This window comes from Bernardetia sp. Wsw4-3y2, assembly GCF_037126295.1.
Taxonomy (GTDB): domain Bacteria; phylum Bacteroidota; class Bacteroidia; order Cytophagales; family Bernardetiaceae; genus Bernardetia.
In genome coordinates this window covers 346,028-461,370 of sequence record NZ_CP147017.1, presented here as the reverse complement: position 1 = coordinate 461,370, position 115,343 = coordinate 346,028, and the positions used below count along the sequence as shown (strand labels likewise).

The window sequence follows — 115,343 nt, the reverse complement described above, 5'->3', positions numbered from 1 at the left end:
ATCAAAATACTATGTTTTTCTTTTTATCAAAAACGTTATTTTATTTTTTGATGCCCATTACTTGGGTTACATTTTTTTTATTGATAGCTGTTTTTATCAAAAAATGGCGCATAAAATCACTGAGAATAGGTGTCGTTTTGTTTTTGTTGTTTACAAATCCTTTTTTTGCAAATGAAATGTATTTACTGTGGGAAATTCCACCAACACCAATAAAAGAGGTCAGAAATTATGAAGTAGGAATAGTTTTGACAGGAATGAGTAATGCAGGAAAAGAACCAAAAGACAGGATTTATGCAGGTTCAGGTATTGATAGGCTCTTGCAAGCTGTTCGTTTATATAAAGAAGGTAAGATAAAAAAAATAATGATTGTTGGAATGTCAGAAGAAATAGACTGGATAAGTGGTAAAGAAAAACTACCGAAACGAACCTATAAATACAAGGACATGTTAAAATCTATGTGTATAAAAGAAGAAGACATTTTGATAGAACCCAAATCAAAAAATACATACGAAAATGCACAGTTTTCAGCACAATTTTTACAAAAAAATAAAGATAAATTAAATTTAACATTTACCTCTGATTCAATCCATCAGGGTCAAATTTTAGTTATCACTTCGGCTTTTCATTTAAGACGCTCTTTAGGCTGTTTTGAGCAAGCAGGATTACAAGTTGATGGTTTTTCTACAGATTTTATAGCTACTGAAAGAAAAAATATGTTTACTATTTTGAGTTTGATTCCGACAGAAGATGCAATGGCAAAATGGGGAAAGATTATTCACGAAATAATAGGCTATGTAGTGTATGACTTAACAGGGAAATTATAAAAATAAAATCAATAAAAAAGCACTTTCTATTTTTTAGGAAGTGCTTTTTTGAGGTATGAAAAAATAACATTTATCTTTTCAAATTGATATTTGTACAGTTTTCAGAATATACATCATATTTGAGTATAGACATAATAGCTAATACTTCGTCATTAGGATGAGATTTTGCTATTAAATCTCCTTGAGTTCCATCTGCATTTTGTTTGAAGATATCACCTGTTTGTGTCCATTTATAAACATTGTCACCTACTCTTACAGTGCGTTCGCCACTCTGTCCACCCTGATTTTCGTACAAAAATTCAAAGTTACTTACCATAGTAGAGTAATTTTTTCCACTAGGAACAATTGTCTTTACCAAATAATTTCCAGAGTTTACGCCTGTGCTAGACTTATAGAGTTCACATGAACAAATTCCTTTGATGCGCTCATCTTCTGTTCCGATAACTGAATAATGAGCAATTTTCCAATCACTAGTTTGCTTTTCATTTCTGAAAACCATCGAAACCGTTTCAGTTCCCTTAGACCAAATTTCTTTATCTTTTGTAATTGTATATTCTACGACATAAACAATAACACCGATTGCTCCTTTTACCTCATTTTTCAAAACTTCTTTTATAGAATAACTTATCTTTAAGCCTTCTGTACGTGTGATTTTGGTCAAATAACTCAAAAAACCTTCATAATCACTATTCAAAACAGAACCTCTATCTGAAATATTGAAAGTAACTAATGTAGATGTAACGTCTTTTGCCATGTGTTGCATCACTGATTTTACGTCTTTAGTATCACCTAATTTTGAATAAGCATCTGCAAATTCCATCAAGTTTTTCTTAATAATTACTTCAGCAGCTTTGTCTCTAGCTTTTTGTTTTTCTTCTTCACTTATTTTTGAATTTTTTTGAGCGTAGACTGTAGAGTAAAACAATGAGGAAGAAAACAATAGTAATAATACAAAACAAATCTTAGAAAGGGAGTTTTGAAAAGTTCTCATTGAATGAGAAGGAGATGATGAATATATCATGAAAGTATAAATTTAAGAATGAGTTTGGATAAATAAAATTAAGGATTAAATAAAATCACTACTTATCCAACAAATACATTTTGAAAAATAGGTAACAAAAAATGATTATGTAAAAATAGGTTTTTAGAGAGAAATAATAGGTTTTTTGCTTTTTTTGGAATTAATTAATGAGATAAATATCGGTTTTACAAGAATTAATCCAACGAAATATAAATTTCGTTAAAATTATAGGAGTTATTTACTAATTCCATAGAAAAGGGTAAAAAATGCAGAGGGGAAAATTTGCTTGTTTTCTGCTAATCCCATAATCTCTATTTTTTTTGAGTAGGCATCAATCATCATCCCAGCTTCAAAACCTACTTGAGAGCCTTTGAAAGCACTAAACTCTAAAGCGAGAGATGTTTTTAGACTAGCTCCTAACTGAATTTTGGCATCTGTTATACGTTTTCCAAATGAACTTGTGCCTATTACAGCTTCAAAAGAAGTATGGACATTTGGGTCATACTGTTCAGTTCGAATTATTTCATTAGTAAATTGATAATCAATAATATAAGGTGCTACAATGCCAATAGTTGGACCTACTGCGCCAATAGCATTTACTTGAATACCACGTTCTTCTGCCTTTCTGAACAAAACCCATTCTCTACCATATTGAGGACGCAAAACATACAAAAAGTTACGTTTACCAGGTGTAAAAAATTCACCTGACAAGCGACTTGCTCTTCGTTGTTCTTTGGGGTGTCTTACATCAACAAGCTCTAATGAAAAGCTATGAAACATAGTTTCATTTATTGCTTTTGAATAACGAAAAGAAAAACCACCAATCAGACCAGATTGTGTATTCAAATTAATACCATAAACAAACTGAGTTTCATAATCAAAATCATCAGCATTACTTTGTGAAAAAGAAGGAATACTGATAAACATAAAAAATGCTGTGAGAAAGAAGAATAAAAATTTCATATATACTAAATAGTTAGAAAATAGGCAAAATACTTTGTACTGCTTCAATGTTAAGTGTTTTTTTTGTAAATATACATAGAAAATTATCTTAATAGATTAACCTAGAAAAACGAATTGTGTTTGAATACGGTTTTTTTATCAAAATCTATATAAATAGAATAGTATTTGCTTTCTTTGCTAAAAATAATTTTCTATCTCCTACAAAAAATAATCTTATATGTTAGCTCGCAATAAAATAAATTATTTTCTATTACTTACTTTCTTCTTCCTAATAAGTGGATTTTTAAATTCATTATTTGCTCAAGTTATTATTTCTGATGAAGAAAGAAAATTATTTACAACCATAGAAAATCTTGAACCTTTAGGAATTGTATATGAAAATGCAAGTGCAGGAGAAGAAATAGAAAAGGAAGATTATGGGGATGGTTCACTCCTTTATACATACGAATTTGAAGATTCTGATTTATGGTTACACGAACTCTTATGGGTAGAATCATCTGCACAAGCAGCAAATTTTACGTATGAAGCCTATGGAGAAGCTAGTAAAACTTACCTTTCAGAAGGACTTATTCTTTCAGCTTTTAGAGTTATCAACTTATCAAATTCGAATGCAGAGGTAGTAGTAGCTGATGTTTATAATGAAAAACAAAAAAAAGTAGGTGCTATTGTTCGATTTAAAGAGCGAAATATAAGTGGTATGCTTATTTTGATAGGAATGGAATTTCAGGAAAGAGTAATAGAAAAATTTCTGAATACAGAAATGCAGCAAATGAATCAAGCGTGTTCGAAACTCTCACTTTGGAGATAAAAAATAAAATAATTCCTATATTCTTCTCTAGTCTAAAAAACTATTGACAGCCTTGTGAAAGGACTGTCAAAGTTTATAAATAGATTAATTAGTTGATTACTTCAAGGCTACCAAAGTAACACCTGCGCCACCTCTATCAGCATGTTCATCTTTGATACTCTGAACTTGTGGATACTGGCGAAGTGCATCCCTAACTACCTGACGCAAAATACCTTCACCTTTCCCATGCAATATTCGAAGATTTTTTTGAGAAAGCATGACAGCATCATCCATAAACTCAGTTACTATTGGGTTTACTTCTTCGGCACGCTTTCCACGCACATCCAAATCTGGACTAAAATGTAAAACTTTGTTATGAAGTGTAGAGCCTGAACCTGAACCCGAATTAGTAGTAGAATTCATATTTCCTGTAATAGAAGTAGGTAATATCTTTTCATCTACTTTCTGCAAACGATTCATTTTTACAGTAGTTTTGAGCGAACCAATACGAAGTAAGGCATCTTTATTTTTAATTGAAAGAACTTCTGCCACAGCCGTTTGTCCTTTTATCTGTACAAAATCACCTTGTTTTATTTCAGTATCTACATAACGAATCATTTCTTCATCGTTTTTAGGAAGTTGTTTTTCTTCTGATTCGTATTCTACTCGGTTGAGTTCGTCTTGTAGGCTATCCAAATCTTTTCTGACTGACTTTGTAATTTTCTTGTCAGCTTGTTGTTCTTTAATAGTTCGGATAGTGTTTTCGATGCGTTGATTTGCCTTTTGTAGTAAAGCCTCTGCTTCTTTTTTAGCTTCTTGCATATATTTTTGCTTATTTTTCTTCAAATCATCTTTCAATGCTTGATTTTCTCTAAGCAATTTGTCTACTTCCAAACCTTGTTTTCTGAGGGAAGTTTGTTCTCTATCTAAATTCGAACGCTGTTTTTCCAATTGTCTTAATAATCGTTCTACTTCTAACTGTTCGCCACCTAGTTTTGAATGAGCTGATTTAATAACATCGGAAGGTAGACCAATTTTTTTAGCAATTTCTAATGCAAACGAACTCCCTGGCTTTCCTATTTCTAGTTTAAAGAGAGGTTCTAATTTATCTACATCATAACGCATCGCTCCATTAACAATAAACTGCGATTTTTCTGCCATAAACTTCAGATTCGCATAGTGAGTCGTAATTACAGCATACATTCTCTGTTTTTCAAACTCTTCTAAAATGGCTTCTGCTATCGATGCACCTACTTGTGGCTCTGTTCCTGTTCCAAATTCATCTATTAAAGCAAGTGTTCGTTTGTTTCCTGCAATAAGGAATTTTTTCATGTTATAAAGATGCGAACTGTATGTACTCAAATCATTGTCAATTGATTGTTCGTCGCCTATATCTATGAAAAGCTGATCGAAAATACCAATCTTTGAGCCTTCCTGTACTGGAATAAGTAAGCCACTTTGAAACATATATTGTAGCAAACCAACTGTTTTTAAAAGAACTGATTTACCACCTGCATTTGGTCCTGAAATAAGTAAAATTCGTTGATTTCCATCTAAAAACAGTGTATTTGGAAGAACTGTTTTTCCTTGTTTTTTATATGATAAATAAAGAAGAGGATGGTAGGCATTTTGCCAATCTATCAAAGCACGTTTTTGAAAATCTGGATTTATGGCATTTAATTTTATGGCAAAACGAGCTTTTGCACGAATAAAATCTACTTGAGCCAAAAATTCATACGCATACTTTAATGTATATAAATGAGGACGTAAAAACGTTGTGAGGTCAGTCAGAATACGCACAATTTCGAAACGCTCTTGGTGCATAAACTGTTTAATATCGTTATTCAAATCTACAATTGCTTCAGGTTCTATAAAAATAGTTTGTCCTGTTGAAGAGGTATCATGAACAATTCCTTTTAGCTGTTTTCGATATTCTGTTTTGATAGGAACTACCATTCTGCCTTCTCTGACAGTTGTGTCGACATCAGAGCGTAAATAATCGTTTTTTCGAAGGTCTTCTACAATAGAAACTAGTTTTTTTCGAAGTGTGACCTGCGTTCTGACAATGGCTTGACGAATTTTTTGAAGTTCTGGCGAAGCATTGCTTCTCATCTGTCCTTTATCATCAATTACTCTTTCTATATCTTGAATGACTTCATAAGGAACTTCTATATCTTGACACATAGATTGCAGGCGTGGAAATTCTTCTTTGGGCTGTCGTCGAATTACCCTTAAAGTCTGATATAATGTATCTAAAGAGCGTTTGACATCATAAAATTCACTTTCTGTAAGGAAATTATTGACAATTGAAGCCTTTGCCAGATAAGCTGTTACATCAAAATAATAACTTTCTGGTGGACTTTGCCCTGTTTCTATGAGTTTTTTAAATTCTTCAGTCTGTTCGGTAAGGCTGGCAATGGTTTCATAATCATTATGAAATTCCATTTTATCTATAAGCTGTCTGCCCAAAATTCCTTGGCATTCATCAGCTAAAAGTTCTCGGACTTTATCAAATCCTAATTTTGATTCTATATTTTCGGGATAAACCATGTTCAGTTATCAGTAATCAGTGAAACAGTGACCAGTTAATTTCAAGTAGCTGACAGTTTAACTTCGTTGAGGGCTGAAGCCACTTCAACTGTCAGAAATAGAGTGATTCTTGTGAAACTGTTTTAGTATTTTTATTTTGTAATGCTTAGATAAACTCAATAACCCATTTTCTTTAGTTTTGATTCAAAAAGATAAAACTTTTTTTGAAGAGTTTGTAAATCAATGACTTTTGTTTCAATAATTTGTTGAAAATTCTCTAAGATTATAGATTATTTTGTTTACTAATAAGAATGATATAGCTTCAATAAAACTTCTGATAGATTAAGCAGATAAAAATATAAACAAATTTTAAAACACTGTATTAACAGGAACGTCATTGTCAGTTTCTGACCGACGAGATAGTTAATTAATCACCCAATTTTGAAAAAACTAACTTCATGACTACTTTTGTCTAACATTATGGTTTCTCAAAAGATTAGCTTTTTTTGATTCAAATTTATATCTAATGTTTATTTAAAATTATAGCCTTTATTTTTCCAATGAAAATATATAACCAACCTGCTCGCAACGAGTGGGAATCTATCTGTACTCGTCCTACTTTTTCTTTAAAACAAATTGAAACACAAGTTCAAAATATTCTACAATCTATTAAAGAAGAAGGCGATACAGCTCTCAAAAAATTTACAAAAGAATTTGATAAAATAGATATAGAAGATTTTAGAGTAAGCGTAGAAGAACTTCAAGAAGCTGAAAGTCTAGTTTCTGAGTCACTCAAAACGGCTATTAATCACGCTTATAAAAATATTTTAATCTTTCACCAAAGTCAACAAGACCAAGTAAAGAAAGTTGAAATTACAAAAGGAATTACATGTTGGAGAAAAAGTGTAGGTATAGAAAAAGTAGGTTTGTATATTCCGGGGGGAACTGCTCCTCTTTTTTCTACTGTTTTGATGCTTGGAATTCCTGCCAAAATTGCTGGCTGTAAGAATGTAGTTTTGTGTTCTCCTCCCAATAAAGAAGGCAAAATTCACCCTGCTATTCTCTATGCTGCTCATCTTGTAGGTGCAACTGATATTTTCAAGATTGGAGGCATACAGGCGATTGGTGCAATGGCGTATGGAACGGAGTCTGTGCCAAAAGTATATAAAATTTTTGGTCCTGGAAATCAGTATGTAACGGTTGCCAAACAACTTATTCAAAATGAAGGAATTGCAATTGACATGCCTGCTGGTCCTTCTGAAGTAGCTGTTTTGGCTGATAAAAGTTGTGTTCCTAGCTTTGTAGCTGCTGATTTGCTTTCTCAAGCCGAACATGGAAAAGATAGCCAAGTTATTTTGATGACAGACAATGAAGAAACAGCAAATCAAATAAAAACAGAAGTCAAAAAACAGCTAGAATCACTTCCTAGAAAAGAATTTGCTCAAAAATCGTTAGAAAATAGTCGTTTTGTTGTTTTGAAAAACAGACAAGAAATTTTAGATATGAGTAATTTTTATGCTCCTGAGCATTTGATTATTGCCCTTGAAAATCCAGAAGAAGCAGCCGAACATATCATTAATGCAGGCTCTGTGTTTTTAGGAAATTACACACCTGAGTCTGTTGGAGATTATGCTTCTGGCACAAATCATACCTTGCCAACAGATGGACATGCAAGAGCTTATAGTGGAGTTTCATTAGATAGTTTTGTCAAAAAAATTACATTTCAATCTCTTACAAAAGAAGGACTGAATCAAATTGGACAAACAGTAATTGAGATGGCAGAAGCAGAAGAATTAAAAGCTCATGCAAATGCTGTTCGTGTTAGATTATAAAAGATAGAAATGCTGTCAAGGCTTGTTGATTTGAACCTTGGCAGCTACTATAAAATAAAATTTCGTCATTGATTTTTAATTTCTTACATAAAATAGCGTTATATTTGGGTTAGAATATGTTTTTTTTAGTAATCCTTCTATCTATTCTAATCAGCAACAATGCGAAATTATTTATTTAGTTCTTTTTTATTTTTGGTTTTTCTATCATTTTTTGTGTTTCCTACAAAAGCTCAGTTTGTAACAAATGATGGTGAAAGGCTGACTGTTGAAATGTGTTTAGAAAAATCTGAAGAGCGCAAAAATCAAGGTGATTATAGAGGAGCAAGTGATTTTTTGAATAAAGCAGCTCTAATCCATTGGGACAAAAAAGAATTGCGACCAGCCATTACTTATTTTCAAAAGTCATTAATTTTCAATCAGAAAGTAGATAATCAGAGTGGAATGTATGGCATTTATAGTAACCTTGCTACTATTTATGCCGATTTAGAAAAATTTGATTCTGCACTTATTTTCTTCCAAAGAACATTAGAAGGACGAAAAAAACAAGGTATAAAAGAAGCTATTATTTCAGCTCAAATAAATACGGCTGTTGTTTTAAATAATCTCAAAAGACACGATGAAGCAGCCAAGCAACTAGTAGATGGATTAAGTTTAGCAAAAGAATCCTTGGATTTGGAACAAATGAGAAGCATTTATGGAATGCTTGCCGAAACCTACGAAAAAGCAGGAAACTCTGAAAAAACAAAAGAATATTTTGAATTGTATCGCAATTTTCATGAGATGTCACAACAAAGAAAAATGGCTGTTGTGAGTGCAGAAGCAGACAAAGCAAGACTACAAGCAGCTTTAGCAGAAACAGAAAAACAACGAGCAGAATTAGAAATTGCCTTAAAAAACACCAAATTAAAAGAACAAGAAAAAAATATTGAAAATAAAAATGCAGCTTTAGATAAACTAGAATCTAATTTTACAAAACAAGAACTAGCCTATAAAGTCCTTCAACAAGAAACAGACTTACAAGAAGCCAAGTTTGCCCAAGAACAAGCCGAAAATGAACAGAAAATAGCAAGACAAAGACTTTATATCGGAGGCATTGCAGCTATTTTATTACTTGCTCTAGTAGGAATTATTTTTATTTATAGAAGCAGGCAACAAAAAAAGAGAGCCAATTTAGAATTACAAGATAAAAATGACGAGATTAGTTTTCAACAAATGCACATCATGCAACAAAACCATGAGTTAGCGAAAGCTGTAAATGAAATTGAAGATAAAAATCATCAAATTACATCTAGTATTACTTACGCAAAACGCATTCAAGAGGCAATGCTTCCCAATATTGCCAATATTCAAAAAGCACTACCCGAATCATTTGTCTACTTTCGTCCTCGTGATATTGTAAGTGGCGACTTTTACTTTTTTCATCATTTTGAGGAAGAACAAAAAGTAGTTTTAGCTGCTGTTGATTGTACAGGTCATGGCGTACCAGGAGCATTTATGTCTATGATAGGAAATGAAATTTTGAGTAGAATTGTAGCAGAAAATAATATATGTTCGCCTGCAAAAATTCTGACTCAGTTAGATAAAGGAATCACGACAGCTTTACACAAAGACGAAACAAATATCCATGATGGAATGGATTTAGCTCTCGTTTGTATAGATAAAAAGAATAAAACCCTTACTTTTGCAGGAGCAAAAAACCCTATTTTTTATATCCAAAATAACCAATTAGAGGTAATAAAGGGCGATAAGATGCCTATTGGTGGTTCAGAAATAGAACATAAAAGTGAGTTTACAGAGCATGTTATTGATATTTCTACTCCCACTACATTTTATATTTTTTCTGATGGTTTTCAAGACCAATTTGGAGGAGAGCGAGGACGCAAGTTTATGGTAAAAAACTTTAGAGAGCTACTATTTGATATTCATACAGAAGATACAGCAGAACAAAAACAAATTCTCTATCAAACTTTTAAAAATTGGATAGGAAACGAACATAAACCAATTGACGATGTACTTGTAATTGGTGGTAGAGTTTAGAATATTTATTCTGAATGACGTTTGAAATAGTATTTTTTGTAAATTTGTAGTGTTAAAATTAACTTTAAATAAAAAGTAAGAAGATAAGATAAAATAATATGGTAAAGATTGGAAATGTAGAGTTAGGCGACTTCCCCCTTTTGCTTGCACCGATGGAAGATGTAAGTGATCCTCCTTTTCGTGCTGTCTGTAAAGCCTGTGGTGCAGATATGATGTACACCGAATTTATTTCGGTAGAAGGATTAATAAGAGATGCAGATAAGAGTGTAGAGAAATTAGATATTTTTGATTACGAGCGTCCTGTTGGTATTCAAATTTTTGGTGCTGAGCTAGATTCTATGCTTTTGGCTACCGAAATTGTTGAACGAGAAAATCCAGAAGTTTTGGATATAAATTTTGGTTGTCCTGTCAAAAAAGTTGTCTGTAAAGGTGCAGGAGCAGCTATTTTGAAAGATATTCCTAAAATGGAACTCTTATCAAAAGAAATTGTAAATAAAACCAAACTTCCTGTTACGGTAAAAACTCGTTTGGGTTGGGATCACGATTCTATAAAAATTTTAGAAGTTGCAAAGCGTTTGCAAGGTGTTGGTGTTCAGGCACTTTCTATTCATGGACGTACTCGCAAGCAGATGTATACAGGAGAAGCTGACTGGTCGTATATTGCAGAAGTCAAAAATAGTCCTGATATTCATATTCCTATCTTTGGAAATGGTGATATTGATTCTCCTCAAAAAGCATTAGAATACAAAAATCGTTTTGGTGTTGATGGAATTATGATAGGACGTGCAGCCATTGGTTATCCTTGGATTTTTAGAGAAATAAAACATTATTTGGCTACTGGCGAGCTTTTACCACCTCCAACATTAGAAGAGCGTTTGGACATTTGTAGAAAACATTTTATGTTTTCTTTAGAATGGAAAAGAAGTGAAATAACAGCAATTAATGAAATGAAACGTCATTATGCAGCTTATTTTAAAGGATTAAGAGGAATTAAACAATATAGAATGCGACTTGTTCAGTCTAGTAGTTCACAAGAAGTATTTGATATTCTAAACGAAATTGAAACTCAATATGCAGGAATAGAGTTTGTCCACGAATATTAATCAATAAAATTACCAAACAGACAAAATGTCTGTTCTACATTAAACCAAAAATATCATGAAATTTATCAAATCTGTTTTTCCAGTCATTACATTAGCTGTTTTGTTTTTATTTTCTTCTTGCGATGAAAACAATATTTATAGAAATCATGAAGACGTAAATTCGGTAGGTTTTAAGTGGAATATGAGCGATGAGAAAACCTATAAAGTAAATGTAGAAGAAGCAGGAATGTATGATATTTCGATAGAATTACGTCACGGAATAGCCATTCCTTATCAAAACCTTTTACTTACACTTACTTACGAAACTCCAGATGGAAAAGCATCTGAAGAAAAAGTAGATTTTACATTACGTGATGCTGGTGGACGTGCAGTAGGCGAAGGTGTAGGCGAAACGTATGATACAAGACAAGTGGTGATGTCTAATTTCGAATTAGAAAAGGGAACATATACTTTCAAAATAAAACATGCAATGCCAAAACAAGACCCTATAAATCCAGTCTTGGAAGTCGGTTTGGTAGTGGATAAAGTAAAGAAATAAATCTGTAGCGTACCTTTTAAGGTGCGAAAATGTAATGTAGCCTTTAGGCTGCGATTTATGATTAGATAAAATAACTATGAATCTTCAACTCATTCCTGCCATTGATTTAATTGATGGTAAATGTGTTCGTCTTACGCATGGCGATTATGACACACAAAAGATATACAATTCAGACCCTTTAGACCAAGCCAAAATCTTTGAAGACAAAGGAATAAAACGTCTTCATATAGTAGATTTGGATGGCGCAAAAGCTGGACAACCAAAACACTTACAAATTCTAGAAAAAATTGCTTCTCAAACTGATTTAGTTATCGATTTTGGTGGAGGAATCCGTCATTCTGATTCTATTAAAAGTATTCTTTCTAGTGGTGCAAAAATGGTAAGTGTAGGAAGTGTAGCTGTAAAAAATCCAGAACTATTTGAAAGTTGGCTTACTGAGTTTGGTGGAAATTCTATTTTATTGGCTGCTGATGTTCGTGGTGAAAAGCTACTTACAGATGCGTGGAAAAAAGAAAGTGAATTTACCATTTTTGAGTTTATTGAAAAATGGAAACAAAAAGGACTTACCCAATTTTTTTGTACTGATATTACCAAAGATGGCGCATTAGAAGGCTTAAATACTGACTTTTATGGAGAATTAAAAACTAAATTTCCAGATCTTACAGTCATAGCTAGTGGAGGAGTAACCAGTCAAGATGATTTAGTTTTGCTTGATAAATTAGGCGTTGATGGTGCAATCGTAGGAAAGGCAATTTATGAAAATAGAATTACTATTTGATTTTATAATTCATTAATAATTTATCATTCACAATTAATAATTCAAAAACTTTGTTATCCAAAAGAATAATTCCCTGTTTAGATATAAAAGATGGTCAGACTGTAAAAGGAGTTCAGTTTGAAGAACTTCGTTTTGCTGGCGACCCTGTTGAGTTAGGCGAAAAATACGCAAAAGAAGGAGCTGACGAACTTGTTTTTTTAGATATTACAGCCACGCATGAAAAGCGAAAAACACTTAAAGAACTAGCTCTCCGAATTGCCAAAAACTTAAATATTCCGTTTACAGTTGGTGGTGGTGTGAGTAGCGTTGAAGATGTTTCTGTTTTGCTAGAAGCTGGTGCAGATAAAGTTACCATAAATTCGGCTGCCGTTCTGAATCCAAACCTCATTGAAGAAACTTCCAAACGTTTTGGTAATCAATGTATTGTCATTGCGATTGATGCTAAAATGAATGTTTCAGGAATAAACAAAGGAAAATGGGAAGTACACACAGGAGGAGGACGAAAAAATTTAGGAATTGACCTTTATGAATGGGCAAAAGAAGCACAAGAACGAGGAGCAGGAGAAATTTTGTTTACCTCAATGAGTCACGACGGAACAAAAAATGGTTTTGCTTGTGATGTCTATTCAAAATTGAGTCAAATTTGTAGCATTCCGATTATTGCAAGTGGAGGAGCAGGAACTACACAGCATTTTGTAGATGTTTTTAATGAAGGAAAAGCGGATGCTGCCCTTGCTGCCAGTATTTTTCACTTTGGAGAAATTCCTGTTCCTGTTTTGAAAAAAGAACTTTTTGAGAAGGGAATTCATGTTAGGATTTAAGAGAAGATTGGAAATTAGGAATTAGGAAAAAGGCTACTTTTATTAAACTTGTTTTAATAAAAGTAGTTATAAATTGAAATTTCATACAATAAAAATGCTATTGTAGTTACTTCTACCTTCCTAATTCTAAATTCTAAATTGGTATCTATGATTGTCAATACTTCTACTCAAGGTTGGGAAATAATTTTTCAACGAGCGCACGGACTTTTGGCTTCCAAAATTGGTTTTTATTGGCAAAAAAAAGAACGTCCAGAAAGATGGTTAGAAACGCTTACAGCCATTGCCGAACACGACGACGAGCAAATCGGTTGGAAAGGAATGTATCATATCACAGAAGCTGGCGCACCTCAAGATTTTTCTTTATCCAAATTTTCATTAGAACAAGCACAGAGGATTGCAGCCGTTTCTCGTTACAAATCTCAATGGATTGCCTTGATGATTTCGATGCATTTGTCTTATTTATATGAACCTTTGAGAGAAGAAAAAGCTGCAAAAGAAGCAGGACTGACTTTGAAAGAACACAAAGAAACGATTGAATTTTTGGATTTACAGAAAGAAAATCAGAAGTCATTTCGAAAAAAATTGAAAGTAAATCAACAAGAAGCTCAAAAAGCCTATAATCTTATTCATTTTTGTGATAGATGTTCGCTTATTTTATGTAGACAGAATATTCCCGAAGACGGACGTAAAGTAGAAGTTTTTATTTTGCCAAACGGAGAAAAAAGCTATTTATATCAACGAGAAGACAAAACAATTTGTATTACACCGTGGGTTTTTGAAGAATCCGAATTTGAGGTAAAGGTAGAAGTGCATTGTCTTGCTCAATTAAAATTTGAAAATGATAAAGAATTAGCCAATGCGCTTCCGTCTGCTACAATTATAGAAAAAAAATGGTTTTTTAGGAAGTAAAATTAGACCCTAAGGCTAGGCTGTTTAGAATTTCAAAAATTCTTCCTAGAAAAGATGATTATTTTAAATCATTTTATTTTTGTAGAAATTTAGCTGCGTAGCTGCGAAATATTGGTAGAATCGAAAAATATTAAGTTCAAAAAGCTGCGTAGCTGCGTAAGATTGTTGTTTGGTATTTGAAAGTCATTAAATTTCAACATTTCGCAGCTACGCAGTTCTAAATACGGAAATTAATTGATTCTCTACACCCGAAGGTCAGCGAGTCAGCGAAGCTAAACATTACGCAGCTATGCAGCTAAAATACGCTACATTTTTAAAAATCATAATTACAAAACTGCACGAAAAAATAACCAAATTATAAACACCCTACCCTAAGGGTCTGTATTTTATTTCATATCCTTTACTTTCTGCAATACTTCTCTAGGTTCTGCACGCTTTTTATAATCTGCATCTAAGAAAGCATATACAATTTCATTTTCAGAATTTATAATATAGGTCGCAGCCAAAGGCAATGTATAAGAAGCGTCTCCATTATACTTTTCTAAACCCATATTTTTATAGGCTTCTCTGATAGATTCGTCCAATGGAAAAACAATTCCATAGTCTTTGGCTACTTTATTTCCTACATCACTCAAGACTTCAAATTCTAACGCATTTTTCTCTTTTGTAGAAAGTGTACTATCTGGAAGTTCGGGCGTAATGGCAATTAACTCAATATTTTCAGCTTTTATTTCTGGTAAAATATCTTGCCAAGCAGCCAAAGTAAGATTACAATATGGACACCAGCCTCCTCTATACCAAGTAATAATTGTATAACCATTTTTTGTTTTGTCGGCTAAAGTTATTTTTTGTCCTGTTGCATTTGGAAGTGTAAAATTAGGAGCTTTATCACCTTCTTTTTTAGAGTTGCCTATAATTCCACTTGCAGCTACTTTTTCGATGGCAGCTTCATACGTTTTTACTTTTTCTGGGTCTGCACGCTCTTTGAAAGCAGTTGCTTTATTTTCTAGTTGTTCGGTGAGTGATTGCATTTGTGTTTGGTTAGTTTCATCTACAAGCACTTCTGTCTTTGGTGTTGTTACTTCTACTTGTTCTTCGCTTTGTGCTTTTTTGTTATTGGAACATGAAAAAAAGCCAAAAGTCAGCAATAAAGAAAGAATAAATAAAATTTTTGATAACTTGAATGTTTTGTTAGTCATTTTGAAATGAATTTTCTAAAAAAATATAATTGATTGGTGTATTTCTTTCCCTCTATTTTTCTTGTAAAGATATATAAATCAGAACGTTTGTTCCAATTAGCTATGAAAAATTTGTAATTAAATAACAAATCCTTTTATTGTGAGTGAATAAAAGGATTTGATAACTAGTTTTTTAATTGCGTATTTGATAAAATATTTTTAATTTGAATAAAGTGTCTAATTTCATGGTTTATCACAAAACGAAATGTATCACCCAAATTAAATTTCAGAAGAGGAAGCGTAAGAGAAACCTTTGTTTTGTTCCAATCTACCTGTTGAGCCTTTTCTAAAAGTCGCATAAATTCATTTTGGTCATCGATAAAAGTGTCCAAAACTCGTCTATCTACGCCACTATGAATTGGGTTTTTGTCTTTGAAAGTCTTCATTTTGTTTCCAATTCGCAAAGAATGATTTGCTGTCGGACTTTTATTCTCACTTATCGAAACGATTCCTTTCTGAACAGGAAGCATAGAATTAGCTGAATAATTTCCTAAAAATCCACTTTTGAAAATGTAATCTTGATTTGATGTGAGTTTGTTTTTGTCTATTTTTTCATCAATTCGCTTTTCAATCTCTTCCAAATAAAAAATACTATATCGATTCAGATGTTCGATACATTCTAAGACAGTCCAACTTTCTGTATTCGGACGAAAATTTAATTCATCATTTGATAACTGTTGAAGCTGAACTGTTTTTTGAAGAATTGTTTTGATTTCTTCAATTAGACTCTGATTAAGTTTTGAGGTTTGTATTTTCATAGAGAAAGAATTTTAATAGTTTGATTATTTACTACAAAAATACAAGCCTTTATACTTTAAAACATTGATTGAAATCAAGAATTTGAAATAATCATAATTTTATACTACTTGATACTTATTCTTCTATCTATTAATTCTTTGTCTAAATAAAGCAAGTGTAGTCAAATCTTTGCCAATTCCGATGCGTGGAATAGAGTAATTTGCTGGTGCATTTTTATAACCAAAAAAGTTGACTGCAAACGCTATTTTGAAATAAGTAGGAGCTTTTCTTGTTACTTCTTCACTATATGAACCAAATGGATAGGCTAAATACTCACAAGTTTTATTTAACTGGCTTTCAATAGTAGCTTTTGAGTTAGCTAACTCACTTTGTACTTGTGTAGGAGTCATATTTTCTAAATACCCATGATTTACAGTATGCGATTCTACTTCAAAAAGTGAATTTGCTTCAATACTACGCAACTGATTCCAACTCATTTTTGAGTGTGAACCTCCTGTAGTTCCTACAAAACCTGTATGAACAAAAAAAGCAGCTTTAAAATTATGTTGCTCTAAAATAGGTAGCGCATTGGTGTAGTTTCCAATGTATCCATCATCAAAAGTAAGCAAAACACTTTTTTGAGGAACAACAGCATGATTTGTAACTACCTCATAAAATTCATCTAAAGAAAGCGTACGATAGCCTTGAGACTTGAAGAAATTCATTTGTTCGATAAAATTAGGTGTACTTACATCACTACCATATATAGGATTTGTCAAAACCTCGTGATACATCACTACCAAAGGCATTCTATCATACGTTATCAAATAGGGATTTTTGTAGTCTGTAGCTCTATTTTGCTTCACCAAAGCACGATAAAGAATTACAGAAACTTCTCCACGAGTAGTATTTTCATTTGCTCTGAAATTACGTTTGTTTGGATAGTTAGCGACCAAATTATTGATTGTGGCATTAGCTATGGAAGGTTTCGCCCATGTTGCTAGTTGAGAAGCATCATCATAATAAGAAGATAAACGAGCTACATCTCCACCTGTCAGATTAAGTCCATTCGAAATTGCTACTAAAGATTGTGTACGAGTAAGATTTGCAGTAGGTTGAAATGTTCCATTAGGATAACCTGAAAGAAAACCACCACGATACGCCTTTTGAATGGCATTGTATGCCCAATGTGTTGTAGGAACATCAGGAAATTCGATGGCAGGACGTATGGGGGAAGGATTCAAGATACTTGAAATAAAAGCTGCAAACTCTGCTCTTGTTAAGAAATTATTTGGCTTAAATGTTCCATCTGGATAACCTGAGGCATAATTATTAGAGATAAGGTAATTCATTTCAAAACTTGCCCAATGTCCATTAATATCAGAAACAGAAAATACTTGTTGAGGAGTATTTGGATTTGAAGAGGAAGAACTTGTTTTTTGATAGGATTTGGCAGAAGTCTCAGTGCAATCATGATGAGAAGCATTCTCCATAATCTCTTGATTTATAATTTTCCCTTCATCTACACAAGCAGAGAGAGAAAATATAAAAAACATCAAAAATAATTTGATGCATATTTTACTTGATTTATAATTAAATTTTAACATTTTATTAATTAGGTTTTAAAAAAACAACCTTTTGTATTTATAATCCAGTAGCCAAACTATCAGCAGTGATGGATTTTGTACAAAAGGTTGTAGTATATTATTTATGGCTTAGTTAGTAGAATAAACTCTGTGCATCCAAAGTAAGCCATCAGGAGAGAAAGCTGCACGAATAGCACTTTTCCTATATCTAGTAGCTTTTCCGATTGTTTGACCACGAGTATATCCAGAACTATAAGCTACTTGATCCCATTTTCCATATGGGTCATGAACATAATAATAATCAGCATCATGCCCTAAAAACACTAAAACATGTCCAAAACTTGTAGTATATCCATGAGCAATAACAGGCTTTCCTTGGTCTAATAAAGTCTCCATTTGAGCTAATGTACCATTCTGCTTTCCTTCTACTCGTACATTCAAACCAAAATAAGCCGCTTCAGAATTGAATACAGCTTGTAAACCAGACACAGTTTGCGCTCTATCTTTTCCATATTCTCTAGTTATGTCATCAGGAGTAGTGCTTCCACCATAATAATTAATTACCATGGCAATAGAAGTATTCTGACAAGAAGTACCAGGATACAACGCATTATTACGTTGATAGAAATAAGGTACATTTTGCATAAAAGGACTAGCTTGACGCACGTCGATAGTTTGATTACGTGCTTTTACTAATGTAGAACCATTATATCCTTCTACACGAAGAACACGAGCTATACCAGCATTATTGATAGTAGCTGTAAAAGAATAAGAACCATTACTTGGAGTAGTACCTAATGGATATCCATCTATAAAGAATTTGAGTAGGGTAATACCTGTACTTGTACCTGAAAATGTAACAGGACTTCCTGCATCTACAGGACTTGGATAATTTAGAGAAAAATCTCCTGTAACAGGTGGTGTGCTAGTAGGATTTACTAAATACTGATTTGTATAAGAAAGGTTTCCATTTGTTCTCTTCATAGCACAATACATCAATGCAGTTGCATCAGCTCGTGTAGCATTTTTGAGTGGAGTAAATAGAGTTTTTGTAGGATAATTCAATACCAATCTATTCGTTAGGGCATTTGCCACACTTTGTTTTGCCCAAGTTGGAATCTCTGCATTATCTGTAAAAAAAGTAGTTAAATTAGTTACATTTCCTCCTGAAACAGCCAAACCATTTGATATAGCAATAACAATTTGAAGTTTACTGATATTTTGATTGGGCATAAATGTTCCATCAGGATAACCAGATAAAAAACCAGCCTTTGCAGCTTGTAAGATATTGTTTTTTGCCCAGTGTGTACTAATATCTGAAAATGTAATAGTTGAATTTTCAGGTTTTGGAGTTGGATTAAGACAACCCACAATCATTGTAGCAAATTCAGCACGAGTAATCGTATTATTTGGCTTAAATGTTCCATCAGGAAACCCTGACATATAGCCATTTGAAGTCATATAATTAATTTCTGTTTCTGCCCAATTTCCTGCTACATCAGGCATAATTGCCATTACTTGATCTGATGAGTTTTGGTTGGAGTGTTTTTGCTTGTTGTGATTAATTGAGTTTGTTGCAAGATTTTCTGTCAAAATTTCATCTTGACTACAACCTCCAAATAATAATAAGACAATACCAATAAGAACTAAATTCAGTGTTTTCATGAAAAAGTTTTTGTTTAAATGTAATTGAATAGGGGATTTTTTTTAAGACTTTTACAAAAAATAATAGCACTATTTTTTTGTAAAAGTCTTATTTTTATTAAAAAAAATTAATTTTTAATAAATCTAACCGTTTGTGTTTGGGCAGTAGAAATAATGCGCAAAATATAAGTTCCTGTCTGAAGATTGAGTTTTGATAAATCAAATTCTTCTTGAAACATTCCTTCTTTGCTATCTTCATTGAATAATAGTGAAATTTCTTCTCCTAAGACATTATACAATCGTATCTCAACAGGAGTAGATTCTTCTAATAAGAATTTCAATTTTAAATTATTACCCTCTAATGGATTTGGATATAAGACTAGACTTTGGAGTGATTTATCTTCTGACTTTGCAGCCACTTTAGAAGCAGGATTTGCAGGCACAACAATATAGGTATTGAATAATTCGGGAGCACGATTTAGATAACGTAACGCTTGATACATTACCACAGTAGCATTTGCTCTTGTACTATTATCATTTGGCTTGTAATAGTTTTTATCAGGATGATTTGCTACAAAACGATTTGCTATTCCATTTGTAACCGAACTAGTAGCCCAAGCAGGCACATCATTTTTATCTGTAAATAGATTTAATAATGTACTTGTTCCTCCTGTTACTCCTAGTCCATTTGAAATAGAAAGTGTTACTTGCATTCTTGTAATAGGGTCATTTGGTCTGAATGTTCCATCTGTATAACCACTCAAATAACCTGCACGAGCAGCTTTCAAAATGTTTGCTTCTGCCCAATGTCCACTAATATCAGTAAAACTACGACTCGCCACAGTAGGGTCACTTGAAATACTTGGGTCAATAATAACAGCTATCATTGTCGCAAATTCGGCACGACTTGTCGTGTTATTTGGACGAAATGTATTATCAGCATATCCTGACATAAATCCATTATTCAACATATAACGAATTTCATTTTCTGCCCAGTTACCTGTAATATCTGTTATAGCTGGTGTGCCAATAGTAATATTTGCATTGGCTACATTAGAAAAATTACCTGCTGCATCTCTTACAATAGATTTTACTTGTCCAGTTGCAGCTAAATTAGTACGCAAATCTTTTCCATTTGTATTTCCTACAGTTACTGTAACACCAGTGCTACGACCTTTATATACTTTCAAATCATCAAACTCTACATTTGCTTGATTAGTACGAAGCGAAATATAACTTCCAGAAGTAAGTGGACTAGAATCTGTCCATTCTGTGAGTAAAGCATCATTTCTAAACACTTCAATTTTACCTGTGGTGGTAGAATAAGCTACTTTGTAATCTGCCCAACTTGTACCTACAGTAATAGAAGCACTTGCACGAGTATTGAGTGTATTATTAATAGTTTCATAAATAGTAACAGAACCCCCATCTTCTGAGAACCAAACTAAATAAGAGTTTCCTCTTTCAGAATCCGTTTGTGAAGCCATAATATGAATTCCAAAACGACGGTTTCCAGTTGTACTGTTGAGTTTTGCAGCAAAATTATATAAATAACTTTGTCCGTTTGTTTGAGATAAAAATGTAGATAAAGAAGTATTTGTACTTGTGGTATTTGATTGAACCAAACGTCCAGAAGAATTTGCAGTCCATGTGCCTGCACCTACTGTATAATCTGAATGAAGCGAACCAGTAGAAAAATTATCATTATAAAAACCATTGCCACGATTAGCACGAGTTTCAGAGGCATAATTTTCTAATACTTGATAGAAACGACCTGTTACAGCTACATTATCAGCATCTGTAAAAGTAGCAGAAAAATCACTTGTTGCACTACTCGGTGCTGTAATGCTTGTTGTTGGATCTACTGTGTCTGATGGTGTGCCTGTTCCTGCTGTATATTTATAGCCTTGACGAGGTTGTCCTACATCAGAAAATGTTCCTATTGTGGGAGAGTTTCCACCTGCAGCACGCCATTCAAAATGTAAATGATCACCTGTAGAAGTTCCTGTTGTTCCTTCAATTCCTAGAACTGCTCCTTGACTAACACTCTGTCCTGAACTAGTTAAAACTTGTTTCATGTGAGCGTAATAGGTACGAGTTCCGTCAGAATGTTGAACAATTACTAAATTTCCATAGCCACAACCACAATCTCCTGCTGAAGTTACTGTTCCTGCTGCTGCTGCACGCAAATTTTGGTCTGCATTATCAGGGGTATCAAAATCAACGGCTGCATACCCATGTTGTCCAATTCCATCATAAATAGAAGTTCGTGAACCTGTTGGAGAGTGAGAACCTGTTGGAGCAGGACTTCCATGGCGAGAAACATAATAAGCTCTTCCTGAATCCCACGGTAAGAAATAATCAATAGTAGAAGAAACTCGGTGTTCATCCTTTGTTTCATTTGGGGAAATTTTATGAACTTTTATGTCATTATTTTCCTTTTCTTTAACCCAACCCGCTAACTGTAAAGGTGTTTTATCCTTTTTGTAGGTAGACTTTTCTTTTGCTTCTTCAATATTATACACCATAATCTCATCAGCATAGCCGTGTAATAAATCTCTTTTGGCTTCATTACTATTGAGATATAAAAAATAATTTCGGTCAGGAGAAAGCATCGGAGTAGTAAAATAATCTTTCGAAATAGATAATTTACTCATCTGCTTTGTTTTTAAATCATATTTCCAAATTCCTTCATGGTCAAAATCTGTATCAAATTTTAGCATTTCTAAATAAAATGCAGATTTATCAGCACTCCAAGCTATTGGTTTGAAAGAATAATTTTCTTTAGGAGTAGTTTTTTGATTCAGCAAAAGCGTTTTTTGATGAGTATCTGCATCGTAGAACCAAAGTGAAAATTCTGTTCCTATTTGAGTACGTTCCATATAAATCCACGTATTAGAATAAGGAGATTTTAGTCCTTGAAAAAACACCCAATCTTTTGGAATAGAAAGCTCTGCCGAAATATCCTTTGGAAAAAGAGCAATTTTATCAATTTTGACAAAATCATCTTGTTCGTATCTAAGATTTTTGCCTATATTTTTAGTACTATGTTTTTTAAGATTTGTATTCATCAAATCATTTCCATTATAGAAAGCAATTTGAGCATCTTGTGCAAGAACATTTCCTGCTAGGGTTATTCCAACACCTAAAATAAGATTTTGAAAAATTTTTGAAAGTTTCATATTTTTTTAATTTTATTATTTAAAAGGGAATAAAGAAGTCAATGAATCATTTTTTCAGATTAAATCTTTTTTAAACTGATTCATTGACTTCTTCTATTTTTGTGAAATTGGGTAGCTTAAAAGTATTCTACTACATTTTATAGTTTTACTAAACGCAATGTTTGAGTTCTTTCTTTAGAAGAAATTTTGATAATATACGTTCCTGCTTTTAAGCGAAGAGTAGAAAGTTCGAATTCTTCTTTGTGAGTTCCTGCTTCTTTATTTCCTTGATATAAAATAGAAATTTCTTCTCCTAAAATGCTGTATAAACGAATGCTTACATCAGACGCTTCTTTCAAAGAATAAGCTACATTTAAGCGAGAGTTTTCTATTGGATTTGGAAATAAAGACATCTCTGCTAAGATATTTTCATCTAATTCATTTGTAGTGGCAGCCACTTTAGAAGCAGGATTTGCAGGCACAACAATATAGGTATTGAATAATTCTGGCGCACGACTCAAGTAACGCAACGCCTGATACATCACTACAGTAGCATTTGCTCTAGTGCTGTTTTCATTTGGTTTGTAGTAATTTTTATCAGGATGATTTGCTACAAAACGATTTGCTATTCCATTTGTAACCGAAGTAGTAGCCCACGAAGGAACATCATTTTTATCTGTAAATAAGTTAAGCATAGTGCTTGTTCCTCCTGTTACTCCTAGTCCATTTGAAATAGATAGAGTTACTTGCATTCTTGTAATAGGGTCATTTGGTCTAAATGTGCCATCCGTATAACCACTCAAATACCCAGCACGAGCAGCTTTCAAAATATTTGCTTCTGCCCAATGTCCACTAATATCAGTAAAACTACGACTAGCCACAGCAGGGTCACTTGAAATACTTGGGTCAATAATAACAGCTATCATCGTCGCAAATTCGGCACGACTTGTTGTGTTATTCGGACGGAAAGTATTATCAGCATATCCTGACATAAATCCATTATCTAACATATAACGAATTTCATTTTCTGCCCAGTTGCCTGTAATATCTGTTATAGCTGGTGTGCCAATAGTAATATTTGCATTAGCTACGCTAGAAAAGTTTCCTGCTGCATCTCTTACAATAGATTTTACTTGTCCTGTTGAAGCTAGATTAGTACGCAAATCTTTTCCATTTGTATTTCCTACAGTTACTGTAACACCTGTGCTTCTTCCTTTATACACTTTCAAGTCATCAAATGCTACATTGGCTTGATTGGTACGAAGCGAGATATAACTTCCAGAAGTAAGTGGACTAGAATCTGTCCATTGCGTCAATAAAGCATCATTTCTAAACACTTCAATTTTACCTGTGGTGGTAGAATAAGCTACTTTGTAATCTGCCCAACTTGTACCTGTAGTAATAGAAGCACTTGCTCTTGTATTCAAAACATTATTTACTGTTTCAAGAATACTGACTGTTCCACCATCTGCCGAAAACCAAATTAAGTAAGAGTTTCCTCTTTCAGAATCAGTTTGAGAAGCCATAATATGAATTCCAAAACGACGATTTCCAGTTGTACTATTGAGTTTTGCAGCAAAATTATACAAATAACTTTGTCCATTCGTTTGAGATAAAAATGTAGATAAAGAAGTATTTGTACTTGTGGTATTTGATTGAACCAAACGTCCAGAAGAATTTGCAGCCCAAGTACCTGTTCCTACTGTATAATCTGAATGAAGCGAACCAGTAGAAAAGTTATCATTATAAAAACCATTGCCACGATTAGCACGAGTTTCAGAAGCATAGTTTTCTAATACTTGATAAAAACGACCTGTTACACCCACATTATCAGCATCTGTAAAAGTAGCAGAAAAATCACTTGTGGTGCTACTTGGTGCTGTGATACTTGTTGTTGGATCTACAGTATCACTAGGTGTACTACTACCACTTCTTTCGATTCCCCCAGGATTGTAATAGTGGTCAAGAATCCAGCCATAAGTTTTGTTTTGCTGACTTGCCCAGCGTTGAGAACCCCATTGTGAAAGACCTCTTCCGTGTCCGAACGATGCATTACCAGCGTTAATAGCATCAGAAATACAAGGCCAACCTTGATACGTATTTACTGAACAAGAAACACCATTAAAACCTGTGCCTCCTGTACCTGCAAAACCATCTCCACACCCAGAGTTATTATTTTCTGCTGAATATTCTGTAAAAGCAATTTTGGTATTATCACACTCACGAACAAGCACTTCACCTGCTGTAAATTGTGCTGCTGCACGACAACGTGTAGTAGTTCCTGATACCCATACTTGACGACAAGTCGTGCTACTAATATCGTAATTTGATCTAATTGGATTCAAAACGTGGTTTGCTCCATAACTGCGATAAGCCACAGCTCCAGAACGTAATGAATTATCGCTCCAGCTTGGAATCCATTCATTATCAATACCTTGCTCAACATACGACTCCAAACTCATAACTGTAACACTTGAACAAGAATTACATGAACAATTCAAGCCTACACGAATACTTGAGGGAACTACAAGTGCTTCTACTCTTGAAACTTCCTCTGTCGTGGCAGGATTAGATTTGTGATTGTGGTTGTCGTTAAGACGAATGTTGTTACTTGCGTTATCTTCTTCTCTTGTTTTGTCGAAAAAACCGTGAGAAAATGTCTCAGTTTCAGTTGTGGTTGTACTACTTTGTTTCATTTCCGAAGTTGCAGCAGTCATAGCAATTTTGAGTAAATAATCTTCACCCAACACTCTGAAATCTTTGAGTAAGTGAGTTGTAAATCCTTGTTTAGAAAAAGAAATTTGAATTTTTTGATGATTATTTAATAATCCTTCTATTGTTTGAATAGCCTCAACATCAAAAGGAATAGAAAACTCATAAAAACCATTTTTATCTGTATAAGCAGTCGCATTTAAAGTTGTTACTTTTACATTTGAAACAGGAAAACCAGTTTCTTTATCACTTACAAACCCTGAAATAACTGAAGTTTTCTCTTGTTTTCTTAAATTTTGGAGAGAAAAATTTGTTTTAGGTAAAATTGGATCTAACTGAATTTCCATTTCCAAACCTTCTTCTACAGAAGCTAATTGATAATAGGTCTCAATAGGACTATATCCTTCTGCACTAACTCTAATTACTTGTTTTTGAGTGTTTTTTTGAATAAATACTTTTCCTTTTTGATTAGAAGGAATTGAATTTTTAGAAGAAGATAAAATTTCTATTGTGGCATTCGGAATGCTAAAACCTGTTTGTTGGTCAGTTACTCGTATTTCTACGAAATTTTTTTTCGTATTTTGAGCAAATACTTGAGTAAATGATGAATAAGAAAATGCACACAGCATTCCCATTAATATAATTAATCGGTTCATTGTAATTGTATTTTTGATGGAAAGAAAAGAACGCAAAAAATAAAATACGTTCTTTTGTAAAAATCGATAAAGAGAAAAAATTATAGTTTAATTAAACGCAATGTTTGAGTTCCTTCTTTAGAAGAAATTTTGATAATATACGTTCCTGCTTTTAAGCGAAGAGTAGAAAGTTCGAACTCTTCTTTGTGAGTTCCTGCTTCTTTATTTCCTTGATATAAAATAGAAATTTCTTCTCCTAAAATGCTGTATAAACGAATGCTTATATCAGACGCTTCTTTCAAAGAATAAGCTACATTTAAGCGAGAGTTTTCTATTGGATTTGGAAACAACATCATTCCTTCTATGGTATTTTGCTCTGTTTTTACAGCAATTTTAGAAGCAGGATTTGCAGGCACAACAATATAGGTATTGAATAATTCGGGAGCACGACTCAAATAACGCAACGCCTGATACATCACTACAGTAGCATTTGCTCTAGTGCTGTTTTCATTTGGTTTGTAGTAATTTTTATCAGGATGATTTGCTACAAAACGATTTGCTATTCCATTTGTAACCGAAGTAGTAGCCCACGAAGGAACATCATTTTTATCTGTAAATAAGTTAAGCATGGTGCTTGTTCCTCCTGTTACTCCTAGTCCATTTGAAATAGATAGAGTTACTTGCATTCTTGTAATAGGGTCATTTGGTCTAAATGTGCCATCCGTATAACCACTCAAATACCCAGCACGAGCTGCTTTCAAAATGTTTGCTTCTGCCCAATGTCCACTAATATCAGTAAAACTACGACTAGCCACAGTAGGGTCACTTGAAATACTTGGGTCAATAATAACAGCTATCATTGTCGCAAATTCGGCACGACTTGTTGTGTTATTTGGACGGAAAGTATTATCACTATATCCTGACATAAATCCATTATTCAACATATAACGAATTTCATTTTCTGCCCAATTTCCTGTAATATCTGTAATAACGGGTGCTCCAATAGTAACATTTGCATTAGCAACACTAGAAAAGTTTCCTGCTGCATCTCTTACAATAGATTTTACTTGTCCTGTTGAAGCTAGATTAGTACGCAAATCTTTGGCGTTTGTGTTTCCAACTGTTACTGTAACGCCTGTGCTTCTTCCTTTATACACTTTCAAGTCATCAAATTCTACATTCGCTTGATTGGTACGAAGCGAGATATAACTTCCAGAAGTCAAAGGACTTGAATCTGTCCATTCTGTAAGTAACGCATCATTTCTAAACACTTCAATTTTACCTGTGGTGGTAGAATAAGCCACTTTGTAATCTGCCCAACTTGTACCCACAGCAATAGAAGCACTTGCTCTTGTATTCAAGACATTATTTACTGTTTCAAGAATACTGACTGTTCCACCATCTGCCGAAAACCAAACTAAATAAGAGTTTCCTCTTTCAGAATCAGTTTGAGAAGCCATAATATGAATTCCAAAACGACGGTTTCCAGTTGTACTGTTGAGTTTTGCAGCAAAATTATACAAATAACTTTGTCCATTCGTTTGAGATAAAAATGTAGATAAAGAAGTATTTGTACTTGTGGTATTTGATTGAACCAAACGTCCAGAAGAGTTAGCTGACCAAGTTCCAACACCTACAGTATAATCTGAATGAAGCGAACCAGTAGAAAAGTTATCATTATAAAAACCATTGCCACGATTAGCACGAGTTTCAGAAGCATAGTTTTCTAATACTTGATAGAAACGACCTGTTACACCAACATTATCAGCATCAGTAAAAGTAGCAGAAAAATCACTTGTGGTGCTACTTGTTGCTGTAATGCTTGTCGTTGGATTTACTGTGTCCGAAGGAGTTCCTCCTCCTCCACATCCATTCTGAATCATTGTATTTACCTCTGTTCTTACACCTGGCAATAGAGCATAAAGAGAATTTCCAGGACACTCAGAACAACCTCCTCCGTCTCTATGACCAGCAATATTTTTCACGCTTCCACCCGTAGAATAATGATAAGATGAACCTGTTGGGTTAATTCCTTCTTTGTTTGCTTTCCAAGCTAATAAAGATTTCAAACTATTCATGGCTGCAGTAGTCGGAGTAGTACTTGAAAAAGTACCAAGCATACAAACTCCCATGGTGTTTGAGTTATAACCACAAAAATGTGCTCCAATTACATCTTCAGGACGACCTTGATAGATAGTTCCACTTTTATGAATCAAATAGTTATATCCAATATCTGACCAGCCATTTGAATTTTGATGCAAATCTTGAATAGCTCTAACGGCTGCTGCACCATCATTCCAATCATATCCATAGGCATGATGAACTACCAAATGTGTAACGTTTGTATAAGAATAGCTGCTTTTTGAAGAACGTGCGCCCCAACTAGCACGAGAAACTACAGGAGGCTGTGAACAACCACTACCACTTTGCATGTAATTTGTCATATCATCTTGTGCTTTTTTGATATTTTGTTGAGGAGTTTCTCCAGGGCTATAAAAAGAAACTTCGACATCTTCGATACGTGCAGCTTGTTCACTTCCTGTTTTCCAAGAAATTCTATACTGTATTAAACGAGTTTCTTTTGGTAAAAAACTAGCTACCGAAGTAAGGCGTTTTGCTTCCTTGTGATTTTCTACATTTACGTGTCCATCAAAATCAGTTTTTTCCCAACTATTCCAATTTTTGCCATCTATTGAAGTTCTTTGTTCGATAGTCAAAAATTCGTGGTGTAAATTTTCGCCTTTCCAAGTAGTATAAGCAGAAATAAATGGAGTAGGATTTTCAAGTTCAATTTTAATAGTTCTTGTAGTAAAACTACCTGTTTGTTTCAAACTGTTTAGAGTAAGTCCATTTTTTTGTTGTATTAAGTTTTGTTGAAAACTCAAATTATTTTTTTGAGCAAAGTTTAGACTTTTTTGAGCAGAGCCTTCATTTTTTAGAAGTATTCTATCGTTCTGTGCCGTAGCATAAAACATAACTGATAACCAAAATAAGGCTATTAAAGGGATAATTTTTTTCATTACTGTTAGAGTATAAGTTTTTATAAATATTTAAGGGATTATTTAATGAGTCTTGGTAGTGTTTTTTAGTATAGCATTAGAAATTATACATTAATTGTATAACAGTGTAAATACGTGTTTAAGCGAAATTATAACTTATATTTATGAAATAAAAGTATTAAATTAAATTTGATTTGTACAATTTTAGTTAAAATATCTACTCCCAAATGTAACAATTTTTATTCATAATACACAAATAATAATCAATGATTTTTTAAATAAAAAAGATATTTGTATTGTAAATTATTGATTATCAAATAGTTATAAATAAAAAAAAGATTAATGTTCATAATTAATTAACTTAATTGATAAGGTTTGCGAAGAAAGGGAAATTAAAAAATTTAGCTAGATGCTTATAATGTTTATTTATTGATAATTAAGCTATTTTTTAACATATTGAGTGGTGTAAAATTGAATTACATAGTTGAAGTTTTAGGTTGTTTTTTTATAAAAAAAATAACTTTATATAATTAATTTGATTAATTATATAAAGTTATGTGCTTTATTCTATTTTGCTAAAAAAACATCCTTTTAAGTTACACAAATGGGTGCTTTTTGCTAATTTTAGGGAAAATTTAGTGTCACATATTGCAAGGTTTCTTATATGAAGTAGTCAAAACCTTGTATAGATTGTTGTTTTTTATGCTCAGCAAAAGTCTCAATCAATTGCAAACAACTCTTTTTCCTCCTCATTTTTCTTACTTTGGGAAAGTATTAAAGATGTTCAAAAGTCAGTTTAGAACGGATGAAAAAATGTTGAAACAAAGTATTATATATAATCAAGAAATACCTCTTTTTTTACATTTGCAAACACCAAAAACAACTCATTTATCAAGAAAACATTCAATTAAGAACCTCTAAACAAGAAAAATCAGGCAATCTATAAGACTGCCTGATTTTTCTTTTTTCAGGATTAGACAACTCTTTTTTATTGAATAACAAGTTGTTTTGTATATACTTTTCCTTGAGAAACAATCTGAACTACATAAACACCTGCACTTATTTTTGGAAGTGTAATAGTAGTAGTTTTTTGATTCATAGAAATTTCTTTGCTATAAATTGTTCTACCAAGTGCATCCACTACAACAAGATTTGTCTTTTGATTGGTTGTGGTAGCAAATTCTACTTTAAACGAACCATTATTTGGATTTGGATAGACAGTAAATATTTTAGCAGATTCTTCTTCAATTCCAGTTTCTATATCGAAAGTAAATGCTTTTTCTTCGGTTTCAAATTCACAGCCTGAAATATAAGTTACTTTTGCTTTGTAATTTCCACTTTCAGTTGGTTCAATCGTTTTTTGATTATTGAAACTAGCTACTTCATTTCCATCTTTAAACCAAACTACTGAAACAATAGAATCAGAAGACGAAACGGTAATTGTTTTATCAAAAGAATTTTCTTGGTTTATTGTAATCGTTACTGTTGGCAAGGCATCCACAATCGTATTTTTGACTGTATTAGTAATAATTGGTTCATTAGTATCAAAATAAATATAGGATTTATTTTCAATTCTTGAAGTATCTGAATGCGCTGCAATCTCATCCAACTCAAAAATAACATAACCTTGACTACCTTCTAGATTAGAAGTGCTATCAGGCAAGTTAATGTCATCAAAACGGAAAGTGATAACATTACTGTTGGCTACTGTATCAACAACCATCGTATGGCTACTTTCCACAATTTTCAATGAACTTCTATCTAATAAATTGCTCAATGAATCTACAATATTTACTTTTAAAGCAGGGGCATTTCCTGTATTTTGGAAACGGATTGTATAAGTAAGAGGTAAATCAGAACGTTTTGTAAGTTTATTATCACAGATTCCTTGTGGATAGACTTGTTTATCGTTGGGGTCGTAAGAGTTTACGATTGGGAAACAGTATTGTTTTAGATTATTCAAACGAGTAAGGTCATTTGTTTCAGGTGTAACATGTCCTGAAAAACAAACCTCATCGCCAATGTTCAAGCTATCGTTTGGTAATACTTGTATTCTAACTGAAAAACTTCTATCAAAACTCAAATCTGTAACATCCCAAAATAAATTAGTTCCTACAGTTCTGTTTGGAGTAATAGATGAAGAAACATAGGTAACATCTGAAGGTAAAGTAACTTTTAGTTCTCCAGATTTGGGAGCGCAGGAATAATTATTAACAAGAGCTGTAATTGTAGAAATTATGGCAGGACGCAAAGGCGCAGAAATAATATTTACATTAAAGTCATAGCTTGTAGCAGAAGGATTTATAATAACAGGTTGAATAGTTTGGTTTCCTGCTCGGTCTGTAATGCGTAAGTTCAAACTTTCTACAGAAGTATTTCCACAATCAAAAAACTTAGTTTCAAGCCCTGTATCATCAAATACTACATTTATATCTACCGAATCTGTACAGTTATCACTCAAAGAAGCAATAAAATCTCTTGCTGAAATTGTTGCTTGATTAGAAGCGTCAAAAGATACTGGCAGAACTCTGACAGAAATAACTGGACGAATAGTATCTTTTACATGAATAATTGTAGGAGAAGTTTCTGTATTTCCATTGTTATCTGTAACTCTCAAAACTACATTAACTGCATTTGTATCAGCACAAGAAAAAGAACGAGTAGAAAGTCCTGTATCATCAAAAAGATAAGAAACTATAGTATCTCCACAAGCTGCTGAACTTATGCTATCCAACAAAGCTGCATTTACTTCTACACTTCCTGTATTATCTAAATAAGCTGCATAATTAGTTTTGCTCATTGCTTGTAAACTTTGGGAAGTTGTTACTAAGAATTCCAATCTATCACTAATTCCACAACCTACAGTAGAGTCTTGAGCATAAAAGTAAGTAGAATCTGCTGTCAAAACTGGTGTAGTAAAATTACTTCCTGTATGAATGGGTATATTATTTGTAGGAGAGTCATACCAATAAACTGTTCCTGTTCCATCAGTCTCTAAAGTAGTTTGGGTATTTATACACAATCCATATTGATTTTGTGATAAAGTAATATTATTTAATGATACTGCTAAACTCTGTGTGTCTCCCGTAATAACCCAATTATTAGGAGTAGAGGTCAGAATACTACGTGCTACTGTAGCACGACAGTAAGTTAAATTGTCAGCATCCAAAGCTACATTTGGCTGCACATTTTGTGTTACCCAACCTATTAGTGTGGCATCATAGTTAGAGGTGTTTAACCCTGACCTAGTAAGCATGTCTTTCATATCTGTAACATTACTGATATCCCAGCTCCCAATATTCTGATTAAAAGAACTAGCATTTAAAAACATAAACCTCATACTGGTAACATTTTCCGTATTCCAGTTTCCAATATTTTGATTGAAAGAAGTAGCACCTCTAAACATAAAACTCATACTGGTAACATTACTTGTATTCCAGTTTCCAATATCTTGATTGAAAGAAGTAGCTCTTTCAAACATCCCAGTCATAGTTGTTACATCTTCCGTGTTCCAGTTGCTGATATCTTGATTGAAAGATGTTGCTCCTCTAAATGTCCAATACATACCAGCAACATTACTTGTATTCCAGTTTCTAATATTTTGATTGAAAGATGTTGCTCCTTCAAACATCGAATTCACACTAATAACATTACTTGTATTCCAGTTTCCAATATTTTGATTGAAAGATGTTGCTCCTTTAAACATGGCACTCATATTTATTACATTTTCCGTGTTCCAATTTCCAATATCTTGATTGAAAGAAGTAGCTTTTCCAAACATCTCAAACATAGATTCTACATTTTCCGTGTTCCAGTTTCCAATGTTTCCATTGAAGTTAGTACAATTGTAAAACATGCGATTCATATTTGTTACATTTTCCGTGTTCCAGTTTCCAATATCTTGATTGAAAGAAGTGGCATCAACAAACATCCAATGCATATCGGTTACAGTTTCTGTATTCCAACTTCCAATATTTCCATTAAAAATAGTACAACTTGTAAACATACTACTCATACTACTCACTCCTATAAGATTTGGATTATCAATAGCATTATAAGTAAGGTTAGAGCAGCCATAAAAAGCACTATTCAGACTTTTCCATTCTATGTTTCCCCACTCTTCTATAGTGCGTAATTTTGCCCTATGAGTAGTATCATTATACATATAAAAATGAGGAAAAACGCCTGTAATAGCTATCTCATAAGTATCTCCATTTGTAAGCCCTGAAATGGTATAGTTTCTTGTTTGTCCTGTAGAAGAACCGTTACCTACGCCTGTATTGGTAAGGTTTGTCCAAGTAATATCATAATTATATGCTCCACTATTTGAATTTGTAAGAATAGTAATTGTCCCATCATCGGTTACCCAAGTGGTACGAAAAGCTTGTGCTTCTGCCGTATCTACAGAAAACAAGTATAGAGTAAAGAAAACAGCACATAGAAATAGGCTGTGTAAAGAGCAATGAAGATTTCTCATCTAAGAATAAATTAATTTAAAAAAATAAACAGTAGAATCTATCTCATTAAAACTGTAATCTAAAGTTTTTCAATTTCTGTTTGACAGTATTTGTAAATACCTATCCAAATAGAGAAAGAGAAGAAAATAGTTACACTTTTTTAAAGTGATAGTGTATGATAATTAATTTAGTTAGTGAGATTATTATACAGGTTGAGAAAGTTAAGAATGATAAAAATAGCAGCTAGATAACATTGAATAGTATCAAATTTTCTCAGTAGTATGAGGGCAAATATACGTCTTTATTTGAAATAAAAAATAAATTTTTGTTTTTTTTGATAAAAATTACTTTTAATATATTAATCCATATTTTCTTTATCAGATAATACAGAGTCAGAAGAAACAACAGCCGTTTTATCAAAAAGTAGCTTTCGGAGTTCGGGATTTTTTCCAAATTTCCATATTAGTCCGTCGATGTAATAGTGATAAATTACGACCATTGTAAAGGGAACAAAAAGCCATTTAGCCCATCCATTGGTCATTAAGCCTATAATTTCTATTGTTCCGACTACAAAACCATAAATCATAGCCACCCCAAACCATTTCAAAACTACATTTTTGATATGCGAAAAACGTTTTCTTTGGTAGTGCATCACAAAGCCTTGATACTGAATATTATGATAGACAGTTTCTAGTGATTCAGCTACTAAAAAGGGTAAAGCAGTAAGAAAAAATACAAAATAATGCGTAGAAAGTGCAGCTACTAAAAATAGTATTTTAGGAATATTAATTGGTTTGTGTTTATAAAAACGCCACACTTGGCGAAAAGAAAAAGCAACCAAAAAGAAAATAAAAATACTCCAAACGATTTCTGTAATCTGTGGAGGAAGGTAAGGAAAATCGGCTGTTAGCTCTTTGTAAATCACGACAGGACTTTTTATATCCGAATAATCTCTAAAAAAACAAGCAAACATACCCGAATAAAAAAGACCTGTATCCAAATAATCATCAATTTTATCAAAATCTTGATTAATTCCTTTATAGGCTTTCAAAAAACCAGAATGCTGACGGATAATGTGCCAACTCCCAAAAAAGGCAGCAAAGACAATCAGTTTTTTTTCAAATCCCATTCCTGTTACAACTAACCCTGCTACAATAAAAGCAGCTAATCCCCACGTGTGCATGTGTTTTCGTTCTTCAAATTCTTCTTTGTCAGCGTGTGTTCTTGAGAAGGTTTGAAAGATATGAGGGTGATCAAAAATAGCAGTAAAGACAAAGTAAGTCAGAATAATAGAATCACCTTGAGGAGCTAAATCTAATGTTTCTGCATACATAAAAATACCCAAAAATAGAAGCGTAAAGACACAACTTCCTATAAAAAAGAAACCATCATAACGAGGACTTACTATCCAGTTTATAGAAAAATGCTTATTTGTTTTGGATAAGTTTTTCTTCTCTTTAGGGTTTTTGTTTTGCTCTTTCTCTACTTTGTTTTGTATTGTAGCTTCCATGTCTGACTATTTTTTGCCTTTCTTCTGTATTCTGATAATCCAAAAAGCTATTGAGTTCTATAATTTTATTAATTTTGAATCAATTTACAAATCTTAATTTACAAAAATCATAAAACACAACAAAATACATGAACGCATACATTTTTCCTGGACAAGGCTCACAATTTGTCGGAATGGGCAAAGAATTATATGAAACTAACGAAACAGCCAAAGAGCTTTTCGAAAAAGGAAACGAAATTTTAGGTTTCAGAATTACAGATTTGATGTTTGAAGGAACAGAAGAAGACCTCAAACAAACCAATGTTACTCAACCTGCTATTTTTCTTCACTCTGTCATTTTGGCAAAAGTAACTGAAAATTTCAAACCTGATGCTGTTGCAGGACATTCTTTGGGAGAATTTTCGGCACTTGTGGCTGCTGGTGCGCTCTCTTTCGAAGATGGACTAAGACTTGTAAAAGTTCGTGCAGAAGCAATGCAGAAAGCCTGTGAAAAAGAACCTTCTACTATGGCTGCTATTTTGGCTTTAGACGATGAAACGGCTGAGAAAGTATGTGAAGGAATAGAGGAAATTGTAGTTCCTGCAAACTACAACTGCCCTGGGCAACTTGTAATTTCAGGTTCGATAAAAGGCGTAGAACTAGCTTGTGAGGCAATGAAACAAGCAGGCGCAAAACGTGCCTTGATGCTCAATGTAGGTGGTGCTTTTCATTCGCCTTTGATGGAATCGGCTAGAGAAGAACTGGCTGCTGCTATCAATGAGGTAAATATTGAATCGCCTTCTTGTCCAATTTATCAAAACGTAGATGCAAAGCCTTATACAGAACCTGCAAAAATCAAAGAAAATTTGATTGCTCAACTGACTGCACCTGTGCGTTGGACACAAACTATCCAAAATATGCACAATGATGGAGTTACTAAATTTATAGAATGTGGAGCAGGAAAAGTATTGCAAGGACTTGTAAAGAAAATTGAAAGAAGTGCAGAAACTGTTTCTGTATAACAAACAAACCCTAAGGGTCTTTAAGGCTCTTAGGGTTTTAAAGAAATAAAAATGAAAGAATCACAAACCATCTCGCAATCTATTCGCTATATTTTACTTATAGCCTCTGTTTTTTGGGTAGTTTATCTGACTGAATGGATGTGGGAACAAAACTGGTCACACTGGGTCGGTTATCCTAGAAGTAAAGAGGGAATTATCGGTATTTTTTTGAGTGCATGGTTACATGGTGACTGGATTCATTTGGGTTCGAATACAGTTGCATTTATAATGCTTGGAAGTGGACTTTTTGTGCTTTATCCTGCGTTATCTGAAAAAGTTTTGTGGATAAATTTGTTTCTAACTGGTATTGGAGTTTGGCTTTTTGCTCGTCCTGCTTATCATATTGGTGCAAGTGGTTGGATTTATTCGTTGGCTAGTTTTCTGTTTTTTAGTGGTGTTTTTCGGAGAGATAGGCGTTCACTTCTAATTAGTTTTACAATTATGTTTGTTTATGCAGGAATGTTAGAAACTATTTTTCCATCAGAAAAAACAGCTTTAGAACATATTTCTTGGGAATCGCATCTTATTGGTGGAATTGTAGGTGCATTTATGGCATTTTCATTTCGTAAAGAAGTAGCAGATAATTCTGTTTTGAGTGAAGAAAATCAAATTCTTGATTATTTAGATACACATAAAAATTACCAAGAAGGAATTATTCCACTAAAAACGTCTAATTTTGTGTATTCTTATAAAGAAAACAAAAAGTAATTTTATTTAATTATCGCCATTGTTGGTGTCCTCACTAACGATATATTTAACTATAAAAAATTGAACTCAAAAATAGCTGTTGTTATCCTAAATTATAATGGAGAAAAACTTTTTCCTGTCTTTTTGCCTTCTGTAATTGAGCATAGCACGAATAATTTTACAGAAATCATCATTGCCGATAATGCCTCTACTGATAATTCTATTGAGTATTTGAAAGAAAATTATCCACAGATTAGAAGAATAGAACTCACTCAAAATTATGGTTTTGCAGAAGGATATAATCAAGCATTAGCTATTCTGAAATCAGAAAAACAATTTGATTATTATATTTTACTTAATTCTGATGTAGAAGTTACACAAAATTGGCTTAATCCTATCTTAGAAATTTTTGAAAAAGACACAGAAAAGAATATTTCAGCTATTCAGCCAAAAATCAGAATGCATGCGCACAAACACCTTTTCGAACACGCAGGAGCAGCAGGTGGGATGATTGATTATTTGGGTTATCCCTTTTGTAGAGGACGAATTTTTGATACTTTAGAAGAAGATAAAGGTCAATATAATAATCAAATTCCTATTTTTTGGGCGACAGGTGCAGCAATGGCAATTCGTGCAGAAGTGTATCACGAGTTAGGAGGACTAGATAAAGATTTCTTTGCTCACATGGAAGAAATAGATTTGTGTTGGCGAATTCATCATACAGGAAAAAAGATTGTTTATTGCCATGAAAGTACCGTTTTTCATTTGGGAGGAGGAACGTTGAACCCAATGAGTGAAAGAAAAACCTATCTTAATTTTAGAAATGGATTGACACTTTTACTCAAAAATTTACCTTCAAAAAATCTATTTTTTAAAATCTATTTTAGAATGATTTTGGATGGAATAGCAGGAATTAAATTTCTTTTGGAGGGAAAACCAAAGTTTACACTAGCTATCTTAAAAGCTCATTTTTATATGTATGCAAATCTTTCTTCTATTTTGAATAAAAGAAAAGACAATCAAAATAAATTTGGTACATTAAAACTCCCTTCTATTGTCTATCCGAAAAGTATTGTTTGGCAGTATTTTGCAAAGAAAAATAAGACTTTTGATAAATTGGAAAGATAAACCTCAACTTCATAAAAAACCAAAACAGACACTTCAAAAAATTGTCTGTTTTTTTATTGCTTCGTACATTTGTAAATTAGCAGAATCAAAAAATAGCATCAAAAACAAATGCTACAACTATGTGTTAGGTAGAAATTGAATCAAAATAAATCACTAAAAATACAACATTTCCCATAAAAGTCATGAACGAACGTATAAAATTAATAGAAGCAGCTTGGTTAGATCGTACTTTGTTAAAAAATACAGTCGTACAAGAAGCTGTTTTTCAAACAATTGAAGATTTAGATAAAGGAGTTTTAAGAGTTGCAGAACCAAATTTGAATCTCACTATTGAACCAACTGAATTTGCTGACCAACAAATAGCTTCTGAATGGACTGTTCATGAATGGATAAAAAAAGCTGTTATTCTTTATTTTCCTCTTCGTAAAATGGAAACTATCGAATGTCCTCCTTTTGAATTTCACGACAAAATTCCATTGAAAAAAAATTATGCAGACCTTGGCGTTCGTGTCGTTCCTCATGCGATTGCAAGACACGGAGCTTTTATCAATAGAGATGTTGTCATGATGCCTTCTTATGTCAATATCGGTGCGTATGTTGATAGTGGTACAATGGTGGATACTTGGGCAACCGTCGGAAGCTGTGCTCAAATAGGAAAACACGTACATTTGAGTGGTGGGGTCGGAATTGGAGGCGTTTTAGAACCTGTACAGGCTGCTCCAGTAATTATTGAAGATGGTGCTTTTATCGGTTCTCGTTGTATTTTGGTAGAAGGTGTCAGAGTTGGAAAAGAAGCTGTTTTGGGTGCAAATGTAACCATTACAGGAAGCTCAAAAATTATTGATGTAACCAAACAAGAAGCTGTTACTTATCGTGGATATGTTCCTCCTCGTTCGGTAGTAATTCCTGGAAGTTATCTCAAAAAATTCCCTGCTGGAAAATATAATGTTCCTTGTGCTTTGATTATCGGACAACGCAGCGAAAGTACAGACTTAAAAACTTCTTTGAATGAGGCTTTACGTCAGAATGATGTAGCTGTTTAGTGAAGCCGTCGGTGAGACACCGACAACGGCAAGTTTTTTTACAAATGAAAATTCGCCTTTTTTATTTTATATCTATTAAATAAATTGAACAGGGTTTTAACCCTGTTTTTATAAAAAAAATCAAATGCTAAACGCTATCCCAACAGGTGCTTATACAGGACTTTTGCACACACACAAATTAGTCGTCCTTCTTTTTCTAGTTATTTATGTTATTAAATTAGCTCTATTGCTTTTTAGTGAAGCTAATTTGGATAAAATGAGAGCCAGCAAACCTGCACGTATTTTCGAAGTGATTTTGAGTGTTCTTTTTTTAGTTACAGGAATTGCAATGTGGACAAATGTTGCAGAGCCATTTCAAACACTTTTTTTAATAAAAATTGTAGCCGTTTTTGCATCTATTCCTTTGGCTGTTATTGGTTTTAAAAAGAAAAATAAGGCATTAGCAGTGCTTTCGGTAGTTTTGCTTTTTGCAGCGTATGGAATTGCAGAAGTAAAAAAGAAAAGTTATTTGAAGCCAGAAAAACAAGATATGGTTTATAATGAAGCCGAAACAAGCGTTTATGGCAAACAATTATATACTCAATATTGTGAAAATTGTCATGGGGCAGATGGTGCAGCAGGACTTTCAGGTGCAAAAAATCTTCAAACAAGCAATATTTCTGATGCAGATTCTAAAATGCAAATCAAAAATGGAAAAGGAAATATGCCTGCTTATGATGGAATATTGAATGACAAACAAATTGATGCTGTCATTACACATATTAAATCACTTCGGAAATAAGTGAAAAAAAAATACGATATTTGTGTAATCTTAAAATCTAAACCAAATAAGCTAATTGAAATTTAACTATTTTATATTAGCTCATTATGCATTGGAATAACAGTTAATAAATTACTAATTCGTAATTTTTAATTCGTAATTCGTAATTGTCTTTAAAAATATGGCTAAAGAAAAATCATGTAATTTTTGTGGCTCGTCGGCTCGTTCTCGTCAGCTTATGGTTGATGGACCTGGTGGTGTAACAATTTGTAATCAATGTATCGAACAAGCGCATCAAATTTGGCAACAAGAAGAGTTATCACGCAAAAAAGGTAAAGTCAAATTGAATTTGATTAAACCAATGGAAATGCGAAAACTTTTAGATGAATATGTTATTGGACAAGAAAAAGCAAAGAAAATTCTTTCAGTTGCTGTCTATAATCATTATAAAAGATTGATGCGTTCTGGTCAGGCAATGGGAGTTCATTCAGATATAGATGACGGAATTGTTATCGAAAAATCAAATATCTTGATGGTTGGTAAAACAGGAACAGGAAAAACATTGCTTGCCAAAACATTAGCTAGAGCTTTACAAGTTCCGTTTTGTATTGCTGATGCCACTGTTATTACAGAAGCAGGTTATGTAGGTGAAGATGTAGAAACCATTCTTACTCGTCTTCTGCAAGCTGCTGATTATGATGTCTATGCTGCCGAACGTGGAATCGTTTTTATTGACGAGATTGATAAAATTGCTCGTAAGTCGGATAATCCGTCTATTACTCGTGATGTAAGTGGTGAAGGTGTTCAGCAAGCACTTTTAAAACTTTTGGAAGGAAGTATTGTAAATGTTCCACCACAAGGAGGACGCAAGCACCCAGACCAAAAGATGATTGCTGTCAATACAGAAAATATTTTATTTATTTGTGGAGGTGCATTTGATGGCATCGATAAAAAAATTGCTAAAAGATTGAATACTAAATCGTTAGGTTTTGAAAGTAATTCTGAACGCAACCGAAATATTGATGAGAGAAATATATTACAATATGTAAATGCTCAAGATTTGCGTTCTTTCGGACTTATACCAGAACTTATTGGTCGTATGCCTGTCGTTACACATCTCAACCCATTAGATAAAGAAGCATTGAGAAATATTTTGACAGAACCAAGAAATGCAATTACCAAACAGTATCAAAAACTCTTCAAGATGGAAAATGTAGATTTGACATTTGAAGAAGAAGCATTAGACTATATTGTCGAACAAGCTATGGAATCTGGTTTGGGAGCAAGAGGGCTACGTTCTATTTGTGAGACGATTGTTTTGGAAGCTATGTATGAAGTTCCTTCAAATCCGAATCAAACAGAATTGGTTATAACACAAGAATATGCGAAAGACCAATTTACAAAGTCTGAAATGATGCGTAGCTTGAAAGTTGCCTAAGCAGAATTGTGAATTATGGATGGTAAATTATGAATGGTAAATTATGAATGAATGAAAATACTTTAGCTGATAAATCTGTTGAGCTTGTTTAGTTTCTCATTCTTTATTTAAAAAAAACTGCTTCAAATAGCTACGCTTGAAGCAGTTTTTTATTTCTAGCTCCATTCTATTATGAATTATACTGACTCATCGTTCTATCAATTCCAATACTACAAAAAGAAAGTGTCATTTCTTCTATTTTATCCAAAATTAAAGGAAGTGCAGCCGATTCATTTTTATCAAATTCGCCCAAAACAAAATCAATTTGTTTTCCTTTCGAAAAATTATCTCCAATTCCGACACGCAAACGAGGATAATTTTGAGTTTGTAACAAATCTTGAATATTTTTTAGTCCGTTATGTCCTGCATCAGAACCTTTTTTACGCATTCTGAGGGTTTCTAAAGGCAACGCCAAATCATCAACAATTACCAAACAGTTTTCAATTTCTATTTTGAGTTCGGTCAGCCAATGACGAACAGCTTTTCCACTCAAATTCATATAGGTAGAAGGTTTTATCATATAAATTGCTCTACCTTTATGCTTGAAAGATGCTACATCAGCATAGCGTTTGGTTTCAAAAGTTACTCCTTTTGACTCTGCCATTTTATCGACAGCCATAAAACCTACATTATGGCGTGTATTTTTGTATTCTGAACCAATATTTCCAAGTCCAACAATTAAATATTTCATAGTTTTGTAATTATCTGTATCGCCGACTTTAGTTTAATGCTATTAAGCTAAGGATTAGTAATTTTTATTTACTCTGTAAGAGTTTCATATTGGCAGAAAAGATATGAATTTAGTTTTCATTTACTCCGTAGGAGTTATATATTGGTAGGTTTTGTGCGATTTGCAAACAAAATGCTACCAATATGCAGTTCCTAACGGAACAAAAGAAGGATTTTCTCTTCGTTTTTTACCAATATGAAGTTCCTATGGAACAGAACTTCTTAGCTTAATAGTATTGGGCTTTAGTCTGCGTGTATTTTTTTACAAAATAAGGCAAACTAAATTCTAAAATCAACTCATAAATTCAATAACGTGAAATTCAGAACCGAACTACATCCTATTTCATTACAAAAAAAAATAAATTTATCGAATAAAATAGTTACGATGGGTTCTTGTTTTTCAGAAAATATTGGACAAAAACTCCTTCAAAATAAATTCGAAACACTAATTAATCCTTTTGGTGTTATCTTTAATCCTCTTTCAGTTATTCAGCTTTTAGAATGGATTATAGAGGAAAAAAATGGAGATGTTTTGATGGATAATTTAGAAAATTTTTATATTCAGCACGATGAAGTTTGGTATAATTATCATTTGCATTCCAAAATTGCTAGTCAGGATAAAGAAGAACTAAAACCAATTGTAAAACTAAAAGCAAAACAAACTTTTGAATTTTTAGAAAAAGCAGATACAATTATTCTGACTTTCGGAACGGCTTTTATGTATGAATTATTGGGAGAAAATGGAAATAATAAAATACCCATTTCAAATTGCCACAAACAACCAAAAAATCTATTCAATAAAAAGTTAATTGACTTAGAAATTGCAAAAGTGAAATTTGAGCATTTTATCAAGAAAATAAATTTATTTGGAGAGAAAGAAAAACAAATTATAATTACAGTCAGTCCTGTTCGTCATTTGAAGGAAGGTTTGGTGGAGAATAGTGTCAGTAAATCTATCTTGAGAGTTTTGGCGCATTTTCTTACAGAAAAGTTTGAAAACGTAAATTATTTTCCTTCTTATGAACTCGTTTTGGATGATTTGCGTGATTATCGTTTTTATGAATCTGATTTACTGCACCCAAACGCTCAAGCAATAGAATACATTTGGAGAAAGTTTTCTGAAAATTACTTTGATGATAAAACTCAGTTATTCTTAAAAAAATGGCAAAAAATAGCTTCTTCGTTAGCTCATAGACCTTTTTTTCCTAACCGAAAAAGCCATCAAGATTTTATTCAAAAATTGATTTCTGATATAGAAAAAGTAGAGAAAGAATTTAAAATTGAGCTAAAAGAAGAAATTGAGTTTTTGAAAAATAATAATTTAAAGTTATAATAAAGTTTTCACATACTTTAAGAGCTAAATAAAATACCTTACCTTTGCAACACTAAAAAAATAAGAACATTTTTACAGAACTATTAACTCATAATCCAACTTACTAAATGGCATTAATTGAAGAACTAGACAAAGAAGGTAATTTTTTATTCAAACATAGAGGAACTCTTCCAATCCCTTTTGTTTTTGTAGCGTTAGGACTTTATGCATGGCAAGCTCAGAGTCAAGGCTTTCCAGAATGGTTTTCCTATTACGAATATGTTTGTTTGGCTGTCGGGCTGTTGGGGCAGTTTGTACGAGCTTATACTGTTGGACACACGCCAAAAGGAACTTCTGGCAGAAATACAAAAGAGCAAGTAGCCGAAACGCTTAATACAAGTGGAATTTATTCGATTGTGAGACATCCACTTTATGTAGGGAATTTCTTGATGTGGCTGGGTGTAGCTCTGCTAACAGCTAATTTTTGGTTTATTACGTGTTTTGTTTTGGCATATTGGTTATATTATGAGCGAATTATGTATGCAGAAGAATATTTTTTGCGCAACAAATTTGGTCAACAGTATTTAGATTGGGCTTCAACTGTTCCTCCTTTTATTCCTCGTTTTTCTAATTTCAATGGTGCAAACTTAGAGTTTTCTGCCAAAAATGTTTTGAAACGTGAGTATAACGGATTCTTTGCTTTGATGCTTATTTTTACTGTTTTTATTGGTATTCGTTTTTATTTCAAAACATTTATGTACGGACTTCCTAACGAATGGTATATTATTTTTGGAGTAAGTTTATTAATCTTTGCAACACTTAAAATACTAAAGAAATTTACGAAAGTATTAGACGTGCAAGGTAGATAATCACAAGAAGACAAAACGAGAAAAAAATCAATAAAAAACGGATTCAAAATAGCTTGAATCCGTTTTTTTATAAAAGAATAAATCAAAATTTCTTGTTCAGTATTTTCTTTGCCATTTTTGGTGTATCTATCTATCATCGATGAGATAGGAAAATAATTCATAAGAGCAGATTATTTGAATTTTACAGAATTCCCAATATCTACTTTTTTATCTTCTTGCATCAAATCCAAAAAAGGAATTGTCATAGTTAATGTTTTTTTATCTTCTGAAACTGTCGTGTTTGATTTATTAGAATATGATTTTACTTGATTAGGAACATGAACAATATAAGTATAATTTGCTCCTCCAAAAAACATTTGCATCATCTGTTTCATCTGTGCTTTTTCTTCTTCGGTTTGTTCTTTATCGTCATCTTTTTTTCCTCCCATAATTTCTGACATATCCATTCCATTGTCTCCCATTGAAAAAGAATTTGCTCTAGTAAACTCTCCCTTTTTGAAAGAGTATTGTTTCTGCATTATCTTTACTTCGCCTTCTTTTTCCTCTTTAGAAGCATTTATGGCTCTATTGAGTGCATCTACATCTTCAAAATCATACATTACTGTAAACTTCATTCCTTCTGTTGAAGCTGCTGTTTTGATATTTGAAATTCCTTTTACTTTAGATAATTTTGCTTTTGTTTCTTCTAAAGTAGAGTCCATTTTATTCATTTCTTTATTTGCACTCTTTGCCGAATCACTTTGCATATTGAGTGCCATTTGTATCATTGGATTATTTCCCAAATCAATTGTCTGAATAAAAGAACCCGAACCGTCTTTATTGATGGTAACTTCTTCTTTCAAGTCAAAACAACTAGTAAGTGAAATAGCTAAAATGGCTACGATGGCTAAACTGTAAAATCGTCTGAAAATATTTTTCATAAAATAACTAAAATTAGATAAGTAAATTAAAAGTAGTAAAACCTAAAAGTGGTTTTAACGAACAAATATACTTTATGGTTTACAATGTATATGCCATTTGTAAAATCAGTTTAAAAACACATTTTTGTAAAATCAATTCAACACATACACTCAAATTTAGATTATATTTGTAGAAAAATAGAATAAAATCACTTTTAGCGACGACAAAAAAAACTATTTATGCCAAAAAAGCCAGAAGAAATTTTAAAAGATTTAAGTGCAGGAAAATTTTCTCCTTTTTATTTTTTGATGGGAGAAGAGTCTTTTTATATAGACAAAATTTCAGATTATATTGAGGAAAATGCTTTAGAAAAGTCAGAAAGAAGTTTTAATCAAACAGTTTTGTATGGAAAAGATATTCAGATGAAGGATATTATTTCGCAAGCCAAACAGTTTCCTGTTATGGCAATGCGCCAAGTAGTAATTGTGAAAGAGGCACAGGAAATTAGTGATTTTGGAAGAGAAACTGCCAAAACTCAACTTCAAAATTATGCAGAAAAAGCAGTTCCTACTACAGTTTTGGTATTTTTGTACAAACATAAAAAGTTAGCTCTCAATACAAAACTTGCTAAGGCGATAGACAAACATGCTATTTTGGTAGAATCCAAACCACTTTATGAAAACCAAGTTCCTGCTTGGATTGGCAATTACTTGCAACAAAAAAAATATAGAATTACACCTGATGCAACAGCTTGGCTCATTGAAAATGTGGGTATAGAACTCTCAAGATTAGCCAATGAAATAGATAAATTATTGCTCAATTTTGGTAAGGCAGAAGTGGGTTCGCAGCCTTCACAAATCACCACTGAGCTAGTCAAAAAATATATTGGAACAACAAAAGAATATAATGTCTTTGATTTGCAACGAGCAATTGCCCAGAGAAACAGTTTGAAAACACATAAAATAATAAATACATTTGCAGCCAATCCAAAAGATAACCCAGTTATTCCGATTGTTTCTTCTCTTTTTGGATATTTTTGTAAACTGATTTTGATACACAAAAATCAAGGAAAGAGTAATAATGAATTAGCAGGTATTTTGAAAGTAAGTCCGTTTTTTGTCAAAGATTATTCGGCTGCAGCTCGTAATTATAATATTCCAAAAATTTTATTTGTCTTACACGCTCTCCGTATTGCTGATGCACAATCAAAAGGAATAAATAGTAGTGCAAAAGATGAAGAAATTTTGAGAGAATTAGCTGTACGAATTTTGGGGTAAAAAGTGTTTGAGCTAACACTGCCTTTGTAATATTTTAACTTAACGACAAGAATAAACCTATTATCCTTATTCTTAAACAAATTTATAGATTATGTTCTTTAAAAAAATCTTCACAAGACCTAAAATAGAACGAGAAAAATTAGAAGTTCTCAAGGAAATTGCCTCTAAATTTGAGAATCAGATTTTTACAGAAAGTAATTATGATTTTATGTATGATGAGTTAAAGAGATTTAATAGTTTGGCTAATGTATATATAAAGCAGACTAATAAAGTTGTTTGTAAAGATTTGTGCATGCTACAAATTGCTCATCAAAAACGAGGTTTAGACAGAGATGTACTAGAAAACGAAGAGGAAAATAACAGAATTCCCTCTCAATACTTTTTTGAAACGATGATAAAAGTAATTGATTTTATTCTATTAAAATATGAAGTCAAAGAGTAAAAAATATGTATTTCATTACTTCTGACTTCATACATCTAACTTCTAATTTTATTTCTACGCCTTATAAAAAAGCCATTTAGAAACTTCTCTGTATGTTGGTTTTTTTCCGTACATCAAAATTCCTATTCTATAAATTCTTCCTACAAGCCAAGTTGTTCCTAAGAAAGTCAAGAATAAAATAATCATTGATAAAAATACTTCCCAAAGAGGTGGCTCAAATGGAATCCTGACCATCATAATAATAGGCGAAGTAAGAGGAAACATGGAAGCCCAAAAAGCAACTGTTCCGTCTGGATCATTTACAACCAAACCTATAATTCCGATAGCTGTAATTAATGGAATAGTAAGAGGAAGCATAAATTGCTGTGTGTCTGTTTGATTGTCTACAATTGAACCAACAGCACCATAAAGCGCACCATATACCAAATAACCCATTATGAAATAAAAACCAAAAGCTCCAATGATAAGAGGAAAATTAAGTGTTTGTACAGTTTCTAAAATATTTTGGACAGCCAAATCAGTTTCTAATTGTCCTGCCATTCCTCCAGATTGTGCAATAATAGCTTGTGCTTCTTCTTGAGTCATATTATTCTCTAAGGAAAAAACGGAAGAAACTACAAAAAACAAAACTAAACCGAGCACAATCCAAATTAAAAATTGTGTAAAAGCTACACAAGCCACACCAATTATTTTGCCTAACATAAGTTGAAAAGGCTTTACAGAAGAAATAATTACTTCTACAATTCGGTTTGTTTTTTCCTCCATTACACCACGCATCACTTGCGCTCCGTACAAGAAAATGAAAAAATAAATCATAACAGCACTCAAATAAGCAACAATACTAGCAACTGTCGAATCGGTACGAGTTTCTGTTGAGTAGAGAGGAGTAACTTTTAGTTGTACTTTCGTTTTAGCTTCTTTTATCAAAACAGGATTAAGTCCTAATTGAACCAATTTTTTTTCCTCTAGTTTTTTAGCAATTTCTCTTTCAATCTTTTTTTCTAATTGAATAGGAATGTTTTTATCAGCCAAAAGCAAAACACCATCTGTATTATCAGCCGTTATTCCTTTTGGAATCAGTAGTAAAGCATCAAAGTCTTTAGATTTTTCTTTTAAATTTTCTTTTGCTTCTTGAAGATTATTTTGAATAGGATAAATTAACTTGACATTCTCTATATCTGAAAGACCATCTAATAAATTTCCTTCGTCAACTACCTGAACTATAGTTTGTCCTGTGTCTAAAGATGTTAGCCAAGCAGGAATAACCATCAAAGCAACCACCAAAAAAGGAGCTAAAAGTGACATAACAATAAATGACTTTTTGCGCACTCTAGTCAAATATTCTCTTTCTATAATTATTTTTATCTTATTCATTATGTTTTATAGTTAATGCAAAGAAAGCAGGATATTGAAAATTAAAAAAATTCCTTTTGTAGTAGTAAACTAAACAAAATGAAGAAATTTATATCCAATCTGTCTATCAAAGGTAAACTATTGTTAGTAAAAGAACAAAATAAAATTTCTATGAAAACGACTTTACAAACTGATTGTAGAGAAGATAATTTTCACAACTAAAAATATTAAGATTGTCCTTTTATCGGAATACAAATCTCAAAAGTAGTTTGTCCGTTTTCAGAATTTACTTTTATGCTTCCTTTGTGTTGTTGGATAATTCGGTGGGTAATATCTAATCCTAGACCTGTTCCTTTTCCAATTTCTTTTGTCGTGAAAAATGGGTCAAATATTTGATTAATTATATCTTTTGGAATTCCTCCACCATTGTCTGTAATTTTTGTTAAAACAAAATCATGGTCATTTTTACTTTCTATTTTTAGTTTCCCTTCTCCATTTTCAGGCAATACATCAAGGGCATTATCTATAATATTTGTCCAAACTTGATTAATTTCACCTGCTTGTGCTTCTATTTTTGGTAAATTATCTTCAAAATTTAATTCTACATTTATATTTTTGACTTTAATTTTATGATTGAGCAAAGTCAAAGTATTTTCTATTCCTTCCACAATCGAAACTTGTGTAGCATCCGAACCTTTGTCCATGTGAGTATACGATTTGATAGATTGCACCAAATGACCGATTCTTTCCGAGGCATCTTTTATTTCTTGAATCGTTTTTTCAGTAATTAAATTATTACAAATCCAATTCAAAATAGGACTCAAATGTGCTTCTGAAACAATTTCCTCTACTCTTTCCAAATCATTTATTTCAAAATCATACTCTACAAAAGTTGGAGCAATATCGAAGGCATCTTTGACATCTCTATCTTCCATGTAATCTAACAATTCATCTTCTAAATTACTTTTTTGGAGGATAGATTTTTTAGTTTTTTGAGAAGTATTCTTATCTCTGTTTTTTAAATTATTTATTTTTTCAAATAAAAAATCATTGATTTGATCAACTTGCTCAGGATTTACTTTTATGGAAATTACATCTTTAAACTGCTCTGGTGTGTTTTGAAGATGTTTTTGTAAAGACTCGGCACTTCGTACAACTGCTGAAGCTGGGTTATTGAGTTCGTGTGCTAATCCTGCTGAAAGCTTTCCAAGCGAAACCATTTTTTCGGTCATTTGCTGATTTTTGGTAAACTCTCTCACTCGGGTTGTCATTCTTCTTACAAGTGCTTCTGTAAGTTCATAATTATTTTGGATAAGCTCTTGAAATTTTGTCTTCTCAAAACATAATAACTTTGTGGGTTCTAAAGCAATTCCATAACCTGTCGATTTTGTCATGCGAGAATACGGAAGCTGTCCTGTAATTTCGTGAGGTTCATAAATAGCAAGTTGTCGCATTTGTCCATTTTGAGCAATATAAAGACGAATTCTGCCACACAAAACGATATGCATGCAAGTTATTTCTTGATTTGGTTGAAACAAAAATTCTCCTTCTTCCAAATCTTGACATACTGATTCCTCTAAAAGCCATTCTAATTGATTTTCTGGAACTTCTTGAAAGTAGGGATTTTGTTTTAGGTATTCTAGGTTGCTCATATACTTGATGTTGTTTTTTTGAAAGTGCTACTAATTTAGTGATTTGTTGGAGATTATTTTTATAATTGAATTTAAAAAGTATGATAAGTTATTTGGTTGTTGGTGTCGCTTCGGTAAAACACCCAAAACAACATTGAATTTGAAGTTTTGGCTTTTCATGTCGATGAAAAAATAGAATTTATGAATCAGATTGAAGAAAAAATAGAATTTTAATACTAAAAATGCAATGGAACACAGATTTTACAGATTAAACTGATAAAACACAGATTTCTGAAAATAGCAATAGCACTTATTTATTAGCCCAAAAAACAAAAGGCAAGATACATAAAATAGTATTTTGCCTTTCATTCGTATTTTACCATTCAACATTTATAAGTTCTTAGTGCGTATAATCTCTCATCAAGATAGCTTCTAATTTTTTCATTCCTTTTGTTGCAACTTCTTCTATAAAATGAAGATTGGGTAGCGAACGAACAGAAGGAATTTTTGGGTCAATGATATATTTAGGAGTTTGACGAGGAGCATAATCAAGAAGACCAGCAGCAGGATAAACCAAAAGAGAAGTTCCGACCACTACAAAAATATCTGCACCCATGGCTTCCATCATAGCTTGTTCCATCATCGGAACAGGTTCGCCAAACCATACAATATACGGACGCATTTGTGAGCCTTTCGGACATCTTTCACCCATATTTAATTCCCAATTATCCATTTTAACAATATAGGATTCATCAACCGAACTTCTAGCTTTCATGAGTTCTCCATGAAGATGCAAAACGTGGGTTGAGCCTGCTCGTTCATGCAAATCATCTACATTTTGAGTAATGATGGTTACATCAAAGTTTCGTTCTAATTGAGCCAAGATTTTGTGTGCTTCATTAGGTTGTGCATCTAAAAGACCTCTTCTACGCTCATTATAAAAATTTAATACTTTCTGTGGGTCTGCGTCCCAACCTTCTGGAGAAGCTACTTCTTCTACTCGGTGTCCTTCCCAAAGCCCATCAGAAGCTCTAAAGGTTGCAATTCCACTTTCTGCACTTACGCCAGCACCTGTCAAGACTACAATTTTTTTACGCATAGGTATCGATGAATAGGATTTATAAGATATATAAGATTTTAGATTGCGAAACTTCCGAAACATTTATTAAGTCAATTTATAACCTAAATTTGATGATAGTTAAATAACTTAATTTCAAATTTTGATTGAATTTCAAATAAATATAATATGTATTTTTTTATTGCATCATTTTAATAATACAAAATGCAAAGTTCTCAAAATAATTTGAAATAGTGGTATATAATTTTAAAATAATTTAGTTTTATACTATAAATAATAATAGAATCAGAATAGAGATGCAATGAGTTTGAATTTCTTCTATTTTTTAAAGTTCTTTGTTCTATAACCGTATTTTAGCTATTCATGTTTTCAAATTTCAAATCTAATTATGCCTACTCCAGAACAAATTATACATTATTTTTATCGTCTATTTCGTAGTGCAGGTGTAGAGGTAGAGACTGCAAAATTTTTAAATGCGTTCATTTGCATCATTATTTTACTTGTTGTAGTTTATATTTTAGATCGTATTGTTAAGCAGCTTTTTGTAAATCTGATTACAAAAATCTCTACCCGAACTAGAAATCAATTTGATAATTTTTTGGTGAAAAATAATGCTGCTGGGCTTACAGCACATCTTTTTATACTTTTATTTATCGTCTATGCACTGCCTTTTGTGCTTTGGGATTTTCCTCAAACATACATTTATATAGAAAAAGCTGTCGATATATTTGGAGCGTTTGTAGTGGTTTTGTTAGTTCAGAGCGTTTTGAGAACTTTTAGTGATTATCTCAAAACGATGCCTACTTTTAGAGATAAGCCAATTCATAGTTATGTGCAAGTTTTTATGATTTTTGCTTGGTTGGCTGCTATTGTTTATATTTTTACAATTCTGACAAACAAATCTCCTTGGACATTTTTTTCTGCGTTGGGTGCGCTTTCTGCTGTAATTTTACTCATTTTTAGAGATACTATCTTGGGTTTTGTGGCAAGCATTCAAGTTACAGTCAATGACATGGTCAGAATTGGAGATTGGATAACAATGGAAAAATATGGTGCTGATGGCGATGTGATAGAAATTAGTTTAGCCACTGTAAAAGTTCAGAATTTTGATAACACTATTACAACTATTCCTACTTATTATCTGATTTCAGATTCATTCAGAAACTGGCGAGGAATGCAAAAAGCAGGTGGAAGAAGAATAAAACGTTCTATCCTTTTGAAAGTATCTAGTATTCATTATTTGAGTGAAGAAGATATAAAAGAACTCAAAAATATTGATTTGATAAAAGGCTATTTGGACACAATGGACAGCGAAGTCAATAATTACAACAAGGAACACAACAGCAACAAAACACTTCTTTTAAATGGAAAAAATATGACAAATTTGGGTGTCTTCAGAATTTATATTGAAGAGTATCTCAAACAAAATCCTCATATCAATAACGATATGCTGATGATGAGCAGGCAGCTAGAAGCTACTCCACAAGGTGTTCCCTTAGAAATTTATGCCTTTAGTAAGAGTAAAGAATGGTTAGAATATGAAAAAGTAGTTTCTGATATTTTTGACCATTTGTTTGCTGCCGTTCCTTATTTTAATCTACATCTTTTTGAAGCTCCTTCGAATGTTTTGGCGATTACTAGAGAGAAAAGGTAAGAATTAATTATGAATTATGAATTTAATTCTTCTAAACTGAGCCTAAACGTTATTAATTTAAGCATTTTTTCAACCGTCAACGAGGCTAAAGCCGTCGTTGAGGTAAATGATTTAGTCCTCGTTGACGGCAAAGCCTCAACGACGGTTAGACAAAGAAGCAAGCCTAAAACCTCCAATTCCTGCACACACATCTGTGAATGTGAAATTGTTTTTTGTTGTTTTTAATTTTGTAAAGATAGGGAGATTTTTGAAACTCCTTCGAATGTATTGGCTATAAAGAGGGCAAAAAAATAGACAATCAAAAAATTAATCTATAGTCATTTCTATAATATCTAGGTCATAAAGATCTATTTTTGTTAAATACTTTGAAGTGAATCTTCTTTTTAGATCAGGGATGTTAGGCAAAGAAACATGTATATTGTGAATATCTTCAGACTCACTTAGTGGTAATGATATTCCATAACCTATTTCTTCAATAAAAGAAATAAAAGATTTTGCAGAGGAAATATTACCTTTTACTTTTAAGTGTATATTAATTCGATTTTTATTTTCTTTTTCTCTATAGTTTTCAACTTCTTTTATTGTTTCATCATCTATATTTTTACCAAAGTAGTTATTCCATTCTTCAAGAAATTTCACAGGACGATAAAAAACAATTTTTTTAGTTGTTTGATCATAAAATTCTCTTACTAATTCTGGACGTGCTGATAAAGTAATATTCTGATTAATTAACCACCAATCTTCTTTTTCATCATCTAAGACAAACATTAAGTTCAAATTATCATCCTTTGCTTTTTTAAGAATTTGTTTCCATAATATCAAATCTCCATACTTATCATTATCAGGTTTTTTAGAATCACAATAGCCAGGTGGAATCTTTGTTTTGTATCTTTCTTCTCCTTCTTTGTATATATTTTTCAGTTCACTAGCTTCAAAACTATCTCCTACATTACCAACAAAAATAGAATTCAATTTTTCTAGAATTTCATCCTTCTTTATTTTAGAAAATAATTTTTTACTTGCTTCTTTTATTTCTTTATTAAAATCTTGTTGTATATTTCTAAAATTAGATAAAAGTTCATCAGAAAAAAAGGGACTTTGACGTTTGTTTTCTATTTCTTTTAAAAGTTTATGAAAGTTTTCTTCAAAATCACTATATTTTTTTCTTTGATCCATTATCACTTTTATTCTATTTCTATGAAATTCTAATCCTACTTGATTGGGAATCCAAACTCTGTCTTTTATTTTATCTATACTAGATAAAAATTGAGATGAAGTAGTAGGAGAATATCTGTACAGATTTAGCAAAACATTTGTATCAAATACAAATATGGATTCTGTCCACAATTCTTTTATTTCTTTAGAAGAAATAGGATTATATTCAAAAAAATTCTGATACATAGTAAAATGTTTTAAAAGATCTTTATAAGTTTAGATTATTATGTTCAAATACTAGATGATAGTTATTGTTTGTATTTACTCCAAAAGCTTTCTATCATTTTCTCAAACTCTGATTTGCTTTTAATATTGTTCATAGAAGAAAATAAATATTTCAAATCTCTTTTTAAATCTGTATTACTATTTTGAATCGCTTTCATATCTATTTTAGATAAGAAATGCCAAAGAGCATAAAAACCTTGTTGTGTTCTTCTTCTATTGTAAATATTTAGGATAGCATCAAGATTTTTGCTTAGTAAATCATCATTTTCACTATCCTTAGTTTTAGTAATAAACTTTACTTTTTCTATAAAAATCGTTTCTAATTTATCACATGCTATTAGAAAATCTTCACTTAAACTTGGATTTTCTAATAGTTTAGTAATTTCAGTTTTAGATCTAATACGAAAATTTATTTTATTTCCTACTTTGTAGTATTCTAAAGGTTGAGATATACTCTTATTATTACTAGATTCATATTCAAGATATGATAAAGCCGTGTAAATATTTTCATTAGTCATTCGAGAATCATTTTTTCTAACATAGAACCAATCCTTATTTGATTTAAATATATCTTTTATTTTATCAATTATATTCCTGTTTATATAAGAGTTCCACATTTCAAAAGTATTCTCTTTAATTGGATAAGGCTTACGATTTAATCTGAGGAATAAATCAATAGGCTCAAAATCTTTGTTATATCTATGATTAATCTCTATTATCCATAAATCAAAGTTTTTTATTTTCTTTACTAATTCTGAGTCTAAATTATCTACATTTAGTCCATCTAAATTCTTTAATATCCCATTTTTAAGACTTAAAGAGTATCCATGTTTAGCTGATTTTTGCTTTTGATTATTCTCATCAAGATATTCATTTTTGAGAAAACCTAGTATAGACAATAATCTTTGTTGTCCATCTAAAACTTCTGAAACGCCATCTTCTCTTTTATATACAAAAATTGGAGGTAGTTTTATGCCTAATAAAATACTTTCGATAATAGCAGATGATTTGTTTTTGTTTATTACTTCTTCTCGTTGATAGGGTGGACGAATTAAAAAACGTTGTCTTTCCATTTGCCTACAAATATCTACGATCGTTATAGATGAAGGTTCTGGTTTATTTATTCTTAGATCATCAAAACTTGTTTCTTGTATTCTTGTAGGCACTATAGACCTTTTTTCTTTATTTTTATTTTTAAATTCTTTAGAAGTATTTATATAGTTGCTGAAAGAAATCTGTAAATTTTCTTCAAAATATTTTGCTGTAACCATATATCTATTTTGGAGTTCTTTGGAAAAAGAACTCCTGTCCATTTCAAATGCAGATTTATTTTTTTCTACATAATTAACAAAATCAATTATAAAATCCTTATCTATGTTTTTTAGTTGATAATCTTCTGCAGAAATCACAGATAAAGCCCAGAAGGTACATTCAGAAACTAAACGATTGAAAAAAAAACCTTTCTTGTTAAATTCATTTTGAGCTATATTCAATATATTAATTTTTTCAATCATACTACTAAATATTTCTTCTGTTTGTTCTATATTGATTTGAGAAAATAACATCTCATAGTATTCTGAAATAACACCATCTTTTTTTGCAGCATAGTATTTTATAGGGATTTTATGTTGTACTAATAACTGTCTTATTTTTTTTAATAAAATTTGAATACTGTTCTTTTCAAAATAAAAAAGAGTAGAAATTTCGCTAAAAAGCCTTTTATCTTTTTCTAATTTACCTTGTATATAGGAATTTAGATTATCTTCTAAGTAATATGCCTTATCTATTTGTGTAGGTTTTAAGGGAGTGATACCAGAATTATATCTTCTAAAAATTTCCTTTTTTACTCTATCTTCCATTTCGTCATTATAGGACTTAATGTAAAAACTAAATTCTATAATTCTTAATTTAGTGTCCCAAAAAACATCTTTTAATTCTCCTATGTCTTTAAAAGATTTAGAAACTATACCTATTTCACTTAGTTTATGTAAACCTGATTTTCTGAGTTTGAATTCATCCCTTATAAATCTAAGTATGGTTTGATATCTTTGCCTTCCATCAATTATTTCTATTTTCTCACCACTTCTAAAATAAACAATCGGAGGAATTTCAGTTCCAAGCAAAATACTCTCAATAAAATAAGTAGCTTTTTCATCATCCCAAACATAATTTCTTTGATACTCAGGATCATACTTTGTATTACCTAAAGTTTCCTCATTATTAAATAATGTTTCTATTGATACAACTTTAGGTTCTATTTTTATTGCATCTTCAAACATCTCACTTATTTCCATTTTTATTATTTGTATAAAATGTAGTAATTATCAAGAATTAAAAAAGGTAAAATATGATGTATATTTTGAAAAAAAAATAGACATTAATATGCTACCAAGCAAATATAAATAAAATTCCGAACTAAAACCCCACAAAAAACTGTTTGCCAAAAAAACAACTAACAACTAAAACAAACAGAAATGCAAAAATCAAGACGTATAAGCATTGCAAAAGATACCGTTGAGGTAATCAAAAATGGTTTTTATATCAATCAGAAAGGCGAAAAAGTAGATATATCAGAAATTCAAGAACAAGCACAGAAAAATTCAGAGCTTTTTGAAGCAAATGATAATTTTATGTTAGAAGCTCATTATGAACCTCTAAAAAGCGTAAAAAGAAAGTTTTATACACAAAATGAATCCGTTATGGTCGTAATTGATAATCTATTGAAGGCGAATAATGAACCTGTTTTCTGTCTGAATTTCGCTTCTGCCAAAAATATTGGAGGTGGTTTTCTGACAGGCGCACAAGCACAAGAGGAATCTATCGCACGAGTAACAGGACTAAGTGCGTGCTGTTTTGAGTTTTTTGAAGAATATTATCAGTTTCATCGCAGTAGAAAAAGTATGCTTTATACCGATACGATGATTTATTCGCCTACTGTTCCGATTTTTAAAAATGATGAAGGAGAATATTTAGACAAACCACAAAAAGTAAGTATTCTGACTTCGGCTGCCGTAAACGCAGGAGTGGTAAAACGCCAAGAAAGAGATAAAATAGAGCAAATTATTCCTGTTATGTATCAGCGAACCGAAAAAGTATTGGCTATCGCTCATCGTAACGGCTACAAAAATTTAGTTTTGGGAGCGTGGGGCTGTGGAGTTTTTCAAAACGAACCTGCTGATATTGCTAAAATTTTTCACGACCTTTTGACTACAAAATTTGAAAACTGCTTCGAAGAAGTTGTCTTTGCCATCAAAACCAATCAAGAAAAAATTATTAATCCTTTTTTGAAGTATTTTCCTGAATATTAAAGTGCTTTATGAAACAATGTCAAAATAAAAAAAGCAAAATCTAAAAATAGAATTTGCTTTTTGATAAATACTTTCTTACCCAAAGTAAATTTTTACTACTACTATCAAAAAAACTAGATTTTTACATTAAATTTCCCTTCTGTAATCGTTCTTGTTTCAGAGCCATTACTTCCAGTAAATTCAAATGTTCCTTTTGCTCTTCCATCTGCTACTTCTGTGATATTGACTTGTCCACTTCCCAAAATAAAGTTTGCTGTAAAAATTTTATCAGCTGTAGTTCCTTCTGACCAAACAGCAGTACTTGCTGGCGAATTAAAAGTATATGTCCCTGTTCCTTGATAATCTGCAATAACAATATTAATCTGACGAACTGAAGAAGAAGAGTTTGCTGTTCCTGCAAAAGTAAAAACACCACCCGAAATGGTTGCTTGTACAGCTAAAGTAGCTTCAAAAGCTTGTCCATCTACTTTTGCAGACATACTTCCTCCTGCTAATTCTGTTCCTTCGTTTGGATTTTCATCCTCGTCATCATCTTTACAGCCTACAAAAGCTATTGAACAAACTAAAAGAAGAATGAATAATTTGCTAAAATTAAATACTGAAAATATTTTTTTTGTGGTTTTCATAAATTTGGTGTTTTAAGATTTTGTAAAAATTATCTTTTTTGTATAAAACTATAAAACAAATTTACAAGTCTTTTGAAACAAAGTCCATACGTAGTTTTGGGTATTTTTAAAGGTTATTACGGTTATTTTTGTATAACAGTCTTCTAGACTGTTGAATTTGATAAAATACTGTTTTTGATGTTCAGACTGGAAGTCCTTTAGGTTTGTAGTTATTATGTAAAGTTGCAAAATCAATGTTTTTTTCTTTTTTTGTAATAAAGAAAAAACGTGGCAGAAAAATAGGCGAATTATTGGAAGTCTAGGAGATAAAGGCAGAATTGTTGATGTTCTACCAGCAGCTGATATAAGAATGACACCAGCTACAACAGGTATTTTAATTACTTCTGTACAACATAATTTTTACAGAAATGTAGAAAAAGTAAGCGATTAGAAAGTAATCTTCTTGTTTGGAAGAGCCTGTACTAACCTTATCATCTTCTCTAAAATCATTACTTCTACCAAAACTAGCTTTAACAATATCTGGAGTGATGATGTGAGTAACCCATCTCGCCTGTTCAAATTTCTCAGCATAACCAAGAATCATTGCTGAATGTGTAATTACTTCGTCTTTAAAATTCTGATTTTGGTAAGCCAACGGTATTCAAATCTTCAATAATTTTCAGAAGTTTTAAGCTGTCCAACTCATTTGTTGTGATGATTAATTTTTGCTCTAAACTCTCTTGTTCTTGCTTAAAGGTCTGAATTTGTTCGCTTAATGTTTGAGCTTTTGAACTAGTAAAGCAAAAAAATACAATCGAAAGGATAAACAATTTTCTCATTTTGAATAAAGGGTTTTGTGGTAGGAATAGAAATATACAAAAACCTTATTAGTTTATAATTTAGAACTCTGAAAATTTACTTTTTATTTAGAGCCTTGTCTAGCAGATTTTGAGTAACCTCCAATTGGTACTTTAAAAATTTTACTTCATCCCTAAGAAATTCATTCTCTTTTTTTATTACTTCCAATTCTACAGAATGATTGCTCTGATAAATATCACTTAACTTTTTTGATTGATTGATGATGTTATGATGGTCTCCCATAACGTAATTTTTATTTTTAAAATTATCAAAAATGCTGTCAGCTTGCAAAAACACAATATTTTGTTGTATTGGAGGTGTTTTTTTATTATCTAAGTTTTCCAATGTCGTAAAAATGCTTTCATAAAAATAAAAAGTATTCTAAGTTCGGAGAGTTAGTGATTTGGTAGATAGAAATACAATAAGAAAAGACCACCTAAATTATTTAAGTAGTCTTGATAAATTATACTTTCCTTATATACTTAATGACAAAAAACACTTCGTAATTACAGATTTTATATTAAAAAAATCAATTACTTTATAAGCTATTGCTTTTCAGAAACTTAGAATTATTATGTTTTTTAGAGTTTGTTAAGGGATGTTAAGGAATTTAGAATAGCTTTATTCTATTAATACTAGATAATGATTCTTTTTTTCTGTAAAAAAGCATGTGTTTCCATAAATAAAAATGTACCTTTGTGTCTACAAATCCCCTCTATTGCTATTTATTTTATTTCTACACAGAATTATTCACAGTTATAAATTATATTCTCAATCCCAAGAATAGTAATTTTTAATTTCATAATTCGTAATTCAATTTCTTTGATGATAAAATTATATTCTAATTTTAGAAACCAAATCAAAACTATACTATTTGGTTTTTCTCTGTTGTTTACTTTTTTCTTTTTTAGCATTCAGACAGCCGAAGCACAAGCCTTTCGTACTACTTGGGTAACTGATGATGGTACAATCACTATTCCTACCAATGCCTCTAGTGGGACGTACAATTATACCGTTTGGTGGAGAAACCTTAGTGGTGGAGGTGGTAGTGGTTATAGGTCAGAGCGAACAGGAAATTATACTATTACAGGACTTACAAATGGAGCTACTTATGAAATAGCTATTACAGGAGATTTTCCTCATTTTTCCATGAATCATGATAACCGACGAGAAAGAATAAAACTTAGAAGCATAGAATCATGGGGAGATATTGCTTGGACAAGTATGGAAAATGCTTTTTATGGTTGTACTAATCTGATGTTGAATGCTAATGATGTGCCCAATCTTTCAGGAGTCAGTAGTTTGGAATTTATGTTTCGTAATTGTACTGCTTTTGATGCTAGTATTGGAAATTGGAATACTGATTCAGTAAGAGATATGAGAGGTATGTTTTCTGGTGCTACTTCTTTTAATCAACCTATTGGAAATTGGAATACTGATTCAGTAAGAATTATGAGAGATATGTTTTCTGGTGCTACTTCATTCAATCAACCTATTGGAAACTGGAATATAGAAAATGTATGGGATATGGCTAATATGTTTTCTGGTGCTACTTCATTCAACCAACCCATTGGGAATTGGAATACAGAATCAGGAAGTTACATGATGTCCATGTTCGAGAATGCCACCTCATTTAATCAACCCATTGGAAATTGGAATACAAGCAATGTAGTCGGTATGAGGAGAATGTTTCAGAATGCCATTTCTTTTAATCAAAATATAGGAAGTTGGAACGTAGAAAGCATTTATCAAGCTCCTTATAATGGTGGAATGTTAGATATGCTAAACAATTCTGGAATAAATATGCAAAATTATAATTCAATACTAATAGGTTGGTCTTCACAAAGTTTAAGTTCAATAATAAAGTTAGGAGCTAATGGTTTGACTTACTGTAGTGCTACAGCAGTAACAGCTCGTAATATTCTTACTTCTACTCCTAATCATTGGAGGATTACAGGTGATTCATTGAGTGGTGATGGAGCAGCAATAAGCAATACTACTTTACCTCAAAATCAATTTGATTTGTGTGCAAATACACCCACTACTCTTAAAGCAGATGGTAACGGAATTATACTTTGGTACAACTCATCTAGTAGTATTACTCCTATTTACATGGGAAGTAGTTTTACGACTCCTATTTTGACAACCGATTCTACTTATTTTTATGTACAAGATTCTGTTACAGGTTGTGGAGTTAGTAATAGATTAGAAATACTAGTTACTACTTCATCAATGGAAAACATCACTCCACCACAAAATCAGTATGGAGTGTGTTTGAATGATACTACTGTACTAGAAGTTAGTGGAAACGGAATGGTTTATTGGTATGACTCTCCAACGAGTACTACCCCAATCCACATAGGAACTCGTTTTACTACGCCACCTCTGACACAAGATTCTACCTATTTCTATGCTTTTGATTCTATTGTTGGTTGTAATAATGAAAGATTGGAGTTATTAGTTACTGCTTTATCATCATTAAACGCAGTCAGTAAAACAAATTATACAGCTTATTTAGATGCTACTGGACAAGTTGAGGTAGATGCTATTCTATTGGATAGCATTAGTTCAGCAGGTTGTGGAAATACCATTGCTTCTTATCTTTATGATGATACAGGACTAGCTACTCGTTCTTTTTCTTGTGCTGATACAAATGCAATCCATAATGTAGTTTTCAGAATTACAGATAATAATGGAAATATAGAAACTTCTCCGACACTTATTCATGTGAAAGATACAATTCGTCCAGTGGTTTCTGTCAGAACTCTTCCAGTAGTATTTAATGTATCTAATCAAGCTACTATTTCGGCTAGAGATTTTATTACTTCTTTAAGTGATAATTGTACAGATTCGGCAGACATAAGTGTAGTATTCAATGACACAGGATTAGAAACTAGATTTTTTGATTGTGGAACTACATCTATAAGAAATATTAGTTTACGAATTGCAGACCGAGCAGGAAATCAAGTTATCCAGCCAGTAGTTATTAGTCCTTCTGCTACAAATTATGACTTCAATGTAAATATTATTGCTGGAACATTCCGTCCTGCCATAGCTTCAACTATTACAGTTCTTACAAATAATTACTCTTGCGCTCCCAAATCTGGTGAGCTAAAAGTTACTTTGCCTTCTAATGTAACTTATAATTCTGCTTCTATCACTCCAAACAGAATTGCAGGAAATAATCTCTTTTGGGATGTTACTGATTTGAGTTTTGATAGAAATTTTGTGGTTAGAGTTTCTGTAACTCCAAATACTAGTTTGATTATCGGTAACCGAGTTTGTTTTGCAGTACATATTACGCCTGAAGTAAATGACCTTACTCGTTTGAATAACTTAAAAAACTACTGTTTTCCAATCGTAAATTCGTATGACCCGAACGACAAACAAGTCTATCCACAAGGAATCTGTGATGAGAAATTTACGAAGCGTTCAGATTTGCCTCTGACTTATACAATCCGTTTTCAAAACACAGGAAATGCGCCTGCTTTGAATGTAAATATTGTGGATTCATTAAGCACTTTATTGGATAGAAGTTCATTGAGAGTAGTCGGAACAAGCCATCCGATGGTCGTTGATACAACTGCAAATAGTAGTGTTATTAATTTCCGTTTTGATGATATTAATCTGCATGATAGCACTTCTAGCCCAGAACTTAGTCAAGGGTATGTTATTTTTGAACTTGATGAAATTGCAGCACATACAGATACATCAAGAATTGAAAATAAATCTTACATCTATTTTGATACCAATGCTCCAATTATCACAAATACAGTCAAAAACACCATTTTGGATGTCTTGCCTTTATGTGATCCTGCTGGTGGTTCAAATCCACCAATTGCAGATTGCCAGTTGCCAACTAATTTGACAGCAGAAGCACTTTCTGCAACAAGAGTAAAATTATCTTGGGCAACTCCAGCAAATTCAAATGCTATCAATTATGAAATTTGGAGAAATAATCAGTTACTAGAAACTATTGTTTCTTCTCAATTATCATTTATTGATTCATTAGTTAGTTCAAGCACACAATATACCTATTCTATAAAAGCTATTTGTGGAAATAATACAGCAACTTCAAACTTTGTTCAAGTACGTACCATTCCATCAACGCCAACTTTATTTTCTTTAGAAGCTGCTTGTAAAGGAGAAAGTGGCACAATTGAAGTACGAAGTAGTGGAGCTGTCTATCGTGTTTATACTTCTCAAGATGCTACAACACCACTTTTTGAAACATCTAATGCAACTATTCAAACACCTGCTTTGAATGATACAACTACTTTTTATATTTCGGTTATTATAAATAGCTTAGAAAGTGAACGATTAGAAGTTGTTGTTCCAATAAAAGAAGTTTTTGAGGCAATTGTTGAGCAAGGAAGTTTGTTCGAATCGTGTACCAATACCTTTACACTTTCAGCCAACGAAGTAGAAAATGCTTCTTATCTTTGGTTTAGAGATAATATTCAGGTAGGAAATACAAGAGCATTAGTTGTTTCTTTTGAAGGAAATTATACTGTAAGAATTTCAAAAGAAGGTTGTTTTGCTGTTTCTGAAGCTACAAAAGTGGTTTTTGTAGATGCTCCAACTGCCAAAATTGAACAAGGAAGTGAAGTTACTTTCTGTGGAAATGGAATGCTAAATGCTCAAGATACAAGCTCAAATGTAACCTATACTTGGTCTTTAAATGGAACAGATGTAGGAACAGGAACATCAATTTCAGTTTCAGAGTCTGGAAACTATACTTTAACAGCAAGTCAGCCTTCGTGTTTGGATAGTGTGAGTATTGCTGTTACAATTACAGATTTGCCTGCTATGGTTCTTTCTGCTGATAAAACAGAAATTTGTTCAAGTGAAGAAACAAGGCTTTCTGTAACAACTGGCACAGGTTTTACTTACAAGTGGTTTAGAAATGATACAGCTATTTCAAATGATTCGTCTACTTTAGTAACTTTTGAAATTGGAACTTACAAAGTAGAAATTACAACAACAGAAGGTTGTCAAGTAGAATCAAATGAAATAGAAATCACAGAAGCACAAGCTCAAAATGCAACGATTACGATAAACAGAGAAAATTCTGTTGACAAAACAATTACTGTTTCGTCTTCTGATTCTATTGTTTCAGTAGTTTGGTTTAAAGATGGAACTGAAGTAGCTAGTTTTGCAAATCAAAGAACGATTGAACCAACTGAAAGTGGAAATTACAAAGCAAAAGTAACTTATATTTCAGGCTGTGAATTTGAAACCGAAGAAAAAGCATTTACTTTCGATATAGAAACTGGAATTGAAGAAGAATCTGCTAAAATATTTACTGTCTATCCAAATCCAAATACTGGTTCGTTTAAAGTAGAATTTGCTACAACTACTAACCAAAAGACAAATCTTGTTGTAGTGGATGCACTGGGTAGAACTATTTACAGTAAAGAAATTTCTAGAAACGAAAAAACTACTACTATTACACTTCCAAAAATAAGTGCAGGTGTTTATGTAGTTCAGATTATTTCTCAAGGAAAAGTATATACAAAACAACTGGTTATTCAATAAAAAAGAGTTGTCTAATCCTGAAAAAAGAAAAATCAGGCAATCTATAAGACTGCCTGATTTTTCTTTTTTAGAGGTTCTTAATTGAATATTTTCTTCTTGATAGATTGGATAAGGCAATACTTCAAAAAACAAACTCATTCAATTCCTTTTTGATCTATTTCCATTGATGGAAGTGGTGGTTCATGTAAGTGTGGAGCTTTTATACATACCACTAAATACAGTCATCATTTTTTTAGCTTCTAAATTATAGTTTTACAATTTTCTTAGTAAGAATTTGATGTTGAGTTATGTAACGAATAAAATATATACTCAATAGAAATTAGTTTTTGAAAATTGAACGTGAAAATTTGGAACTAAAAGAGCTTACCTTCAGTGCTACTTCGTGGTCTAGTTCATCAATAGAATTGTCAATATGTTGAAAAAATGCAAGGACGTTTGTCCTAAACTTTTCAAATGTATCGTAGTAGTTATAGTCCATGACTTTTTTTCTCATAAGCCTCCAAAGCCTTTCAATCAAGTTTAAATTGGGAGAGTAAGTAGGCAGATGAATAAGTTCTATTTTAGAGTCATACGTCCAATTTTGCACTAAATTAAGAAGTAAAATAAGTGGCTTGGTCTAAACTCAAAAGCACAGTACAACGAATATAATCCTTATTTCCTGAGCAACTACGATAAGTTGCTAAAATTTCTCTATCAGAATCACTAAGTTGAAAAATCATAATCTAAAAATAATCAAATTCTAACTGTTTCCGAAATCTAATTATGGATGAGTATAGCATTTCTACTTAAGAAATAAAATTTAAAAAATAAAGAAATAAGAACAGTCTAAAACCTTTTACTCTACTTTATGCAAAATTATCATCTACTATACTAAAAACTAACTTTTGGTATTTTTTTATAAAAAAGCACAAAGTAATTTTCAATAAAAAAAACAGTATTTTTTTTTGAATTAAAAAAAATAAACTTACCTTTGCACAGCTTAATTTTTAATAAAAATATAATTTAAAAATTAACAGATTATAGAATTATATTACTATAACGATTTTGAGCTTCTTTTTTTACTATTCATATAATAGTAAAAGATCTACTTACACTTTTATATTTAAGGAATTTATGCAAAGGATTGTCGTTTTACTTATATTTAGTTTTTTCTCTTTCTATTCTTACAGTCAATCTGATTTTAATGGGAATGGAACTATTACTCCTTCTTCGAATTCTACAGCCTTAGCTAAATATGGAGCGAGTCCTCTGAGTGCAGCCAATGCTCTGCCTCAGATTGGTATTCCAATTTATTCCCTTTCAAGTCGCTCATTAAATACAAATATTTCTCTTTCTTATTATCCTCAAGGAAACAAAAAAGATAAAGCAAAGTCTTGGGCTGGATATGACTGGTCATTGCAGGCTGGTGGAATGATTACTCGTTTTGTAAACGGATTACCTGATGAGACACCAAATGTAGGTTATTTTGCTTCTCTAAACAGAGGACTCATAACTCCTACTCAGACTGATTTGAGCCTTCTTCCTGCTGTTGCTAAAGGAGAACTAGACACTGAAGCTGATGCTTACTATTATAATTTTGACGGCATGAGTGGCAGAATTGTGCTTGAGAAAACAACTGATGGATATGTTGCGCATACAATTCCTCAATCTGATTTAAAGATAATACCTCCTACTAACATAAACGATACATTACAAAACTGGACAATCTACACCTCAGATGGAATAATATATCGTTTTGGAGGAGTTGCCAAAACAGAGCAAACAAACGCAGAAATAAGCAAAAGCACACAAAATATTGATGCTAATGGTATTCCTAGTGGTTTTGTTCAAACTTCTCCTCTGATGATTTATGACTTTGTTTCCTCTTGGTATTTAGATAAAATAGAAGATCCTTTCGAAACAGATGCTATTGAGTTTTCCTATCGCACTCTACTATCAAATAGTACCTATCTAAATACTTCTGAGCAAGATTTTATCCCCTATAATAGTAGTATATCCAATAAAAGAGAATACAAAAAGATTAAAACAAAGATCAATCGTACACTTATTATAGATGAGATTCGTTCAGAATTAGGAACAGTCAAATTTGAAATTGGTGTTTTACTGCGTGGAATAAAAGTCAAAAATTTATCAGAAGAAATAATACATTCTTTTCAACTTGATTATAGTGGGGAGCATTATATTACTACTATAAAAGAAGAAATAAATGATTGTTTGACCTCCTTCCCTCATAGATTTGAATATTATGATGGTAATGAAGCCTACGATCCAAATTCAGGAACAGACCATTGGGGATATTATAATGGTACAAATGCACTAGATTATACAACGAGTATTCCAGTAATAAATTATGGCGATATTCAGATTGGACAAGCTGATAGAAGTATAGATGAGAACAGAGTTTTTGGAAGAACTTTAAAACGAGTTATATATCCATCAGGTGGCTGGACTAAATATGAATATGAAGCAAATCGTGCTGATTTACGTGCTTTTGCAAGTCGTCCTGTGCAAGAAAATTATGCTCTTACTACCTCACCTTCTGAAATTATTAATCAAAAACGCTGGTTTGCTCTTGATCAAGTACAAAATATTACTCTAAATATCGATAATCCTGCTGGTGCAACATTATCATTAGAGATTCGTAAGAATGGTGTTATTGAATGGATACAGACCACAACAGGAACATCTCCTAGTTTTTCAGTTTCATTAGTGGGTGGTAAACACGAACTTCGTTGGAGTGCTGCACCTACAGCATTAATTTCTACTCCTAAGGTACAACTTGAATATTCAGAAAAATGGTCAGATGGAGGGGCAAATAGTTTAGTTGGAGGTATTCGACTTAAAAAAACGACTGTACATGATGGCAATGATTCAGAAAAAGATATTATTACAAACTTTGAATACGAATTGGAAGATGGTATTTCAAGTGGAAAATTACTTACTTATCCTATTTATCATTATACTATATATGAACATATAGATTGTGCTACTTCGCCACAAGTAGTGAGCTATCTAACAGCTAGTAATGTAGATAGAACTCAAAAATTTGTTTCTAATGCTCTTTATTATACCAAGATTACAAAAAAGTTTGGTGAAGTAGCAGAAAATGGATATAGTGAAAATACGTATACATTTACACCTCAAGAAGGAGGGCGACTATTTCCATTTGTACCTAGCAAAAGTTATGAGTTACAAAACGGACTTCCTTTAGAAAGTAAATTATATGATAAAGATGGAAATATTATTACCCATACCAAGAAGGAATACGAAGTGTCTTCACTTTCTCTCTCCCCTAATCATTATCAATCTTTTCCTCGCCTGATTGCTTATTTAAAAGAATTTTCAAATTGTAGTTTACCAGAGATTCAAACTCAAATAGCTCGTACCGTAGCTTATCAGTATTCTCCTATAGAATCTAAAGCTTTATTTTTGAAGAAAACAGAAGGTTATCAATACGACCAAAGCCATAGTGGAGAATCTATCTATACTACCTCTACTTATGGATATAGCCCAAACCATTTGTATCCAGTAGAAGTACGAAGCAGTGGAAATAATGGAATAGAATATATCAGTAAATCCAAATACTTGTTAGACTATGATAATATACATAACGATAATCTATTCAGTTCGCCAGACATGCATGTACAGGCTATGAAACAGCTCAAAGACAAACATATTATTGCAAATGTAATTGAAGCAGCTAGTTTTAAGAAAGAACCAAATAAATTACCTTATTTACTTGGAGCTACTATAAATACGTTCCAAGAATATGAATATCAAGTTTTTTTAAATACTCAAGGTGGAGGTGGAATAGAAAGTCATATATTTTTAGCACCTCTTGCTAACTATGCTATCGAAAGCAATCAATTTATTACTGACTTTCAGTTCTCTTCTATACAACTACTTGCTCCAACTCAACTAGTATTTGATAACCGATATAAGAAACAAATTGATTTCTTGTCGTATGATAAATATGGAAATTTGACATCAGCAAATAAAGAAGATAATGTTCCTAGTGCTACCATTTATGGATACAATGGTGCTTATCCTATTGCTAGTGTTCATGGTGCTTCTCATCGCCAAGTAGCTTATGATGGTTTTGAAAGATATGGTAACGAATATGTAGCTACAGGAATTACTACTCGTAAATCTTTCAGAGGAAATGCAAGTTATTATCCTGCAGAAGCTGCCAATTACGAACCTGATGGAGTGCTTACCTTTCGTACCCTTATTCCTCATCGTGTAGACGAGCCTATTCCAGCAGGAACATATACTATTTCTTTTTGGTCTAAAGGAGAAGGTGGAGTAAATTTGAAATCAGGGTACTCTGATACATATACTTTTACTTTTTCAGGTTCTGATCAAGAGTGGACTTACCAAGAGTTTGATTTTGATATTAATTACAATCCTGCTCTCCATAGCAATAATTTTCATCGCCTACTCTACCAAGTAGGGGCAATTACAAGTACACAAGATAATAATGTTATCTATATAGATGAACTACGTGTACATCCAAAGTCAGCACTAATGAATAATACGTTCTATCGCCCACTTATTGGAGCTACCCAGTCAGTCGATGCGAATCAACGCACCATGACAACGTATTATGATCCTTACAGAAGAGTTGAAGAAATAAGAGATCACAAGAATAATATTGTTACTTATCAAGAAAATGGATTTTTGCGTGATGGACAGATGCACTATACTTCTTCATTTGCAGGGCTTATGCGTGCTGATAAAACGGTTGCACGAAGAAACGAAACAATTATTTTTTCACTTCTAAGTCTGCAAGGACGCTGTTTTTCAGATGGTGGTTCTTATAATCATAGGTGGAGTTTTGGAGATGGTAGTGTTTCTCCAACTAGAAATGGAACGATTACTCCTGTTTCTCACTCTTACTCACAACTAGGCACATACATAACTACATTGCATATAGAAATAGTACAAGGCTATTGGGTAGAACTTCGTACAGCTGTACAAGTAAGAGGTCTAGTTGTTGATCCTACTCTCAATCTAAGAGTATCTTTAACAGGAGTAAACAACAACAATAATTGTTTTACATTTACCCCTACTGTAACAGGTGGAATGCCTCCTTATACCTACCAATGGTATTCTGGTGATGGTACATTTGACCCTAGCGAAACAAGTTCCACCTTTACTTATTGTTATACATCAATAGATAATTATACAGCACGAGTTATTGTAAAAGATGCTACTAATACAACAGCAGAAGCCACATATGATATTCTTACTGGTGGAGAGCTAAAAGCATCAATTTTGGGAAGTAATTTTCATTGTATTGGAACATGTAATGAATATACCCCTCACCTACGAGGTGGAGTAGCACCATTTACGTATGAATGGACTGTTGAGTATGAAGGAAGAGTAATACGCCAATCTACAGAAGAAAATTTTAGCTTTTCTATTCCACGTGAGCTACGTAGAGTTGGCAATATCAGAGGCAATTATATTGTAAGACTTACTGTAACAGATGCACAAGGAACAAGAGTAGATGCAGACCCACGAAAAATTGATGTTTCACAAAATTGTGGCACTAGTACACCTTATGACCCTGCTTATCTTTTTCTACTTGGTTCAGGAGCCATAGGTATACCTACACAAATACACAAACACGAAATATTAATAGATGATCAAGTTATGATCACTTTCAATAATTTCGTTCCTCTACAGCCTATGGGAAATGGAGAAAAGTTTGTATTTACCATTCTTTTAGATGGAATAGAAATAAATGAGTTTTCTGATAACTCACAACCTACATTTACTTATACTTTTAGTAATGCAGGCAGATACACAATTGTATTGCAAAAGCAATTACCACCTGAAATAGGTAATCCTGAGCCAGTTATTCTATTACTAACCACACTAGAAATAGACATTTGTCCTTCTATTCGTTAGTAGAAATAATATTGATTTTTAAAAAAATACATCTTGTATATCTTCATTTAGCTTAACTATGAGAACTTTAATTTTTGTGCTTTTATCTATCTGTACTACTTTTTTTGCAAAAGCACAGGTATCTAACTCCTCTTTTGACTCTTTATTACTTAATTCAGAAGTAGATAGTCTAACAGAAGAACAAATCAATCAAGAAGATGATCTGCCAAGTTCATATAATCTTCCTGATTATATGTTTTTACGTGTCTATACAGCCAGAACACCTATTCAGACGCAAAACGATATGCGTAATCAACCTGTCGAAAAGGTGGCAGTCGCTACAGCTTATTTCGATGGACTAGGACGAAATATACAAACCAATGTCAGAGAAGCATCTCCAACAAGAAAAGACCAAATCTCTTTTGCAGACTATGATAAGTTTGGAAGACAGACCAAACAATATCTCTCTTATACAAGCCAAAATCAGGGTAATTTTGATCAAAATCCTATAGCGAATCAGAAGGAGTTTTATCAGCAGCAAACTGGCATTGCAAATACCAATTATGCTTTGATAGAAGTAGATATAGAAGATGCACCCACAGCAAGAATAAAAGAAGTGGGAAATATTGGACAAAACTGGCAACTTGGCAACGCCACACGAAAAGGAACTACAAGAACAAATACGCTTCAAGATGATGTTAGAATGTGGGTAAGCGAATATGTTGATGCATGTCCTTTTGATTACAGTCAAAGCTATCCAGCAGGAGAACTCTATGTTTCGGAAGTAGAGGATGAGCATGGCGTTCGTATGAAAATATTTACAGACAAAACAGGAAAGATAATCCTCAAACGTATAGATGCAGGAAATAACGAGTGGGCGCAAACGTATTATGTATATAATGCTTTAGAACAGCTTAAACTTGTTATTCCCCCAGAACTTACAAAAAAATTACTCAATCAGACTACTCAAACTTTTAGTGGTTGTAATGGTAATGGTGCTTATAGTTATAACTATGATAAAAGAGGTAGATTGGTTAGAAAACATACTCCAGGACACTTAAAACATACAACAAGTGTTTATTATGATAAGTTAGATAGACCAATTTTAGTACAAACTCCAGAGCAATATACAAGAGGAGAGTTTACTTTTACTAAATATGACAATCTAGGAAGACCTATTCAAACGGGGTTATATGTTCATACAAGGAGTTACCTTCCTAGTAATGCAATTGAATTAGAAACGAACCTATTCGAAACAAGAAATGACGACCCAACAACGCATTATTATACCAACACTTCCTTTTCTTCATTAGGAGGAGAGTTTATTGTACATACTGTAAATTATTATGATGACTATGGTTTTTTGGAAATAGATGAACTATCTTTCAAAACTTCTCCTTTTGCCAACTCTCCTGAACAAGATACTCGTGTAAAAGGGATGCCAACAGGCTCAAAAGTAGCCATTTTGGACAGTCAAAACCCACATCAGCAACCGACTACTTTTTTAAAGTCAGTTGTTTATTACGATGATTATGGACGTGCTATTCAGGCACAAACTCAAAATCATAAAGAAGGAATAGATATTAGTTATACAGAATACGATTTTGAAGGAAAGGTGCTGCAAACACAAACCGAACACACTACCATAGTAACACAACAGCCTACAAATACAGGTCATCAAGTAAAGGTTAAGTATTCGTATGCCTATGACCATGTAGGTAGAACAAAAGAGGTGCGACAAAAAATAGATAATCAAGAAGAAGTTCTTCTTAGTCGTTATCAGTACAATGAGCTAGGGCAGACGAGCAAAAAACAAATTCATTCGGAAGATGGAATAGAATTTTTGCAAGATGTAGATTACCGTTACAATGAAAGAGGATGGCTTACGCATATCAATGATGCAGAACTAAGCAATGGCGATGATCTTTTTGGAATGGAAATTATGTACCAAAATGGCTATGGAGGTAGAGAATATTTGGATGGGAAAATATCTACCATACGTTGGAAAAGTGCATCTGATAATGTGCAAAGACAATATGCCTTTGATTACGATAAGATGGGAAGGCTAACAGATGCTTTTTTTGCTGCTAAAAATGAAAGCTCCAATCTATTCACAGAAGAAGTAGGTAACTATAACGTCCAAGGAATAGAATATGACTTAGATGGAAATATCTTGCACATGAAAAGACACGGCGTTATTCAGTTGGATAGAGCAGGAGGAGTACATACCTATGGCGTTATAGATGACATGAGTTATTCTTATTCTTGGATGGAAAATAGAGGGTTAATGCTTGTTGATGTCAATGATGTAGCAAGTACAAATGATTCGGATGACTTCGAAAATGGCTCTCATTCTAGTTCTACTGACTTTGAATATAACCATAGTGGCAGTCTTACTAAAAACAATGAAAAAGGCGTAGAATTCACTTATAATCATTTCGAATTGCCTACTCAAATCAATAGAATAGGCAATCCACTTGATAAAATAATTTATACCTACAATGGTGCAGGTTCGAAACTACAAAAAGTAGTAAGCGAAGATGGAGAAAAGAAAAAAATAGATTATGTAAATGGTTTCCAGTACAAAGATGATATACTAGACTTTTTCCCAATGCCAGAGGGAAGAATAGTTTATAGACAGGGAAGTTATGTAAGAGAATATCACTACAAAGACCATTTGGGCAACTTACGCCTTGCTTTTGAGAAAGAAGAACAACGTACAGGGCGTTATACCCTAACGATGGAACTAGATAGTGCAAAGAGTGAAGAAGAATCTTTTAGTCATGTAAAAGAAGCAAGAACCGATCTCAAAGAACAGCAAGGTAGTTATTCGGCACGTCTTACCAATGCTGATAAACCGATTTCTAAAACTATACAAGTAGAGAAAGGAGACAAAATTAGTGCGCTTGTCTTTGCCACTAATGACCCAGAAATAGCCCAACACGACCCTAATAAAGGAGTTAAGCAAGCTAAAAAAGATATTTTGTTGTCTTTGGGAAGTGCAGCAGCAGGAACAATAAACACCTATCCGATACAACAAGAAATAGAAATTGAAGGCGTTCCAGAAGTAAGTCCGTCCACAACTCAAACTATACAAAGTACAAAAGTACAATTAAATCTATTGGATTTTATCCCTGTAGTTCGTAATTTGCGAGAGCTAAACCGAGCCAAAAGGGCGAAAAGTTTAGAACCTGATAGTTATAATGTCCCACGAGGAGAATTAGTCTTGCAGCTTAGAGATTCTACAGATAGTTTGATTGTAGAAAAAAGGCAAAAAATAACTATTTCTGCTACTGTTTCGTGGGAAAAACTGACTAGTGAACTAAAAGTAGAACAGGATGGCAATCTTACTGTTTTCATAGACAACCAAGACACAGAAGCTGTTTATTTTGATGCCTTAGAAATAAACATAACTGAACGCATCCGTCCTCTTATTGTGCAAGAACATCATTATTATCCTTTCGGAATGGGTATGAAGGGCTTGGAGAAGGAAAACGATTTGGCTTATCAGTTCAATGGCATGATAGAGCGAGAAAAAGCCTTTGGTTTGGAGCTTTACGAAACAGCTAATAGAGGTTACGACCCACAAATAGGACGTTTTTGGCAGGTAGAGCCGTTAGCTGATTTGTTTGTAGGAATAAATGTCTATCAGTTTGGGTATAATAATCCTGTTTCTTATAATGATCCAAGTGGATTGTCTTCTGATGAGAAAAAGAAAGATGAGGGAGATACTAAGGTTGGTTTGAGTAAAAATACTTTAACTCTTCCTTATCTTCCTTCTCCTATGATGCGCCCCTCTGCTCCTCTTTTTATGCCTACAATTCCTTTGCCTCCACTAAGCATTTCTCCTTCTTTATTACAACAAGGAGCAACCTATATCAATGGAAATTATTTTCCCTCTAGTACAGGTTTAGACTTTGGTATGTCGGCAGGTGATAGAGGTAGAGCTGCTATGGACGACAATATGCGAGCTTTAGGAGGTTCTACCAGAAAACCTATAGCAGATAGAATGACTCTTGTTTCTTCTCGTAATCAACGAGCGCAGAATGTGGTGAGTAGTGTGGGGGAATCTATAGACGTAGTAAATACTTACCAACGTACAATAAATTTTTCAGTTAAGGAACAACGTTTAATAGAAAGTAACGGGTGGTGGTCTCGAATTTTTAGTAATGACGAGTTAACTGACGAAATAAATACAGTTCATTTTGGTCACATCACATTGAACCTTGTACACTATCGAGGAGCTGATGGAAAACCCTACACAGCAGATGATTATGTATCTATAATAGATGCTGATACTGAAATGGAAACAGGATCAGGAGCAACAATGAGTTTTCTTGTAAGAACAACTGCTAAGGATACTTATAATATAAACAATGGCAGAGGCCCATCATTTAGAGAACAGGCATTTCTCATAGACTTTGTCTTGATGGAACCTGGAGGTTCAATAGCAACAGCTAATCAAATAGGAGGTTCATTAGGTGCTTCAAAAAGTGGATTTACAGGAACTATTTTAACCTCACAAACATCTACTTCAACAACAAATCTAGTTCCTCAAAGTAGACATGAAATACTAAAATATACACTCTATGGAAATCTAACAAATAAACCATGGCACAACTTCAATTTTCATAGAATAGGTGGTTCAAGTTTTCATTACAATATAAAACGTGTTGGAAGAGATTATAAACAAACTTACACCATTACGTTTGACGATAGTAAAATTATTCGTTAATTCGATTACTCGTACAATAAATTATTAAAAAATATGTTGAATTTAATAAAAATATCTTTATTGTTTCTATTATGCTGTTCTTGCACTAATAGTAAAAAAAAAACAATAAGTTGTGTAGGATTTTTATCTACAGAATTATGTAAGGAAATACGTAGAACTATAAATCAAAAGGTTCATCAGTATTATTATATAGATAAAACTACAAGAGAAGTATCCTCTGATGAAGCAATATTAGGTTTATATTCTTTACTAAAGGATTCAATTATTAATAAGATAGAGAACGAAAAATCTATTCTTAGTTATTATATAGAGTATCAAGAGTATGAGAATAACTCTACTTTTAGAATTTATTTAAAAGGGGATAGAAATTCTGTGTTTATTCCACAAGCAAATGTCGTCAATATTTTTTATCAGAAAGAACATCAAAATCCTCAGCATCCTACTACAGGAATTATGTTAGATCAAATAAATGGTACTTTGTTGACCTCAATTCAAACCTATGATTGTATGGACATGTATGTTTATAGAGTATATTTATCTAATGGATATATTACAAACTACATGATAACAAAAGATCAAGGCAGTGGCTCTATTTCTTACTAATACCTGCTGGTTCAGCAGTAGGATCTGCAACTTATAGAGTACGAAGGGGTAATGGATTGTTGTATATTAATCAACTATTTGACATTGATGTTCCTACAGCTACAAAAAAAGGCATGTATGATTTTTATCTAGATCGTCCTTCATTCAAAAGACAAACATTGTATAGAATGATTATAAATAATGTAGAACTATCAGATTTCTAATACAAAAATAAGCTTGGCTAACTATTTTAAAAAAAATCAAAATTTTATGTGCCTTAGTACATTGTAAATATTATACAAAATTCTATGAATAATTTTTTTTTACTTTTGAGTATCATTGTTATATCAACTTTTAGTTCAAAATGTGTCAAGGCACAAGATGAAATATCTGATCCTATTACAGCTCTCATGGAGATAGGTAGCAAAATACAAAGGTTTAATAATGATTCTGAAGTACACGATATAATTAAAAATATTTCTAAAGTGGTTTCAGATACTGCAATTTTAAATCCTATAAGACGAGGAGATGAAATAATACTTTTAGAAATAGAACTATTCTCCTATTCAGATTCTCTAAAACATATAATAGAAGTGAAAAACACTAATAAATATGTTTTTACTCACTATGATGAAGTTTCAGAAGAGAAACATCTACAAATGAATATTGATAAAATAACCTCGGTTTGGAATCGTAGTGGGAGTTTAAAGATAAATGATGTTTTTTATTCTGTTGTGCAAATGAATACTCAAATATATCATTTAGAAAATGGTTATATAATAATTAATACAGCTTTTAAATTAGAGTAAGGGTAGAATTGTACTTCTGACTATTTTTCATATACAGATTCTTTAAAACCATTTTGTTGGTAAGTTGTTAAGCATTGTCTGCGACTACGATTTATCAGTTATCTACTCTCGTTGGGCTTAGATTGTTTTTATTGTTAAGCGTTGTCTTCGACTACGATTTATCAGTATGGCAAATCTTAGATTTGCGAGTGTAGGTATTTTTGTGTGTAATTGGTTTTATTCTTAAAATAATGATATAGAATTCACTTATAATCACTTCGAATTACCTACTCAAATCAATAGAATAGGCAATCCACTTGATAAAATAATTTATACCTACAATGGCGCAGGTTCGAAACTACAAAAAGTAGTTTCAGAAGATGGAGAAAAGAAAAAAATAGATTCTGTAAATGGTTTTCAGTACAAAGATGATGTATTAGACTTTTTCCCAATGCCAGAGGGAAGGATGGTTTATAGACAAGGAAGTTATGTACGAGAATACCACTACAAAGACCATTTGGGCAACTTACGCCTTGCTTTTGAGAAAGAAGAACAACGTACAGGGCGTTATACCCTAACGATGGAACTAGATAGTGCAAAGAGTGAAGAAGAATCTTTTAGTTATGTAAAAGAAGCAAGAACCGACCTCAAAGAACAAGAAGGCAGTTATTCGGCACGCCTTACCAATGCTGATAAACCTATTTCTAAAACTATAAAAGTAGAAAAAGGAGACAAAATTAGTGCGCTTGTCTTTGCCACTAATGACCCAGAAATAGCCCAACACGACCCAAAAAAAGGAGTTAAGCAAGCTAAAAAAGATGTTTTGTTGTCTTTGGGAAGTGCAGCAACAGGAACAATAAACACGTATCCAATAAAGTCCAAAAGTACAATTCAATTTATTGGATTTTATACCAGTAGTTCGTAATTTGCGAGAGCTAAACCGAGCCAAAAGGGCGAAAAGTTTAGAACCTGATAGCTATAATGTTCCTAGAGGAGAATTAGTCTTGCAGCTTAGAGATTCTACAGATAGTTTGATTTTAGAAAAAAGGCAAAAAATAACTATTTCTGCTACTGTTTCGTGGGAAAAACTGACTAGTGAACTAAAAGTAGAACAGGATGGCAATCTTACTGTTTTTATAGACAACCAAGACACAGAAGCTGTTTATTTTGATGCCTTAGAAATAAACATAACTGAACGCATCCGTCCTCTTATTGTGCAAGAACATCATTATTATCCTTTCGGAATGGGTATGAAGGGCTTGGAGAAGGAAAACGATTTGGCTTATCAGTTCAATGGCATGATAGAGCGAGAAAAAGCCTTTGGTTTGGAGCTTTACGAAACAGCTAATAGAGGTTACGACCCACAAATAGGACGTTTTTGGCAGGTAGAGCCGTTAGCTGATTTGTTTGTAGGAATAAATGTCTATCAGTTTGGGTATAATAATCCTGTTTCTTATAATGATCCAAGTGGATTGTCTTCTGATGAGAAAAAGAAAGATGAGGGAGATACTAAGGTTGGTTTGATTAGATTTCCTGCTCCCATGATGCGCCCCTCTGCTCCTCTTTTTATGCCTACAATTCCTTTGCCTCCACTAAGCATTTCTCCTTCTTTATTACAACAAGGAGCAACCTATATCAATGGAAATTATTTTCCCTCTAGTACAGGTTTAGACTTTGGTATGTCAGTAGGTGATAGAGGTAGAGCTGCGATGTATGCTACTAGTGCATTAGGGGATGATGGTGGGCTTCAACCTTGGAAACCTCTACTTCCTATTATTAGGGGAGCACTTAAACTTGTGAAGTTTGTATATAATCGTTCAACAGCTGGTGTTGAAATAGAAAGACAGGATGCAAGTCATGAAGACGCTTTTAATTTTGATATTGCATCTCCCCGACACGGTCGATTTGCATTGAAGAGAGATGTCTATACTGAAAGAATTCTTCTTGGATCAAAAAATGGAGAGATACTAGCTGATGATAATGTGTATATTACGGGAGGAGGAGCAAGATTATTTGGATTTGGAGGTTTTGCCTTCGAAGAAAGAAATCGAAAAACTCACACAAGTGATTATAGAATAACTATAAATGCTTATGGTTGGGCTTTAGAGCTTCTAATGAAACCAAATGATGCGATTCTTTCTGCTGGTTATACTAAATTTGAAGGTGGATTTGCTAATCCAGTAGGCAAGGGTATAAAAATGAAGGCAGCTGTAGGTTTTACAATAATTAAAGCATCTGATTTTAGAAAATAAATAAAAAAACATATTACAATGAGTGAATTAATCGAAAACTTATCAACATACTTATTTTATGCTATGGGAATTTTTGTTTTTTTATACTGGTTACTATTTGTACCAAAAAATGAGAAAATAAAAAATATAAAAAATACTTATAGTCGCTTTAAAGAACTATTTAGCAAAAATGAAGAGTATGAAGAGTATAAAGAAAGAAAAAGAAAAGAAGCAGAAAAAAAGAAAAACGACGAAAAATAACTATTTCTGCTACTATTTCGTGGGAGAAGCTAACAGCCGATTTCACAGCTAAAGAAGATGGAAATCTTACCGTTTTCATAGACAACCAAGACACAGAAGCTGTTTATTTTGATGCCTTAGAAATCAACATAACCGAACGCATCCGTCCTCTCATTGTCCAAGAACATCATTATTATCCTTTCGGAATGGGTATGAAGGGCTTGGAGAAGGAAAACGATTTGGCTTATCAGTTCAATGGCATGATAGAGCGAGAAAAAGCCTTTGGTTTGGAACTTTATGAAACAGCTAATAGAGGTTATGATCCACAAATCGGACGTTTTTGGCAGGTAGAGCCTTTGGCAGATTTGTTTGTAGGAATAAATGTCTATCAGTTTGGGTATAATAATCCTGTTTCTTATAATGACCCGAGTGGGTTGAGTCCGAATGACATACCAGGGGAATGTACTCATTGTGGACTGATAGGAGGTTTCCATAATCCTCATGACCCATCTACTTCTATCTCTAACTTTGGCTTATGGATGTGGTTTTCAGGTAATGGCGAACGTACTTTGAATGTTATGGGTGGTGGTTTCAGTAGTGGGTCTTTTCGAAGTCCTACGGCTGATAGAATGGTGCTTGTTTCTGGAAGAAATCAACGAGCGCAGAATGTGGTATATGGCGTAGGTGAAGGAAGAGGAGGAATTGATTTGAGTGATTTAAAGGCAGGTGATCCAGCAGGCGCATATGACTTGGTTCTTGACCTTCAACGTTTTACTGGTCTTGGTTCTTTGCATATAAATAAAAAGGGATTTTTAGATTATGATAGAGGCTATTGGTGGGGTAAGTTACGAGGTGGTTTTAATGATATAAAAAATCCAAGTGCAATAGCTAGAAGAGAATTAATAAGAGCTATTAAATCAAAAAATATTACTCAAGTTTTAAATAATTATGATGGAGCTTATGGAAAAATAGAAGGAAACTCTAAAATTGGAATGGGGAATAAAGCAGATCCTAGTGGCAATATTATTTATTTTGATAGACATCAAATAGAAGGAATACAAGGTGGAGCTTCCTATGGATTAAGAAAAGCTGGTTTACAAAGGACTTGGGGACTTGCTACTAACTTCTTTCATGAATACAAACATACTTTAAATGGAGGAGGACTTTTAGACAATGTTAGTGCAGCAAATCCTCTAGGAGATACTGCTTCTTGGGTAAATCAAATACGTAAACAAATGAATTTACCTCTTATGCAACAGTATACACAAGAAAAATATGAAACACCTGTTGAGGGATTTCCTTGGTTAGATAATGCTTTTGGAGTCATGTTCTTTGATAAAACAGGATTAAATCATTTCAAATTAAACTATAAATATCGTGGAAATTATAAATTCAATAAAAATCATTTATATATGCTTTTCCCTTCTAATCTTGTTGGAATGTAATTATTTAAAAGCACAAGATTCTGTATATTGTCAAGAAGAGTTATTAAATAGAAAATTTATATCATTAAGAGGAGTTAATGATTCTTTGGTATATAAAAAATTTAATAATATAATTGGATATGATACATTAAAGTTTGAGTTTGATTTATCAACGGAGGAGAGGTATTATGTAGAGTGTGTGGATTATTACAGTACAAGCGATATTAGAATTGAAGTATGTTTACCACCTAATTCAATTAAGAATAACCCACCTGCAAGGGTATCTAATCACTTTTTTATTAGTCCTCCAAAACGAGGTGTTTATACTATAATTGTATATTTACTAGAACCCAAAAAGTATTGTATTGAATTTACTGTTAGTATTGTTAGAAAGTAATAGACATACACGTTTTTGGCAGGTAGAGCCGTTAGCTGATTTGTTTGTAGGAATAAATGTCTATCAGTTTGGGTATAACAATCCTGTTTCTTATAATGACCCTAGTGGGTTGAGTCCGAATGACATACCAGGGGAATGTACTCATTGTGGACTGATAGGAGGTTTCCATAATCCTCATGACCCATCTACTTCTACCTCTAACTTTGGCTTATGGATGTGGTTTTCAGGAAATGGAGAACGTACTTTGAATATTACAGGTAGTGGTTTCAGTAGTGGGTCTTTTCGAAGTCCTACGGCTGATAGAATGGTGCTGCTGTCGGGGAGAAATCAACGAGCTAGTAATGTGGTTTATAGTGTGGGGGATGGTATAGGTATAGTGCTTTATGATTTGGATGGAAGCTTTATTTCAGGAGACATTACAAATAATTCAGCCATTGTAGCAGTCAAGAATGAAAAGGGAGAGGGAAAATCTGAATGGGATTTTCTCACTTCTGGAGGAGATTTTATAACTCAAGAAGAATTACTAGATAGAGCGACTTGGGTAATAGGAGAAGCTGGAGGAAGTTCTAGTTTACTTACGTATAGAAAATATGCTCATTCTATAGAAAATTCCATAAAAGTAGATCCCCATGGAACAGGAAAGCCTTCATCTACTTTTGAAAACATGAGAGAAATTCTAATGAAAGATAAAGGTTGGTTAACTAATGAAGAAGGAGCTTTAGTGGATTCAGATGGAAACTATGCTATGAATGGAAACGATTTAGTTCCTGTAGATAAAAACAATAATGTGGTAGATAAAAGTAATCAAGCTCAAAGTGTTAAAATTAGCATGGCTCAATATCGTATGAGAACTTTTGATACTCGCTTATTTACTGCTACCCGTACCAGTCCTAATTTACGTACTTCAAATCAGGTAAGAGCCTGTTCGAGTTTAGATACATAAAAAAGAACATCAGATTTTTTTATTAGTTAAGTTATTGATTTTCAGTTACTAATTAAAATATCAATGACTATGTTTACTAATGAATATTTATCTGATGCTCTTTGGCAATATATGAAAAAATTTATACCTTTTTCGTACTTGGAAAGAAAACGCAAACACAGTTTGTATAATATCTTTTCAGGACTATTTTACATCACTCGTTCTGGCAGTAGTTGGCGTTTACTTCCCAGTAGTTATGGTATTCCTTGGAGTAGTTTGTATGACTACTTTAGCAAATGGCAGAAGATGGGTTGGTACAAAAAACTTTTGGACAAGTTGGTCACAAGAGAACGGTTGGCTCAAGGTAGAAATGCTAAACCCTCTTTGGGTTCTATAGACTCTCAAAGTGTACAAAGTGTATATGGAGGGGAAGCTATAGGTGTAGATGGTTACAAGCTCAAAAAAGGACGTAAACGGCATATACTGGTAGATACGCAAGGAAATTTACTAGAATTAGAGATTAGTCCAGCCAATGAAGCTGACGTGAATCAACTTGCTTATCTAGCTTATTTAGCTCAATTTAGAGGAAGAAAATTCTTTAAAATTCTTGCTGATGCAGGCTATAGAAGTGCTAGTTTGGCTGCTGAAATATTTAGTCAAACAGGAGTACAAATTGAGATTGTCAATAGTCCAAGAAGAGAAAAAAAAGAGGATAAAGCATTTGTACCTCAACCCAAAAGGTGGGTAGTAGAAAGAACTTTTGCTTGGCTTAATCAAAACAGAAGACTAAAAGTAGATTATGAGAAAACTGTAGATTCTGCTAAAGCATTTGTGTATTTAGCTATGATTTTAAACCTCATAAATAAAGGGGCTAGAAGAAAGAAAAAATAAAAACTCGAACAGGCTCTTATGGCGAATTTTGGGTAATCGATAATCCAAAAACAGACTTTGGGATATTGGTCTTATCTGGAGATGGGTATTTTGGAGAGTTTGGAAAGAAAACCAACGAAGCAACTCTTTATCATTCTGGAACTGTAAAGATAACTAACATTACTTACAACCGTCAAACGCTACAATTTTGGCAAGTCGTAGATTTAGCCAAACAATAAAAACTCCCTACCACTCCCATCAAAACAAAACGAAACGAAAAAAAACATGGCAAATTCCTATATAGAAAAACCGTATTCAGATAGTGCAATAGATATTTTACTCAAATTTGTAGAGCAAGGAGGGAAAGAATATGATATTGAAATTGACGAACAACCTATTGTTAGTCGTACTGATAACATAGATTATTTTTATGATTTTGTAAATTATATTAGTCCTTCTACTCAATTTGTGAGTTTTAGAATTTATAAAGGAAAAAGTCGTCATTATGACCGTACTGTTTTACTTCGTAAAAGTAATGGTTTAAATGGAACACCAGCCGAATCAGCTAGAAACGCCTACGATACAAAACCCAAAGTTGATATAGAAAAAGAAAGGTCGGATTGGGAAAAAGATAGAAAAATTGAAGACTTGACAGAGGAAGTAGCCTATCTGACCAACCAAATTGAGGTAATCAGAAAAAAAGCAAAAAAGAAAATAGAAGAAGCCAAAAACTCAAATTCATCTTTGAGTGGAATATTAGAAACCTTTGCTCCAGCAGCCGTGCAAATTTTAGCAAATTCTAAACTATCTCAAACGTACCCAGCATTAGGAATGCTAGGAAGTTTGAACCAAGACCAAGACCAAGAAGAAACAACTTACAATCCTCCACCAACGAGTGAGGTAAAATTTTCAGCAGCGAGTGAGCCATCACTCACAGAAAAGCAACAAAAACAATTACATTTTTTTAAGCAACTAGAAAAGAATTTTGATGAGCTTGAATTAGTAACCATTTTTGATTTTCTCAAACGAGCTGCACACGACAAAGAACTTTTAGAAAATCTTATTCCAAACCAAACTGAAAACGAATTTTAATCTATGCAAACCTATAATTTTAACCAATTTGATGCTAGTTTTCAAGCAGAGAACAACGAGCAAGCACTACAATTAATGAATGCGTTTAGCCAAATGCTCAACAAAAATGTAGATAATTTGGACGGACTTCTCACAATAGCAAATCATATCAATTCTGAATCTAAACAATTCAAAATGATAAAAACGCTTGCTATGAAAACTGTAAAAACGAAGAAATAGCCTATGAACCCATTAGAAAACATAAAATCTTTCATGGAAGACCTAAAAAACCATGAAATAGAAAGTCTTAATCCTTCTTTTATTGAAGAGCATAAATCAGACATTCTTTTGACTGCACTTATAACAGGGATGCAGACTACCATTGATACAATTATAAATCAAACGGTATCTCATTGTAGAACAGAAACGAACAGGCTTATCGAAAAAGAACACGAAAAAATGGTAAATGACAAAGACTATTTTGAAGGTATCAAAGAAGAAGTTGCTTGTCGTAAGAATATTGATAATATAAATCCTGATTGGATTAAAAAAACGAAATTAGGATAGTAAAAAACTGAATAACGAAAAAAAGCTATGAATCCACTACTTGCAGTAAAAGCAGCCGAAATATTACCCAAATTAGCCACCGTTGCCTTTGTTATTGCAGTCCCTTTGACAACAGTTATTTTAGTAAAAAACACAGTTCGTAAGGCGCAAGCAAATAATAATTTTAATCAAGCAACGAACGCAGGTGAACCCGAATTTTATGCTATTCAGTTTTTCAATGCCTTAGAAACATCATGGTACGATTTCAATGTAGATGAGGAAGAATGCCAAAGATTACTAAAACTAATGCCATCAAAGCGTTTTTTTTCGCAAGTGAATCAATCATATTTGAAGATGTCAAAAGGTATTCCTCTGACAAAAGATTTGCTAAAAGTAGGCAGCGAAGATTATAAAATTATTTCAAGACTAATTGAACAAATACCAAACTAATGAAAACGGCACATATTTTAATAGCAGCTACCGTAGTAGCAGGAGGAGCAGGATTTTACGTAGCGACCACAGAAAACGAAAAAATTAAAAAACTGATAGGAAAAGGAAAAATAGAGCCAGTAAAGACAATCCCACCAAAAACAAATACGAGTTACAATAGTGGATCATCTTATAGTTCTGCGAGTGGCATTACTTCAAGAAGTTCAAAAGCTGATATTATTCGTTTACAACAGGCTCTTATTGCAGCAGGTCATTTACCAGCTACACAAAAGACAAAAAGTGGTGCAACAGTATCAAGTGCAGACGGTATTTGGGGAACAATGACAAGTACAGCATTAGCAAAAGCAGGATTAAGTTCTCCAGTAACAGAAGTTCAACTCAATTCTATCAAAAAAGGGAGCAGCTCATCAAGTTCTGTAAATGAATCACACGCTGATATTGCTTCTTACATTGCTAAAGAAATGAGGTCTTTCACAACAAACTATGATGGTATCTTATCTAAATTAAAAGATAAAACCTCTAGTGAAATTAAATCTATTGATGCAGCTTATCGTCAATATAGTTCGAAAGGATTGAAAAAAGATTTTGAAACAACTGATAAAGGTGGAAAAGTATCATGGGACACACTCAACTCACAGGCTATCCGTGATATTCTCAATGATTCTGGACTATCTGGAGTAGGTTATGGAATGGTACGTACAAGAAAAACCTGTACAATCCAAGACCCAAAAGGAAATGTAGTCGTAGGCAAAGATGTTATTTTGGGTAAAGTGATTGCAAAAGAAAAACACCCAAACGGCAAAGTATATATTCAAACTATTAACGGAGGACAAGTAATTGCAAATCCAAGAGACCTTATAGACCACAATTAAAAATGGAAAAGAAACACAAAAAAACGGACACCGTTTTAGAAATTTTGTCTTATGCTATTCCAGTAGGACTAGGAATAAGACTGATTAAAATAGCTTTATCGCCTAAAAAATAATTGTATGCTTCTTCCTACATTTTTGAAAAAATCCAAGTGGAAAGTAAACGAACGACCATACGAGTTAAACTTAGTAGGTTTTCGTTCTACGAACACAAAAGCAAATCGTTTTGATGATACGTTTGTGTGTTTTTTTAAAAATAGAAATGGATTTTGGGAAATAAACAGATATGACTGTACAACTGATACAGGAACATTTTGGCTAAAAAATCCAATGACAGAAGGGGGAACGGCAATGCTTCAAGCAGGGCAATATGTGAATGCCTATCAACTCGGTTCGCATCGTGGTAAATATGAAGCTCTTGTTCAGCGTGGCGAGGTTCTAATCCGAAGGGATTATAATAAGGATAATCGTTTGGATTTTATGAATGGTAAGTTGATGAAAGGTTATTACGGCATCAACATTCATAGAGCGAGTAGCAACGGCACAACAAAGTTTGTAGATGAATATTCAGCAGGTTGCCAAGTTCTAGCAAATGCCAATGACTTTAATGAACTTATCTCACTTGCAAGGAATCATGCAAATATGTATGGTAATCAATTTACTTATGGACTGATTGACAACCGAATGCAACAACGTACAATACTAAGAAGAACGGCATACGCTACTAGTCTTTTTGCATTAGGAGCTGTCGGTTTGAGTATCTACGAAAAGCAAAAATTAGTAGCTTAAAAATCCCTCCCCAAAGTACTAAAAAATAACTTCCTATAAATGAAATTTTGGGGGAAGTGTTTAGAGAAATTCAACTTATTTTTTATTAAAAAAAACTATCAAAATCATGTCATATTCAGAAAGACAAATTATTCCTATTGAAGAATTAGGAAGAAGATATAATCCAAATAACAATCTTTTAGATTCGGTTATTCAAACAGGTATTTCTCAAAAATTATTGCCAGATAATTTTAGAAGTATAATTGGTAGAAATACTGATACTTCGGTATGGCGAGATTCATATAGTAGAGCTGAAGATAATGGATTCGTGTTTGCGAAATATGGCGAGCCAGATACAGACTTCTACAAAAGTTTTTCAAAAAGAACTGATAGACAGATTATGAATAAAAATGTTTCTATTTGGAAAAATAAGATGTATAGAAGTTTTTATTCGCAAGCTATTGTTTCTTTAAATAAAGTAAGAGAATCTGCACCTTCTCTAATTCCTACTTTCTCAAAAATATTTATGTACATACTTCGCAATAAAATTGGTATTTCCGAGGAAATACAGAAAGTTGTCATGCAGAATAGTGGATTAAGTGGTCTTAGTGGTGGACAAATCGCACCAAAGGATAACAAGTGGGTAAAACCAGTTGCAGCCGTAGCAATTGTAGGAACTGTTCTTGGTGTTGGCGTTTGGAAAAAAGACGAAATCATGGCAGCCGTGAGTGGTAAAAAATCAAAATCTGTAAATGGTGTTGATGGATTGGACGGAACAAAAAAGAAAGGCAAAAAAGCTACTTCAAGAAAAGGAAAAAAAGGAAAAGGTTTAGGCAATGCAGGAATGACAAAAATAAAAGCCATTCAAGAAAGAGCTAGAAAACTGCAAAAAGAAAGTGGCTACACCATGAAAAATGTGAAGGAAATAGAATTTAAAAACACTAAACAGAGCCGTCCAAAATTGTCATGGCAAGATGCCTTGAAACGTGCAGCTAGAGAATTGAGATAATGGAATACAACGAAGGAAAACGAACAGGCAAACAAAAGCTAAACGCATTTTTTACTCCAGAACAAATCTGTGAACAAATGTGGGAATTGGCAAAAGTTCATGGGTATGATGGTGGTTCTGTCTTAGAGCCATCGGTCGGAACAGGAAATATGATTGTTCATGCTCCAGATAAAAGTAAAGTAGTAGGTTTGGAAACCGAAATAGAATATTTTGAAACAGTAACAAAACGTTTCCCTACCTCTACTTTTCATAATATGTTCTTCGAACAACTTTTTTTACAACCTCCACGCTATCGTAGTGATTATGCAGGAAATACAACATGGCTTGCAGGGTATCCTTTCTCGCTCATAATCGGAAACCCTCCGTATGGAAAATTTACAGGTCGTTGGGCATCGTATTTTCCACGAAAAGGAGAGCCAAAGATGTCCAGTTATGAATTTTTCTTTATTTGGTACGGATTAAAACTACTCAAAAAAGAGGGTTTGTTAGTGTATATCGTTCCTCAAAACTACCTCAATAGTGGTTTTAATGCCTACAAAAAAGAAAAAGAAGCTATCCTAAAAGTAGCCAACATTATAGATGGTTATGAAATGGGAAGCCTTTTCAAAGACACTAAAGTTCCTACTCATATTATCGTACTCAAAAAGAAATAAATTTTATGGAACGTGAAGTCCGAATAGCAATAAAAAACGCATTAGACAAATGCAATGAAACAAAAACACCTAAAATCTGTGAGTTAAAAAGCACACAAAAAGGCTATCTAAAAGTAGAATCTGACATTTTGGGCATCATGCTCAAAAATAGTCTTAGTCCTTCTGAAGCTATTGCTCATGTTGAAAACTACTTAAATGATGTCGTCTAATTATTATAGTGAACGTATTGGTCTTATCAATCATATTTCTGCAAAAATGCAACGATATGGACAACATAAGGATAAAGAAACAGCACAGGACTATAAAGCATTGCAGTACGGTTTTATATCTGATTTTGTTCGTTCACAGTACAAAAAAGAGTTAGAAGAACTAGAATCAAAATATGATAAATCGGTAGAGCCTACACCAGAAGAGCTATGCAGTTATGGAAACTTCTTTATAAAAAATCCCAATAAAACAGTAGGTAAAAAATTCCTTTCTACTTCATTTTACTTCTCTGTTCAGTCAAAGGCTACTTTGCAAGAAAGTGTAGAAATGCTTAAACGTGAAATTGATAAATTAAAGAAAATGCCTACTCAATCAACTCAAACAGATTATTCTGTATATGAAAAGCCATTGTTTAAAGAAGCAATACGAATATTGTCACACAATCATAAATTTGATTTTGAGAATAAAACAGTAGAAGAAAAAAAACATACAGGTTGGGATAAAACACTACTCAAAAATGGTCTTTATACCAAGCTAAAACACGCTAAACCGTCTGATGTAACTGAATTTTTAGACTTTATTATAGAAGTACAGAGTAATTCAAAAACAAAAATTTTCACTCCAAAACATAAAGTTTGGAACTTGTATCAAGGAGAAATAAATAAAAACAAAGTAGTTAAAGATAAATCTATTTATGATGGAATGGATTTATATGAAATTAGTAAGTCTGATTTTGTAAAATATTTACGAGTTGAGGTAACAGAAAAAGGGCATATACATATACATGATTTTAAAGGATATATTATTATAGCATTTACACCAGATTCTACTTCTGGTAAAGAATATAATACTGATAAAAAAGCCTATTTATACAAATTACATCGCTCTATCATAGAGAAGGCTATTTCAGAAGGTAAAAACATACCTCAAAATGTTCTCAATGATTATCCAGAGCTAACTAACCCAAACAAGTTAAAACTAAAAATGAAAATAAAAGCAAAAGCCTTACAGTTACGTCGTAAACGTGCATTAGCATTACTCAAAATGGAATTAAAAGGATTGAGTGGTTTGGACGGTATTTTAGGTTGTTTAGGAGAAGTAGATAAAAAAGGTATTGAAAGTAATAGGAGCAAATTGGCTCAACTTATAGCAAAAGAAACGGATAGTAAAAAACTGATAAATACCTTTGAGGATAATTTTAAAAGGTATAATCAAGGAATTACACTATCAGAAATCAAAGCATGGGTTTGGTACAAACAAAGTCAAGGTAGTCCGATGCGTGGTTGGGAAAAATACTTTATCAAAACGAGTGGAAAAGTAGAAGAGGTCTTAGTTACTATTCAACCTACACGCATTAAAGACAATCGTTTTATTGATGAAGTAACAGTTCCTTCTGGTTCACTTTTAGGAAAGCCTACTCGTTTTAAAAATAAGTATGGTAAAGATAATTATGTCATTTTTACTGACAAAGAAGGGAGCTTAAAGTGGGTAAACAAATCACACGTAAAAACAGAACGTACACAAGCAACAGCAGACCCAAAAGAAATAGATAAATTAATCAAAGAAGGTGTCCTGTTTTTTGGAGAAGCTGATTTACTCCCTTTGCCACTTTACACTTTTGGCAATATCTATGATAAAATACTCGCACTTGAAACACAGAAAGAATACATTGTTTCTACCTACGGACAAGTTATTTATGATAACCATGTTCGTGTTTTAGAAGATGCAAAACCTCGTTCTTTATCTGTACTCAATCCAGATTCAACCAAACGTTTAAAAATTCTACCTTTTTCAGAGTTTGCACTCAAATATAAAGTAGAAGAAGATGCTGACGGAAATCCAGTAGAAAAAAACCTAAATGAATTTTTTAAAAGTTGGTTGAGCCGAAATGCGAATCTGATAGAAGTTGATGGTATTTCAGTAAGAAATATTATAGATATTTATTTAGAAGGTGGACGTAAACCAAAAGCAGAAAAAGAGTTTTTAGAAAAATACACACGAGAGGAAGGCGATAGATTATTTGATATTTTCCTCAATAAAGGAATATCTATCAATGACCAAAAACGTTTAGATATGTCTTGGAACAGACAATACAACGGTTTTGCAAAACTCAATTATAAAAGAGTTCCTATTGGATTAGCTACCTGTGCATTATTTAAAGGAATGCCTTTAACTTTCATGGATGCTCAACGTGAAGCGATTGCATTTATTGATGCAACAGGTTCTGGTTGTTTAGGGTATGATGTAGGTGTTGGTAAAACAATGGCTGCGATTCTTATTGCAGCACAAAATATTCAGAATGGAACGTATTTACGCCCTTTAATCGTAGTTCCTAAGCCTACGTATCAAAAATGGATAAATGAAATTGTTGGATATACTGACAAAAAAGGAAACTTCATTGAGGGCATTCTTTCTCATTTAGACATAAAAATCAATTCACTTGGAAATATGGGAAAAGGATATATCAATCCAAAAACCATAAACAAACAAGTAGAAGAAGGTAGTGTATCAATCGTTACGTATGAAGGACTAGCAAAAATTGGTTTTTCTGAAAGTTTAGAAGAAGAATTATTTAGCTCACTCGCTAAAATTCTACTTCATGTTGATGATAACGATACTGAAACCGAACGAGAAAAAGAAAAACAGTTTGAGAGATTACGTTATCTAATTGGACGTAGTGCAAAAGGTACTATTGCTGATATAGATGTGATGGGTTTTGATTCTATTTTTGTAGATGAAGCACACAATTTCAGAAATGTTTTTGCGTATGTTCCAGCACAGGAAGGAACAAAACGATATAGTGTAAGTGGACAAGTTTCTGGTAGAGCGCAATCCCTTTTTATGATATGTAATTACATACAGAATAAATTTGGTGGAAATGTAATTTTACTTACTGCTACACCATTTAATAACAGTCCTCTTGAAGTGTATAGTATGCTTTCTTTGATTGCTCTTAATAAGATGCAAAAGGCTGGTATAGGTTCTATTACTGAATTTATGGAAACCTTTATTCAAGAAACTAGCGAGTATGTAGTTTCTTCTACAAATAGTTTGAAGCAACGACCTGTTGTAAAATCCTTTCAAAATAAGCGTTCTCTACAATCATTAGTATTCAATTATATCAACTTTAAGACTGGAGAAGATGCAGGTGTTCGTCGTCCTGTTAAAATAAATTTACCTAGACTTTCCTACAAAGATACAAATGGAAATGTAGTTCAGTTAGCACCAAAAGACCAAATAACAACCTATTTGGAAATGACTGAACTTCAAAAGATTTATCAAGAGCAAGCCATAAGAATTGCCGAGAGTGGAAGTGGACTGAAAGAACGTGGTGCAAATACCTTAATTGGAATGAGTTTGAGCCGTAAAAACGCTTTCAGTCCGTTTATGATAAGTAAAGACAAGCCAGAAGATTATCAAGATTTTGTTGATAATAGTCCAAAGATAAAATACACCATGGAGTGTATTAAATCAATCCAAGAGTATCATAAAAAGACAAATACGCCTATGTCTGGTCAAATTATTTATTCCAACATAGGCAAAGATTTTTTCCCTTTTATCAAAGAATATTTAGAGAAAAAATTAGGATTCAAAACTGGTGTTACCTTAAATAACCGAAAATTTGATGAAGTAGAAATAATTACTTCAGACGGAACAGCAGATAGAAAGGAAGCTATAAAAGAAGCCTTTTTAAATGGTACTGTAAAAGTGATTATCGGTTCTGCTACGATTAGAGAAGGGATTGATTTACAAAGAAGAGGAACAACTATATTCAATCTCTATCCAGATTTTAATCCTACCGATTTACGTCAATTAGAAGGTCGTATATGGCGACAAGGTAATGAATTTGGTTATGTTCGTGTTGTTATTCCACTCATTCAGAACTCAATGGACGTGTTTATTTTCCAAAAATTAGAGGAAAAATCGGCTCGTATCAATGACATTTGGTCTAAAGCTGATGACGATAGCAATGTTCTTGACCAAGAGAGCCTAAACCCAAGTGCAATCAAATACGCATTATTCACAGACTTAAAAAAATTGACTGTATTGCGATTAGAAGAAATAGAAAAGGATATATCAAAATCTAAAGTAAAATTAGAAAATGAACTAAGTACCCTTTCTAAAATTGAAGCTGCACAAAAAGTAGCTAACTCTTCTAAAATCAGAGTAATTGACAAGATTGATTCGTTAAAAATAAAATTGTTGGGATTTCTTGAATTACATAAAGATACCAAAAAAGAAGAAAACGAACTCAACAAAAAAATAACAAAATACAAAGGTATTTTAGATTTAATCAATGTTTTTGATAAAGAAGATGATAAAGCTCTTGTAAAGTTGGGTATCAAAATTCAGCAAATGGAAGATTGGTCATACAATTATTTTAGAGAAGACGGCAATGACCAATTAGGTTTGTTTAGGGCATCTTTAACGATTATCTCACAATCTAAGGATATAATTTTGAGATATGAGAGCTTAGAAAAAGCCATTGAAACTATCCAAAAGTCTTTAGATAATCAAAATGAGGAACTTAAAAAACTCAATACGGCTGAATTTAAAAATGAAATTTTGAATGAAATAGTAGAAGAGAAAAAGAAACTCAATATTGAGGGACGTTCCCCACAAGATGCAGCGAAATACTTTGCTAGTCTAAATTACTTGTTAGATTACAAAATGGCTGATGTAAATGATATAAATGGAAACCCACTTCCTACTGACAAACCAAAATCTACTCCTGTAAAATTGCTACACGATGGTAGCAAAGACAAACTAAAAATTAAACTAAAACTTAAAGCAAAAGCACTTCAATTACGTCGCAAACGTGCCTTAGCCTTACTCAAATTTGCAGCCTAATGACTTATCAAAACTACTTAGACAAATATAAAAGTGTCAATTTTAGTACAGCTAATTTTGATAAAGAAATTATAGAGGTGTTCAATGATGGACATGCTATGATTACCGAACTAGCAGAAAATGAATTGTTAGAAGATGAGGAACTTCAACAGGACATCAATGAGCATTATGATTTTTTTAATGAAATGCTTAAAAAAGTAGGTTCTTCTACAAAAACGAAAAAAGAGAATCCACCAAAAAAGACTCCAGTAAAAAAAACACCTGTTCAGAAGGAAAAAAAAGAAAAAAAAGCAACTACTCGTAAACCAAAACAAGAAGCTACACCAAAAAAACAGTTTCCTTCTCCAAAAAATGAATCCGAAAGTCAGCTCGCAATTACATTTGTAAAATCATTTTTATTGATGTTAGGAAAAGAAAAAGAACGTAAAAACGTACAAAATTTACTCAATCGTATTAATAAAGCTGCAAGCTCTCAACAGATACGAGCAAAAAGTGTGCATTCCGAACCTATCAATTATATAGCTAAAAGTTTAGTTGATGCCTTAAATTCTGATTACAACAGGTTTAGATTTTCTTTAGACAAAGTAGGAAGCGAAGTTTTAGAGCCGTATATGAATGCAAAAGAAGCCTTGCCAAATGTTCTACTTCGTTCTTTCTACAACTCTCAAAACAAAAAATTTAGTAAAACACATGCTAATCTTCTAAAACGATTAGAGAAAATTGAGGACACAGAGAATCCGTTTTCGAAAGAAATTGCTGAAGCAATAAAAGTTCTCAAAAAAGCAGAACAAAACAATTCTACTATCCAAGCTACAAAAACTACATTACGAGGTTTAGAAGGCATTTGTAAAAAAAAAGCTAGTCTAAACGGTTTTGAAAAAGTAAGTAGAAAAGCTGTCATTGCAGGAGCAGCTTCTGGAGCAATTGGTGGAATGATAGGAACAGTTTTACAACAGTCTTTAAGTGGTGTCGAACTCTTAGAAGTGGATTATGAAACAATGGATTTGAGTTTTGATTTTTCAAAAATTGGTCTTGATGATATGCCTAAAAACGCATCAATTTTAGTCTATGGAAAACCAAAACATGGCAAATCTACCTTTGCTCTTCAACTAGCCAACGAGCTGTCTAAAAAAGGTTCTTTACTCTATGTAGCAAATGAAGAAATGATGTCAGACGGCAAACCTTCAAAGTCATTACAAGATAGAGTAAAGCGCATCGGTTACACTCATTCAATGCGTTTTTCTAAAAATTTAAATGTTCCATTACAAAACTTTCAATTTATTGTCATTGATTCAATCAATGCGTTAGGTTTGGATATTCATGCATGGAGAGATTTGAGAAACCAATATCCAAATAGTTTTTTTGTTTTAGTCAGTCAAGTTACAAAAAGTGGCGTTTTTAGAGGTTCGCAAGAATGGGCGCATGATGTTGATGTAATCGTTGATGTGAAAAAAGGTAAAGCTGATATTATGGGAAGGTTTGGAAGTGGGGAGTATGAAATTTTTGAGAAAGAACAACCGAATACTAATTCAACTAATATATTTTAAACTATGAAAATCTATCAAAAAAATGGCTTAGTCATCGTAGAAGATAAAGGAAGAATTGTAGATGTTCTTCCAGCAGCCGATATAAGAATGACACCAGCTACAACAGGTATTTTAATTACTTCCGTACAACATAATTTTTACAGAAATGTAGAAAAAGTAAGCGATGAAGAGGGCAACGAATATCCTACCGTTGAATTAGCTATCCAATATCTAACTGAAAATTTAGGACTTTCCAAAACAGAAGAAACTAGAGAATTTTCAGACGAATTCTCTGATGAATTCGCTTAAAAAAACAACTATTAAAAACCACTTACTTAAAAAATATTATGGGACAAATCACAACCCTATCAAACGATTCTCTACTAGATAATGTCAAAAAGAGCGTTACAGCAGCTAAATTAAAAGCTATTCATACGCTTATTGATACTGAAATTACAAATAAAACAACTGAAATTTTACGACCTGTTTCAGTTGTTGGAATTTCTACAAGTTCTATTTTGAATGTTGCTAACCCTTATCCTTCAAATACGCTTTCAAAAATAGCTATCTACAAACAAATCTATGTCAATGGAGTGGACACAGAAATAGGCTATGAAGAAAAAAAACCTACAAAAATCACTAAAAATGTAGCACTTCAAAATGATAGCTATAAAATTGAAGGACTTGATGATGGAAAATATCATGTTGTCTTCAATCCAGCAGCTACATTTATTCCTTATACGGTTTAATTAAACAATAAAGAATAGTCAAAAAACACTTACTTAAAAATAATAGAAACAATGGGAGCGATAAAAGTAATATCCGACCAAGTCATACTTGATAATGACAAAGAACTTATCACACCAGCAGTAGTAAGACAAGTAAATGATGTGATTGATGCACAAGTAGACGCTGCAAATACTTCTATCACTACTATACAAGAAAACATAACAATTTTAGGTAGTGGAGTAATTCCAAATGGTGGAGCAACAGGACAGTTATTAGCAAAGGCATCAAATACGGATAAAGATACAGCTTGGATAGACCCTCCTACTGGTGGTGGAGCTAGTGGCGATTTTCTACCCATAATTGGAGGAGTAATGACTGGAGATATTGACATGAGTGGTAATTATATTTCAAGAGTAAATGGAATCTCAACGAATGATGAAACATCAGATGCCGTAGCTATTAATTTACAACAACGTCTTTTTCATTGTGCCAATGGCGTTCCTTTTGGTTATCACAGTGATTACTCTGCAAATTATACAGCAAGAAGTATTGTTGATAAAGCCTATGTAGATTCAAAAACTAAAACAGTATTTGCAGATATAGTTGATGGAGTAATTGAAGTAGATTGTCCGTTTACTGATTCACAAACAAATATTTCTGCTAACATTGCTCATCTTGATATTTATCTCATGAATTTAGCAGGAAACCAAATTCTTTCACTTTCACATTTGAGTAAGTTTGCTTCTTTTACTCGTTCGGTAGGTCTTAATCCAATTTATACTATTACACTAGAAAATGACCAACCTCAAACTGGAACATGTCAAATTGTATTTACAGCAGCACCTTTCCTAATCATAGATGATTCTGGAGGGAATCAACCTCCACAGGGAGCAGGTTAATTTTAATTCAAATTCAAATCTTTGTGCTTTAGTATTTTATTCACTTATTTATTTCAATCAAAAAAATGACAACAACAACCACAACAACCACAACTATTACTACTGTAGTAGAAGAGTGTTGCAACGAGCAAAACAAAACAGTAATAGGCGAATGTGTAAATAATGTAATTTACTTACCATGCCCTTTCACAGATGAAAATGGAGTATGTGATACTCTTTCTATTATCTCTGTGTATAAACAAAATTATACAGCTCAAAGTCCGAACGCCATGGTCTCCATGACAGAGCAAAAAATCTGTGCAATTGAGCGTGGTGTTGGATTGAATCTTGGTTATCGCATTGAGCTAGAAAATGTAGAAGATGGAAAGTACCAAGTCGTATTTGCTTCAGCTAAATATGTACCTCATGACCCTCCTGCTGGATTTGGAGGAGCGCAACCTGTTGGTGATATAGGTTAGAACGATTAGAACTAAAAAAAGGTAATTATACAAAAAGCTATGTTTGAAAAAATGTAGCTTTTTTTATTGTGTATGTTAAGGGCATACACAAATTAAAAGTTTACTTATTACTTAACTATTTATTTCTGAATACTCTATTAAATTCGTCTTGTACCCCCCAAGTATGAATCATTTTAGCATAAACCTTCTCTGTTGTTTTGATACTACTATGACCTAAAACTTTTGAAACTACATCTAAACGAACACCACTATTTAAGAAAAAAGCTCCAGCTGTATGCTTTCCAAAATGCGAGCGTATGTATTTATCAATATTTGCCCTATACATACAAATACGTATATTTTGATTATATTTATTGTTTACAGTTGGATTAGTTTCATACCCTAGCTTATCAAGTAACTGTATAGCTTGTGGCAATAAAGGTATATAATGAGTTTCTCCTGTCTTACCTCGTTTTTGTAAAATCCATTCCCAGTTATTTTCGACAGTGTGATTTTCTTTTACATCAAAATCTTTAAGTTCTCCATAACTCAAAGAAGTATAACATTGAACTAAAAATAAATCTCTAGCTAATTCTAAATGCTGTTCTCTTTCTGAAAAGGTAAGTTTTGCAAGCCGTTCTAATTCTTCACTTGTCAGATATACATAGTCCCTTTTCTCGTGCTTAATATTTAGTTTATATTTAGCAACGGCATCCTTTTCTATCATGTCCATACTATAACCAAGTTTTACGGCTGCCTTTATTCTAGCTAAAGATTTTTCTAAATATTCGGTGGATTTTATTTTTTTACTCTCCAACATAAATGTTTTTAGCTGTTCTAACTGTTTATAGTTAAAATTTCTAGCTTCCATAAAAGGAGTTTTGATAGATTCAAGATAAGGAATAAGCCAGTTTTCTTTGAAGTCATTATAAATAGATATTGTTCCTTCTGAAACGCTTGATTTTTTCTTTTCTACAAAAAAATCATATAAATCTACCATTGAAATTTGAGGACTTTGTTTTTCTAAATAAAAGTCTGCTATTTCTTGAATATTTGATATTGTACTTCTGTATCTATTGAAAATATCTGTTAGGTCAGCTCTCAAGCTATCCAACACATCATTAACAGGTTTAGCATTTTGTCCAGTTGCATATTTGCGCTTCCAAAACTTTTCATTGACACGTATTCCAGAAGATGCTTTTTTAGAACGCTGTCCTTGATAGGAAACATACCAGTAAATTACTGCTAATCCGTTCTTAGCCTTTTGGTCTTTTCGGAGAGAAAAACAACATTCATAAAGCGATTTTTTTAAACATACTATTTTTGTTTTAATGGTAAATAAATGAGGCGCAAAAGTACAGTAACCTAAATAGTATATATCATACATAGATATATAAAAAATAAAAAAGAGGCTGTCCGAAAAGTACGGATAGCCTTTTTTTTATGGTTAATTTTTTTTATTTTCGAGGTATATATACTTTTATACTAACGTTATATAGCCTATGGCAAAAGTAGTTTTCAAAAACCAAAGTGGTAAGCAGCCCGAACTTTTTCCTGTCAATATATTTGACAAAATTCCAGCTCACCATCCTGTTCGTTTAGTTGAAAAGGTGGTTGATTCATTGGATATTAGCGATTTGATTTCTCAATACAAAGGTGGAGGTTGTTCAGCTTATCATCCAAGAATGCTCGTTAAAGTGCTATTCTATTCTTATTTATCCAATATTTATTCTTGTCGTAAAATAGCTAAAGCTCTTGGGGAGAATATTCATTTTATGTATTTATCAGGCAATTCTACACCAGATTTTAGAACAATTAATGACTTTAGAGGTAAAATTTTGAAGGCACACATTCATCGTTTATTTGGAGAAGTTGTTAAAATGTTGGTTGAAATGGGTTATGTAAGTCTTGATGTTCAATATATTGATGGAACAAAAATAGAGGCTTGTTCTAATCGTTATACTTTTGTTTGGCGTGGTAGTATTGAAAAAAATAAAGAAAAGTTAGAAACTAAAGTAAATAAAATTTTATCTGATATTGAAAGTAGTATTCAATCAGATAATCAAGAAGAAAATAAAGAAGAAGTATCTACTCCATTAGATTCAGAATTATTAAAAGAAAAACTCGCTCAAATCAATAAAAAACTAAAAGAACCGAGTAAACAACAGGCAAGAGAACTAAAAAAAATGCAAGATGAATATCTTCCTAGATTAAGTAAATATGAAGAGTCTCTGAAAATTTTAGGTTGTAGAAACTCGTATAGTAAAACAGATACGGATGCTACTTTTATGCGGATGAAAGAAGATCACATGAAAAATGGACAACTCAAACCTACTTATAATGCTCAAGTGTCCACAGAAAATCAATTTATTACCCACGTTTCTATTCATCAAACGGCAGGAGATACCACCACTTTATCCTCTCATTTAGAAGGATTTGAAAATCAGTACAATAAACAAAGTAAAGAAGTAGTAGCTGATGCAGGTTATGGAAGTGAAGAAAATTATGAATTACTTGAAAAAAAAGAAATTACTGCCTACGTTAAGTACAATTATTTCCATAAAGAGCAAAAAAGGAAAATGAAAAATAATCCTTTTTTAGTTCAGAATTTATTTTACAACAAAGAATTAGATTTTTATGTCTGTCCGATGGGGCAAAGAATGAAGAAAATAAGAGATGGAAAACGTACTTCAAGTAATGGATACGAATCGCAAGTATCTTATTATCAAGCAAAAAGGTGTCAAGATTGTCCTCTTCGCAATTTATGTCATAAAGCTGAAGGCAATAGAATAATACAAGTGAATCATCGTTTAAACCAACTAAAAGAGAAAGCTAGAAATTTACTAACTAGTGAGAAAGGATTAGAGCAGCGCAGTAAACGCCCTATAGAAGTAGAAGCTGTTTTTGGGCATCTCAAATATAATAATAAGTTTAATCGATTTACTTTTAAGGGATTAGTAAAAGTAGAAATGGAGTTTCTATTGATGGCTCTTGGGCATAATTTTAGAAAAATGGTGGCAAAAACTGCCGATAAGCTAAAAAATACTTTCAATTCTAAAAAATCATCTTTTTGCACCTTTTTTTATACTCAAAAAAATCACCAAAAGACAAAATTTGTTTGCATCATCAAAAAAATCAACCAAAAAGAAGAATTACAAAAAATAGCTGCATAAAAAGAGGCTGACCTTTTCGGACAGCCTCTTCTTTGTCGCTTTCAACAGACATATTTACAGACTGAAAAAACATTTAGTGATTCCTTCAGAAGTCGAATGATTCACTCAAATCCATTAAAAAACGACATTTTTAAAACGAGATACCTTATAAGATACCAAATGTATTGCAGCGCAACTATTAGTTTATAGTTGCTGGAGCATAAGCCAAATCAAAACTATTTTTTTTGTAGTTCTGATTTGCTGCATGTTTATGCCCCGATTGCTTTCCCGAGAGCCTATGAATCATAGCTAAAAAGTCTTGTGATTGTTCTTTCATTTCCTTTCTTAGTGCATTTAGTTCATTTTTTAAACTTATGTTCTCTTTCTTCAATTCCTCAACTTCTTTAACAGAAATATTATTTGAAGCCTTTGAACTTAGCATTTCTTCCGAGTTACATATAAGCCATTGAGGGTTTATCCCTTTTTCTGCTAAAAATAAGACATAATGCACATTAGGTTTAGGTACAAATTTAGATTCGTGATGAGAAATAGAAGTCCTACTAAGCCCTATTATGTTTTCTATATCGGTTTGAGTCATATCTGTATAATCCCTAGCTTCTTTGAACCTTATAGGTTGTAATTTTTCTTTATTCATAATGTTATAAAAATTAATTTCACTTTTTTGTGCAAAAAGTTTGCATTATTAAAAATTGTGCGTATATTTGATTATTGAAACGCTATAAAGGCGTACAACTCAATACACAAATATACAAAATTATACGCATTGCAAACCAAAAAGGATATGAAGGAGGCAAAAAAGGAAAATTTACAGGGTAATGTAACACTTTCTAGTGATGAAAATTTGCAAAGTGAATCTACTATTCCAACTATTGTACAAAGAAATATGCAAGTTGAGTTATCAACTTATAATGATGCTTTAGGACAACTAAAAACAGATGGAGTCGATAAAAATATTCTTTTTCAAAGATTCCTTGAGCTTATCTGTGAAATAGAAGGGTTTAGTTATGCTGTATTGAGAAAAAATGTATCTATCACAACTAACAACCAACAAACTAATGGAAGCAGTCAGCGAACAACGAATTATTCTCAAAGAGAGAATCAAGGACTTAGCACGACAGATGAAAAACCATCAATCAGCACGTAGCAAAGCAAAAGGAAAAGGAGACGATGAAAAGTTCAAGTTTGAACAAGAATGCGTAACAGAATGCGAACGAAGAATACAACGAGCGCAGGAGGAGCTGCAATCATTATGAGAACAGAAAATATCAAATACAATCTATTTACAAAAAGTGCAACTAGAGAAACATTGTCTGAATCATATACAGAACCTTTTGAATTTGAGAATGAAGAACAGGCAAAAGAACTTGTAAATAACAAAGCTCAAGAAATCGTTAATTACTTCAATAGAACATTGAGGCAAGGAGAAGAAAGAAGGGAATTTGTAAAATCTGAAATCATAGAGTTTATAAAAATTCCTGAAAGACTTACTTCTAAATTACAACTGTATGCAGATGTTGAGTGTCCGTATTGTTTCGAATATACAGAAGTCAATACAAGTAATGATGCTTCTGTATGTGATGAATGTCTAGAGATTTTTAATTATGAAGTTGATGATGATGGAACGATTGAAACTGAAATGCTATGAAAAAGCTAGAAAAGAAACTTGAGTTTTTAACTTTTGTGAAAAACAAATTTGAAGATTTGGTTACAAAAGAAAGAAACGGCAACAAAAAATATCTTTTGCATAGTGCTTGGATTGCAGATTTAGAAAATAGAATAGTAGAAGTTGAAAAGCAGCTTCTTGAAGTTCAACAGTAGTTAAGTTGTGAAAGCTGGGCAGGGCTTATGGCTCTGTTCACTTCATAGCTACTACAAAGAAAAAAGGTTTTGCACTTGTCCTTTTTTAATCAAGTGTAGGGAGTTGTAGAAATACAATTTCGGATTTACTTCACTTTAATTTACACTGGTAAGAGAGTATTTATTAAAGATAGATAATTAAAGTGAGTGTTTTTTGAATGCTCACTTTATACTCCGAAAAAGAAAATTACGAGTGGTTTAAAGGTTGGTAGAGTTATCCTTTTGTAATCCCACGAAATTTAAAAAGAGCAGTAAAACTCTACAGTCCAAGTACGTAACTACTTGGACTATAAGCAGCAATAGCTCAGTTGGTAGAGCGACAGTTTTCCAAACTGTAGGTCGTAGGTTCGAATCCTACTTGCTGCTCAGTACGTAAGGAGAGCAATGATAGAAAAAGTCTATTATTCTTCACACTACTACTAGCAACGTCAATAAGATAATTTTGGCACGTCTATCTATGTTGCACACGAAAGTTTTAGAAGATAGACATTTTTATTTATCACAACTAAATGTAACAACAAAATGGCAAACGAAGTGAAGGCGTTTTTCAAAGAAGAAGACAGAAAAAAACGTATAGAGTGCTTAGAGTACGCTATCGAAGGAATTAAAAAAGTAAAAAATACTTATGGCTATGTTGGTCAAAAAATTTGTCAAAATAAAATAGACAAACTAAACGGTCAAGTAGACGACTTAAAGAAAAGCAGTTAGGGTTGTATGTTTCAAAAAAGGTAGGTTTCTACCTGCCTTTTTTATCTAAATCTAAATCTAAAAAAAATGATTAAAGGATATCATCAAATGAAAATGCGTAATGACTTGAATTTACGCTTTTTAGATTACAAACAGGATTGGCAAAACAAAGACAAAATCGAAGAAGGAACATTTATTCCTCAAATCGAAATAGATCAGATAGAAACTAGATTGCTTTGTGAAATGTGTGAACATGCTATCAAGTTAAATATTTTTCAACCTGAAAAACTAGAAGAAATTGAGAGTTTGAAAAACCTATTACTTGCAAAACTAGAAAGGTTTCAATCAGAAGAGCTAGAACGCAGAGAAACGATTTTGGAAAGCGAATCACAACTAGAAACGATAATTTTTGTCTTGTTAGCATCAAGAACAGAAATCATCACAAAACAAAAGAATAAAGGGCAAATCACTTTCGGATTTTAATTCACAACTCAAAAACTAACTACGATGGAATACATCAATATCATAATGGAATTTATTGGAATACTTCAGTATCCTTTAGCTTTTGGAAGAAGCTTTATTGAAATATTCATTGTTTTTTTAGGCTTTTGGATGCTAATCGTTTTTGCTGGAAAAATAAGAGGTAAAAAATAAGCATAAAAAAAAGCCTGCCAATAGTGTGAAGCTAGACAGACTTTAATTATTCATCATTGCTCTTATGAGCAAATCCAAATGTAACTCAACAAAGATATGGAAAATTTACAATATATAAAACTCGGATTTATGTTTTTGGGAATGTTTTCTTTTGTGGTTCTCGGAATAACTTATTTCTACTTTAAAGTAGAAAGTTTTATTCTTTGGATTGCCAAAAGAAAAACCCACAAAAAAATCAGTTTTGGCTTTTGGTTAGGTTGCAAACTCACAGCAAAACCTCGTCCAAAAAAGAGAGTACAACGCTCTAAAAATACGACAAAAGTCGTAACGCTTGGGAGGAGCAAAGCAGTATGAACAACCCAAAACCTCAAACTCAAATCCCAGTAGTTCAAAAAATAGAACTAAAAGAAAGTTTTTTAAACAACTGGATAGATTCAATTTCGAACCACGTAGGCACAAACTCGGTGTTACTAGGATTTATAATTAGGCTAATCTTATTTTTTGTTGTCGCAAGTTTGATAATAAAAATCTTTTGGAAAGGTTATCCTTGGCTTGCAGGAGGAATTGTCGCACTTATATTTTTTGCAGATGTAGGATTCACTTTGTCAGCTTTAATGGCTGCCAAATTTTACAACTCAAAAGTAATGCTATACGCTAGAATTTTCTTTGGAATATCTTTATTTGGGTTATTATTTATCTGTTGGAAACTGTACGATTTTACAGATTCATTTTATCCATCAGATAGCAACCCAGAAACAGAATATCTTAAATATTCACTAAATGCGATATTTTTCACATCAGCTATTTTGGCGTTTCTTTTTACAGAAGGAGGAGCTTATATGATTTTCTCTCTGACTTCCAAAGAAGACCGAAACAGCGAAACAACCGAAATCCGAAACAGCGAAACAGGCGAGAAACAAGCCGAAAACGATGTTTCGGATGAGGACGAAGAAAAGACACAGGGAAAAATTGAAGAATTGCCTTTGCCAAAATGTATCAAAAAAACAGGCGAAGACAAGTATTCAATCAACAACGAACTACCAAAAACTTTAGAAGGATTTAGAGGAAATGCTCGTACACACAAATCAAAAAAAATCAAATTTATAGAAGCAGGTAAGTATAGAGCTGCACGAAAATCTGAAGTTTGGGAGAACTACTACAATTACATTGTAGAAATGATAGATTTTCAAAACAAAGATGTAAATGGAGAGCCTTGGACGTTTTTCCCAAATGGCTCATTAGCTGATGATACCCAACCCGAACAAAAAAAACGGACATAAACTAGAACCTGAATTTTTTAAATAATTATGCAAACAACATTCGAACGCCTGAACGAAACAGGTCAAAAAATAGCAGGATTTGCATTTGTATGTGCGCTTCTTTGGTTAGTCTTAATTGCCCAAATATTTTTCTCTTTTGTAGAAGGAGTTTTGAATAGACCAAAAGAACCTGAGACACAAGCAAATGCGAGCTGGGTAAAGCCTATCACAGCACAGGAAGAGAAACAGAAAGTAAAATCTTTCTGGAGTTTGAAACTCACTTTTGAGGAAGGAGGACAAGATGAGTAATCAACAACTCATTGGAACACTAAAGTATGTAGACTCAAAAAAGGGTTTTATTGATGCTATGTTTTGCAAAAACTCTGAACCGAATAGTTCTATTCGTTTAGAGTTTAAAGACAGAGAATTAGAACTTGGAAACGTAGGATTTAAAAATCAATATGCGATTTATAAAAACTACGAAGTACAAAATATAAAAGTAGTTATACAAGCCACACAAATACGAACTACTCAGTCAGGAAAGCCTGTAATGAGAGTAGAATCTATCCAATCTGCTAAAGACTACTATAACAAAATCAAGCAAGAAACAGAAGCTATACAGTCTGTAAAAGACAAACATCTAGCTTGTGTAGAAACTCTACAAAATTCAGTTACTCTTTCTTTTAATGCTCAAAAACAAGCATTAGAAGAAGCTGAGAAAGTAGCAAAATCTTTACAATCTGTAAAAGAGTTTCTAAAAATGGTTTCTTCTGTAGCTCATAAGGGAACGCTTATGATAGAAATTTTGGACGATGGAACGGAAAATTACGGATATATTCTAGATACAGCATATAGTCCACAACCAAAACGTTTTTACGCTAAAGACCTTGCTACTCTAAGTTTTCAAGTAACAGCATTTGGCGAACAGATGCGAAGCAAAAGAAAGGAGCAGCAAGATGAGTGAAGCCGTACAAGCTCCACAGGAGCAGAAGGAAAAAAGAATCTATTATGATGTAGCCAAGAGCTTAACCAAAGTAGAAGAGTATTTACGTGAGTACAATGAAGACAAAGAATCTACATTAATGATACGACTTAATAGAGTCCCTTTGCTCCTTCGTATTTACAGGCTTTGTTTGTCCAAGTATAATGCTAATAAGCATCAGAACATCAAAGTAATAACAGAAACTGTAAGAGATGCCGATACAGGCGAAGCAAAGCAAGTCAAAACACTTGCACTCGTTACGAAAGTGAGCAGTCTAGCTACTCATTTTCAATGCCACAAACGAACTGTTACTAGACAACTAAGCGTAATTAGAGGAGAAGCAGCTAAACGGGCTGACGTAGCACCTCCTCAATTATTAGAAGTATTTGGAACTAGCTGCTACGGACTTACTTTGTCGCTTAATCCTGCGTTTTTAGTGCTTTCAGAGCGTAAAGAACAGGAAGAAGAACAAGTATAAGACTTAATTTGACGTACCACAAACCCCAAAATAGTAGTCCGTATAAAAACGAAAGTTTCAAAAACGGTACTGCTTTACTATGTACTTATGTAAGAGGGTATAAGGACAGAATGACATCCCTTTTACCAGTATTTATATAGCATTTATCTAGACTATTTAAAAGCTATTTAAAAGCTATTTAAATGCTATGTAAATAGCATTTAAATAGCTTTTAAATTTCTGTGTAAATCCCCTTATTTCTCCAAGCCTTTGCAGATAACGAACTTTGTTTTAAAAAGTCCTTTACTTGCAAAGCAAAAGAAATACGGTAAATAGAAATTACTTAGTAAAATAGGCGAGGGGGCGTGGCGCAAAAAAAAATCCTTCAACACGGAAGGATTAAAAATTATTTTTCTGCAATAGGTTGATCGGATTTGACAAAGGGTAAGTCGCACCGACAACACAAACATACAAAAATTATGAATAGTGAGCAAATCAAAGAGCTAGAAAATTTTGAATTTAAAGGAAAAACTAGAAACGCATTTTTAGTAGAAGGTCGTATAGTTTGGTTTTTACAATCGTACCCAGACTTTCTTTCTGTAAATGAGGGTTTTTATGGTGATGACAAAGAAGATAACGCAAAACGTATGTTTTGGCTCAAATGCAAAAAGATACAGCGTGAGAATAACTTCAGATGTGTAATTGGCAAAAACAAAAAGCCAATTTGGAAAAATGGTAAAGCTCAAATTTCTGATATTCCTTGCAAATGGGAAATCATCATATACATTCGTGAGCTTGATTATCCAGTAAAACTTTGTAAAAACTTCTATGACCACGATAGCTTGAGAACAATTCAAGAATTTTTGCTAAAAGAAATATTTGGGCGTATTGATCCAAATGGTCAAATAAAAAGACAGAGACCAGATCAAACATTTGTAAAAGCTTTAATTTTTGACCGAGAAACTGATGAGAATGTTTTTCAATATCCTGCACCTGGTATTATGATTCTTGATGAAGAAGAAAGTAGAAAAGAATTGCTACGAGTTTTTAAGCACTTCAAAGAAAAACAATGCTTCCCTCCACAGGAGCATTACTCGCTGAGTGAGCAGGAATTCAAATCTACTCCTAAAATCATCAAAGAAGATACGAATGATTACAGTCATATTTTCTTGCAGATGAAAGAAGCGATGTATTCAGAACTTGTAAGATTGAATCTTGCTGAATACATTGCAGAAGTCGCAAATATCAAATTTCATAGCTTTCAAAATAACTCTTTGAAATGTTTTATTGACAGCAAAAAGCAATTTGATAAGTTAGAAGAAGATAATTTTTTAGTAGTATTTAGAAAATTTCAAATTCGTTTTTTTGGCGAATCTGTAAAACTTGAGTACGCATTAAAAACACCTATTCAATCAAGCGAAACGCAAGCGAAAACAACCGAAACACAGACAGTTGAAGTTGAAAGGTCAGAAGTTGCAAAAACTCAAAAGCGCATAAAAAGACACACTAACCCAGATGATGTTTTTACAGCTACAATGATTGAATTTAATCGTAACTCAGGTGTGAAACTCATAGAGTTTCAGTCATTAGAATTAAAGTTTCGCAATGATGATGAAGGAATAACTCACATCACTTTGCCAAATGAACATTTGATTGAAACGTTTATGAATAGCGATTACAAAGTTTTTTTTGACAAAGCGCACGAAAAACACTTTGGAGGAACTTATAAAATTGTTCTTCGTCATGAGCCGATTGATACTTCTTTTTTGAATTTAAAACCTAGAAAAATCTATTAAATCACAACAACTATGATAGCATCATTTAAAAAACTTTGGAACAATAACGAAGCTACTTTCTTTGTAGGTAAGATTTGGAGCGCATACTTGCACTATAATCTTGTAGAAAATGCAAATCAAGCATATTTAGAATATGTAAATAGTTATGCTAAAAAATTCCCTAATCAAATCCTAGATGATAAATATGAAAATTGTTATGAAGTATTTGGAGAGTTTGGGCTTAATATTGACGAGCCAAAAGACCTAAAACCAAAACTCCACACAATAAGAGCAGGGAGCAGATGGAGAGCAGAAATGAAAATACACTTCGGTATTAATCCAAGAAGTAAAAATTACTTTCAGTTTGCGCCAGTTATTCCTTGTGTGAGTGTACAGGAAATTGAGATAAGACATAAACTTATAGGAGCTTTTATTGAAAAAGTTTACGTGTTTATTGATGGAATTAAAATTCACGAAGAAAAAATTAAAATCCTTGCAAGAAATGACGGCTTTGAAAATGTAGATGATTTTTTCAAATTCTTTCATCAAGATTTCACAGGTCAAATCGTCCATTGGACTGACCGAAAATATTAATCATTCATAAACTCAAATTAACTTAATTATGGACACAAACTCAAACTATATTCCTTTTGGCGAGGAATGGAAAAAAGAATGTCAGAAATTTTCTAAATCTGATATAATTGAAATGTATGCTACAAGTCAAAGGCATCATAACGAGCTGAAAAACGAGAAAATAGCTCTTGAAAATTGGCTTAAATCTAAAATTAAAGCTGTTCAAGAAGACCTAAATGTTTTAACAAGTAATGGTATAATAATAGAATTAAACACTACTATCGAACATGAAAAAGCAAAAACGCAACTTTCTACTCTAAAAGGAATTTTAAAGATTCTTGAAGTATAAAGTAAATTTAAAAATAATTTTCTCAAACTACTGTTATCAATTTGATAACAGTAGTTTTTTGTTTAAAATAAATTTGTATATTAGTGTTATCAATTTGGTAACATTAACTAATCATAATATTTATGAGTGCAATAGATTTAAAGCAAGCGAAAAAATATTGGCAAGAAAAAACAAAAGGTATTAAACATAAAGATGCTGAAAGAAAAGCAGGGTTTTATTTAAACCTTCATAGAATTGGACATAATCCATACGACACTATTTGGAATCCAAAAATGGAAAGTGGAGAAACTGGCATCTATGAACTCATAGAATATGAAAAATACGATGATCCTGATGATATGATTAAATCGTCCTATTGGAATGCAATTGGTTATGTAGGTAAAAAGACAATGGCTGAATGCACATTTGAAGAATACCTTGATATTTACGTTTACAAAAAGAAGTAATGACAGGAACAGAAGCAAAAAAAATGAGAGAATCTTTCGGATTAAGTCAATCTGATGTAGCTCGTAATTTAGGGTATGCGAATAGATTTTCTATTGCAAGAATAGAAGCCTACAAAGAAGTCCCTTTAAATTATCAAAAACCTTTAGAAAATTTATGTGAGTTGATGCTCCTAAAGAGCAATCAAATAAAGCAAGACTATAAATTTCAATTTTCTAAAAAGAATGAATTAGTATTTGCTCATCAAGTTCTAAGACGTGTTTATTCAAATAACGAAGAAAGTGTACTTCGTTTTTCACAAGAAATAAACAGAGATGTAAAAACTCGTCAAGATAAATTATACAAATACGAAATAATTGTTTTTTGATAATAAAAAAATATTGATATTTGGAAACTAATAACACAACTTAGCTTCCAAAACAATGGCAAAAAGAAAAATAAGAGAAGGAGAAATAATAAATAAAGTAGCAAATGATTACTTTTCAAACTTTGACTGTACAAAATTACTCGGTGATGTAGATTTTTGTGTGTCCCCAAAGTACGGAACTCAAACGCAGGTTTTTGGGGAAGAATCACTCCTTTGGGCAGAAGCCAAAAAAGGAACAGCCGATTATATTACTTCTATTGTACAGCTCATTTTGACCATTGGAAAAGCTCGTACTTTTGACAGTCATTTACCTCCTGCATATTTAGGAGCTTTTGACGCTGAAAAAATAGCTTTCATTCCTTACAATGATATTCAAGATGTTTTTTATGAAAATGATTTTAACTGGAATGTAACGCCTTCCAATTATGAAACAAAAGAATTTAAGCAGCTACAAGAAAGAGTCTCTGAACTCATAGAAAAACAGTCTTTGATATTCTATTACGATAAAGACCCAAAAGATTTAAAGAGCTTCATCAAAACGAATTTTATAGTAGGTAAATCATCTACTTCGAAAATTCAGATTGATAAAAATAACTTTATCGTTATTTACAGTAAATGGCTCATAGCCGTAAAGCCTACGATTGCCGTAAATTGGGAAGTCGCTAAAAAAGGAGGAATCATTGATGGCGATTTTTATTTGGCTGATTTGCTTTCAAAAGAAAATGAAACGCTTAAAGAAAAACTGTATGTTTTGTTACAGAAAGACCATTACAAACTAGATAGAAAACTAGATGATATGGGAATGTTTTCCTCCAAAACAGCCAATTTTACAGACAAACAAAAAGCACATAATCAGTTTTGGAATAAATACGAACGTCCTCCAAAAGAAGAATATTGGGATTATATTGTAGAGCGTAGAGATTTGCTTGTTCCACAGGATATAAGAGAAAGAAAAGGTAGTTTTTTTACACCTCAAATCTGGGTAGAACTCTCTCAAAAATATCTTACTGATGTATTAGGAGAAGACTGGCAAGATGAATATTATATTTGGGATTGTGCAGCAGGAACAGGAAACCTACTTGCAGGACTGACCAATAAATACAATATTTTTGCTTCTACACTAGACAAACAAGATGTTGATGTGATACACTCTCGTATCAATACAATGAATAAAAATTCAATAAGTGGACACGGAGCAAATCTTTTGGAAGACCATGTATTTCAGTTTGACTTCCTAAATGATGATTTTGATAAACTTCCCGAACCATTATTGAAGATTATAAATGATCCAGAAAAACGTAAAAAGTTAGTTGTTTATATTAACCCTCCTTATGCTGAGAGTAATGGAAAAATAAGTAATACAAGAAGTAAAGTTCAAGTTTCGAATACACATTCAAACTACTCTGGTCAATTAGGAAAAGCAAGTTCAGAGTTATTTGCTCAATTTCTGATAAGAATCTATAATGACATTCCAGATTGTATAATTGGACAGTTTTCAAAGCTCAAATTAATAAATGCAGGTAATTCAAAAACATTTAGAAATAATTTTTTAGCAAAACTAGAGAACCTTTTTGTTGTTCCTGCTGATACTTTTGATAATGTAAAAGGAAAATTTCCAATTGGTTTTTTTATTTGGAATACAAATAAAAAAGAAAAATTTGAAAGTATAGAAGTAGATGTATTTGATTCAAACAATAATTTCTTAGGTACTAAAAATTTCTATTCTTATGATAAAGATAAAGGGAGAATAAATAATTGGTTGAAAATCTTTAAAAATGACAAAGAACATGTAGGAATATTAATGGCAGATGCACCAGATTTTCAGAACAATAATTATATTTCTATTCAAAACGAAAAAGGAAAAAGACATGGCATTTACTTTTCAATAAATAAAGATAATTTAAAGGAAGCATCTATTTACTTAGCTGTTCGTCAAGCAATAAGTACAACTTGGCTCAATGACCGAGATCAATTTTTATATCCAAATGATAAATACAAAACAGATAAAGAATTTCAAAATGATTGTTTGACTTTTTCTTTATTTGATGGACAAAATAGAATCACATCAGAAGAAGGAATAAACCATTGGATTCCCTTCAAAGAACAGGAAGTAAACTCACGAGGTAAATTTGAGAGTAGTTTTATGACTGATTTTATTGCAGGAAAAATAAAAAAAGAAAGCGATAATAAGCAGACTGTAATGTTTAGTGACAAAAATAAAAATGAACCTTTGGAGTTTTCGGAAGAAGCAAAAGCCGTTTTTGATGCAGGGCGTGAGCTTTGGAAATACTATCACAGTCAGCCGAATGTAAATGTAAATGCTTCTCTGTATGATATTAGGGCGCACTTTCAAGGCAGAAATGCAGCAGGAAGAATGAATAGTAAAAGTGATGATAAAAAATATATGGAGTTGATAGGCAACCTAAGAAATGCCTTAAAAATTCTAGCAAAAAAAATAGAACCAAAAGTATATGAATACGGATTTTTAAAAGAATAATCTTTTGCTCAAAAAGTAAACATATTCTAAAAATATTCGTATTTTTACAGAACACCCCCTATCTGCTTTTTTATTTATTACTTACTTGATTAATAAAATGCAGAATAATATAATAACTATCAATTTAAAGCTCCCCGTTTTCGCAGTAAAGGTACTGGAGAAGTCGGGTTATTTGCCGTTAGAGAAAGGCACAATAGAACATAATACAATTTATTCTATCCTTGTTCTTGGCAGACATATCCCATTTTCGAATAATGTGATTTTCAAACCCTCAACTCTTGTAACTCAAAATGTTGCATTAGGAATTCATATTCCTCATCATTTTTCTTTAGATTATCATCCTGATAAATTAAAAAATATTCAAGCGTTTTTAATTCACACAGCAAAAGAGAAAATTATTGAATTCTGTGATTTTCAAAAAGAACAACTGTCGCTTAGTGTTGTAGATTCTGTTAAAAACCTTATGACTTTTTATGAAATTGATGAAGACACATATTCTCAAGATAGTATAATTACAATGCGTTACGAGCGTAATAAGAAGCGAAATAAAAAAAGCAAATAGGGTAAAAAAAGCTCGTACAACATTCTTTTAAAGACCATTTATAGAAATATTTGTAGCGTACTAATATGCTACAAATATTTTTTTATGTCTTTACACAAAATACTAACTTCAATCAATTCGTCGAAATGGGCGATAACAGCAGCTCACGCAACCGACTACTTGCGTGCGCTTGATAATGCCTTAGATTCTGACATAGACATAACCCCAAAGGCAGCTCTTGCTAACTACGAAAGTACCGACATTGAAAAAAACGAACTAACCGAATATGATGATAAAATTGCCATTCTAAGAATAGAAGGAGCAATTATGAAAAGTGGTTGGTGTTCGTATGGTACAGAAGATTACGCAAATTATATCGAAAATACTTTTGAAAATAATGATAGCATTAAAGGAATGCTACTCATTGTCGATAGTGGAGGAGGACAAGTAGCAGGAACACAAAGACTTTATAAAGCTATCAAAAACGCTCAAAAACCCATTATTGGACTTGCTTCAAGTATTGCAGCAAGTGCTGGATATTGGATTCTTTCAGCTTGTGATGAAGTATTCATAGAAAATGAAACAGACGAAGTAGGCAGCATAGGGGCGTTCGTTTCATTTTCTGATTACTCCGAATATTTCAAAGAGGCAGGTATCAAAAGACACGAGATTTACGCTCGTAAATCAATCAATAAAAATAAAGAAGTAAGAGAAGCAATAAAGGACAACTATGGTCCTATGCTAGATAATATGCTAGATCCTTTAGTTGATATTTTCATACAAGACATCAAAAATGCACGTCCAAATAATTCTGAAGAAGTCTTTTCAGGAGGTATTTATATTGCCGAACGTGCGATTGCAGTCGGATTAGTAGATGGCATTAAATCAGAAAAAGAATCAATGGCGCACCTGCGCTCACTTATATCAAAACCAAATTCTCAACCTCAACAAACTCAAATTTATATGAGCAAATTAAGCGTAGGTGCAAACCTTAAAAAATTTCTAGGATTCGGCGATGCAACCGAAACAGAAACTTCATTAGAAGTCAATCAATCTGGATTAGCTAAAATTGAAGCTGCTCTTCAAGAAGCCGAAAACTCTAACAAAACACTCAATTCTGAAAAAACAGAACTAGAGAAGAAAGTCAAAGACTTAGAAACTCAAAATCTTGTCTTATCAGAAAATGTGAAAGAGCTTAAAGCCAAAAACGAAGAGTATTCAAACGTTGCAGCATCAAGTCCAGCAGCTCCAGTTTCTGCTACTCAAAAAACAGATGCTCCTGATGTAGAGCCAAAAGAAACTGATATTTTCACTGAATTTAATTCACAAATAGAAAGTAATTACGGCTTTTAATAGCCTTTAAACCTTTCAAAAAATAGCCATTTAAAAATTACCAATTTATCGAATCACTTACTTATTTATAAAATAAAATGAGTCAAATTACAATCACTCAAGTAGTTGCAATGTTTGGAGCATACTATGTTCAAAACAGGGCAAATATGAACAATCTGATACAGCAGATTTATCAGGCAGAAAAAACAGCTTCTTTCTTTCGTTTGATGCCTACAATGTCCACTATTTATGAAAGATCTACATCAGAATTAGGAGAGGTACTTCAAAAATATCAACCTGACTTTACTCCTAAAGGAGATGTTACTTTTAAGGGTGAACAATATCTTTTACCTTGGCTCAAGGTAGATGTAGAATATGTACCAGATACATTAGTTCAGTCTTGGCTAGGATTCTTAGCAGGAAGTGGATATGAGAAAGAAAAATATCCCTTCATTAAATGGTTTATGGAAAATCATTTGATTCCAAAAATGAAAGAGGATTTTGAAAAAGCAATTTACATGGGTGTCGATGGAACTGTAACTCCTGGAACTGCTACTACTGCTCTTGCCGTCATGGATGGAATTAGAAAGCAGATAAATGATTATGTTGCAGATGTCAATTCTGGAATAAATATCATTGCTACAGGGGCATTGGACAATGATGACAAAATTTTCGTGAAACAGATAGAAGATTTTTGTGATCAAATTGCTGAAAAGTTTGATGGAATTTCTATGGAACTCTTTATGCGTCCTAGCCGATACAAGTCGTATCGAAGAGGTAGACGTGCACTCTACAATGAAAACTATGCACAAGTTTCAGACTCAGAATTGCTAGATGTAGAAGATACAAATATCAAGGTTGTTAAATCGCCATCTATGGCAACATCAGATAAAATATGGATGTCTCCTGCTAAAAATCGTGCTCGTCCTGTTAGGATGCCAAAAGACAAGCAAATTATAGGAATGGAACGAGTAGTCAGAAAAGTTCAAATGTACACAGACTGGCACGAAGGAGCTTGTTTTGAGACTCCAATCTATATTTGGACAAACGATTTAGATACTACTCCATAGAGTTTTGTTTAAGCTATTGCACTGACAACCTTAAACATATTCAAAATATACCTTAAACAAACCTTGACAAACTCATGACAAAAGAAGAAACCGAAAAAGCACTTGCAGAAGCAAATCAGCAACTCGCTGAAAAAGATGCACAAATCAAGCAAATGCAAGAATATATCGACAATCAAAATGAGCAGTTAGAGAAACACGAAGTTTCTAAATCTGTCAAAAACCCTGTTTACACGTCAAAAGACAAAAAGAGTTATGAAATCGTAATTCCTGTGATGACTGTAAATAGTAAATCGTACACCTCAAAAGTTCTTGCAGAAGATACGAAAAACATAGAAATATGTGAAAACCTTATTGCAGGAGGTTCAGGTGCATTCAAACTTATAGAAAAAACAAAATAGGGCTTATCCCCTATTTCGTTTTTTTCTTTTTATCAAATTAGAAAACTATTTTATTTTATATAAAAATGGATACTCAAGATTTAACAGATGTAGATTATGGTTCAGTCCAAGCAAAAGGGATTGCACCTATTTTCTACATCGCATTGCTAAGTGATGTCCTTACATTACCTGCGCTTCCTGTTGCTCCTACAACATACGCAGAAAGCACTACTATTGTAGGTGATATTGCATTCAAAGTAGGTAAGTGTTTCAAACAAGTACAAGCTCGTATTGACCAATCTTTCCTTGATAGTGAAACAGCAGGAGAAACAGAATCAATGTCTTTCAATACTGATTTTGGTTTTTCTATTCCAACTAATCATCCTTCTGCACTAGGATTTATTAAGCATTTCCTTAATAAGCAGGTTGTTATCGTAGCTGAAGAGCTATGTGAAGGCAATAGATTAATTGGAGGCAAATGTAATTATGCCTATGTAAAAAGCGCAAAAATTATGTCTGGAAAAGGTCAAGATAGCTTCAAGGGAATTGAGGTTGTTGTAGGTATTTCAGGAACATTCCCTATGCGTTACGAAGGAGCAGTTCCTTTAACACCAGCCGTTTAGTTTTTCTCCTAATTATTTTCGCTTATGTGTAATTGTAAAGATTTAAAAACAAATGATCCACTTCCACGCAATATAGATACAACTGTCTTGCGTGAGTGTGTGGAGGAAGAATATGAAGTAATTGGAGTAAAAGTCGGTGTGATTTTATGGCGAGGTTATACAGTAGATTTGTCTCAAATCTGTTGTAAACAAGCCCAAAAACTTATCGATGAAGGCTTTAATTATTTACGTAAAAAAGAAGTAGTAGAAAATGAAAATCCAACAACAGATACAGGA

The 115,343-nt window shown here is 32.6% G+C and carries 99 protein-coding genes, 1 tRNA gene and 1 pseudogene (1 of these 101 cut by a window edge); 74 read left to right on the top strand and 27 right to left on the bottom strand.

Annotation, left to right across the window (positions count from 1 at the left end; genetic code table 11):
* The first annotated feature begins 11 nt into the window (after positions 1-11).
* Complete coding sequence (locus V9L05_RS01870; protein ID WP_338814161.1) at positions 12-824, top strand: YdcF family protein; 813 nt, start codon at positions 12-14, stop codon at positions 822-824.
* A 70-nt stretch (positions 825-894) separates the two neighbouring features.
* Here the strand turns inward: V9L05_RS01870 and V9L05_RS01865 are convergent, their stop codons facing one another.
* Together V9L05_RS01865 and V9L05_RS01860 are read right to left on the bottom strand one after the other, a co-directional pair.
* Positions 895-1,845 (bottom strand): nuclear transport factor 2 family protein, encoded by a 951-nt coding sequence (locus V9L05_RS01865; RefSeq protein WP_338791189.1) that lies wholly within the window; start codon positions 1,843-1,845, stop codon positions 895-897.
* Between the two features lie 234 nt (positions 1,846-2,079).
* Positions 2,080-2,808, bottom strand: coding sequence for a hypothetical protein (locus V9L05_RS01860; RefSeq protein ID WP_338814160.1), 729 nt, complete (start codon positions 2,806-2,808; stop codon positions 2,080-2,082).
* A gap of 217 nt (positions 2,809-3,025) precedes the next feature.
* On the opposite strand from V9L05_RS01860, the gene V9L05_RS01855 reads away from it, so the two are divergent.
* Positions 3,026-3,616 (top strand): hypothetical protein, encoded by a 591-nt coding sequence (locus V9L05_RS01855; RefSeq protein WP_338814159.1) that lies wholly within the window; start codon positions 3,026-3,028, stop codon positions 3,614-3,616.
* A 96-nt stretch (positions 3,617-3,712) separates the two neighbouring features.
* Here the strand turns inward: V9L05_RS01855 and V9L05_RS01850 are convergent, their stop codons facing one another.
* Entirely contained in the window at positions 3,713-6,145 is a 2,433-nt protein-coding gene (locus V9L05_RS01850; RefSeq protein ID WP_338814158.1) for an endonuclease MutS2, read from the bottom strand.
* A gap of 539 nt (positions 6,146-6,684) precedes the next feature.
* Between V9L05_RS01850 and hisD the strand changes: the two genes are divergently transcribed.
* From hisD to V9L05_RS01815, 7 genes are all read left to right on the top strand, one after another.
* Positions 6,685-7,956 carry a histidinol dehydrogenase gene (gene hisD / locus V9L05_RS01845; protein WP_338814157.1) on the top strand — a complete coding sequence of 424 codons (1,272 nt, stop codon included), beginning with the start codon at positions 6,685-6,687 and terminating at the stop codon, positions 7,954-7,956.
* Between the two features lie 159 nt (positions 7,957-8,115).
* On the top strand, positions 8,116-9,993 hold the full coding sequence (locus V9L05_RS01840) for a SpoIIE family protein phosphatase (protein WP_338814156.1): 1,878 nt from the start codon (positions 8,116-8,118) through the stop codon (positions 9,991-9,993).
* 98 nt (positions 9,994-10,091) lie between these two features.
* On the top strand, positions 10,092-11,096 hold the full coding sequence (gene dusB / locus V9L05_RS01835; protein WP_338791196.1) for a tRNA dihydrouridine synthase DusB: 1,005 nt from the start codon (positions 10,092-10,094) through the stop codon (positions 11,094-11,096).
* A 55-nt stretch (positions 11,097-11,151) separates the two neighbouring features.
* Positions 11,152-11,634, top strand: coding sequence for a gliding motility lipoprotein GldH (locus tag V9L05_RS01830; protein ID WP_338814155.1), 483 nt, complete (start codon positions 11,152-11,154; stop codon positions 11,632-11,634).
* Between the two features lie 76 nt (positions 11,635-11,710).
* Positions 11,711-12,412, top strand: a complete 702-nt coding sequence (hisA, locus tag V9L05_RS01825; RefSeq protein ID WP_338814154.1) for a 1-(5-phosphoribosyl)-5-[(5-phosphoribosylamino)methylideneamino]imidazole-4-carboxamide isomerase — start codon at positions 11,711-11,713, stop codon at positions 12,410-12,412.
* A gap of 50 nt (positions 12,413-12,462) precedes the next feature.
* Positions 12,463-13,233: an imidazole glycerol phosphate synthase subunit HisF gene (hisF, locus tag V9L05_RS01820; RefSeq protein WP_338814153.1), complete on the top strand. Its 771-nt coding sequence runs from the start codon at positions 12,463-12,465 to the stop codon at positions 13,231-13,233.
* A gap of 147 nt (positions 13,234-13,380) precedes the next feature.
* Positions 13,381-14,142: a DUF3891 family protein gene (locus V9L05_RS01815; protein WP_338814152.1), complete on the top strand. Its 762-nt coding sequence runs from the start codon at positions 13,381-13,383 to the stop codon at positions 14,140-14,142.
* Between the two features lie 386 nt (positions 14,143-14,528).
* On the opposite strand, the gene V9L05_RS01810 is transcribed toward V9L05_RS01815, so the two are convergent.
* From V9L05_RS01810 to V9L05_RS01770, 9 genes are all read right to left on the bottom strand, one after another.
* Positions 14,529-15,341, bottom strand: coding sequence for a peroxiredoxin-like family protein (locus V9L05_RS01810; protein WP_338814151.1), 813 nt, complete (start codon positions 15,339-15,341; stop codon positions 14,529-14,531).
* A 164-nt stretch (positions 15,342-15,505) separates the two neighbouring features.
* On the bottom strand, positions 15,506-16,138 hold the full coding sequence (locus tag V9L05_RS01805) for a DinB family protein (protein WP_338791202.1): 633 nt from the start codon (positions 16,136-16,138) through the stop codon (positions 15,506-15,508).
* A 123-nt stretch (positions 16,139-16,261) separates the two neighbouring features.
* Positions 16,262-17,674, bottom strand: coding sequence for an S-layer homology domain-containing protein (locus V9L05_RS01800; protein WP_338814150.1), 1,413 nt, complete (start codon positions 17,672-17,674; stop codon positions 16,262-16,264).
* Between the two features lie 159 nt (positions 17,675-17,833).
* A complete protein-coding gene (locus V9L05_RS01795) occupies positions 17,834-19,369 on the bottom strand; it encodes an S-layer homology domain-containing protein (protein WP_338814149.1) in 1,536 nt (511 codons plus the stop codon).
* 107 nt (positions 19,370-19,476) lie between these two features.
* Complete coding sequence (locus V9L05_RS01790; protein WP_338814148.1) at positions 19,477-22,530, bottom strand: S-layer homology domain-containing protein; 3,054 nt, start codon at positions 22,528-22,530, stop codon at positions 19,477-19,479.
* Between the two features lie 137 nt (positions 22,531-22,667).
* Positions 22,668-25,877, bottom strand: a complete 3,210-nt coding sequence (locus V9L05_RS01785) for an S-layer homology domain-containing protein (RefSeq protein WP_338814147.1) — start codon at positions 25,875-25,877, stop codon at positions 22,668-22,670.
* Positions 25,878-25,957: 80 nt separating this feature from the next.
* Positions 25,958-28,876: an S-layer homology domain-containing protein gene (locus V9L05_RS01780; RefSeq protein ID WP_338814146.1), complete on the bottom strand. Its 2,919-nt coding sequence runs from the start codon at positions 28,874-28,876 to the stop codon at positions 25,958-25,960.
* Between the two features lie 967 nt (positions 28,877-29,843).
* Positions 29,844-33,332 carry a BspA family leucine-rich repeat surface protein gene (locus V9L05_RS01775; protein WP_338814145.1) on the bottom strand — a complete coding sequence of 1,163 codons (3,489 nt, stop codon included), beginning with the start codon at positions 33,330-33,332 and terminating at the stop codon, positions 29,844-29,846.
* 338 nt (positions 33,333-33,670) lie between these two features.
* Complete coding sequence (locus V9L05_RS01770; RefSeq protein WP_338814144.1) at positions 33,671-34,822, bottom strand: hypothetical protein; 1,152 nt, start codon at positions 34,820-34,822, stop codon at positions 33,671-33,673.
* A 128-nt stretch (positions 34,823-34,950) separates the two neighbouring features.
* On the opposite strand from V9L05_RS01770, the gene fabD reads away from it, so the two are divergent.
* The 6 genes from fabD (at position 34,951) to clpX (ending at position 40,918) form a co-directional block, all read left to right on the top strand.
* Positions 34,951-35,823, top strand: a complete 873-nt coding sequence (gene fabD, locus V9L05_RS01765) for an ACP S-malonyltransferase (RefSeq protein ID WP_338791210.1) — start codon at positions 34,951-34,953, stop codon at positions 35,821-35,823.
* Between the two features lie 51 nt (positions 35,824-35,874).
* Positions 35,875-36,570, top strand: a complete 696-nt coding sequence (locus tag V9L05_RS01760) for a rhomboid family intramembrane serine protease (RefSeq protein ID WP_338814143.1) — start codon at positions 35,875-35,877, stop codon at positions 36,568-36,570.
* A gap of 60 nt (positions 36,571-36,630) precedes the next feature.
* On the top strand, positions 36,631-37,677 hold the full coding sequence (locus tag V9L05_RS01755; RefSeq protein WP_338791212.1) for a glycosyltransferase: 1,047 nt from the start codon (positions 36,631-36,633) through the stop codon (positions 37,675-37,677).
* Positions 37,678-37,859: 182 nt separating this feature from the next.
* Complete coding sequence (locus V9L05_RS01750) at positions 37,860-38,720, top strand: 2,3,4,5-tetrahydropyridine-2,6-dicarboxylate N-succinyltransferase (RefSeq protein WP_338814142.1); 861 nt, start codon at positions 37,860-37,862, stop codon at positions 38,718-38,720.
* Positions 38,721-38,844: 124 nt separating this feature from the next.
* A complete protein-coding gene (locus V9L05_RS01745) occupies positions 38,845-39,501 on the top strand; it encodes a cytochrome c (protein ID WP_338814141.1) in 657 nt (218 codons plus the stop codon).
* Between the two features lie 160 nt (positions 39,502-39,661).
* Positions 39,662-40,918, top strand: a complete 1,257-nt coding sequence (gene clpX, locus V9L05_RS01740) for an ATP-dependent Clp protease ATP-binding subunit ClpX (RefSeq protein ID WP_338791215.1) — start codon at positions 39,662-39,664, stop codon at positions 40,916-40,918.
* A 169-nt stretch (positions 40,919-41,087) separates the two neighbouring features.
* Here the strand turns inward: clpX and pth are convergent, their stop codons facing one another.
* Positions 41,088-41,648: an aminoacyl-tRNA hydrolase gene (gene pth, locus V9L05_RS01735; RefSeq protein WP_338814140.1), complete on the bottom strand. Its 561-nt coding sequence runs from the start codon at positions 41,646-41,648 to the stop codon at positions 41,088-41,090.
* Between the two features lie 351 nt (positions 41,649-41,999).
* On the opposite strand from pth, the gene V9L05_RS01730 reads away from it, so the two are divergent.
* Both V9L05_RS01730 and V9L05_RS01725 read left to right on the top strand, forming a co-directional pair.
* Positions 42,000-43,019, top strand: a complete 1,020-nt coding sequence (locus tag V9L05_RS01730) for a GSCFA domain-containing protein (protein WP_338814139.1) — start codon at positions 42,000-42,002, stop codon at positions 43,017-43,019.
* 107 nt (positions 43,020-43,126) lie between these two features.
* Positions 43,127-43,867, top strand: coding sequence for an isoprenylcysteine carboxylmethyltransferase family protein (locus V9L05_RS01725; RefSeq protein ID WP_338814138.1), 741 nt, complete (start codon positions 43,127-43,129; stop codon positions 43,865-43,867).
* Between the two features lie 170 nt (positions 43,868-44,037).
* Here V9L05_RS01725 and V9L05_RS01720 read toward each other — a convergent pair whose 3' ends face one another.
* The gene (locus V9L05_RS01720) at positions 44,038-44,787 is read right to left on the bottom strand and encodes a hypothetical protein (RefSeq protein WP_338791220.1); all 750 of its coding nucleotides are present in this window, start codon (positions 44,785-44,787) and stop codon (positions 44,038-44,040) included.
* 219 nt (positions 44,788-45,006) lie between these two features.
* On the opposite strand from V9L05_RS01720, the gene holA reads away from it, so the two are divergent.
* Both holA and V9L05_RS01710 read left to right on the top strand, forming a co-directional pair.
* Complete coding sequence (gene holA / locus V9L05_RS01715; RefSeq protein ID WP_338814137.1) at positions 45,007-46,044, top strand: DNA polymerase III subunit delta; 1,038 nt, start codon at positions 45,007-45,009, stop codon at positions 46,042-46,044.
* A 91-nt stretch (positions 46,045-46,135) separates the two neighbouring features.
* Positions 46,136-46,486 carry a hypothetical protein gene (locus tag V9L05_RS01710; RefSeq protein WP_338814136.1) on the top strand — a complete coding sequence of 117 codons (351 nt, stop codon included), beginning with the start codon at positions 46,136-46,138 and terminating at the stop codon, positions 46,484-46,486.
* Between the two features lie 54 nt (positions 46,487-46,540).
* On the opposite strand, the gene V9L05_RS01705 is transcribed toward V9L05_RS01710, so the two are convergent.
* The 3 genes from V9L05_RS01705 to V9L05_RS01695 all read right to left on the bottom strand — a co-directional run bounded on the left by V9L05_RS01705 (position 46,541) and on the right by V9L05_RS01695 (position 50,569).
* Positions 46,541-47,860: an ABC transporter permease gene (locus V9L05_RS01705; RefSeq protein ID WP_338791224.1), complete on the bottom strand. Its 1,320-nt coding sequence runs from the start codon at positions 47,858-47,860 to the stop codon at positions 46,541-46,543.
* 206 nt (positions 47,861-48,066) lie between these two features.
* Positions 48,067-49,491 (bottom strand): ATP-binding protein, encoded by a 1,425-nt coding sequence (locus V9L05_RS01700; protein WP_338814135.1) that lies wholly within the window; start codon positions 49,489-49,491, stop codon positions 48,067-48,069.
* 379 nt (positions 49,492-49,870) lie between these two features.
* Positions 49,871-50,569 (bottom strand): NAD-dependent deacylase, encoded by a 699-nt coding sequence (locus V9L05_RS01695; protein WP_338791226.1) that lies wholly within the window; start codon positions 50,567-50,569, stop codon positions 49,871-49,873.
* A 367-nt stretch (positions 50,570-50,936) separates the two neighbouring features.
* Between V9L05_RS01695 and V9L05_RS01690 the strand changes: the two genes are divergently transcribed.
* A complete protein-coding gene (locus tag V9L05_RS01690; RefSeq protein ID WP_338814134.1) occupies positions 50,937-52,202 on the top strand; it encodes a mechanosensitive ion channel domain-containing protein in 1,266 nt (421 codons plus the stop codon).
* A gap of 306 nt (positions 52,203-52,508) precedes the next feature.
* On the opposite strand, the gene V9L05_RS01685 is transcribed toward V9L05_RS01690, so the two are convergent.
* Together V9L05_RS01685 and V9L05_RS01680 are read right to left on the bottom strand one after the other, a co-directional pair.
* Entirely contained in the window at positions 52,509-53,603 is a 1,095-nt protein-coding gene (locus tag V9L05_RS01685; protein WP_338814133.1) for a PIN domain-containing protein, read from the bottom strand.
* A 62-nt stretch (positions 53,604-53,665) separates the two neighbouring features.
* A complete protein-coding gene (locus tag V9L05_RS01680) occupies positions 53,666-55,936 on the bottom strand; it encodes a DUF262 domain-containing protein (RefSeq protein WP_338814132.1) in 2,271 nt (756 codons plus the stop codon).
* A gap of 180 nt (positions 55,937-56,116) precedes the next feature.
* Here V9L05_RS01680 and V9L05_RS01675 point away from each other — a divergent pair, with 180 nt between their 5' ends.
* On the top strand, positions 56,117-56,950 hold the full coding sequence (locus V9L05_RS01675) for a TIGR02452 family protein (protein WP_338814131.1): 834 nt from the start codon (positions 56,117-56,119) through the stop codon (positions 56,948-56,950).
* A 113-nt stretch (positions 56,951-57,063) separates the two neighbouring features.
* Here V9L05_RS01675 and V9L05_RS01670 read toward each other — a convergent pair whose 3' ends face one another.
* From V9L05_RS01670 to V9L05_RS01655, 4 genes are all read right to left on the bottom strand, one after another.
* Positions 57,064-57,576: a DUF6252 family protein gene (locus V9L05_RS01670; RefSeq protein WP_338814130.1), complete on the bottom strand. Its 513-nt coding sequence runs from the start codon at positions 57,574-57,576 to the stop codon at positions 57,064-57,066.
* Positions 57,577-57,949: 373 nt separating this feature from the next.
* Entirely contained in the window at positions 57,950-58,210 is a 261-nt protein-coding gene (locus V9L05_RS01665) for a hypothetical protein (protein ID WP_338814129.1), read from the bottom strand.
* Positions 58,185-58,394: a hypothetical protein gene (locus V9L05_RS01660; RefSeq protein WP_338814128.1), complete on the bottom strand. Its 210-nt coding sequence runs from the start codon at positions 58,392-58,394 to the stop codon at positions 58,185-58,187. The genes V9L05_RS01665 and V9L05_RS01660 overlap by 26 nt, the downstream gene beginning before the upstream one ends.
* Positions 58,395-58,470: 76 nt before the next feature.
* Entirely contained in the window at positions 58,471-58,758 is a 288-nt protein-coding gene (locus V9L05_RS01655) for a hypothetical protein (protein WP_338814127.1), read from the bottom strand.
* Positions 58,759-59,238: 480 nt separating this feature from the next.
* Between V9L05_RS01655 and V9L05_RS01650 the strand changes: the two genes are divergently transcribed.
* The gene (locus tag V9L05_RS01650) at positions 59,239-63,951 is read left to right on the top strand and encodes a BspA family leucine-rich repeat surface protein (RefSeq protein ID WP_338814126.1); all 4,713 of its coding nucleotides are present in this window, start codon (positions 59,239-59,241) and stop codon (positions 63,949-63,951) included.
* 451 nt (positions 63,952-64,402) lie between these two features.
* Here the strand turns inward: V9L05_RS01650 and V9L05_RS01645 are convergent.
* Positions 64,403-64,510 (bottom strand): annotated as a pseudogene (locus V9L05_RS01645) (transposase); the annotation flags it as partial.
* A 31-nt stretch (positions 64,511-64,541) separates the two neighbouring features.
* A complete protein-coding gene (locus V9L05_RS01640) occupies positions 64,542-64,670 on the bottom strand; it encodes a hypothetical protein (RefSeq protein WP_338814125.1) in 129 nt (42 codons plus the stop codon).
* 394 nt (positions 64,671-65,064) lie between these two features.
* Here V9L05_RS01640 and V9L05_RS01635 point away from each other — a divergent pair, with 394 nt between their 5' ends.
* From V9L05_RS01635 to V9L05_RS01505, 27 genes are all read left to right on the top strand, one after another.
* Positions 65,065-69,867 (top strand): hypothetical protein, encoded by a 4,803-nt coding sequence (locus V9L05_RS01635; RefSeq protein WP_338814124.1) that lies wholly within the window; start codon positions 65,065-65,067, stop codon positions 69,865-69,867.
* 58 nt (positions 69,868-69,925) lie between these two features.
* Complete coding sequence (locus V9L05_RS01630) at positions 69,926-74,581, top strand: DUF6443 domain-containing protein (protein WP_338814123.1); 4,656 nt, start codon at positions 69,926-69,928, stop codon at positions 74,579-74,581.
* A 33-nt stretch (positions 74,582-74,614) separates the two neighbouring features.
* Complete coding sequence (locus V9L05_RS01625; protein WP_338814122.1) at positions 74,615-75,184, top strand: hypothetical protein; 570 nt, start codon at positions 74,615-74,617, stop codon at positions 75,182-75,184.
* 308 nt (positions 75,185-75,492) lie between these two features.
* Complete coding sequence (locus V9L05_RS01620) at positions 75,493-75,972, top strand: hypothetical protein (protein WP_338791972.1); 480 nt, start codon at positions 75,493-75,495, stop codon at positions 75,970-75,972.
* Between the two features lie 430 nt (positions 75,973-76,402).
* The gene (locus V9L05_RS01615) at positions 76,403-76,876 is read left to right on the top strand and encodes a hypothetical protein (protein WP_338814121.1); all 474 of its coding nucleotides are present in this window, start codon (positions 76,403-76,405) and stop codon (positions 76,874-76,876) included.
* A complete protein-coding gene (locus V9L05_RS01610) occupies positions 76,851-78,203 on the top strand; it encodes an RHS repeat-associated core domain-containing protein (RefSeq protein ID WP_338814120.1) in 1,353 nt (450 codons plus the stop codon). The genes V9L05_RS01615 and V9L05_RS01610 overlap by 26 nt, the downstream gene beginning before the upstream one ends.
* An 18-nt stretch (positions 78,204-78,221) precedes the next feature.
* On the top strand, positions 78,222-78,443 hold the full coding sequence (locus V9L05_RS01605; RefSeq protein WP_338814119.1) for a hypothetical protein: 222 nt from the start codon (positions 78,222-78,224) through the stop codon (positions 78,441-78,443).
* 185 nt (positions 78,444-78,628) lie between these two features.
* On the top strand, positions 78,629-79,867 hold the full coding sequence (locus V9L05_RS01600) for an RHS repeat-associated core domain-containing protein (RefSeq protein WP_338814118.1): 1,239 nt from the start codon (positions 78,629-78,631) through the stop codon (positions 79,865-79,867).
* Positions 79,857-80,243: a hypothetical protein gene (locus V9L05_RS01595; protein WP_338814117.1), complete on the top strand. Its 387-nt coding sequence runs from the start codon at positions 79,857-79,859 to the stop codon at positions 80,241-80,243. The genes V9L05_RS01600 and V9L05_RS01595 overlap by 11 nt, the downstream gene beginning before the upstream one ends.
* The gene (locus V9L05_RS01590; protein ID WP_338814116.1) at positions 80,212-81,186 is read left to right on the top strand and encodes a hypothetical protein; all 975 of its coding nucleotides are present in this window, start codon (positions 80,212-80,214) and stop codon (positions 81,184-81,186) included. The genes V9L05_RS01595 and V9L05_RS01590 overlap by 32 nt, the downstream gene beginning before the upstream one ends.
* 69 nt (positions 81,187-81,255) lie before the next feature.
* Entirely contained in the window at positions 81,256-82,056 is an 801-nt protein-coding gene (locus V9L05_RS01585) for an IS5 family transposase (RefSeq protein ID WP_338811837.1), read from the top strand.
* Positions 82,057-82,121: 65 nt separating this feature from the next.
* Entirely contained in the window at positions 82,122-82,274 is a 153-nt protein-coding gene (locus V9L05_RS01580) for a hypothetical protein (protein ID WP_338814115.1), read from the top strand.
* 46 nt (positions 82,275-82,320) lie between these two features.
* The gene (locus V9L05_RS01575; protein WP_338814113.1) at positions 82,321-83,127 is read left to right on the top strand and encodes a hypothetical protein; all 807 of its coding nucleotides are present in this window, start codon (positions 82,321-82,323) and stop codon (positions 83,125-83,127) included.
* Between the two features lie 3 nt (positions 83,128-83,130).
* On the top strand, positions 83,131-83,346 hold the full coding sequence (locus V9L05_RS01570) for a hypothetical protein (protein ID WP_338814112.1): 216 nt from the start codon (positions 83,131-83,133) through the stop codon (positions 83,344-83,346).
* A gap of 3 nt (positions 83,347-83,349) precedes the next feature.
* Positions 83,350-83,673: a hypothetical protein gene (locus V9L05_RS01565; RefSeq protein ID WP_338814111.1), complete on the top strand. Its 324-nt coding sequence runs from the start codon at positions 83,350-83,352 to the stop codon at positions 83,671-83,673.
* Positions 83,674-83,700: 27 nt separating this feature from the next.
* Positions 83,701-84,102, top strand: coding sequence for a hypothetical protein (locus tag V9L05_RS01560; RefSeq protein ID WP_338814110.1), 402 nt, complete (start codon positions 83,701-83,703; stop codon positions 84,100-84,102).
* Positions 84,102-84,974: a hypothetical protein gene (locus tag V9L05_RS01555; RefSeq protein ID WP_338814109.1), complete on the top strand. Its 873-nt coding sequence runs from the start codon at positions 84,102-84,104 to the stop codon at positions 84,972-84,974. The genes V9L05_RS01560 and V9L05_RS01555 overlap by 1 nt, the downstream gene beginning before the upstream one ends.
* Before the next feature lie 117 nt (positions 84,975-85,091).
* On the top strand, positions 85,092-85,760 hold the full coding sequence (locus V9L05_RS01550; protein ID WP_338814108.1) for a hypothetical protein: 669 nt from the start codon (positions 85,092-85,094) through the stop codon (positions 85,758-85,760).
* A gap of 106 nt (positions 85,761-85,866) precedes the next feature.
* Positions 85,867-86,748 (top strand): hypothetical protein, encoded by an 882-nt coding sequence (locus V9L05_RS01545; protein WP_338814107.1) that lies wholly within the window; start codon positions 85,867-85,869, stop codon positions 86,746-86,748.
* Positions 86,748-87,401, top strand: a complete 654-nt coding sequence (locus V9L05_RS01540) for an N-6 DNA methylase (protein ID WP_338814106.1) — start codon at positions 86,748-86,750, stop codon at positions 87,399-87,401. The genes V9L05_RS01545 and V9L05_RS01540 overlap by 1 nt, the downstream gene beginning before the upstream one ends.
* A 5-nt stretch (positions 87,402-87,406) precedes the next feature.
* Positions 87,407-87,610, top strand: coding sequence for a hypothetical protein (locus tag V9L05_RS01535; RefSeq protein WP_338814105.1), 204 nt, complete (start codon positions 87,407-87,409; stop codon positions 87,608-87,610).
* The gene (locus V9L05_RS01530) at positions 87,600-92,459 is read left to right on the top strand and encodes an SNF2-related protein (RefSeq protein ID WP_338814104.1); all 4,860 of its coding nucleotides are present in this window, start codon (positions 87,600-87,602) and stop codon (positions 92,457-92,459) included. Before V9L05_RS01535 ends, V9L05_RS01530 begins: the two co-directional genes overlap by 11 nt.
* Positions 92,459-94,006: an AAA family ATPase gene (locus V9L05_RS01525; protein WP_338814103.1), complete on the top strand. Its 1,548-nt coding sequence runs from the start codon at positions 92,459-92,461 to the stop codon at positions 94,004-94,006. The genes V9L05_RS01530 and V9L05_RS01525 overlap by 1 nt, the downstream gene beginning before the upstream one ends.
* Before the next feature lie 3 nt (positions 94,007-94,009).
* A complete protein-coding gene (locus tag V9L05_RS01520) occupies positions 94,010-94,294 on the top strand; it encodes a hypothetical protein (RefSeq protein ID WP_338814102.1) in 285 nt (94 codons plus the stop codon).
* 38 nt (positions 94,295-94,332) lie between these two features.
* Positions 94,333-94,734: a hypothetical protein gene (locus V9L05_RS01515; protein WP_338814101.1), complete on the top strand. Its 402-nt coding sequence runs from the start codon at positions 94,333-94,335 to the stop codon at positions 94,732-94,734.
* 51 nt (positions 94,735-94,785) lie between these two features.
* Entirely contained in the window at positions 94,786-95,613 is an 828-nt protein-coding gene (locus V9L05_RS01510) for a hypothetical protein (RefSeq protein WP_338814100.1), read from the top strand.
* Positions 95,614-95,678: 65 nt separating this feature from the next.
* Entirely contained in the window at positions 95,679-96,071 is a 393-nt protein-coding gene (locus V9L05_RS01505; RefSeq protein ID WP_338791234.1) for a hypothetical protein, read from the top strand.
* A 115-nt stretch (positions 96,072-96,186) separates the two neighbouring features.
* Here the strand turns inward: V9L05_RS01505 and V9L05_RS01500 are convergent, their stop codons facing one another.
* Entirely contained in the window at positions 96,187-97,437 is a 1,251-nt protein-coding gene (locus V9L05_RS01500; RefSeq protein WP_338814099.1) for a tyrosine-type recombinase/integrase, read from the bottom strand.
* A 115-nt stretch (positions 97,438-97,552) separates the two neighbouring features.
* On the opposite strand from V9L05_RS01500, the gene V9L05_RS01495 reads away from it, so the two are divergent.
* Positions 97,553-99,223, top strand: a complete 1,671-nt coding sequence (locus tag V9L05_RS01495) for an IS1182 family transposase (protein WP_338812234.1) — start codon at positions 97,553-97,555, stop codon at positions 99,221-99,223.
* A 178-nt stretch (positions 99,224-99,401) separates the two neighbouring features.
* Here the strand turns inward: V9L05_RS01495 and V9L05_RS01490 are convergent, their stop codons facing one another.
* Complete coding sequence (locus V9L05_RS01490; protein WP_338814097.1) at positions 99,402-99,857, bottom strand: helix-turn-helix transcriptional regulator; 456 nt, start codon at positions 99,855-99,857, stop codon at positions 99,402-99,404.
* 129 nt (positions 99,858-99,986) lie between these two features.
* Here V9L05_RS01490 and V9L05_RS01485 point away from each other — a divergent pair, with 129 nt between their 5' ends.
* The 24 genes from V9L05_RS01485 to V9L05_RS01370 form a co-directional block, all read left to right on the top strand.
* Positions 99,987-100,367 carry a hypothetical protein gene (locus V9L05_RS01485; RefSeq protein ID WP_338814096.1) on the top strand — a complete coding sequence of 127 codons (381 nt, stop codon included), beginning with the start codon at positions 99,987-99,989 and terminating at the stop codon, positions 100,365-100,367.
* Positions 100,342-100,476: a hypothetical protein gene (locus tag V9L05_RS01480; RefSeq protein WP_338814095.1), complete on the top strand. Its 135-nt coding sequence runs from the start codon at positions 100,342-100,344 to the stop codon at positions 100,474-100,476. The genes V9L05_RS01485 and V9L05_RS01480 overlap by 26 nt, the downstream gene beginning before the upstream one ends.
* The gene (locus tag V9L05_RS01475) at positions 100,428-100,868 is read left to right on the top strand and encodes a hypothetical protein (protein ID WP_338814094.1); all 441 of its coding nucleotides are present in this window, start codon (positions 100,428-100,430) and stop codon (positions 100,866-100,868) included. The genes V9L05_RS01480 and V9L05_RS01475 overlap by 49 nt, the downstream gene beginning before the upstream one ends.
* Complete coding sequence (locus tag V9L05_RS01470) at positions 100,865-101,041, top strand: hypothetical protein (protein WP_338814093.1); 177 nt, start codon at positions 100,865-100,867, stop codon at positions 101,039-101,041. The genes V9L05_RS01475 and V9L05_RS01470 overlap by 4 nt, the downstream gene beginning before the upstream one ends.
* Positions 101,042-101,373: 332 nt before the next feature.
* A tRNA-Gly gene (locus V9L05_RS01465) sits at positions 101,374-101,446 on the top strand.
* Positions 101,447-101,602: 156 nt separating this feature from the next.
* A complete protein-coding gene (locus V9L05_RS01460) occupies positions 101,603-101,788 on the top strand; it encodes a hypothetical protein (protein WP_338814092.1) in 186 nt (61 codons plus the stop codon).
* Positions 101,789-101,854: 66 nt separating this feature from the next.
* Positions 101,855-102,250, top strand: coding sequence for a hypothetical protein (locus V9L05_RS01455; RefSeq protein ID WP_338814091.1), 396 nt, complete (start codon positions 101,855-101,857; stop codon positions 102,248-102,250).
* 267 nt (positions 102,251-102,517) lie between these two features.
* Positions 102,518-102,775 (top strand): hypothetical protein, encoded by a 258-nt coding sequence (locus tag V9L05_RS01450; protein ID WP_338814090.1) that lies wholly within the window; start codon positions 102,518-102,520, stop codon positions 102,773-102,775.
* Entirely contained in the window at positions 102,772-103,701 is a 930-nt protein-coding gene (locus V9L05_RS01445; RefSeq protein ID WP_338814089.1) for a hypothetical protein, read from the top strand. Before V9L05_RS01450 ends, V9L05_RS01445 begins: the two co-directional genes overlap by 4 nt.
* A gap of 27 nt (positions 103,702-103,728) precedes the next feature.
* Positions 103,729-103,989: a hypothetical protein gene (locus V9L05_RS01440; RefSeq protein ID WP_338814088.1), complete on the top strand. Its 261-nt coding sequence runs from the start codon at positions 103,729-103,731 to the stop codon at positions 103,987-103,989.
* Positions 103,982-104,644 (top strand): hypothetical protein, encoded by a 663-nt coding sequence (locus tag V9L05_RS01435; RefSeq protein WP_338814087.1) that lies wholly within the window; start codon positions 103,982-103,984, stop codon positions 104,642-104,644. Before V9L05_RS01440 ends, V9L05_RS01435 begins: the two co-directional genes overlap by 8 nt.
* Complete coding sequence (locus tag V9L05_RS01430) at positions 104,637-105,140, top strand: hypothetical protein (protein WP_338814086.1); 504 nt, start codon at positions 104,637-104,639, stop codon at positions 105,138-105,140. The genes V9L05_RS01435 and V9L05_RS01430 overlap by 8 nt, the downstream gene beginning before the upstream one ends.
* 458 nt (positions 105,141-105,598) lie before the next feature.
* Positions 105,599-106,915 (top strand): hypothetical protein, encoded by a 1,317-nt coding sequence (locus V9L05_RS01425; RefSeq protein WP_338814085.1) that lies wholly within the window; start codon positions 105,599-105,601, stop codon positions 106,913-106,915.
* A 12-nt stretch (positions 106,916-106,927) separates the two neighbouring features.
* Positions 106,928-107,488 (top strand): hypothetical protein, encoded by a 561-nt coding sequence (locus tag V9L05_RS01420; protein ID WP_338814084.1) that lies wholly within the window; start codon positions 106,928-106,930, stop codon positions 107,486-107,488.
* 28 nt (positions 107,489-107,516) lie between these two features.
* Complete coding sequence (locus V9L05_RS01415) at positions 107,517-107,816, top strand: hypothetical protein (RefSeq protein WP_338814083.1); 300 nt, start codon at positions 107,517-107,519, stop codon at positions 107,814-107,816.
* 122 nt (positions 107,817-107,938) lie between these two features.
* On the top strand, positions 107,939-108,262 hold the full coding sequence (locus V9L05_RS01410; RefSeq protein WP_338814082.1) for a hypothetical protein: 324 nt from the start codon (positions 107,939-107,941) through the stop codon (positions 108,260-108,262).
* Positions 108,262-108,627, top strand: a complete 366-nt coding sequence (locus V9L05_RS01405) for a hypothetical protein (RefSeq protein ID WP_338814081.1) — start codon at positions 108,262-108,264, stop codon at positions 108,625-108,627. The genes V9L05_RS01410 and V9L05_RS01405 overlap by 1 nt, the downstream gene beginning before the upstream one ends.
* Before the next feature lie 55 nt (positions 108,628-108,682).
* On the top strand, positions 108,683-111,124 hold the full coding sequence (locus V9L05_RS01400; protein WP_338814080.1) for a hypothetical protein: 2,442 nt from the start codon (positions 108,683-108,685) through the stop codon (positions 111,122-111,124).
* A gap of 97 nt (positions 111,125-111,221) precedes the next feature.
* A complete protein-coding gene (locus V9L05_RS01395; RefSeq protein ID WP_338814079.1) occupies positions 111,222-111,686 on the top strand; it encodes a hypothetical protein in 465 nt (154 codons plus the stop codon).
* Positions 111,687-111,770: 84 nt separating this feature from the next.
* Positions 111,771-113,018 (top strand): S49 family peptidase, encoded by a 1,248-nt coding sequence (locus tag V9L05_RS01390; protein WP_338814078.1) that lies wholly within the window; start codon positions 111,771-111,773, stop codon positions 113,016-113,018.
* Between the two features lie 77 nt (positions 113,019-113,095).
* Positions 113,096-114,067, top strand: a complete 972-nt coding sequence (locus V9L05_RS01385) for a hypothetical protein (protein ID WP_338814077.1) — start codon at positions 113,096-113,098, stop codon at positions 114,065-114,067.
* Between the two features lie 74 nt (positions 114,068-114,141).
* Positions 114,142-114,465, top strand: coding sequence for a hypothetical protein (locus tag V9L05_RS01380; RefSeq protein WP_338814076.1), 324 nt, complete (start codon positions 114,142-114,144; stop codon positions 114,463-114,465).
* A 65-nt stretch (positions 114,466-114,530) separates the two neighbouring features.
* Positions 114,531-115,067: a hypothetical protein gene (locus V9L05_RS01375; RefSeq protein ID WP_338814075.1), complete on the top strand. Its 537-nt coding sequence runs from the start codon at positions 114,531-114,533 to the stop codon at positions 115,065-115,067.
* A gap of 24 nt (positions 115,068-115,091) precedes the next feature.
* A protein-coding gene (locus V9L05_RS01370; protein ID WP_338814074.1) for a hypothetical protein crosses the window boundary here: on the top strand, positions 115,092-115,343 show its 5' portion. 63 nt of this gene lie beyond the right edge of the window; 252 of the gene's 315 nt are visible here — the first part of the coding sequence; its start codon is at positions 115,092-115,094; its stop codon lies beyond the right edge, outside the window.

Excerpts from the sequence above, each read along its gene's own strand:
- V9L05_RS01750 (WP_338814142.1), top strand. The coding sequence starts at position 37,860 with ATGAACGAACGTATAAAATTAATAGAAGCAGCTTGGTTAGATCGTACT.
- V9L05_RS01495 (WP_338812234.1), top strand. The coding sequence starts at position 97,553 with ATGGCAAAAGTAGTTTTCAAAAACCAAAGTGGTAAGCAGCCCGAACTT.
- V9L05_RS01650 (WP_338814126.1), top strand. The coding sequence starts at position 59,239 with ATGATAAAATTATATTCTAATTTTAGAAACCAAATCAAAACTATACTA.
- V9L05_RS01685 (WP_338814133.1), bottom strand. The coding sequence starts at position 53,603 with ATGTATCAGAATTTTTTTGAATATAATCCTATTTCTTCTAAAGAAATA.
- V9L05_RS01870 (WP_338814161.1), top strand. The coding sequence starts at position 12 with ATGTTTTTCTTTTTATCAAAAACGTTATTTTATTTTTTGATGCCCATT.
- V9L05_RS01430 (WP_338814086.1), top strand. The coding sequence starts at position 104,637 with ATGAGTGAAGCCGTACAAGCTCCACAGGAGCAGAAGGAAAAAAGAATC.
- pth (WP_338814140.1), bottom strand. The coding sequence starts at position 41,648 with ATGAAATATTTAATTGTTGGACTTGGAAATATTGGTTCAGAATACAAA.
- V9L05_RS01550 (WP_338814108.1), top strand. The coding sequence starts at position 85,092 with ATGCTTCTTCCTACATTTTTGAAAAAATCCAAGTGGAAAGTAAACGAA.
- V9L05_RS01745 (WP_338814141.1), top strand. The coding sequence starts at position 38,845 with ATGCTAAACGCTATCCCAACAGGTGCTTATACAGGACTTTTGCACACA.
- V9L05_RS01405 (WP_338814081.1), top strand. The coding sequence starts at position 108,262 with ATGACAGGAACAGAAGCAAAAAAAATGAGAGAATCTTTCGGATTAAGT.
- V9L05_RS01415 (WP_338814083.1), top strand. The coding sequence starts at position 107,517 with ATGGACACAAACTCAAACTATATTCCTTTTGGCGAGGAATGGAAAAAA.
- V9L05_RS01585 (WP_338811837.1), top strand. The coding sequence starts at position 81,256 with ATGTTTACTAATGAATATTTATCTGATGCTCTTTGGCAATATATGAAA.
- V9L05_RS01380 (WP_338814076.1), top strand. The coding sequence starts at position 114,142 with ATGACAAAAGAAGAAACCGAAAAAGCACTTGCAGAAGCAAATCAGCAA.
- V9L05_RS01605 (WP_338814119.1), top strand. The coding sequence starts at position 78,222 with ATGAGTGAATTAATCGAAAACTTATCAACATACTTATTTTATGCTATG.
- V9L05_RS01575 (WP_338814113.1), top strand. The coding sequence starts at position 82,321 with ATGGCAAATTCCTATATAGAAAAACCGTATTCAGATAGTGCAATAGAT.
- fabD (WP_338791210.1), top strand. The coding sequence starts at position 34,951 with ATGAACGCATACATTTTTCCTGGACAAGGCTCACAATTTGTCGGAATG.
- V9L05_RS01670 (WP_338814130.1), bottom strand. The coding sequence starts at position 57,576 with ATGAAAACCACAAAAAAAATATTTTCAGTATTTAATTTTAGCAAATTA.
- V9L05_RS01475 (WP_338814094.1), top strand. The coding sequence starts at position 100,428 with ATGCGAACGAAGAATACAACGAGCGCAGGAGGAGCTGCAATCATTATG.
- V9L05_RS01420 (WP_338814084.1), top strand. The coding sequence starts at position 106,928 with ATGATAGCATCATTTAAAAAACTTTGGAACAATAACGAAGCTACTTTC.
- V9L05_RS01860 (WP_338814160.1), bottom strand. The coding sequence starts at position 2,808 with ATGAAATTTTTATTCTTCTTTCTCACAGCATTTTTTATGTTTATCAGT.
- V9L05_RS01455 (WP_338814091.1), top strand. The coding sequence starts at position 101,855 with ATGATTAAAGGATATCATCAAATGAAAATGCGTAATGACTTGAATTTA.
- V9L05_RS01770 (WP_338814144.1), bottom strand. The coding sequence starts at position 34,822 with ATGGAAGCTACAATACAAAACAAAGTAGAGAAAGAGCAAAACAAAAAC.
- V9L05_RS01680 (WP_338814132.1), bottom strand. The coding sequence starts at position 55,936 with ATGGAAATAAGTGAGATGTTTGAAGATGCAATAAAAATAGAACCTAAA.
- V9L05_RS01790 (WP_338814148.1), bottom strand. The coding sequence starts at position 22,530 with ATGAAACTTTCAAAAATTTTTCAAAATCTTATTTTAGGTGTTGGAATA.
- V9L05_RS01840 (WP_338814156.1), top strand. The coding sequence starts at position 8,116 with ATGCGAAATTATTTATTTAGTTCTTTTTTATTTTTGGTTTTTCTATCA.
- V9L05_RS01555 (WP_338814109.1), top strand. The coding sequence starts at position 84,102 with ATGAAAACGGCACATATTTTAATAGCAGCTACCGTAGTAGCAGGAGGA.
- V9L05_RS01855 (WP_338814159.1), top strand. The coding sequence starts at position 3,026 with ATGTTAGCTCGCAATAAAATAAATTATTTTCTATTACTTACTTTCTTC.
- V9L05_RS01815 (WP_338814152.1), top strand. The coding sequence starts at position 13,381 with ATGATTGTCAATACTTCTACTCAAGGTTGGGAAATAATTTTTCAACGA.
- V9L05_RS01440 (WP_338814088.1), top strand. The coding sequence starts at position 103,729 with ATGCAAACAACATTCGAACGCCTGAACGAAACAGGTCAAAAAATAGCA.
- V9L05_RS01805 (WP_338791202.1), bottom strand. The coding sequence starts at position 16,138 with ATGAAAATACAAACCTCAAAACTTAATCAGAGTCTAATTGAAGAAATC.
- V9L05_RS01865 (WP_338791189.1), bottom strand. The coding sequence starts at position 1,845 with ATGATATATTCATCATCTCCTTCTCATTCAATGAGAACTTTTCAAAAC.
- V9L05_RS01535 (WP_338814105.1), top strand. The coding sequence starts at position 87,407 with ATGGAACGTGAAGTCCGAATAGCAATAAAAAACGCATTAGACAAATGC.
- hisD (WP_338814157.1), top strand. The coding sequence starts at position 6,685 with ATGAAAATATATAACCAACCTGCTCGCAACGAGTGGGAATCTATCTGT.
- V9L05_RS01460 (WP_338814092.1), top strand. The coding sequence starts at position 101,603 with ATGGCAAACGAAGTGAAGGCGTTTTTCAAAGAAGAAGACAGAAAAAAA.
- V9L05_RS01635 (WP_338814124.1), top strand. The coding sequence starts at position 65,065 with ATGCAAAGGATTGTCGTTTTACTTATATTTAGTTTTTTCTCTTTCTAT.
- V9L05_RS01850 (WP_338814158.1), bottom strand. The coding sequence starts at position 6,145 with ATGGTTTATCCCGAAAATATAGAATCAAAATTAGGATTTGATAAAGTC.
- V9L05_RS01640 (WP_338814125.1), bottom strand. The coding sequence starts at position 64,670 with ATGATTTTTCAACTTAGTGATTCTGATAGAGAAATTTTAGCAACTTAT.
- V9L05_RS01700 (WP_338814135.1), bottom strand. The coding sequence starts at position 49,491 with ATGAGCAACCTAGAATACCTAAAACAAAATCCCTACTTTCAAGAAGTT.
- V9L05_RS01780 (WP_338814146.1), bottom strand. The coding sequence starts at position 28,876 with ATGAAAAAAATTATCCCTTTAATAGCCTTATTTTGGTTATCAGTTATG.
- V9L05_RS01515 (WP_338814101.1), top strand. The coding sequence starts at position 94,333 with ATGGGACAAATCACAACCCTATCAAACGATTCTCTACTAGATAATGTC.
- V9L05_RS01810 (WP_338814151.1), bottom strand. The coding sequence starts at position 15,341 with ATGACTAACAAAACATTCAAGTTATCAAAAATTTTATTTATTCTTTCT.
- V9L05_RS01560 (WP_338814110.1), top strand. The coding sequence starts at position 83,701 with ATGAATCCACTACTTGCAGTAAAAGCAGCCGAAATATTACCCAAATTA.
- V9L05_RS01785 (WP_338814147.1), bottom strand. The coding sequence starts at position 25,877 with ATGAACCGATTAATTATATTAATGGGAATGCTGTGTGCATTTTCTTAT.
- V9L05_RS01720 (WP_338791220.1), bottom strand. The coding sequence starts at position 44,787 with ATGAAAAATATTTTCAGACGATTTTACAGTTTAGCCATCGTAGCCATT.
- V9L05_RS01725 (WP_338814138.1), top strand. The coding sequence starts at position 43,127 with ATGGCATTAATTGAAGAACTAGACAAAGAAGGTAATTTTTTATTCAAA.
- V9L05_RS01545 (WP_338814107.1), top strand. The coding sequence starts at position 85,867 with ATGTCATATTCAGAAAGACAAATTATTCCTATTGAAGAATTAGGAAGA.
- V9L05_RS01695 (WP_338791226.1), bottom strand. The coding sequence starts at position 50,569 with ATGCGTAAAAAAATTGTAGTCTTGACAGGTGCTGGCGTAAGTGCAGAA.
- clpX (WP_338791215.1), top strand. The coding sequence starts at position 39,662 with ATGGCTAAAGAAAAATCATGTAATTTTTGTGGCTCGTCGGCTCGTTCT.
- V9L05_RS01375 (WP_338814075.1), top strand. The coding sequence starts at position 114,531 with ATGGATACTCAAGATTTAACAGATGTAGATTATGGTTCAGTCCAAGCA.
- hisA (WP_338814154.1), top strand. The coding sequence starts at position 11,711 with ATGAATCTTCAACTCATTCCTGCCATTGATTTAATTGATGGTAAATGT.
- V9L05_RS01760 (WP_338814143.1), top strand. The coding sequence starts at position 35,875 with ATGAAAGAATCACAAACCATCTCGCAATCTATTCGCTATATTTTACTT.
- V9L05_RS01690 (WP_338814134.1), top strand. The coding sequence starts at position 50,937 with ATGCCTACTCCAGAACAAATTATACATTATTTTTATCGTCTATTTCGT.
- V9L05_RS01505 (WP_338791234.1), top strand. The coding sequence starts at position 95,679 with ATGACAACAACAACCACAACAACCACAACTATTACTACTGTAGTAGAA.
- V9L05_RS01800 (WP_338814150.1), bottom strand. The coding sequence starts at position 17,674 with ATGTTTTTTATATTTTCTCTCTCTGCTTGTGTAGATGAAGGGAAAATT.
- V9L05_RS01795 (WP_338814149.1), bottom strand. The coding sequence starts at position 19,369 with ATGAAAACACTGAATTTAGTTCTTATTGGTATTGTCTTATTATTATTT.
- V9L05_RS01510 (WP_338814100.1), top strand. The coding sequence starts at position 94,786 with ATGGGAGCGATAAAAGTAATATCCGACCAAGTCATACTTGATAATGAC.
- V9L05_RS01445 (WP_338814089.1), top strand. The coding sequence starts at position 102,772 with ATGAACAACCCAAAACCTCAAACTCAAATCCCAGTAGTTCAAAAAATA.
- V9L05_RS01520 (WP_338814102.1), top strand. The coding sequence starts at position 94,010 with ATGAAAATCTATCAAAAAAATGGCTTAGTCATCGTAGAAGATAAAGGA.
- V9L05_RS01525 (WP_338814103.1), top strand. The coding sequence starts at position 92,459 with ATGACTTATCAAAACTACTTAGACAAATATAAAAGTGTCAATTTTAGT.
- V9L05_RS01400 (WP_338814080.1), top strand. The coding sequence starts at position 108,683 with ATGGCAAAAAGAAAAATAAGAGAAGGAGAAATAATAAATAAAGTAGCA.
- V9L05_RS01385 (WP_338814077.1), top strand. The coding sequence starts at position 113,096 with ATGAGTCAAATTACAATCACTCAAGTAGTTGCAATGTTTGGAGCATAC.
- V9L05_RS01565 (WP_338814111.1), top strand. The coding sequence starts at position 83,350 with ATGAACCCATTAGAAAACATAAAATCTTTCATGGAAGACCTAAAAAAC.
- V9L05_RS01600 (WP_338814118.1), top strand. The coding sequence starts at position 78,629 with ATGGGTATGAAGGGCTTGGAGAAGGAAAACGATTTGGCTTATCAGTTC.
- V9L05_RS01710 (WP_338814136.1), top strand. The coding sequence starts at position 46,136 with ATGTTCTTTAAAAAAATCTTCACAAGACCTAAAATAGAACGAGAAAAA.
- V9L05_RS01625 (WP_338814122.1), top strand. The coding sequence starts at position 74,615 with ATGTTGAATTTAATAAAAATATCTTTATTGTTTCTATTATGCTGTTCT.
- V9L05_RS01775 (WP_338814145.1), bottom strand. The coding sequence starts at position 33,332 with ATGAGAAATCTTCATTGCTCTTTACACAGCCTATTTCTATGTGCTGTT.
- V9L05_RS01490 (WP_338814097.1), bottom strand. The coding sequence starts at position 99,857 with ATGAATAAAGAAAAATTACAACCTATAAGGTTCAAAGAAGCTAGGGAT.
- V9L05_RS01410 (WP_338814082.1), top strand. The coding sequence starts at position 107,939 with ATGAGTGCAATAGATTTAAAGCAAGCGAAAAAATATTGGCAAGAAAAA.
- V9L05_RS01830 (WP_338814155.1), top strand. The coding sequence starts at position 11,152 with ATGAAATTTATCAAATCTGTTTTTCCAGTCATTACATTAGCTGTTTTG.
- holA (WP_338814137.1), top strand. The coding sequence starts at position 45,007 with ATGCCAAAAAAGCCAGAAGAAATTTTAAAAGATTTAAGTGCAGGAAAA.
- V9L05_RS01660 (WP_338814128.1), bottom strand. The coding sequence starts at position 58,394 with ATGAGAAAATTGTTTATCCTTTCGATTGTATTTTTTTGCTTTACTAGT.
- V9L05_RS01705 (WP_338791224.1), bottom strand. The coding sequence starts at position 47,860 with ATGAATAAGATAAAAATAATTATAGAAAGAGAATATTTGACTAGAGTG.
- V9L05_RS01630 (WP_338814123.1), top strand. The coding sequence starts at position 69,926 with ATGAGAACTTTAATTTTTGTGCTTTTATCTATCTGTACTACTTTTTTT.
- V9L05_RS01435 (WP_338814087.1), top strand. The coding sequence starts at position 103,982 with ATGAGTAATCAACAACTCATTGGAACACTAAAGTATGTAGACTCAAAA.
- V9L05_RS01395 (WP_338814079.1), top strand. The coding sequence starts at position 111,222 with ATGCAGAATAATATAATAACTATCAATTTAAAGCTCCCCGTTTTCGCA.
- V9L05_RS01530 (WP_338814104.1), top strand. The coding sequence starts at position 87,600 with ATGTCGTCTAATTATTATAGTGAACGTATTGGTCTTATCAATCATATT.
- V9L05_RS01470 (WP_338814093.1), top strand. The coding sequence starts at position 100,865 with ATGAAAAAGCTAGAAAAGAAACTTGAGTTTTTAACTTTTGTGAAAAAC.
- V9L05_RS01540 (WP_338814106.1), top strand. The coding sequence starts at position 86,748 with ATGGAATACAACGAAGGAAAACGAACAGGCAAACAAAAGCTAAACGCA.
- V9L05_RS01480 (WP_338814095.1), top strand. The coding sequence starts at position 100,342 with ATGAAAAACCATCAATCAGCACGTAGCAAAGCAAAAGGAAAAGGAGAC.
- dusB (WP_338791196.1), top strand. The coding sequence starts at position 10,092 with ATGGTAAAGATTGGAAATGTAGAGTTAGGCGACTTCCCCCTTTTGCTT.
- V9L05_RS01615 (WP_338814121.1), top strand. The coding sequence starts at position 76,403 with ATGCCAGAGGGAAGGATGGTTTATAGACAAGGAAGTTATGTACGAGAA.
- V9L05_RS01500 (WP_338814099.1), bottom strand. The coding sequence starts at position 97,437 with ATGTATGATATATACTATTTAGGTTACTGTACTTTTGCGCCTCATTTA.
- V9L05_RS01390 (WP_338814078.1), top strand. The coding sequence starts at position 111,771 with ATGTCTTTACACAAAATACTAACTTCAATCAATTCGTCGAAATGGGCG.
- V9L05_RS01570 (WP_338814112.1), top strand. The coding sequence starts at position 83,131 with ATGCAAACCTATAATTTTAACCAATTTGATGCTAGTTTTCAAGCAGAG.
- V9L05_RS01425 (WP_338814085.1), top strand. The coding sequence starts at position 105,599 with ATGAATAGTGAGCAAATCAAAGAGCTAGAAAATTTTGAATTTAAAGGA.
- V9L05_RS01675 (WP_338814131.1), top strand. The coding sequence starts at position 56,117 with ATGCAAAAATCAAGACGTATAAGCATTGCAAAAGATACCGTTGAGGTA.
- V9L05_RS01450 (WP_338814090.1), top strand. The coding sequence starts at position 102,518 with ATGGAAAATTTACAATATATAAAACTCGGATTTATGTTTTTGGGAATG.